Origin of the sequence: Pseudomonas sp. NPDC087804, from assembly GCF_044742965.1 — a bacterium.
GTDB classification, from domain to species: domain Bacteria; phylum Pseudomonadota; class Gammaproteobacteria; order Pseudomonadales; family Pseudomonadaceae; genus Aquipseudomonas; species Aquipseudomonas rustica.
Genome location: NZ_JBIUVN010000004.1, coordinates 1 through 93,581 on the forward strand (window position 1 = coordinate 1; position 93,581 = coordinate 93,581).

Below are 93,581 nucleotides of genomic sequence, written 5' to 3' on the forward strand. Positions count from 1 at the left end.
AGCGATCGTGATGATCGGTGAGATCGGCGGTTCGGCTGAAGAAGAAGCGGCTGCCTACATCAAGGCACACGTGACCAAGCCGGTTGTTTCCTACATCGCTGGTGTGACTGCTCCTCCGGGCAAGCGCATGGGCCATGCTGGCGCAATCATCTCTGGCGGCAAAGGCACTGCAGACGAGAAATTCGCTGCACTGCAAGACGCAGGCGTTAAAACCGTGCGTTCGCTGGCAGACATCGGCAAGGCCCTGGCCGAGCTGACCGGTTGGGCTGTCAAGTAAGCCTCGCGCTTAACTGACGCTTCACCAAACAAAGGCCACCTTCGGGTGGCCTTTGTCGTTTCTGGCGTATGAGATTTATGTGGGCTCTTGTGGCGAGGGGATTTATCCCCGATGGGCTGCGAAGCGGCCCCAAGAATCTGAACTGGAATAACCTGACTTATCGCGGTCGAGAGCATTGGGGCTGCTGCGCAACCCATCGGGGATAAATCCCCTCGCCACAAGTTTCGGCGGGGAAACTGGTATTTGGTTTGAACAACAAAGCACTGGATATGAAAAATAGATACGTAAACGCGACACAGAAACGTCGCGTATCGGATAGTTCGCCCTCTAACAGTGCGTTTGCAGGCCAAATTCGTTAGGCTAGCAGCCATTTTTGCGTCTGCCGCCCACAAGGCATGCAACGCGCTTTAAGGGTCAGTCCCATACGGATCGACAGCATTTCCCTAATTACACAGGGCAATCCCCCTCTAAATTCCGATTCAGTAGTGTGGTATTACCTTAATGAAAGTTTTGAAAGGTCAGGACATCCTGGCACTTGGCTTTATGACATTTGCCCTGTTCGTTGGGGCCGGCAACATTATCTTCCCGCCTATCGTTGGCCTGCAGGCCGGACCTCACGTCTGGATGGCTGCGCTGGGTTTTCTGATCACCGCCGTTGGTTTGCCGGTGATCACCGTCGTTGCACTGGCCAAGGTCGGTGGGTCGATGGACGCGCTGAGCAGCCCGATCGGTAAAGTCGCGGGCGGCATTCTTGCGGCTGCGTGCTATCTGGCCGTCGGCCCGCTGTTCGCCACTCCGCGTACCGCCACCGTGTCCTTCGAAGTCGGTTTGGCGCCGTTGACCGGCGAAAGCCCGCTGGCACTGTTCCTCTACAGCTCGGTGTACTTCCTGCTGGTGTTCTTCATCTCGCTCTACCCGGGCCGTTTGCTGGACACTGTTGGCCGTTTCCTCGCGCCGCTGAAGATCATCGCGCTGGCCGTGCTCGGTATCGCTGCATTCGCCTTGCCGGCGGGTGACGTCGGCCACGGTACGCCGGAATACGTCGCGGCACCGTTCTCCCAGGGCTTCATCAATGGTTACCTGACCATGGATACCCTCGGCGCGCTGGTGTTCGGCATCGTCATCGTCAACGCGATCCGCTCCCGTGGCGTCGAGTCGCCGAAGTTGATCACCCGTTACGCGATCATCGCCGGTTTGATCGCCGGTGTCGGTCTGGCACTGGTCTACATCAGCCTGTTCCGTCTGGGTTCCGGCAGCCATGAAGTGGCCGTCGGTGCAACCAACGGCGCGGCGGTCTTGCACGCTTACGTGCAACACACCTTCGGTTCGCTGGGCAGCGGTTTCCTCGCGGTACTGATCTCGCTGGCGTGCCTGGTGACTGCAGTAGGTCTGACCTGCGCCTGTGCCGAGTACTTCAGTCGTGTGCTGCCACTGTCGTACAAGACCCTGGTGATCATCCTCGCGGCGTTTTCGCTGCTGGTGTCCAACCTCGGTCTGACCAAGCTGATCGCGTTCTCCATTCCGGTGCTGACTGCTATCTACCCGCCGTGCATCGTGTTGGTGGCGCTGAGCTTCTGCAAAGACTTCTGGCATGAACACGGTCGTATCCTCGGCCCGGTGATGCTGGTGTCGTTCCTGTTCGGCAGCATCGACGCACTGAAAGGCGCTGGTCTGGCTGACTGGATGCCGACGCAGCTGTCGCACCTGCCGCTGAGCGAGCAAGGTCTGGCGTGGCTGGTGCCGTGTGTGATGACTTTGGTGGTTGCAGTGGTGTGTGATCGCCTGCTGGGCAAGCGCAGCGAAGCGGTTGCCTGAGGTTGGCTGACCCGCCATAAGCAGGTCTTCAACGCTTAAACAGAAATGCCCCGTATCAATCGATACGGGGCATTTTTTATGGGCGTCAGGCAGTGTCTTTTTCCCTGAACCATCGTCGAAGGGTTGCATCGCTTTTTGTAGGAGCAGAGCTTGCTCGCGAAAGCGATCTGACATTCAACATTGATGTCGACAGAAACGCCGCTTTCGCGAGCAAGCTCTGCTCCTACAAGTTCACGTATTCAAGGGAATTGCATGTCGTTCATCCAGGCCAATCTGATCCACTTGCTCGCCGCGTGCTGGTTTGTCATCTGCTGGGGCGGTTATACCCGTTATGCCACGTGGAAGGGCCGCGACACCGCGTGCCTGGCCAGCGTGCTGCACTTGTACCGAGAAGACTGGATGCGCCGCATGCTCTTGCGTGACAACCGCATCGCCGACGCCAGTGTGATCGGCAATCTGGAGCGCAACGCCTCGTTTTTCGCCTCGAGCACGCTGATCATCCTAGCCGGTATTCTCACCGTGCTCGGCGCCTCCGAGCGGGCGGTGTCGTTGCTGGCGGACATCCCGATGGTGCAGCAAGCGTCGCAGGGCATGTCGGAAATCAAATTGCTGTGCCTGGCGATGGTGTTCGTCTACGCCTTCTTTACCTTCAGTTGGTGCATGCGCCAGTACAACTTCGCGGCGGTGCTGGTCGGTTCGGCGCCGATGATCGGCGAGCGTCATGTCTCCGAACAGGAGCGTAAAGCGTTCGCGGCACGGGCGGCGCGGGTGATTTCGATGGCGGCCAACCAGTTCAACTTCGGTCTGCGTTCTTACTACTTCGGCATGACCATGCTCGCGTGGTTCGTCAGCCCGTGGCTGTTCATGTTGTTGAGCACTGGCGTGGTGCTGGTCTTGTACCGTCGCGAGTTTCATTCGGACGTTCTCGACGTAATGGTCTATACCCCTACAGAGGCGCCCATTCCCGAGGCGAACAAAGAGGCCGCTTGATGAGTATTCCGTTCTGGTGTGTGTTTATCAGCGCTTTGCTGATTTATGTGGCGCGTATGCCGGTGGCCAAGGCGATGAAAGAGCAGGGCGGTTACAACAACCACTTGCCGCGCCAACAACAGGCGCAACTGACCGGATACGGCGCGAGGGCGCTGGCGGCGCATCAGAACAGTATCGAAGCGTTCATGTTATTTGCCGTGGGTGTGTTAATGGCGCACACCACGCAAACGGTAGGATGGCTGATCGATACATTGGCGATCATCTTCGTCATCGCCCGCATGGTCTATTTGTGGTTCTACCTGGCTGATCTGCCAGCGCTGCGTAGCCTGGTCTGGTTCGTTGGCTTAGTGTGTTCGCTGTTGCTGATGATTAGTCCGACTTTTAGAACCCTTTTGCTCTAAGCGCCATTGCCGTTAAATCCCAGACAAAAGAAAACCCGCACTTGGCGGGTTTCCTTTTTCAGCGGTAAAAAGCAGATTATTGCTTTTTAGCAGCTTCGTCTTGCGCAGCAGCGTTCGATTCAGCCTGAGCTTTGGCAGCTTCGGCGTTTTCTTTCGCAGCGTCGTTCACTTTATCCTGAGCTTTGTTCATGTCTTGCTGAGCTTGTTCAGCATGTTGGTTGGCATCTTGAGCTTTGTCCTCGGATTTTTTATCGCAGGCAGCGAGACCGAGGGTAGCGGTCAACATCAAGGCAATAGCAAAAGTCTTACGCATGGGGTGTTTCTCCTTATGGAAAATAACTACTGGCCTTAAGAGCTTTGCGCTACAGGTTAAGTTCCTCATTTGTTTCAGATATATAAGTTTGTTTTGCCACGGAACTTTTGGCCTGTTGGCTACTACTGGCCAATGGCTTTAACGAGAGTAATTATCATATGGCTGAAAACCCCGTTTTTGAGCGCGCGACGCGATTTCTTTCGGCGTTAAGACACTGTCAGGTACTGGGTTTGCGGGTACATGAAGCCTCCAGCGAAGGGCTTACGGTGATCCTGCCTTACAGCTCACGAATTGTCGGAAATCCGCAGACCGGCGTGATTCACGGCGGGGCAATCACCTCGTTGATGGACACCGCTTGCGGGATGTCGACATTGTGCGTGTTGCCGGAATTCGAAGTCTGCCCGACCCTCGATTTACGCATCGACTATATGCACGCCGCCGAACCGAACAAAGACGTCTATGGCTTCGCCCAGTGCTACCGGGTAACCACCGATGTGATCTTTGCACGCGGTTTCGCCTATCAGGACGATCCTGCACAACCCATCGCCCACGTCGTTGGCACCTTTATGCGCATGGGCAAGGGCCTCAAAGGCACCAAAGGCTTCGGCGGCGTGATCAAGGGAGCAGGGCAATGAGCGATGATCTGAAACAGCAACTGCAACTCGCTCACGCTCAAGGTGATTACGCGCCACTGTTGAAACTGATTCCCTACGCGGGTTTGATCGGCGTCGAATGTTCGCGGGTCGGTGATGAATTGCTGTTCAAGTTGCCAGCGAACAAGGACAACATTGGTAACCCTTTACTGCCCGCGATCCACGGCGGCGTGATTGCCGGGTTCATGGAACTGGCTGCGGCGCTGCACCTGTTGATCTTCACCGAAGCGCCGGGCGTGCCGAAGATTATCGATTTCTCCCTCGATTACCTCCGCGCCGGGCAATTTCGCGATACTTGGGCCAAATGTCAGGTGTGCCGGCAGGGGCGTCGCGTCGCCAACGTCGCAATCACGGCGTGGCAAAGCACCGAAGGCGAGCCGATTGCCACCGCTCGCGCGCACTTCAAAATTGATGAGCCCTTGAAATCCTGAACAGCGCCCCAAACTCAGAGAACAACCCGCCGCCGACCATTTCGGGTCGCGGCCACTGCCATCTGATTGGAGTTTGATGACCATGAGTGTGGAAACTCAAAAGGAAACCCTGGGCTTCCAGACCGAGGTGAAGCAACTGCTGCACCTCATGATCCATTCGCTGTATTCCAACAAGGAAATTTTCCTTCGCGAATTGATCTCGAACGCCTCTGACGCTGTCGACAAGCTGCGCTTCGAAGCCCTGGCCAAGCCAGAGTTGCTCGAAGGTGGCGCTGATCTGAAAATCCGTGTGAGCTTCGACAAAGACGCCAAGACCGTCACCCTCGAAGACAACGGTATCGGCATGAACCGTGACGATGTGATCACCCACCTGGGTACCATCGCCAAATCCGGCACTGCCGATTTCATGAAAAACCTTTCCGGCGATCAGAAGAAGGATTCGCACCTGATCGGTCAGTTCGGTGTCGGTTTCTACTCCGCGTTCATCGTTGCCGACCAGGTTGACGTGTACTCACGTCGCGCCGGTACTCCAGCCAGCGAAGGCGTGCACTGGTCGTCGAAAGGCGAGGGCGAGTTCGAAGTTGCGAACATCGACAAGCCAGAGCGCGGCACCCGTATCGTTCTGCACCTCAAAGCTGCTGAAGACGAATTCGCCGATGGCTGGCGCCTGCGCAACATCATCAAGAAGTACTCCGATCATATCGCGCTGCCAATCGAGCTGCCGAAAGAAGTGGCACCTGCTGAAGGTGAAGAAACACCAGCGGCCGAGTGGGAAACCGTCAACCGCGCCAGCGCCCTCTGGACTCGCCCTCGCACTGAAGTGAAGGACGAGGAATACCAGGAGTTCTACAAACACATCGCTCACGACTTTGAAAACCCGCTGGCCTGGAGCCACAACAAAGTCGAAGGCAAGCTCGAATACAGCTCGCTGCTGTACGTGCCGGCCCGCGCACCGTTTGACCTGTACCAGCGTGAAGCGCCGAAAGGCCTGAAGCTGTACGTGCAACGCGTGTTCGTCATGGATCAGGCCGAGTCGTTCCTGCCGCTGTACCTGCGCTTCATCAAAGGCGTGGTCGATTCCAACGACCTGTCGCTGAACGTGTCGCGTGAGATCCTGCAGAAAGACCCGATCATCGATTCGATGAAGACCGCGCTGACCAAGCGCGTGTTGGACATGCTGGAAAAACTGGCGAAAAACGAGCCTGAGCAATACAAAGGCTTTTGGAAGAACTTCGGTCAGGTCATGAAAGAAGGCCCGGCAGAAGACTTCGCCAACAAGGAAAAAATTGCCGGTCTGCTGCGTTTCGCATCGACCAACGGCGACGACGGCGAGCAGATCGTCGGTCTGGCCGACTACCTGGCCCGCGCCAAGGAAGGTCAGGACAAGATCTACTACCTCACCGGCGAAACCTACGCGCAGGTCAAGAACAGCCCGCACCTGGAGGTCTTCCGCAAGAAAGGCATCGAAGTGTTGCTGCTGACCGACCGCATCGACGAGTGGCTGATGAGCTACCTCAGCGAATTCGACGGCAAGACTTTTGTCGACGTGGCACGCGGTGACCTCGATCTGGGCAACCTGGACTCGGAAGAGGACAAGAAAGCTGCAGAAGAAGTCGCCAAGTCCAAAGAAGGTCTGGTTGAGCGTCTGAAAACCGCGCTGGGCGATTCCGTGGCCGAAGTCCGGGTTTCTCATCGTCTGACCGATTCGCCAGCCATCTTGGCCATCGGCGAGCAGGATCTGGGTCTGCAAATGCGTCAGATCCTCGAAGCCAGCGGGCAGAAAGTGCCGGATTCGAAGCCGATCTTCGAATTCAACCCAAGCCACCCGCTGATCGAGAAACTCGATGGCGAGCAGAGCGAAGAGCGTTTTGGCGACCTGTCGCACATCCTCTTCGATCAGGCAGCCCTGGCTGCCGGCGACAGCTTGAAGGATCCGGCCGCTTATGTGCGCCGTCTGAACAAGCTGCTGGTTGAGCTGTCGGTTTAACCAAGTCGTAGAAAAACCCGCTTCGGCGGGTTTTTTCATTCTGGTGTTTAGCAAATCAGGAGTCAGAAATGAGCCAAGTCACAGTACGTTCCGTGGTCTATCAGATTGACGGCCAGCCTTATGAAGGTCGTCTGGCGTTCGACGCCGAGCACAAAGGCGCGCGTCCGGGTTTGTTGATGGCGCCGAACTGGATGGGCGTCAGCGCGGGCGCGGAAGAAATCGCCAAGTCGGTGGCGGCCAAGGGCTACGTGGTGTTGATTGCTGACGTCTATGGTCAGGCCGTGCGTCCACAGAACGCTGATCAGGCGGGTGCGGCGATGATGCCGCTGAAGGATGACCGTGCGTTGCTGCGCAAGCGAATGCAGGCGGCGTTCGAGCAGTTGCAGAAGCAGGGCGAAGCGGCGGTTGATACCTCGAAACTGGCGGTGTTCGGGTTCTGCTTTGGCGGTTGCTGTGCACTGGATCTGGCGCGCACCGGTGCGCCGGTGAAAGCGGCGGTGTCGTTCCATGGCACGCTCGATTCGCCGAACCCGGCGGATGCGCAGAACATCAAAGGCTCGGTGCTAGTGCTGCACGGTGCTTCCGACCCGTTGGTGCCGAAGGAACAATTGCCGGCGTTTGAAGATGAGATGAACGCGGCGAATGTCGATTGGCAGTTGCTCAGCTACGGCGGTGCGGTGCACTCGTTTACTGACCCGCATGCGAACGTGCCGGGCAAGATGATGTACGACGAGAAAACGGCCAAGCGCGCGTTCAAGTCGATGCATGATTTGCTGGATGAAGTGTTCAAAGGCTGATTTTTCAAGATCAAAAGATCGCAGCCTGCGGCAGCTCCTACACGCGATCAATGTAGGAGCTGCCGCAGGCTGTGATCTATTGCTTTATCGGCCTGCCGGTAATTCAATCCGCTCAACTTCCCCCGGCACCGTCGGCCAATCCCCGGCCGCCCATTTACGCCGTGCCTCATCGATCGCCGCCGGATCGCTCGCGACAAAATTCCAGTTGATCCGCCGAGGCCCGTCCAACGGCGCGCCGCCAAACACCACGGCGTGCACATCACTCTCGGCAAACAAACTCATCTCTTCCCCCGCCGGCAACACCATCAGCGCATGCGGCTCAATCGCTTCGCCGTTCAACTGCGCATCACCACGCAGCACATACACCGCCCGTTCTTCATGCTCGGTCGGAATCAGCAGTGTGGTCGCCGTTTGCATCTGCACTTCGGCATATAACGTAGGAGAAAGCACCGGCACCGGTGATTCCAGGCAAAAGCCTGACCCGGCAATCATGCGAATCTGCACGCCAAGGTTATCGCTGACCGGCAACGTCGCCGCCGGGTGATAGCTGTAATGCCCCGGGCCTTGTTCGTGATCCTTGGGCGAGGCCAGCCAGATCTGCAAGCCGTGCATCGTGAAACTCTGTTCCCACAACGGCTCCGGCGTGCGCTCAACGTGGGCGATCGCGCTGCCGGCGGTCATCCAGCTGACATCGCCGGCGCTGACCACCTGGTCGGAGCCGAGGCTGTCCTTGTGCTGGATCTGCCCTTGGAACAAGTAGGTGAGGGTCGACAGACCGATGTGCGGGTGCTGTCGGATGTTCATGCCTTTGCCCGTGGGATAAACCGTCTCGAGCATGTGGTCAAAAAACACGAATGGCCCGACGCTGCGGCATTTGGCTGACGGCAACGGGCGCAGAATCGGCTGGCCTTCGACGTCTTCGGCGCGCGGGCGGATGATCAGAGGTTGCGTGTCCATGGTGCATTCCAGGCTGAGCGGGTGATGCCAGAAGCATAACCCGCCGCTGGCATCAGGAGGATTACTGGCTGTCGAAGCCTTGTGGCGCGTGGGTTTCGATGGTGACGTCGCTGGTGGTCATCAGCTTGTGAATCGGGCAGCGGTCGGCGACGCGCAGCAGTTCTTCACGCTGAGCATCGGTGAGCACGCCTTTGAGGGTGAGGGTGACGTGCAGGACGTATTTGCCTTTTTGCTCTTCGCTATTGTCGCGTTTGACGTCGACGCCCACACCGGTCAGCGGGATGTCTTTCTTTTTCGCGTACATTTTCAGGGTCAGGGCTTTGCAGGCGCCCAGCGCGGCGTCGAAATAATCGTGCGGCTCTGGCGCCGTGCCTTCACCGCCGGCAGCTGCCGGGACGTCGGTGAACAATTCGAGATCATCGATTTTTACGGAGTGACGGAAACCTTCGGCAGAGACGGTATTGACGGTGATGGTCATGTGAACCTCGCTATCGGTGGGAAAATGTACTTCGATCAAAAAGGATCTTGCAGTTATAGAGCATTGTCGCCGCTGAACGTTTCACTTTCCGGCTGGCTGAACCTCGGTGGCTGCGCTGGGGTCTAGTCTGTGCCTACCTGCCGGAGATTACTTGTGTCCTTGTTTCGTTTGAGTCTTGCCAGCCTGTTGCTGATTGCCGGTGCCGCCCATGCGCGGGATTACACCTACAGCGATGCGCACCTGCATTACGTGGATTTTTTCCAGGAAACCGCTGGCATGCCGAAATTGCTGACAGCGATGAAAGAAAATTCCGTCGAGCACGTGATGATTTCCGGCATTCCGGTGGCGAAGAAATGGCACGAAGATGAACCGAAACGTCCACGCTATTACGCCGGTGATGACGCCGATGCCTATTGGTACAGCGCCACTGATGTGATCGTCGCCGATGCCGTGCAAAAACTGCCTGCTGAGCAGCGCCCGTACTTTCATCCGTTCCTCTCCGGCTTCAATCCGAACGACAAGAACTCCGCCGCGCACATTCAGCGCATGCTCGATCTGTACCCGGGGCTGTGGCAGGGCATTGGCGAAGTGTTTACCCGTCATGATGACCTGACGGCGCTGACCTCCGGCGACACCCCGCGCGCCAACAATGAGGCGATGACCAAGATCTATCACCTGGCCGCCGAGAACGATTTGCCGGTAATGTTGCACTCGAACATCACCTCCAAGCGTGAGAAAAATCCGCTTTATCTGTCGGAAGTCGAAGAGCCGCTGCGCAACCACCCGCACACCCGGTTTATCTGGGCGCACGCCGGCACCAGCGCCGAGATTCATCGGCATCAGACACAGATGGATTTCTTGCTGCCAACGCTGACGCGCATGCTGGAGGCCTATCCGAATCTGTACATCGACCTGTCGTGGAGCATGCTCACCCCGTATCTGCTGGATGAGCAAGGCAAGCCGCGCAAAGAGTGGCTGGCGCTGGTCGAGCGCTACCCTGAGCGCTTCATGCTGGGCTCGGACGTGGTAGGTCGATTCAACAAGCTGGGTAAGGAAATGCACAGCTTCAATCCGTTCCTCGACGCATTGCCTACAGAGGTCGCGCATAAAGTCGCGCGGGATAACTTCCTCGCGATCCTGCCGAAAACTTCGCCCAAGTCAGGTATTGATCGCTGAAACGTTATTGCCAAGCGTTCGAAGTATTAAGGCGTTTTGATATCACTATTTCGTCTTACGCAAATTCGCAAAGGGCCGATACCTTCTAAAGCAACCAGCTGCAGGGTTGATGCAGAGCTTTTGGAAGGAACCAGAGCAATGAGTATCCGTAGTCTCAATATTGCCCCGCGCGCCGGTCTGGGTTTTGGCCTGTTGGCGCTGATGGTGTTTGCCCTTGGGGCGTTCGCCCTGCTGCAAATGGCCAACATGCGTGCGCAATCCGACGAGGTCGATAACAACTGGCTGCCCAGTGTGATGGCGGTCGGCGAGATGAGTCAGGACATGCTGCGCCTGCGTGCGCTGACCATGCGCCTGCTGCTCAATCGCGATCCGCAGGCGCTTGAGCAGAACGTCGCCAAGCTCAATGAGCTGCGCGGCGTGCTCAGCGAAGCCCAGCAAACTTATGACGTGCTGATTGTTCTGCCGGAGGAGCGCGCGTTGTTTGATCGCTTCAAGGTCGCCGAACACAAATACCTGGAATATCAGGCGCGAGTCATGCAACTGTCCGCGCAGAACCGCGTGGAAGAGGCGGCGAGCATTCTCAACGGCCAGATGAGTCCATTGGCCGATGAAATCGCAGTCATTCTGCGTGAGTTGGTCGAGCTGAATAAGCACAACGCCAATCTCGCCACCGAGGCCGCTCGGCTGGTGTTCACCAATTCGCGGGTGTGGGTCGGGGTGATGATCGGCATTACCGCGCTGATCACCATCGGTCTCGCGGTGATGCTGACACGCAGCATCGTGCTGCCGCTGGCGCAATCGCTTGGAGTGGCGGAAGTGGTCGCTGCTGGCGACCTGACCGGCGACATCACTATCAGCGGAAAGGATGAACCGGCGCGGCTGCTGCAAGCGTTGCAAAGCATGCAGCACAATTTGCGCGACACGATCCGGCGAATTTCCGAATCCTCCAGCCAACTCGCCTCGGCCTCGGAAGAGCTGAGCTGCGTCACGGAAGACGCTACGCGCGGGTTGCATCAGCAGAGTCTGGAAATCGAACAGGCGGCGACGGCGGTGAATCAGATGACGGCAGCGGTTGAGGAGGTTGCCAGCAATGCGGTGGCGACGTCCGAAGCTTCGCGTGAATCGGATCGCATTGCTCAGCATGGGCGTCAACAGGTGCAGCAGACCGTGTCGTCGATTGAGTTTCTCGCTGAAGACGTGACCAACAATGCCACGCAGGTCGAGAATCTGGCGGACAAGGTGCATGGCATCAGCAAGGTGCTGGACGTGATTCGCTCGATTGCCGAGCAGACCAATTTGCTCGCGCTGAACGCGGCGATTGAAGCCGCGCGGGCCGGTGATGCCGGGCGAGGGTTTGCGGTGGTGGCGGATGAAGTACGCGCACTGGCGCATCGCACGCAGCAATCGACGCACGAGATCGAGCAGATGATCAGCGGGATTCAGCAGGGCACCGATTCGGCGGTTAATTCGATGCAGCAGAGTAATGTCCGGGCGCGTTCGACACTGGAGCTGGCGAAAGCTGCCGGAGTGGCGCTGGAGGAGATTGCCTCGGCGTTTACGCTGATCAACGAACGCAATCTGGTCATCGCCAGTGCGTCGGAGGAGCAGGCGGCGGTGGCGCGGGAGGTGGATCGTAATCTGATGAACATTCGTGATCTGGCGATGCAGACCTCGGCAGGGGCGAATCAGACGAGTGCGGCGAGTCAGGAGTTGTCGCGGTTGGCGGTGGATTTGAACAGCATGGTGGCGAAGTTTTCTGTCTGAAATTACCCCTGTAGGAGCTGTCGAGTGAAACGAGGCTGCGATCTTTTGATGTTGATTTTTTAAGATCAGGATCAAAAGATCGCAGCGTGCCGCAGCTCCTACAGAGGCGCAAGTTGCCAGCAAAAAAAAGCCCCGCATCTCGCGGGGCTCTTTCATCGTGCGTCGAATCAGCTGCCTTTAACGGCTTTGCCGTTGACCGTGCCGTCGAGGAGCATGATGTTGTACTCCTTGCCGTCGGTTTCAACCTGTTGCAGGCGAACCAGCAGGTAATCCCAATCCTTGGCGAACCACAGGACGGTGATGCGCTTGCTTTGTGTCGGATCGCGAACGCGCTCGACCTTGATCGCGTCGATCTGGCCAGCCTTGGTTTCGACTTTCTCCGAACCCAGCACGCGGAAGTCGTAGGTATCGACCTCGCCATCATCGACTACCTGATAGCTCATGCTTTTCTTGCCGGCAGCCACATCATGCTGCAGCGCCAGTTGGTAGGTGGATTTGTCGACCATGCCACGGTTCAGCGGGATCTTCACCGCGTCGCCGCGATCAGTGCCGGTCACCAGTTTGTTGGCCCAGTCGAAGTCCAGGTCAGCCTTTTTCGCTTTGCCCAGACCGCCACGTTCGAAGTGGTAGGACTGTGGCAGCAAGGTGTCCTTGTCCAGGGTCAGGGTGCTTTCTTCGCTCAGGCTAGCGATCATCATCGATGCCTTGAAGCTGAGTTTCCAGACGCCGTTGGCTTCCTTGGTCAGGCTGCGCGAGGCGGTGCCGCTCATCGGCAGCTGTTTCCAGTCGGCGGTGTAGCTGGCGGAGAACGGTTGAAGGTCTGCTGCCTGTGCGAAGGGCAGGGCAAACAAGGCGCAAGCGAGAAGCAGGGCGCGACGCATAAAATCTCCTAGTGTCGAATCAAGTGGCCGCTGGCCGCAAGTAACTGGCCATCCAGTAAAGCACCGTCCGTACCGAGGGCCAGCCGGCCTTCAGCAAACCAGCGTATGGCCATCGGGTAGATCAGGTGTTCCTGAACGTGTACCCGCTGCGCCAGACTCTGCGGCGAATCGTGCAACTCTACCGGTATTACTGCCTGTACGACCAGTGGTCCGCCATCGAGTTCCTCGGTGACGAAGTGCACGGAGCAGCCGTGCTCCGTGTCGCCGGCTTCCAGCGCGCGCTGATGAGTGTGTAACCCTTTGTATTTGGGTAGCAGCGACGGATGGATGTTGAGCAGGCGCCCTTGGTAATGGCGAACGAAATCAGCGCTGAGAATGCGCATGAAACCGGCCAGTACCACGAGTTTGGGTTGGAATTCGTCGATCAGTTTGATCAGTGCAGCATCGAAGGCCTCACGACCTTCGAATGCCTTGTGATCCAGCGAGCGGGTAGCGATACCCGCGTCACTGGCGCGTTGCAGGCCGTACGCGTCGGCGCGGTTGGAAATCACCGCAGCGATGCGAACCGGGCTGTCGCCGGCTCGCGTGCTGTCGATCAAAGCCTGCAAGTTACTGCCGGTGCCGGACAACAGCACCACGACATCACAGGGTGCGGACATTAATGAGCCTTAAGGTTCTGCAGATCAACCTGAGCTGCGCCTTCGGCCGCAGCAGCGATCTGACCGATCACCCAAGGCTGCTCGCCAGCGTCACGCAGGGTGTTCAGGGCGACTTCAACGTGCTCCTGAGCCACGCAGATGACCATGCCGACGCCGCAGTTCAGCACGCGGTGCATCTCGGTTTCGTCAACGTTGCCTTGCTCTTGCAGCCAGTCGAACACGGCCGGGCGAGTCCAGCTGGCGACGTCAACAACAGCCTGAGCGCCTTTTGGCAGAACGCGCGGGATGTTGTCGAGCAGGCCGCCACCGGTGATGTGGGCCATGGCTTTGACGGCGCCGGTGTCTTTGATCAGCTTGAGCAGCGGCTTCACGTAGATGCGGGTCGGGGCCATCAGCAGGTCGGTCAGCGGTTTGCCGTCGAGCTGGATGTTTTCGATGTCGGCGCCAGACACTTCGATGATCTTGCGGATCAGCGAGTAGCCGTTCGAGTGCGGGCCGGACGATGGCAGCGCGATCAGCGCGTCACCGGTGGCAACTTTCGAACCGTCGATGATTTCAGCTTTTTCCACAACGCCGACGCAGAAGCCGGCCAGGTCGTAGTCTTCGCCTTCGTACATGCCTGGCATTTCAGCGGTTTCGCCGCCAACCAGCGAGCAACCCGACAGTTCGCAGCCAGCGCCGATGCCGGTAACCACTTGGGTCGCGGTCTCGACATTGAGTTTGCCGGTGGCGTAGTAGTCGAGGAAGAACAGTGGCTCAGCGCCGCACACCACCAGGTCGTTGACGCACATGGCGACCAGGTCGATGCCGATGCTGTCGTGCTTGTTCAGGTTCAGTGCCAGACGCAGCTTGGTGCCGACGCCGTCGGTGCCGGAAACCAGCACTGGCTGCTTGTAGCCGGCCGGGATTTCGCAGAGGGCGCCGAAACCGCCCAGGCCGCCCATGACTTCCGGGCGCGCAGTGCGCTTGGCGACGCTCTTGATGCGTTCGACCAATGCTTCACCGGCGTCGATGTCTACACCGGCGTCCTTGTAGCTCAGGGAGGGTTGCTTGCTCATGATCCAGGCCTTTAGGGGAGGGGATTCAGGGGTAACGACCGAGTTCAGCGGGAACATCGAAATCGAGGGGGCGAGTGCCTCACGCGAGTTTCGAGGGGCCCGGCTGTTGCCGGTCTGCGAAGGCGCGCGATTTTATCAGGCTTGAGGGGCAGCGGCCATCCTCGCACCGACGGGCAGGGCCATTATCTCGGGAAATTTTTTGCAATTAAGGCGTATCACTGCCTGTATAAGGTGTGGCAATTAACCGTCTATCGTTATCACTACGTAAAAACTTACCGCCGCCGTGTGAATGTTTTGCGAGGGTCAAGGGTCACAGCCTTGCTTAACCGGTTCACGCGGCCTGTTCCAGCCGCTCCTGTCGACGGGAATTTTCCATGCTTTTTCGTAAATTGTTGGTTGTAGGTTGTTTGTCTGTGGTCAGCCTGGCGAGTCATGCCGAAAACCTCAAAGGTCTCTATCAAGTCAGTCAGCCGGTCACCAGCCAGGCGCCGGAGGAGCGTGATCGCGCTACTCAGGCCGCACTGGATACGTTGGTGTTGCGCCTGACCGGCGACCCGAAAGCTGCGCAAAATCCCGGGCTGGCGGATATTCGCAAGAATCCGCAGCAGATCATTACTCAGTTCGGCTTCGACGCCGGGCCGCCGGAGGTGCTCAAGGTCAACTTCGATCCGAACGCTACCGAGCAGGCCTTGCGCCGCGCCGGGCTGTCGATGTGGGGTGCCAGTCGGCCGTCGATCCTGAGCTGGTGGCTGAACGAGTCAGCGGACGGCACGTATCTGGTGGGTGATGGTCAATCGACTGCCGGGCCATTGCGTGTGGCGGCTCAGCATCGCGGGTTGCCGCTGCGTTTGCCGTTGGCGGATCTGAGTGAACAACTGGTGGCGACTGCGCCGGCGCTGGAAGGTACGGATCCGGGGCCGTTGCGCGGGGTTTCCGAACGCTACAACGCCGATGCCTTGCTGGCCGTGCATGCGCGCGAAGAAGGCGGGCAGTGGCAGGCGAAATGGCATTTGTGGCTGGGTGAGCAGAAAGAGGCCGGCACTGTGCAGGGCGCCGATCAGGCTGCCGTCGCCGATGCGGTGATGCTGGCGGTGGCTGAGCGTCTGGCGCCACGTTTTGTTGCCAAGCCTGGTGCGTCGGGGCAGCAGACTCTGGAAGTGCAGGGCATGAATCTTGAGCATTATGCGGCGCTGTTGCGGTTACTCGAACCGTTCGGCGTGCGTCTGCAGAGTGTCGATGGCGATCGCATCGTCTATCGGGTCAATGGCAGTGCCGACCAGATGCGCGCGCAGTTGTCGCTGGCGAAGTTGCAGGAATTGCCGGCCGACGCGCCTGCACCGGTCGCGCCGCCGCAACCTGCGGTGGCGGGTGCAGCACCGGTCGCGGCTCCGGCTCCGGCTCCGGCTCCGACACCGGCAGCACCGTCGTTACGGTTTCGCTGGTAAGTCTTTCCTTATATAGAAGCAGGAGTGGTTCATGGCCGATACGCGGCGTTGGTTCTGGCTCGGTGGGGTTGTCCTGCTTTGCGCGTTTGTATGGTTGCTGCACCCGATCCTCACGCCGTTTCTGGTGGCGCTGCTGCTCGCGTATCTGTTCGATCCGCTGGTGGATCGCTTGGAGAAGCTTGGGCTGTCGCGTACGTGGGGCGTGATCGCGGTGTTTGCTTTGTTCACCCTGATCGTCACGACGCTGTTGCTGGTGCTGGTACCGATGCTCGCCAAGCAGTTGCTGCGTTTGTACGAACTGGCGCCGCAAATGCTCGACTGGCTGCAACACACGGCGCTGCCGTGGGCGCAGGCGAAGCTTGGGCTGTCGGACGGTTTCTGGAAGTTCGACAAGGTCAAAGCGGCCATCAGCGAACACATGGGACAGACCACCGACATCGTCAGTGTGGTGCTGAGTCAGGCCACGGCGTCGAGTCTGGCGTTGATCGGCCTGCTGGCGAATCTGGTGCTGATCCCGGTGGTGAGTTTCTACTTGCTGCGCGACTGGGACGTGATGATGGCCAAGATCCGCAGCCTGCTGCCACGTGATCGCGAAGAGCGCGTGGTAGCGTTGGCCGGTGAATGTCATGAGGTGCTGGGCGCGTTTGTGCGTGGTCAGTTACTGGTGATGCTCGCTCTGGGCGTGATCTATGCGGCGGGCCTGATGATCGTCGGTCTGGAGTTGGGGCTGTTGATCGGCCTGATCGCGGGTCTGGCGGCGATCGTGCCTTATATGGGATTCGTGATTGGTATCGGTGCGGCGCTGATTGCCGGGTTGTTCCAATTTGGTGGCGATCTGTACCCGATGGTTGGCATCGTTGCGGTGTTCATGGTCGGTCAGGCGCTGGAAGGCATGGTGTTGACACCGTTGCTGGTCGGCGACCGCATCGGCCTGCACCCGGTGGCGGTGATCTTCGCGATTCTGGCCGGTGGCGAGCTGTTTGGTTTTACCGGTGTGCTGCTGGCGCTGCCCGTGGCGGCGGTGATCATGGTCTTGGTGCGCCATATGCACGATTTGTATAAAGACTCTGATATGTACAGCGGAGTTGATGAGCCGGAGTTGTAATCACGACGGACAGCCCGGCGGTGCGCCGGGTTGGCCCGTGTCATGCAGGTGATTGCGTCAGAGAAACTGTCATAAAACCAGTGTGTTAACGCAAACCTTTGATTTTGCTTGGGGTCTGCTGCATTGTGCGCTCCGCCTCACGGGTATAAACTTCGCAAACTTTACACAGAGGCCACTAACGGTTCCTTGAGAACTGTTCAGTCAGCATGAAACCGATTCAGCTGCCCCTAGGTGTGCGTCTGCGTGACGACGCCACCTTTATCAACTACTACCCAGGCGCCAATGCCGCTGCACTCGGCTATGTCGAGCGCCTATGCGAAGCCGACGCCGGCTGGACCGAAAGCCTGATTTATCTTTGGGGCAAGCACGGGGTAGGGCGTACGCATCTGTTGCAGGCTGCGTGCTTGCGTTTTGAGCAGATGGGTGAACCGGCGGTGTACCTGCCGTTGGCCGAGTTGATGGATCGCGGTGTGGAAATCCTCGACAACCTTGAACAGTACGAGCTGGTTTGCCTGGATGATTTGCAGGTGATTGCCGGCAAGGCTGACTGGGAAGAGGCGATGTTTCATCTGTTCAACCGCTTGCGTGACAGCGGTCGACGGTTGTTGATTGCGGCGGCGACCTCGCCACGTGAATTGCCGGTCAAACTGGCCGATCTCAAATCGCGCCTGACCCTGGCGCTGATTTTCCAGATGCGCCCCCTCTCCGATGAAGACAAGTTGCGTGCCCTGCAATTGCGCGCGTCACGTCGCGGTCTGCACCTGACCGATGAAGTCGGGCATTTCATTCTGACTCGCGGTACCCGCAGCATGAGCGCGTTGTTTGATTTGCTCGAACAGCTCGATCAGGCCTCGCTGCAAGCTCAGCGCAAGCTGACAATTCCCTTCCTTAAAGAAACTCTCGGTTGGTAGCCAGCCCTGTGTCTCTGCGGCTTTGAGCGCGTTTCGGCATATTTCAGGCGTCAGAAAAAGCGCTTTCCTGCACCGGGTGCAGGCCGCGTAACGAGTGAAATGGGCTTAAGCGCTTAGATGTAAACGAGAAACCGAGAAGTCACAAAAAGATCGATTGAATTTGCAAATGAGGTTGATAGCGGGCATAGTCTCGGCTTCTTTACAACTATCAGCCACGGTCGTGCCCATGCTAAAGCGCTTCGCACCCCTCGTGCCTCTCGCACTCGTCACCCTGTTGTACGGTTGCGCTGCTCATTCTCCAGTTCAAGAGCAGCCTCAACAGGTTAAAAATTCTTCCACTGCTCAGTCTTCCGTTATTTATCAGGAAGAGTTGGCTACCGAAAAAGAACTCGCAGACTTCAGCGGCAGCAAGCCGTATGAATTGCCGGTTCTGGCCGACAGCATTCTCGAACGCGGCATGTCCCTGATCGGTACCCGTTACCGTTTCGGCGGTACCTCTGAAGCCGGTTTCGACTGCAGCGGTTTCATCGGTTACCTGTTCCGCGAAGAAGCCGGCATGAATCTGCCGCGCTCCACCCGCGAAATGATCAACGTAGACGCACCACTGGTCTCGCGTAGCGATCTGGAACCGGGCGATCTGCTGTTCTTCGCCACCAATGGTCGTCGCGGTCGTGTCAGTCACGCCGGGATCTACCTGGGCGATAACCAGTTCATTCACTCCAGCAGTCGTCGTAGCGGCGGTGTTCGCATCGACAACCTCGGTGACAGCTACTGGAGCAAGACCTTCATCGAAGCCAAGCGTGCACTCGCCATGGCCCCGACCGTGGTCACCGCTCGCAAGTAATTCCCCCCGTTGTCGCCGCGTTCGCGGCGACAAAACGGTTCCCGGCAAGGGAGTAGACCTATACTTTACAAGGTGAAGTTAAAGTCTTACTTGAAGTTTGCCGCGTAGCCGCTAGAATCCTGAATCTATATTGATGGCAAACCGCCTGCGTGCGTACGCAGGCGGTTTTGTTTTCTGCCCAATCGGCAGAATTAGCCGCAGCCAGATCAGGATGTTCTGCTTATGACCACGTCGGCCCGCCTCGTTTTGATCGCCTTCGCAGCGCTGCTCAGCGCTTGCGCCAGTCGCACACCGCCCCCTGCGCCGGTGGTTCGCGCCCCGATCGTGTTCGCCCCCTCAGAATCTTTTTCGCCTGCTGCTGAAGACGTGCTGTTTCGCGCGCTCGGCCTCGTTGGCACGCCGTATCGCTGGGGCGGCAATACGCCGGATTCGGGATTTGATTGCAGTGGCCTGATCGGCTTTGTTTACCGCGACGCGGCGGGCATCAACCTGCCACGCACCACGCGCGACCTGATCGTGATGCAGGCACCGAATGTCGGTAAGGAAGGCTTGCAGACCGGCGACCTGATCTTCTTCGCCACCAATGGTGGTTCGCAGGTCAGTCATGCGGGGATTTACGTTGGCGAAGGACGCTTCGTGCATGCGCCGGCCACGGGTGGCACGGTGAAGCTGGACAGCCTGTCGAAGGCGTATTGGCAGAAGGCTTATCTGAGCGCGAAGCGGGTGTTGCAGCCAGAGCATCTGGCGCGTAACCCGTAATAACGCCAACACAAAACCCAATAATGTAGGAGTGAGCCTGCTCGCGATAACGTTCGTTCAGTCAAAGAAGATGTCGACTGATACGACGCTATCGCGAGCAGGCTCACTCCTACAGTTGTTTTAGGTCAGGCAAAAATTATTTGGTAGAAGACACTCGCCAAACCTTGTTGCCCACATCATCCGCCACCAGCAAGCCACCTTGCTGATCGATCACCACGCCCACCGGGCGACCCAGCGCGTTCTCATCTTTGTCGAGAAAACCGGTCAACACATCCACCGGCGTTCCACTCGGTTTGCCACCAGTAAACGGCACAAAGATCACTTTATAACCACTGTGCGGTTTGCGGTTCCACGAGCCGTGCTGGCCGATAAACGCGCCTTCCTTGAACTGCGCCGGCAAAGTGTTGCCTTCGGCGAAGGTCAGGCCCAAAGAAGCGGTGTGCGGGCCAACCGCGTAATCCGGGGCGATGGCTTTGGCCACCAGATCCAGATTCTGCGGATTCACCCGCACATCGACATGCTGGCCGTAATAACTGAACGGCCAGCCATAGAAACCGCCGTCCTTTACCGACGTGATGTAGTCCGGCACCAGATCGCTGCCAATCTCGTCACGCTCATTCACCGCCGTCCACAGCGCGCCGCTGGTAGGCTCCCACGCCAAGCCATTGGGGTTGCGGATGCCTGAAGCGAAGATCCGGTGATTGCCGGTCGCGCGATCCACTTCCCAGATCGCCGCGCGGCCTTCTTCTTGATCCAGACCATTTTCGCCGACATTGCTGTTCGAGCCGACGGTGACGTACAGCTTGCTGCCGTCCTTGTTGGCAATAACATTTTTCGTCCAGTGATGGTTCAGCGTGCCGCCGGGCAAGTCAGTCACTTTGATCGGCTGCGATTTGATCTCGGTCGCGCCGGGCTCGTAGTTGAAGCGCAGCAAACGATCGGTGTCAGCGACGTACAAGTCATTGCCAACCAGTGTCATGCCAAACGGCGAATTGAGGTTCTGCAAAAACACCGTGCGCGTTTCGGCGACGCCATCGTGGTCAGCGTCGCGCAGCAAAGTGATGCGATTCGGGCTCGGTACGCCGGCGCCGGCCTTGCCCATGACTTTCTTCATCACCCAGCCTTTAATGCCTTTGCTGTCGTCCGGTTTCGGCGGGGCGTTGGTTTCCGCCACCAGCACATCACCGTTGGGCAGCACGTACATCCAGCGCGGATGATCGAGGCCTTCGGCAAACGCTGCGACTTGCGTACCGGCCGCCGCTGTCGGTTTGCCACCTTCGGGCCAGCCAATCGCCGGGGCGATGTTCACAGTGGGGATCAGAGTTTTGTTCGGTTCGGGCAGTTTCGGCGAAGGGCCGGTGCCGTCGGAGACTTGCAGGCTGGAGGTTTCACCACACGCGGCGAGCCCTCCGGCCAGAGCGATGACAAAAACGAGCTGGGGCTTGCGCATGACTGATCTTCCCTATGAATGCGTTCTTAATCATAGAGGAGGGCGCAAGCCCGATGGTTCAACCTCAGCCGCGAGCCTCTTTGAACAGCACGGCGATGCCGGGGTGATAGTTGCCGGCCTCGCTGCGCAATTTGCGGTAGGCGTAGGGGAAATACCAAGCGACCGCGCAGGTATGTTCCTTTTGCAAGTCGTCGACCATGTCCTGCAGTTCTTCGGGGCTGGCACTCTGCTGGGCTTTTTGCGGGGCGACGAACAGGCAGCCGAGCTTGAGGTCGCTGGCGAAGCTGATGCGTTTGGCGTCGCTGGTGATGTCGAGAAGTGCTTGCGTGAGGTTGAGGTTGTTCACTCGCGGCCAGCGCTGCGTGGCCTGAAGGTAAGCGCGGTCTTCGGGCCCTGCGATGAACAGGTCGGCGCAGGCATTGCGCTCGCCGTCTTCGTTCTGCTTGCGTGTCGCGGTGTCGTTGAGGGTGACCAGTTCGGCCATCCACGCCGCCGCGGTCAGCACGCCGAGATTGGCTTTCTCGTCATGCCAGTACGGCGTGTCACTGTCGCCGCGCACGGCGTTGTAACGGTCGATACAGTCAAACCAGCGTTCAAGCATCGGGCGCAGGAATTCCAGGCGCGGGTTGCTGATGATCATGCCTTGCATCGTCATCATCCTTATTCTTGTGAGTTGCTTTTATGGAAAAGCATGGCTCTTTGATATCATTTGTAACAGCCTTGCACAAGATTGCCGGCCGATAATTGATCAACGGCAGATAATCGTCCGTCAGCCCCCTCTTTAATTGACGCTCCACCCCCAACCCTCTAACCTTCGCGGCTTGTTTCAGGTGCTCTGTGACCCGCGTCGACAGAGTGAAACAGGGAAGCCGGTGAGGGTTGTCTTCAAGCGAAGAACGATCACGATCCCGGCGCTGCCCCCGCAACGGTAAATGAGTAAAAGCTGCGCCATGAGCCACTGCCTCGACAGAAGCGGGAAGGCGCGCAGCCAGGCCAATGCCGCTCATGAGCCCGGAGACCGGCCTGATCCATCCAGCGGCATCACGGTGGGCGATGCCAGGCTTTTTGCCGTCTATTCTTGTGCCTGCCCGCCGTTATCCAGCCTCAACGGAGAGCTCCCCCATGACTGATTCCCCCGAGCGCGACGAACGCCATCTGGCGCGTATGCAGCGCAAAAAAGCCGTGATCGACGAACGCATCGCCAACTCCCCCGACGAGTGCGGCCTGGTGCTGGTGCTCACCGGCAATGGCAAAGGCAAAAGCAGCTCGGCGTTCGGCATGCTCGCCCGCGCCATGGGCCACGGCATGCAGTGCGGCGTGGTGCAGTTCATCAAGGGCCGCAACAGTACCGGTGAAGAGTTGTTTTTCCGCCGCTTCCCCGAACAAGTGCGCTTCCACGTGATGGGCGAGGGCTTCACCTGGGAAACCCAGGATCGTCAGCGCGACATCGCCGCCGCCGAAGCTGCGTGGGCCGTGTCCCGCGAACTGCTGCGCGATCCGTCGATCGGTCTGGTGGTGCTTGATGAACTGAACATCGCCCTCAAACACGGCTACCTCGATCTCGATCAGGTGCTCAGCGATTTGCAGGCACGTCCGCCGATGCAGCACGTAATCGTCACCGGTCGCGCGGCCAAGCCGGAAATGATCGAAATGGGCGACACGGTCACCGAAATGGGCATGCTCAAACACGCCTTCCAGGCCGGCATCAAAGCGCAGAAAGGCGTCGAACTTTGAATCAACCACGTCACTGCCCGGCGGTACTCATCGCCGCGCCGGCCTCCGGTCAGGGCAAGACCACCGTCACCGCCGCGCTCGCCCGTTTGCATCGCAATCAGGGGCGCAAGGTGCGCGTGTTCAAATGCGGGCCGGACTTTCTCGACCCGATGATTCTCGAGCGCGCCAGCGGTGCGCCGGTGTATCAACTGGACATGTGGATGGTCGGCGAGCAGGAAAGTCGTCGGCTGTTGTGGGAAGCCGCCGCCGAGGCGGATCTGATTTTGATCGAAGGCGTGATGGGGCTGTTTGATGGCACGCCGTCCAGCGCTGATCTCGCGCGGCATTTTGGTGTGCCGGTGCTCGGCGTGATCGACGGCACAGCGATGGCGCAGACCTTTGGTGCGCTGGCGCTGGGCTTGGCCAAGTATCAGCCGGACCTGCCGTTTGCTGGCGTGTTGGCTAATCGTGTCGGCACCTTGCGCCATGCGCAGTTGCTCGAAGGCAGTCTCACTGAAGGTTTGCGTTGGTACGGCGCGTTGTCGCGCGAGACCGGTATCGAACTGCCGAGCCGGCATCTTGGTCTGGTGCAGGCCAGCGAATTGAATGACCTCGATGTGCGTCTCGACGCCGCCGCCGAAGCGCTGGCTAGCAGCTGCGAGGTAGCGCTGCCACCGGCCGTGGAATTTGCCGCGCCTGATGTAATTGCTGTCGAGCCGTTGCTGAAAAATGTGCGCATTGCCGTCGCCCGTGATGAGGCGTTTGCCTTCACTTATGGCGCGAGTCTGGATCTGTTACGTGCGATGGGCGCCGAGTTGAGCTTCTTCTCGCCGATCCGCGATACGCAATTGCCTGAGGCGGACAGTCTGTATTTGCCCGGTGGTTATCCGGAATTGCATCACGTCGCGCTGTCGCAGAACACCGCGATGGTTGCGGCGATCCGTGCGCATCATGCGGCGGGGAAACCGTTGCTCGCTGAGTGTGGCGGGATGTTGTATTTGCTCGATTCGTTGACGGATGTTGAAGGCACTCGCGCTGAGCTGGTCGGGTTGCTCAAGGGCGACGCGGTGATGCAAAAGCGTCTGGCCGCGTTGGCGTTGCAAGCGGTGGATCTGCCGGAAGGCTCGTTGCGTGGGCACACGTATCATCATTCGTTGACCACGACTGAACTGACGCCGATTGCCCGGGGGTTGAGCCCCAATGGTGGGCGTGGGGCTGAGGCGGTTTATCGTGAGGGGCGGATGACGGCTTCCTATGTACACTTTTATTTTCCGTCGAATCCCGTGGCTGTTGCTGCACTTTTTCTGCCTGATCCTGAGGGCGCCTTCGCGAGCAGGCTCGCTCCCACAGTGGCCAATGTGCTTCCAGAAGAAATTCAATCTCCTGAGGATGGTGGCAGGCTAGCTGATGCATTGCCTGAAGAAACCGGATCCCCTGTGGGAGCGAGCCTGCTCGCGAAAGGGCCATGACAGACAACGCATTTTCTGATGCCGAACGCGAAGCGGTGTATCGGGCAATAGCCGAACGCCGCGACATGCGCCACTTCACCGGCGGCACCGTCGAACCTGATCTGCTGCGCCGACTTCTGGAAGCCGCCCACCAAGCCCCAAGCGTCGGCCTGATGCAGCCCTGGCGCTTCATCCGCATCAGCGACCGAACCCTGCGCAGCCAAATCCAGCACCTCGTCGAAGAAGAACGCATCCGCACCGCCGAAGCCCTCGGCGAGCGCAGCGACGAGTTCATGAAGCTCAAAGTCGAAGGCATCAACGACTGCGCCGAAGTGTTGGTCGCGGCGCTGATGGATGATCGCGAAAAACACATCTTCGGTCGCCGCACGCTGCCGGAAATGGACATGGCCTCGTTGTCCTGCGCGATTCAGAATCTGTGGCTGGCCTCGCGCGCAGAAGGCTTGGGCATGGGCTGGGTCTCGCTGTTCGAACCGCAAGCGCTGGCGGATTTGTTGAAACTGCCGGCAGGCGCCAAGCCGCTGGCGGTTTTGTGTCTGGGCCCGGTCAAGGAATTCTATCCGGCGCCGATGCTGGTACTCGAAGGGTGGGCGCAGGCGCGGCCGCTGAATGAGTTGCTGTATGAAAATTATTGGGGAGTGAGTCAATGAGTGTGGCGTTGTTGAGTGTCGCCGCGGTTGCGCTGGATGCGCTGCTCGGTGAACCGAAACGCTGGCATCCGCTGGTGGCGTTCGGCAATTTCGCCGGGCGCATCGAGCAACGTTTCAACGGTGAAGGGCGCGGCTGGCGCAGTCATGGCGTCACCGCGTGGGTGATCGCCGTGCTGCCGCTTACACTGCTGGCGACGGCGTTTTCCTGGGCGCCTTATGTCGGTTGGATCGTCGAGATTCTCGCGCTGTATTGCGCCCTCGGCATGCGCAGCCTCGGCGAGCATGTCGCGCCGGTCGCTGCGGCGTTGCGCGCGGATGATCTGGACGAAGCGCGCACGCGAGTCGGCTATCTGGTCAGCCGGCAGACCGATGAACTCGACAGCACCGCGGTCGCCCGTGCCGCCACCGAATCAGTGCTGGAAAACGGCAGCGACGCGGTGTTCGCCGCGCTGTTCTGGTTTGTCGTGGCCGGTGCGCCCGGCGTGGTGCTCTATCGCTTGAGCAACACGCTCGACGCGATGTGGGGTTATCGCAACGAACGTTTCGAACGTTTCGGCTGGGCGGCGGCAAAAATCGACGACGTGTTGAACTACATTCCTGCGCGTCTGGTGGCATTGACCTACGCGTTGCTCGGCAAAACCCGACTGGCCTTGAAGTGCTGGCGCACACAGGCGCCGAAATGGGATAGCCCCAACGCCGGCCCGGTAATGGCTGCAGGCGCAGGTGCGCTCGGTGTGGAACTGGGCGGCCCGGCGATTTACCACGGCGAACTGCACGAGCGTCCGCAACTGGGCGAAGGCGCTCCCGCCGACGCCGACTCCATCGACCGTGGCTGGCAATTGGTGCAGCGCGGGGTATGGTTATGGTTGCTGATTCTCTGCGTGGGGGCTGAATTCTATGCTTGAGCACGGTGGCCGGCTGCGCAAGGCTGCACTCGATTACGGTATCGCCGAAGCCGACTGGCTCGACCTGTCCAGCGGTCTCGCGCCGTGGCCATTTCCGATCCCGGAAATCCCCTTGCGTGCCTGGGCCCGTTTGCCGGAAACCGACGACGGTCTGGAGCAAGCGGCGTGCGATTACTACGGAGCAAATCAGGTGCTGCCGGTGGCCGGTTCGCAGATGGCCATTCAGTTGCTGCCGCGTTTGCGTCGAGCCGGCAAGGTCGGCGTGCTGTCGCCGTGCTATGCCGAACACGCTGAAGCCTGGCGCCGCAACGGTTACATCGTGCGCGAAGTGCAGGAGCAGGAAGTCGAGTTCTATCTGGACAACCTCGACGTGCTGGTGGTGGTCAATCCGAACAATCCAACCGGCCTGAGCCTGACTCCGGCTAAGTTGCTCGATTGGCATGCGCGATTGGCGCAGCGCGGCGGCTGGCTGGTGGTCGATGAAGCGTTCATGGACAACACGCCGCAGTTGAGCCTGGCGGCGCACGCGCATCAGGTCGGACTGATCGTGTTGCGTTCGTTCGGCAAGTTTTTCGGCTTGGCCGGTGTGCGTTTGGGCTTCGTATTGGCTGAGCGCAAATTGCTTCGGTTGCTCGCCGAACAGGTCGGCCCGTGGGTCGTCAGCGGGCCGACGCGGGTGCTCGGTCAAGCCTGTCTGCAAGACACTGAAAACCACACACGCCAGCGCATTCGCAGCGATGAAGCGAGCGAACGGCTGGCGACGCTGCTTGAACGCTACGGCTTCAAACCGCAGGGCGGCTGCGCGTTGTTTCAGTGGCTGATCACTGATCAAGCGCAAACGCTGTACGAATTCATGGCCCGACGCGGCATTCTTCTGCGCCTCTTCACCCACAACAGCAGCCTGCGTTTCGGCTTGCCTGCCAACGCGGCGGAAGAGGCGCGTCTCGAACAGGCTTTAATCGCTTTCACCAAGGACAAACCATGACCACCCTGATGGTGCAGGGCACCACATCCGACGCCGGTAAAAGCACGCTGGTGACGGCGCTGTGCCGCTGGGCGACGCGTCAAGGCGTCGCGGTTGTGCCGTTCAAGCCGCAGAACATGGCGCTCAACAGCGCCGTGACGGCGGACGGTGGCGAGATCGGTCGTGCGCAAGCGGTGCAGGCGCAAGCGGCGTTCCTCGAACCGCACACCGACATGAACCCGGTGCTGCTCAAACCGAACAGCGACACCGGCGCGCAAGTGATTATTCATGGTCGTGCGGTCACGTCGATGAACGCGGTGGCCTATCACGACTACAAAGCCATCGCGATGAAAGCGGTTTTGGCTTCTCACGAGCGACTCAGCGCCGCGTATCCGCTGGTGATGGTTGAGGGCGCGGGCTCGCCGGCCGAGATCAATCTGCGTGCCGGCGACATTGCCAACATGGGCTTCGCCGAAGCGGTGGATTGCCCGGTGCTGCTGATTGCCGACATCAATCGCGGCGGGGTTTTTGCTCATCTGGTCGGCACGCTGGAGTTGCTCTCGCCGAGCGAACAGGCGCGGGTCAAAGGCTTCATCATCAACCGTTTTCGCGGCGACATCGCCTTGCTGCAACCGGGCCTTGATTGGCTGGAGGAGCGCACCGGCAAACCGGTGGTGGGCGTGTTGCCGTATGTGATGGATCTGCATCTGGAAGCCGAGGACGGTATCGATCAGCGCCAGACCGACAAGGCTGAACAAGTGCTGAAAGTGCTGGTGCCGGTGCTGCCGCGCATCAGCAACCACACCGATTTTGATCCGCTGCGTTTGCATCCGCAGGTCGACCTGCAATTTGTCGGGCCAGGGCAGGCGATTCCTGCGGCCGATCTGATCATCCTGCCGGGCTCGAAAAGCGTGCGCAGCGATCTGGCGTATCTGCGCGCCAATGGCTGGGACACGGCGATCAGTCGGCATTTGCGTTACGGCGGCAAAGTGCTGGGGATTTGTGGTGGTCTGCAGATGCTCGGTGAACAGGTGCATGATCCGCTCGGTCTCGAAGGCGCGCCCGGTTCGAGTGCCGGTCTGGCTTTGCTGGCGTTTGCAACGACGCTTGAAGCCGAGAAGCAATTGCGCAATGTGCGTGGGCGTTTGGCGTTGGAAAATGCCGAAGTCAGTGGCTATGAAATTCATGCTGGGGTGACGACCGGGGCGGCGCTGGAGAATGCCGCGGTGCATCTGGATGATGGGCGTTGCGACGGTGCGCAGAGCGTTGATGGGCAGGTGTTTGGCACATATCTGCATGGCTTGTTCGAATCACCGGCGGCGAGTGCGGCGTTGCTGCGTTGGGCCGGTTTGAGCGATGTGCAGGAAGTGGATTATCACGGCTTGCGCGAACGCGATATCGAGCGCTTGGCGGATTTGGTCGAGAAGCATTTGGATACCGATCTGTTGCGTCGTCTCTGTGGGATTTGAGCTGCCTGTGCCGGCCTATTCGCGAGCAGGCTCGCTCCCACAGTGAATGCGGTTAGCCATGCATATTGAGTACAACTCATAACCCTGTGGGAGCGAGCCTGCTCGCGAAGGCGGCGGTTGTCTCACTAAACATTTTCCTTGGATAAACCCATGCTCCAACTAATCCTCGGCGGCGCCCGCTCCGGCAAAAGCCGTCTGGCGGAAAAACTCGCCAGCGAAAGTAATCTTGCGGTCACCTACATCGCCACCAGCCAACCGCTCGATGGCGAAATGAGCGATCGCGTTGCCCACCACCGCGCCCGTCGCCCAGCCGAATGGGCGCTCATCGAAGAGCCCCTGGAACTGGCCCGCGTCCTGCGCGAATCTGCCCGCGCCGAGCGTTGCCTGCTGGTCGATTGCCTGACCCTGTGGCTGACCAATCTGCTGATGCTCGACGACGCCGAACGCCTCGCCGCCGAACGCGAAGCCTTGCTCAACTGCCTGGCCACGCTGCCGGGGGAAATCATTTTTGTCAGCAACGAGACCGGAATGGGTGTCGTGCCGCTGGGCGAATTGACTCGCCGCTACGTCGATGAAGCCGGTTGGCTGCATCAAGCTCTGGCTGAGCGCTGTCAGCGTGTTGTCCTGACCGTCGCCGGCCTGCCCCTGACTCTGAAAGGATCTGCGCTATGACCCAAACCTGGTGGCTGAACCCGTGCAAACCGGTGAACGCCGATATCGTTGAACAAGCTGCGGCGCGCCAACAGCAACTGACCAAACCGGCCGGTTCGCTGGGGCAACTGGAAGCAGTGGCGGTGCAACTGGCCGGTCTGCAAGGCCAGGTCAAACCGACGCTGAAAGAGATCTGGATCGCGATTTTTGCCGGCGACCACGGCGTGGTTGCTGAAGGTGTTTCGGCGTTCCCGCAGGAAGTCACCGGGCAGATGCTGCTTAACTTCGTCAGCGGCGGCGCGGCGATCAGCGTGCTGGCGCGTCAGCTCGGCGCGCAGCTGGAAGTGGTCGATCTGGGCACGGTTAATCCCGCGCTGAACCTGGCGGGTGTGCGTCACTTGAATATCGGCCCGGGCACGGCAAATTTCGTTCAGGGCGCGGCGATGACCCAAGCCCAAGGCGAACTCGCGCTGCAGGCTGGTCGTGACAGCGTGCTGCGAGCGAGAGCGGCCGGCGCGCAGTTGTTCATCGGCGGCGAAATGGGCATCGGCAACACCACGGCCGCCAGTGCGCTGGCCTGTGCTTTGCTCGATTGCCCGGTGGTGCACCTGACGGGCCCCGGCACCGGGTTGAATGCCGAAGGGGTCAGCCATAAAGCCCAAGTGATCGAACGCGCACTGGCGTTGCACGCAGCCCAGCGCGGTGATGCATTGCAGACGCTGTTCAATCTCGGTGGCTTTGAAATCGCGGCGCTGGTTGGCGCGTATCTGGCGTGCGCGCAGGAAGGCGTTGCGGTGCTGGTCGACGGCTTTATCTGCACGGTCGCGGCGCTGGTCGCGGTACGCCTGAATCCGGCGTGTCGCGAGTGGCTGCTGTTCGGTCATCGCGGTGCTGAACCAGGCCATCGTCATGTGCTGGAAACCCTCGGCGCCGAGCCATTGCTGGAACTCGGTCTGCGTCTGGGCGAAGGCAGCGGTGCGGCGCTGGCGGTGCCCCTGTTGCGTCTGGCCTGCGACCTGCACGGGCAGATGGCGACATTCGCCGAAGCGGCGGTGGCGGATCGCCCGGCATGACCTTGCGCCTTGATCTGCTGCGTCACGGTGAAACCGAATTGGGTGGCGGCTTGCGCGGCAGTCTTGATGATGCGCTGACCGAAAAAGGCTGGACGCAGATGCGTGCGGCGGTGATCGAGGGCGGGCCTTGGGATCGTTTGGTCAGCTCGCCGTTGCAGCGTTGCGCGCGGTTCGCGGCGGAGCTGGGTGAGCAGTTGAATCTGCCGGTGCATCTCGATAAGGATCTGCAGGAGCTGCATTTTGGCGCGTGGGAAGGGCAGAGCGCGGCGGGGTTGATGGAGACGGATGCTGGTGCGTTGGGCCTGTTTTGGGCCGATCCGTATTCATTCACGCCACCACAGGGTGAACCGGTCAGCGACTTTTCCACGCGAGTGTTGGCGGCAGTGGCTGGGCTGCACAGCGCATATGCCGGTGAGCGGATTTTGCTGATCAGCCATGGTGGCGTCATGCGTTTATTGTTGGCGCAGGCGCGAGGCTTGCCGCGTGAGCAATTGCTCAATGTTGAAGTGGGGCATGGCGCGCTGTTTGCGCTGACGGTCGAGGCCGACGGTTTACTCAAGGAAGGTCACTGACATGTTGCCGCTGTGGATCGCCCTGCAATTTCTCAGCAGCCTGCCGATTCGTCTGCCGGGGATGCCTGAGCCGGAACAGCTTGGGCGTTCGCTGCTGTTTTATCCGCTGGTGGGATTGTTGTTTGGTGTGATCCTGTGGGCGCTGAATCTGGCATTGGCGGGGGCGCCGTTGTTGCTGCATGCGGCGTTGCTGCTGACGGTTTGGGTGTTGCTCAGCGGCGCGCTGCATCTTGATGGTCTGGCCGATAGCGCGGATGCCTGGCTCGGTGGGTTTGGTGATCGCGAGCGCACGCTGACGATCATGAAAGATCCGCGCAGCGGGCCGATTGCCGTGGTCACGCTGGTGCTGGTGTTGCTGCTCAAGTTTGCCGCGTTGCTGGCGTTGATCGAGCAAGGGCATGGGCTGGTGTTGATCATCGTGCCGGTGCTGGGGCGGGCGGCGTTGCTGGCGTTGTTTCTGACCACGCCGTATGTGCGCGCGGGTGGGTTGGGGCAGGCATTGGCAGATCATTTGCCGCGTCGGGCCGGGTGGAGGGTGCTGGGCCTCAGTGCGTTGGTCTGTGTGCTGATTGCCGGGTTCAGCGCCGTTGTTGCGGTGGTGATTTCTGTCGGGGTGTTTGTCTGGCTGCGGCGGGTGATGATGCGGCGGTTGGGCGGGACGACGGGCGATACGGCGGGGGCGTTGTTGGAGTTGTTGGAGGTGGGGGTGTTGGTGGGATTGGCGCTGGCCTGATAGATTTTTATCGTTCATGCCGACCCCATCGCGAGCAGGCTCACTCCTACAGGGGAGCGCGGTCAACTGTAGGAGTGAGCCTGCTCGCGATAGCAATTTTCCAGGCACCACAAATGTTCAGGGTAAACTCATCTGTAACTTGATTTAACACAGTCGCGGGTATATACACGCATCATGCTTACCTCTCAGTGTTTGTGCACCAACCTGCGTCGCGCCGCGCGTGGCGTCAGCAGGCATTACGACGGCGCTCTCGACGGCTTCGGGATCAACGTTGCGCAGTATTCTTTGCTGTGCAACCTGCAACGTCTCGATCAACCGAGCATCTCGGAACTCGCCGAAGCCATGGGGCTGGATCGCAGCACCCTCGGGCGCAATCTGCGCGTGCTCGAAGGTGAAGGCCTGGTGGCGCTGGCCGAGGGCGAAGACATGCGTAACCGCATCGTCCGGCTCACGGAAGTCGGTGCGCAACGTCTGACAGATGCACTGCCGGCCTGGGAGGCGGCGCAGCAGCGATTGATCGATCGACTGGGTGCCGAGAAGCGTGAAACCCTGCTCAAATTGCTGGACGAACTGGCGTAATCGCCGGTTTTTCCGATCTCAAGCGGGTATATACCCGCGACTGGAGAATAATAATGACATCGATGTGGCGTACGTGCGGTTGGGTGTTGGTCGGCAGTGCGCTGATTCTTGCGTTGTCATTGGGCGTGCGGCACGGCTTCGGTCTGTTTCTGTCGCCGATGAGCGCGCAGTTTGGCTGGGGCCGCGAGGTATTCGCCTTCGCCATCGCTTTGCAGAACCTGATCTGGGGTTTGGCGCAGCCATTCACCGGCGCGCTGGCTGACCGTTTCGGCGCGGCGAAAGTGGTGCTGGTCGGCGGCGTGCTCTATGCCGCGGGCCTGATCTGCATGGGCTTGTCGGATTCGGCGGTGACGCTGTCGCTGAGCGCTGGTTTGCTGATCGGCATCGGCCTGTCCGGTACCTCGTTCTCGGTCATCCTCGGCGTCGTCGGCCGTGCAGTGCCGCCGGAGAAACGCAGCATGGGCATGGGCATCGCCAGTGCTGCCGGTTCGTTCGGCCAGTTCGCGATGTTGCCCGGTACCCTCGGCCTGATCGGCTGGCTCGGTTGGTCGGCGGCGCTGCTGGTGTTGGGCCTGCTGGTGGCGCTGATCGTGCCGCTGGTGAGCATGCTCAAGGACAAACCGTTGCCGCTGCTGGGTCATGAGCAAACGCTCTCCGAAGCGCTGCGTGAAGCCTGTTCGCATTCGGGTTTCTGGTTGCTGGCGTTCGGCTTTTTTGTCTGTGGTTTTCAGGTGGTGTTTATCGGCGTGCATCTGCCGGCGTATCTGGTCGATCAGCATCTGCCGGCCAGCGTCGGTACTACGGTGCTGGCGCTGATCGGGCTGTTCAACATCTTCGGCACTTACACGGCTGGTTGGCTTGGCGGGCGCATGTCGAAACCGCGTTTGCTCACGGGGCTGTATCTGTTGCGCGCGGTGGTGATCGTGCTGTTCCTCTGGATGCCGGTGACGACCACCTCGGCCTATCTGTTCGGCATGGCGATGGGCTTCTTATGGCTGTCGACGGTGCCGTTGACCAACGGTACGGTGGCGACCTTGTTTGGTGTGCGCAATCTGTCCATGCTCGGCGGCATCGTGTTCCTGTTCCATCAGCTCGGCTCGTTCCTCGGCGGCTGGCTGGGCGGGGTGGTGTATGACCGAACCGGGAGTTATGACTTGATCTGGCAAGTGGCGATTCTGTTGAGTCTGTTGGCGGCCGCACTGAACTGGCCGGTGCGCGAGCGTCCGGTGGCCCGCCTGCAAGCCGCAGCGGGCGCCGCATGAGCCGATTCTGGCCACGTATCCTCTTTGCCGCACTCGGCGCCGCATTGTTGGCGCTGGTGTGGTGGGGCTGGCATCAGGGCGGTCTGGCGTTGATGCAACTGGGCATGAGCATTTGCTAGAAGCAGGCGTGGCGAGTAACGTCGAAGTCTGACGACTTCTCAAGGATGTACGACATGCTGATGCGCTGGTGTGCTGTTCCCGCGTTGCTGATGGCGTTGACTGGCCTCGCCCAGGCCGCTGACTGTCCCGAATTGCTGCAAGGCTCGCTGCCCAAATTGCGCGCCAAGGATTCCATCGACCTGTGCAAACAATACGCGGACAAGCCGCTGGTGGTGGTCAACACCGCCAGTTTCTGCGGTTTCGCGCCGCAGTTCGAAGGCCTTGAGGCGCTGCACAAACGCTATGAAGGGCAGGGGCTGGAAATGCTCGGCGTGCCGTCCAATGACTTCAAGCAGGAGTCCAAGGACAGCGCTGAGACCGCCAAGGTCTGCTACGCCAACTACGGCGTGACGTTCGCCATGACCGAACCACAGAAAGTCCGTGGCGATGACGCTACGCATATGTTCCAGGTGCTGGCCGCGCAGAGCAGCGCGCCGAAGTGGAATTTCTACAAATATGTGGTTGATCGTCACGGCAAGGTGATCGCCAATTTCTCTAGCCTGACCAAACCGGATGATCCGGAGTTTATTGCAGCGATCGAAAAAGCCATCGCCTCGAAACCCCTCAAACCATGACCTTCAGCGGGTTCGCCCGAACCCTGTAGGAGCTGCGGCACGCTGCGATCTTTTGATCTTAAAGGTCAAAATCAAAAGATCGCAGCGTGCCGCAGCTCCTACAAAGTTTTGCTCGCAGGCACAAAAAAGCCCCGCTTTCTGTAAAGAGAGCGGGGCTTTTCAGTGGGTGAGGGGTTAGCCTCGCCCGGCAGCATCAGAAGCGATAAGTCGCGCCAACACCGAAACCGTTTGCCGAGTTTTCATACTTGGCGTCGTAGGTCTGGCCACGATCGTTTTCGTTGCGGATCTTGATCGACTCTTCTTTCAGATAAGAGTAGGCCACGTCGATGGTCAGGTCTTCGGTCGGGCTCCAGCCAGCACCGATGCTGAAAATCGTACGGTCGCCAGTCGGAATACGTGGCGAACGGTCGACGTTGTTGGTCGGCGACTGGTCGAAGGTCAGACCGGTACGCAGTACCCATTCCTTGTTCAACTGATACGAAGTACCCACGGCGTAAGCCCAGGAGTCGTGCCAGTTCTGGTCTTCGGTGATTTCACCGAACTGACCGGCCAGTGCAGGCTGCACGCCCGAGTTCTCGACGGTGATTTTCTTCAGCTGGCTCCAGCGGGTGAAGGTCGAACCGGCGTAGACATTCCACTGATCGTTGATCGCCTGGGTCACCGAGAAGTCCAGGGATTCAGGCGTAGTGATCTTCAGCGAAGCGTCGTACTTCTGGTTCGGGTTCGCGCCGATCAGACCGAGCACACCGTAGTTGACCTTGGTGTTGCCTTCGAGCTTGTAGTCGACTTTCGAGTGGTAGGTCATGCCCAGACGCGTAGTGTCGGTGGCTTGAACCAGCACGCCGATGTTGTAGCCCAGTGCGGTGTCGTCACCCTTGATCTTGACCTTACCATCTGGCGCGGCCTGAGTGATCGACAGGTTGGATTCCAGCGAGCCGTCGATACGGTTGATGGTCGGACCGAAGCCGATCGACACCACGTCGTTGAACTTGTAGCTCACGGTTGGCTGGAAGGTGATGACTTGTACTTCGGACTTGCTGCCGAAGTAACGGCCGGCAAAGCCGTTTTCGTAATCGGTGATCAGGCCGAACGGCACGTAAACGCCGAGGCCGAATGCCCAATGATCATCGATTGGTTTGACGTAGAAGCCCATAGGTACGGAGGTGAAGGGCACCATGTCGCCTTTGTTGCTGCCGCCGTTAGGGCTGGAGCTGGCGTCGCTGATATCGGTTTTTGCGTCGAGAAATGCAACACCACCAGTGACTTGTTCGCGCGTGAGGCGCGACATGCCGGCAGGGTTGCCATAAACAGTGCTTGCGTCGTCGGCAGAAGAAGATCGCCCGGCGTACCCAGTCCCCATCCCGCTGATGCTGTGTTCGTTGATGGCAAAGCCAGCTGCGAAAATCTGGGTGGATGCCATGGTAACGGCGAGGCTAAGGGTGGTTTTGAGCATTACTTTTTTCATTATTAGAACTCCTGGTGATCACCGGGGCGAAAATTACCAACATTTTCGCTCCGGCGCTATAGTCCGTATGCCTTGAGTTAGAGCGGTTTTGTAGGACAATCCGACCAGATTCGCGACCCGTTACACGATCTTGCGAAACCGGTGGGTCAACAAGCGACCTGATTCATCGGTGAAATACAGGTCTGCCAGGCGTAGGTGAAATCGCGCAGACGACCCTGAGGCTGAAACGTCTGACGCCAGATGCGCGCCATTCCGAGTAAATCAGCCGGGTCGGGGAGGGTGGGGTTTTGTTCTTCTACCAGCAGCCAGGCGATGGCGGTGGCGTAACGCAGATTGACGGTTAATTCCAGGTGTGGGCCACTGAGAAAAGCGTGTTGACTGGCGAGGCCGCGAACCAGGCTTGCGCGCTCGGGATCGAGTGCCAGGTAATCATCCCAAAGGGCTTGATGACGATGCTCGGCAATGCGGTAGAGGCCGTGGCCACGGCGGTCATGCAGGGCAGAACCCAGGGCTGACTGGCTGGCGGCGATGCCCAGCAACAGGGCTTCGGCAGTTGCGCAGTGGCGTCCCAGGTAGATCAACGTAGGACGGATCACATAGCGGCACAGTTCGCTGGCAGCGATACCCATAAATCCCTCGGTTCTTGTTATTAATGGCGAGTCCTGAAGGGGGGCTTGGCAGCTGTGGATCGGTTCAGGCTCGCCGCAAGCGGATCACGCCGCTTGAGTTGAAGTGTAGTGTCATATTCGCGACGTAAAGGCCTGTTTTTAAAATATTTCCGGCTGCGCGGAATATTCGTTATATCCGATGGTGCTTAGCCGCTGAGGGATAAAAGCGAAACATCGGGCAATAAAAAGCCCCGCATTTTGTGCGGGGCTTTTGCTTTTGCAGCCTTTTCGGCTTTCAGGCAACCAGTGCCTGACGGGTACGATCGATCACGGCCTGCAGCGGTTCAGCGCTGGAGTACTGATCGGGGTACAGACGCTCGCTGTGGCGGGCGATACCGTGTTCGTTGACCAGTGTGAAGCTGAAGCAGCCTTTGCGAGCGGCCATGATCAGGCAGTTCATCGGAGCAAAAGCGTTGGTTAGGGTGCGAATGGCATCCTGAGTATGGATTTGAGTAGACATAGTTATTAGGTGTTCCTACAAATGACACGGATAAGAACCGTGCAACGTTAAAACGTTCCAGTGACGACGACCACCATTGGTCGAACGAAGAACCCGACTGGAACAAAGCAGCCAGTTTGAAGCGCTGATAAGTTGGCGCGCTTGGGCTGGCAGGTAGGTACTTAGGAGGGCAGGCAACACATCAAGGGCAAAGGTTCTGGGCCCGGGGTGAAGATCCTGATCAATTTGCAGGTTGGTTCGGTCAGAGTAAGTGGCCTTCGCAACACCCTTTGCATCATTCAAAGGCTGTGTTGTCGCAAGATTTACCTGGAAACCATCGAGGGGTCGCTCCCGCTTTTTTCGGCGATTGGCTTCTTGGTAGAAGGTTGACCGTGGGGATGTGTTCGACCGGAATTGACTTTCAGCTTGGTACTAACGCCGCGGATACTAACGGATCGAAAAGTACAAAGCAAACCTAATGCTGAAAAAGATTGCAGGGCGCTATGGATTCTGCTTGTCGATCCGGCGGATCGCTCCGTATTGGCCCACATTAAGACCGTCGGTCGGTGAAACAATTTTCATCAAACGTCACGCCAGACTGCCTTATCCCCAGGCAATGATGGAAAACGAACCGAAAAAGCGCACTCCTATAACCGGGTAACAGGTACTTGTGCACATTAGTTGCGCGGGCTGTCACAGCACTGTCACATCAATCCTGACCCCGATGGCTGCCTGCATCGAAAGTTTAAGTCAATGAAAAACATCGGTTTTTTTTGTTGGTGAAAAAATCGTCAGTTTGACTGCGAGCCCCATTCCACAAGGGTTTGCGAGGGTTCAAGGGCGGTTGTCCACTGAGTTATCCACAGCTTCTGTGGATTGTCCCGAGCGCTTGCTCTAGCACGGGCGTGCCGGGTTTTTTTCGGACTTTACCTGTAAGAAAAAGAGAGTAGAGTGGCGCGCCTTCCGATCTGTCCCACAGTGCTTTATGAAGTTTCGCTCAGTATCAGACTCTGTTACCTCAGAACCCCCTCGTGTTACCCCGCCCAAGCGATTTTCTGTGCGCGTGGCCGAATGGCTGCTCGACAGCCCGCGCCTGAGCGACAGCCACAACGCCAAACACCTTGCCGGCCGCCTGCTCAAGCAGCCTGCGCGGGAAGGCGTGGTCGCTGCGCAAAGCCGTCTCGGCCAATTGATGTGCCGCGAGTGCGGTAACGCCCGCGATCGTCGCATTGGCCAGGATCTGCTGCGTTCAGCTGCCCGTGCCGGCGACCGGCGTGCGCAGCAGGAACTCGGTCTCATCGAAGACTGAGCTGTCCAAGACCTGACACCTTGGTTAACCTTCAGGCTTTATTGGATGGGCAGGAATCTCTATGGCGATGGACTTGACCAGCGTATTGCTCGGTCTCGCGGCAGCGGGGTTGCCATTGCTGGCGCTGGCCTGGCAACTGCAGCGCCGGGCGAGCAACGGCCAAGCCGACGTGGCCCTGCTCGAAGAGCGGCTGGCCATGGCGCAACTGGCGCAGGACGGCCTCAACGCTCAGCTTGAGGCGAGCCGCGATGAAGTCGCTGATCTGGGCCAGGCCAACGCCGCGAAACAGGCTGAACTGGCGGCCCTGCGCCGTGAAGTCGAGTTGCTGCAGATCGAGCGCGACGACGCCCGCGACGCCTCCCACGCCTGGAACATCGAACGTGCCAGCAAAGAAGCCGAACTGCGCCGTCTCGACGCGCAAGCCGCTTCGTTGAACGCCGAGCTGCGTGAACAACAGGAAAGCCATCAGCAGCGCCTCAGCGACCTGCAAGGTTCGCGCGATGAGCTGCGCGCGCAGTTCGCCGAACTGGCCGGCAAGATCTTCGATGAGCGCGAGCAGCGTTTCGCCGAAACCAGCCAACAGCGCCTCGGCCAGTTGCTCGATCCGCTGAAAGAACGCATCCAATCCTTCGAAAAACGTGTGGAAGAAAGCTATCAGGCTGAAGCCCGCGAGCGCTTTTCGCTGGCCAAGGAGCTGGAGCGTTTGCAAGCGCTCAACCTGCGTCTGAGCGACGAAGCGACCAACCTGACCCGTGCCCTCAAGGGCCAGAAAACCCAAGGCAACTGGGGCGAGCTGATTCTCGAACGCGTGCTCGAACACGCCGGTCTGGAGAAGGGCCGCGAGTATCAGACACAGGTCAATTTGAAGGGCCCGGACGGCGAGCGTTTCCAGCCCGACGTGGTGATTTATCTGCCGGGCGACAAGCAGGTGGTGGTCGACTCGAAAGTCAGTCTGACCGCGTATCAGCAATACGTCGCCGCCGAAGACGACACCCTCGGCCAGATCGCGATCAAGCAGCACGTACTGTCCCTGCGCAATCACGTCAAAGGTCTGGCCGGCAAGGATTACAAGCGTCTGGAAGGCCTGCACAGTCTCGATTTTGTTTTGCTGTTCGTGCCGATCGAAGCAGCGTTCTCGGCGGCGTTGCAGGCTGAGCCGTCGCTGTTTCAAGAGGCGTTCGACCGCAACATCGTGATTGTCAGCCCGACCACATTGCTGGCGACATTGCGGGTCATCGACAGTCTGTGGAAGCAGGAGCGCCAGAGCCAGAACGCCCGGGAAATCGCCGAGCGTGCCGGATGGCTGTACGACAAGTTCGTGCTGTTCATTCAGGATCTGGACGAGGTCGGCAATCGTCTGCAACAACTGGACAAAGCCTACAGCTCAGCGCGCAACAAACTGACAGAAGGGCGCGGCAATCTGGTCAGCCGCAGTGAGCAGCTCAAACTGCTCGGGGCGCGAGCGAGCAAGAGCTTGCCGGCGGATCTGCTGGAGCGGGCGATGACCGATGTTGATGGTTTGGTTGAATTGCCTGAATAAAGATCAAAAGATCGCAGCCTGCGGCAGCTCCTACACGGGATTTTTGTCGAACACAAAAATGTGGTCTGACACCGAACCTGTAGGAGCTGCCGCAGGCTGCGATCTTTTGCTTTTAGAGCGGCACATACCGACTCAACAACGCCCGCAACGCCGCCGGTTTCACCGGTTTCGCCAGGTAATCCAGACCCGCCGCATGCACCTGCGCCACCGTCTCCGGCCGCCCATCCGCACTGATCACCACTCCCGGCACCGGCTCGCCCAACGTCGTGCGCAACCACGCCATCAACTCTGTCCCGGTGTCGCCGTGATCGAGGTGGTAATCCACCAATGCCAGTTGCGGCCGCACGCCATCCTTAAGCAACGCCGCACATTCCTCACGATTGCGCGCCGTCCACACCTGACAACCCCAGCGGCTGAGCAAACTGTTCATGCCAATCAAAATGCTGTCTTCATTGTCGATACACAGCACCTGCGCGCCGCCCAGCAACTTGCCGTTCAACTCGACGGCGGCGCTGGCCGGCACGGTTTGCGTCGGGGCCAATGGCACGCTGACGCTGAACACACTGCCGCGCCCCGGCCACGAACGCACACGCAACGTATGGCCGAGCACGCGGCACAAGCCATCGGCAATCGCCAGGCCAAGCCCCAAGCCTTTTTCCGCGCGGGTCTGGTGGCTGTCGAGGCGTTTGAATTCTTCGAAAATCACCTGCAGCTTGTCCTCCGGAATCCCCGGCCCGCGATCCCACACTTCCAGCGACAATTCTCCCCCGCGCCGACGCACGCCGAGCAGCACCGGGCCTTTGGCATAGCGGAACGCATTGGTGAGGAAGTTCTGCAAAATCCGCCGCAGCAATTTGCTGTCGCTGTCGATGCGCAGATGACTGCCACGCACGCGGAAGGTCAGGCCTTGTTCTTGCGCCAGTGCCTTGAATTCGGCGCCGAGAATATCGAACAGCTCATTGAGCGCAAACGGCTTGCGATCCGGGTTGATCTTGCCATTTTCCAGGCGCGAGATATCCAGCAGATCGCTGATCAAGTCTTCGGCTGAACGCAGCGAACTGTCGAGGTGCTGCACCAGTTTCTGCGCCTCGCTGCTCAAGCCATCGTCCTGATGGGAGAGGGCGGCGGAGAATAGGCGGGCGGCGTTCAACGGTTGCATCAAGTCATGGCTGACCGCCGCGAGGAAACGGGTTTTCGACTGGTTCGCTGCCTCGGCTGTGCCCTTGGCTTCGGTCAGCGCGACGTTGAGTTGCGACAGTTCCTGCGTACGCTCGCTGACCCGTTGCTCCAGCCCCTCGTTGGCCTCGGTCAGCGCCTGCTCGGCTTCGCGGAACGCAGTAATGTCGGTGAAACTCATGACGAAACCGCCGCCCGGCATCGGGTTGCCGATCAGTTCGATCACCCGACCGTTGGGGAACAGCCGCTCGGAGGTGTGTGCACGGCCCTGACGCATCCAGTGCAAACGGCGGGCAACGTGTACTTCGGCTTCGCCGGGGCCGCACAAGCCGCGCTCGGCGTTGTAGCGAATGATGTCGGCAATCGGCCGGCCAACGCTGATCAAACCGTCCGGGTAGTTGAACAGCTCCAGATAGCGTCGATTCCACGCCACCAGTTTCAGCGATTGGTCGACCACGCTGATGCCTTGGGTGATGTTCTCGATCGCGCCTTGCAGCAGGGCGCGGTTGAACTGCAGCACTTCCGACGCTTCATCGGCGATTCGGACTACGTCCTCCAACTGCATTTCCCGACCTTCGATAGCGGCTTTTACTACAGCGCGCGTCGAAGAAGCGCCAAGCACACCGGCCAACAAGCGCTCGGTGTGGGCGATCCATTCGCCATCGGCGTTCTGGTTCGGGTTGAAGCCTTTGCCCTGACGGTAAGCGAAACGAATAAAGCTCTGCCGCGCGCGTTCCTCACCGACAAACCGCGCCGCCAGTTGCAACAGATCGTCGATTTGCACCGCCAGCATCGAGCGTGCGCTCGGCCGCGCGCTGATCTCCTGACCGATAAAACGCCCGGCTTGCCAGTGTTCCGATACCCGCGTGCGCGACAGCACCGAAACCCACGCGAACAGGGTGAAGTTACCGGCCAGCGACAGCACCACGCCTTGTGTCAGTGGGGTGATTGGCAAATTCAGCGGATTGCTGTGCAGCCACGCCAGCCCCGGAAAACTGCTCAGGGACAAGCCCAGGCTGTGCGCGGCAATCGGCAGAATCAGCGTGTAAAACCACAGGAAAGTACCGGCGGCGAGACCGGCGAAAACCCCGCGCCGGTTGGCCTGTTTCCAGTACAGCGCGCCGAGCATGGCCGGGGCCAATTGGGTCACGGCGGCGAAGGCAATCTGGCCGATGGTCGCCAGGCTCGCGGTGGAGCCGAGCAGGCGATAGCTGACATACGCCAGCAACAGAATCACCACGATGCTGACGCGGCGCACCGAGAGCATCCACTGGCGGAACACTTCGAACGGACGCTCGGCGTTATTTCGGCGCAGCAACCACGGCAACAGCATGTCGTTGGAGACCATGGTCGACAACGCTACGCTGGCGACAATCACCATGCCGGTCGCCGCCGACGCGCCGCCGATGAACGCCAGCAGCGCCAGCGCCGGATGGGCTTGAGCGAGAGGCAAACTGATCACAAAGGAGTCGGGGAGTACGTCGCTCGGTAACAACATCTGACCGGCGAGGGCGATCGGGACTACAAACAGCGCGGCCAGTGCGAGGTAGGCCGGGAACACCCATTTGGCCAGACGCAGATCTTGCGGGTCGATGTTCTCGACTACGGTGACGTGAAACTGTCGGGGCAGGCAGATGATCGCCATCATCGCCACGCCGGTCTGCACCACCATCGATGGCCAGTTAATGGTTTCTTTCCAGTATTCCTCGAGGCGCGGGGCGAGCATTGCCTGGTTGAACAGGTCATCGAAACCGTCGTACAGACCAAAAGTGACGAAGGCGCCGACCGCGAGAAAGGCAAACAGTTTGACCAGCGATTCGAAGGCAATCGCCAGCACCATGCCACGGTGGTGCTCGGTGGCGTCGAGGTTGCGCGTACCGAACACGATGGTGAACAGCGCCAGCACCAGCGACACGATCAGCGCGGTGTCCTGCGCGCGGGTGCCCATGGCGTCGGCGCCGGCGCCGATCAACAGGTTCACGCCGAGGACGATGCCTTTGAGTTGCAGGGCGATGTAGGGGAGGACGCCGACCAGGCAGATCAGCGCGACGACCACCGCCAGCGATTGCGATTTGCCGTAACGCGCGGCGATGAAGTCAGCGATGGAGGTGATGTTCTCCTGTTTGCTGATCATCACCATTTTCTGCAGCACCCACGGCGCGCCGAGCAGCAGCAGGATCGGCCCGAGGTAAATCGGCAGGAATGACCACAGTTGTTCGGCGGCCTGACCGACCGCGCCGAAGAATGTCCAGCTGGTGCAATAAACCGCCAGCGACAGGCTGTACACCCAGGCACGCATTCGCGGCGGCAATGGCGCGCTGCGACGGTCGCCGTAGAAGGCGATGGCGAACATGATAGCCATATAGGCCAGGGCGACGGCGGCGATCAGCCCGGTGGACAACGACATGCAACACTCCCGACAGAAGACTCCCCGGCAACCCTGTCCGGGCCAACAGTCTCGCATGAGTGCGGCGGTTAGTCAGTGTCGACCAAGGTCGTGGCGTGGCGGGGTGTCGCAGGGGTGGAACCCGTCAGTATTAGCGGTGACCGGGCGGGCCTCTTCGCGAGCAAGCCCGCTCCCACAAGGGGAACGCATTCCAAATGTGGGAGCGGGCTTGCTCGCGAAGGCGTCAGTCCAGACGCAGCGCAATATCGATCAGATAATGCAGCTCATCCACTTCAAGCGCCGCCGCCGAAAACAGGATCCGGAACACCACCGGCGCCACCACCAGGTTGATCAATCGATCAACACTCGGCGCGATCTCATCCGGATGCCGCGCAATGATCGTCTGCAATTGCGCACCAATGATCGTCACGCAATACCCCGGCGTCGCGCTCGCCTGCACGTCGCGCATCATGTTGCGGCCGGGCTCGGAGCTCATCTCGTCGAGATACTGTTCAGCCCACGCACGAATATCGCTGCGCAAACTGCCCGTTTCTGCCGGCTCACTGTCTGGGCGCATGCGGGCGAGGGCGACGTCTGCGAGCAACGCCGCCAGATCCCCCCAGCGTCGATAAATCGTCGACGGCGTCACCCCCGCGCGTGCGGCGATTTGCGGCACGGTCACGGTCGAGCGCTCCTGTTCTTGCAGGAGCGCGTGGACTGCCGAATGAATCGACTCTTGCACCCGGGCACTGCGGCCACCCGGGCGTAAACCTTCTTTAATAGCCATGCGGCAGACCTTAACACAAAGAATTTGCTTTAAGCGCGAGGCGGTAGCACACTCCGCAAAAGCAAAAAATTAGCTTTTGCGGAGTGTGCCCATGATTAGCCCCTTGAATAACGTCGTTTCAAACCGCTCCAGCCTGTGGTTTCTGGCGATCACCTTACTCAGTTTTCTCGCCGCTTCCACCGCGCCGACGCCGTTGTATCACCTGTATCAGGATCAACTGCATTTCTCGGCGGTGGTGCTGACGCTGATCTTCGGTGTCTATGCGCTCAGTCTGTTGGCGGCGCTATTAACAGTGGGCTCGCTGTCCGACCATGTGGGACGCAAACCGGTGATCTTTACCGCCGTGCTGCTCAATGCCTTGGCGATGCTCCTGTTTATCTATGCCGACAGCGTCACGTGGCTGATCAGCGCGCGCGTCCTGCAAGGTTTTGCCACCGGCATGGCCACTGCGGTGTTGAGCGCGACGTTGCTCGATACGGATCGCCAGCAAGGGCCGTTGATCAACAGCGTCGCGCCGTTGTTGGGAATGGCGCTGGGCGGTTTGGGTTGCGGTTTGCTCGCGGAATTTGCTCCGGCGCCGTTGCAGTTGACCTATTGGTTGTTGCTCGGATTGTTTGTATTGCAGGGAATTTATGTCTGGCGCCTGCCGGAAAGTGTCTCGCCGCAAGACGGGGCTTGGGCGTCATTGAAGCCGACGCTGCACGTGCCGGCTCAGGCCCGTTCAACATTGTGGCGAGTGCTGCCGCTGAACACGGCGACGTGGGCACTCGGTGGTTTTTACGCCTCGCTGGCTCCGTCATTGGTGCGCACGGCCACCGGTTCGACGTCCAACCTGATCGGCGGCTCGACCGTGGCGGCATTGACCCTGACCGGTGCGTTGATGATTTTCACCTTGCGCAATCGCAGCGCCAAACAAGCCTTGCGGCTGGGCGCGAGTCTGCTGCCGATCGGTCTGGTGCTGATCTTGCTCGGCGTGCACAGCGCGAGTCTTTCGCTGTTCTTCCTCGGCACGCTGGTCGCCGGTTGTGGGTTTGGCTCGGGCTTCCTTGGCGCAGTGCGCAGCTTGGTTCCGCTGGCATTGCCTCACGAACGGGCCGGTTTGATGTCGGCGTATTACGTGCTGAGTTATCTCGCATTCTGCCTGCCGGCATTGTTGGCCGGTTATCTGGCTCGCACCTATGGCTTGCTGGCAACCACTGATGGCTACGGCGCGGTACTGATCGTGTTGGCGGTGGGGGCGTTATTGCTCAGCCTGCGCGCCAACGCAGTCAAGGTGTGCAGCGCTCCCTGAGTTTCGGTTAGCCTTGCTTGGCCATTCTTCTCACGGATCGATTCATGAAGATTATCCGCAGCAAAACCTTCACCGCCGACCGCGCCTGGGGCGCGCTGGACATCGCCAATATGAACGGCATCACCACGCGCCTGCACTGGACGGATCAGCCGTACAAATGGCACGTCAACGATGGCGAAGAAGTGTTCGTGGTGCTCGATGGCCAGGTGCAGATGCACTACCGCGAAAACGGCGAGGAAAAACAGGTGCAGCTCGACGTTGGCGATATCTTTTACGCCTCGGTCGGCACCGAGCATGTCGCGCATCCACAGGGCGCTGCGCGGATCCTGGTGATTGAAAGCGAAGGCAGCGTCTGACTGCTTATTGGTAAAACAGATAACAGTTAGAGATATTACCCGTTATATAGATATTCGATTCGGATCTACCATGAATTCCACCTCACCTGAGGACAGGAGTTCATGATGATTTGCCCCAACAGCGCCAAACCCGGCATCAAGCCGTTCAGCCAACTTCAGCATCCGCGTGAAGTGATCCGCCAATTCACACCGAACTGGTTCGCCGCGACCATGGGTACCGGTGTGCTGGCATTGGCGTTGGCGCAACTGCCGGTGGCGATTCCCGGTTTGCACGCCGTGGCCGAAGGGCTGTGGTTGTTCAACATTCTGTTGTTCACGTTGTTTACCCTGGCTTACGCCGCTCGCTGGATTCTGTTCTTCGATGAAGCGCGGCGGATTTTCGGGCATTCCACGGTATCGATGTTCTTCGGCACCATCCCAATGGGCCTGGCGACGATCATCAACGGCTTTTTGGTGTTCGGCCTGCCGCGCTGGGGCGACGGGGTGATTCATCTCGCCGAAGTGCTGTGGTGGATCGACGTGGCGATGTCGCTGGCCTGCGGCGTGTTGATTCCGTACATGATGTTTACCCGTCAGGAACACAGCATTGATCAGATGACCGCCGTTTGGCTGTTGCCCGTAGTCGCAGCAGAAGTGGCAGCGGCCAGCGGTGGTTTGCTCGCACCGCATCTGACCGATGCCCACTCGCAACTGGTGGTGCTGACCACCAGCTACGTGCTTTGGGCATTTTCCCTACCGGTGGCGTTCAGCATTCTGACAATCCTCTTGCTGCGCATGGCCCTGCACAAACTGCCTCACGAAAACATGGCCGCTTCGAGCTGGCTGGCCCTTGGCCCGATCGGCACCGGTGCGCTGGGCATGTTGCTGTTGGGCGCTGATGCACCGGCGATCTTCGCTGCCAACGGTCTGCCGGGCATCGGCGAAATCGCATCGGGCATTGGCCTGGTCGCCGGCATCACGCTGTGGGGCTTCGGGTTGTGGTGGATGTTGATGGCGCTGCTGATCACCGTGCGTTATCTGCGTGACGGCATCCCGTTCAATCTTGGCTGGTGGGGTTTCACCTTCCCGTTGGGTGTTTATTCGCTGGCAACGTTGAAGCTGGCCAGCACCTTGAATCTCGGATTTTTCAGCGTGGTTGGCTGTGTGTTGGTGACGTTGCTCGCGATCATGTGGCTGATCGTCGGTAAACGCACCGTGCAAGGCGCGTGGCGTGGCGAGCTGTTTGTTTCACCGTGCATCGCCGGTTTGAAGAAATAACCTGAAATATTTAGCTAAGGTGTGGCCTGGATTGCGGTTTGTGAATCCAATAGACAGTATCCAGACCACCCCCCAGCAAAATCAGGGAAACACGGAAGATGAGTCACTCCTCACAGTTCAACCTGCTGCGCACGCGACGGTTTTTACCGTTCTTCATCACGCAATCGCTCGGCGCGTTTAACGACAACGTGTTTAAGCAGTCGTTGATTCTCGCCATTCTCTATCGGTTGACCATCGAAGGTGACCGCTCGATCTGGGTCAACCTCTGTGCGCTGCTGTTTATTCTGCCGTTCTTCCTGTTCTCGGCGCTGGCCGGGCAGTTTGGCGAAAAGTTCGCCAAGGACGCGTTGATCCGTCTGATCAAACTGGCGGAAATCGCCATCATGGCGGTGGGATCCGTCGGATTCTTGTTCGATCATCTGTCGCTGATGCTGGTGGCGTTGTTCGCCATGGGCACGCACTCGGCGTTATTCGGGCCGGTGAAGTATTCGATCCTGCCGCAGGCATTGCGCGAGGATGAACTGGTCGGCGGCAATGGTCTGGTGGAGATGGGCACGTTTCTGGCGATCCTCGCCGGCACCATCGGCGCCGGGGTCATCATGTCTTCGACGCACTACGCGCCACTGGTGTCCGGCGCCATCGTCGGCATTGCCGTGCTGGGTTATCTCGCCAGCCGCAGCATTCCTCGCGCGGCGGCGTCCTCGCCGGAGATGCGCCTGAACTGGAATATCTTCAGCCAATCGTGGGCGACGCTGAAACTCGGCTTGGGCCAGACCCCAGCGGTGTCGCGTTCGATCGTAGGCAATTCGTGGTTCTGGTTTGTCGGGGCGATTTATCTGACGCAGATTCCGGCGTATGCCAAGGAATGGATGCACGGCGATGAAACCGTGGTCACCTTGATTCTCACGGTGTTCTCGGTGGGGATCGCCCTCGGTTCAATGCTCTGCGAGAAGCTTTCCGGGCGTAAAGTCGAGATCGGTCTGGTGCCGTTCGGCTCGTTTGGTCTGACCGTGTTCGGGCTGCTGCTGTGGTGGCATTCCGGCGGGATTCCGGACAGCGTCACTGGCCATAGCTGGGTTGAAGTGCTGGGCTTTGTGCACACGTGGGCGGTGTTGATCGACATTCTCGGTCTGGGCATTTTCGGCGGCTTCTATATCGTGCCGCTGTACGCGTTGATCCAATCGCGCACCGCCGAGAATGAGCGCGCGCGGGTGATCGCGGCGAACAACATTCTCAACGCACTGTTCATGGTGGTCTCGGCCATCGTTTCGATCGTGTTGTTGAGCGTGGTCAAACTGTCGATTCCGCAGCTGTTTCTGGTGGTGTCGCTGCTGAACATCGGCGTCAACGCCTACATCTTCAAAATCGTCCCCGAGTTCAGTATGCGTTTCATGATCTGGCTGCTCAGCCATTCCATGTACCGCGTCGAACATCGCAACCTTGAGGCGATTCCTGATGAGGGCGCGGCGTTGTTGGTGTGTAACCACGTGTCGTTCGTCGATGCCTTGCTGATTGGCGGCGCAGTGCGTAGGCCGATTCGCTTTGTCATGTACTACAAAATCTACAACTTGCCGGTGCTGAACTTTATCTTCCGCACGGCGGGAGCCATTCCTATCGCTGGGCGGCAGGAAGATATCCAGATCTATGAGAAGGCCTTCACGCGGATTGCGCAATATCTGAAGGAAGGCGAATTGGTGTGCATCTTCCCGGAAGGCAAATTGACTGCTGATGGCGAGATGAATGAATTCAGGGGCGGGCTGACGCGGATTCTAGAGGAGACGCCGGTACCGGTGATTCCGCTGGCGTTGCAGGGGTTGTGGGGGAGCTTCTTCAGTCGCGATCCGAACAAGGGTTTTTTTCACCGGTTGTGGTCGCGGGTGACATTGGTGGCGGGTTCGGCGGTGGATGTTGGTGCGGCGGAGCCGGCGAAGTTGCAGGTGTTGGTGGGGGAGTTGCGTGGGGCGGTTAGATAGTCGCTGATTTTTAGGGCCTCTTCGCGAGCAGGCTCACTCCTACATTTGAAACGCGTTCCCCTGTAGGAGTGAGCCTGCTCGCGATAGCGGTAGAGGCCTAAGCGCTGACCTTAAGCCCAATCAGCCCGGTGATGATCAACGCCACACTCGCCAGCCGAATCAACGCCATCGATTCGCCAAACAAAATGATCCCGGCAATCACCGTGCCCACAGCACCGACGCCCGTCCAGATCGCATACGCCGTGCCCAGCGGCAATTCCTTCATCGCAAGGCCGAGCAGGCCAAGGCTGATGGCCATGGCCGCAACGGTCAGTGCAGTAGGGAGTGGACGGCTGAAGCCATCGGTGTATTTCAGGCCAACGGCCCAGCCGACTTCGAACAGGCCGGCGAAAAACAGAATGATCCAGGACATGAGAGACCTCCATCGATTGACGGGGTCGTCCCCAGATTAATGACTCGATCGAGCCGCGAGGTCGTCCTCGCGTTGCGCGATAGTTTGACCAGCATTAACCCGGGGATCAAGTTTCAGCTCAGTCGGCAGCCTGTTGCGCCAACGCCTCGCGATCTTCCTTTTCGCTCATGCGGCGGAAGTAGGTCGACAGCAGCGCACCGGAAATATTGTGCCAGACACTGAACAACGCGCTCGGCACTGCTGCCAACGGCGAAAAGTGCGCGCTGGCCAACGCGGCGCCCAATCCCGAGTTCTGCATGCCGACTTCCAGCGCCAGCGATTTGCGCTGAGCCAACGGCAGCTTGAACAGGCGGCCGGTGAAGTAACCCAGCAGATAACCGAAGCTGTTGTGCAGCATCACCACGGCCATGATCAGCAGACCGGATTCGGCAATTTTCGCCTGGCTGGCGGCGACCACGGCAGTGACGATAATCACGATGCTGACCACCGACACCAGCGGCAACACATCCACCGCATGACGAACCCGGTCACCGAGCACGCGCTGGGCAACCACGCCGAGGATGATCGGCAACAGCACCACTTGCAGGATCGACCAGAACAGCTCCATGAACGACACCGGCAACCACGCCGAAGCCAGCAGCCAGATCAGCGCCGGGGTCAGCAGCGGAGCGAGGAGGGTGGTAACGGCGGCGATGGCTACCGACAACGCCAGATCACCACGGGCCAGCCAGGTCATCACGTTGGACGAGGTGCCGCTCGGGCAGCAGCCGACCAGAATTACGCCGACGGCGATTTCCGGCGGCAGGTGAAACACCTGGCAAAGCAACCACGCCACGCCGGGCATGATCACGAAGTGTGCAACCACGCCCAGCGCCACGCGCCACGGATGGCGGGCAACGGCAGCGAAGTCGTCGAGTTTGAGGGTCAGGCCCATGCCGAACATCACCAGCCCGAGCAACGGCACGATCGCGCTTTTCAGGCCAAGGAACCATGCCGGTTGCAGGAACGCGATGACCGCGAAAATCAGAACCCAGTAAGCGAAGGTATTGCCGACAAAGCGGCTGAGTGCAGCCAGTGCGCGCATGGCTTGTTCCTTATTGTTAGTTACACCACAAAACCAAATGTAGGAGTGAGCCTGCTCGCGATGGCGGTCGTTCAGTCAACATTGATGTTGAATGTCAGTCCCTCATCGCGAGCAGGCTCACTCCTACAGTTTGGACATCACAAGGGATCAGATCCCCTGCGGAGTCTCTTCCCCACCCAGCGCTTCAACCAGCGCCGGCAGGAAGTCGCCGAAGGTCAGCATCATCAGGGTGAAGCTGGCGTCCAGTTGACCCAGTGCCTCGTCGCCACCGTCCTGTTCCGCCTGATCCTGCAACAGGTCTTCGAACTTCAGACGTTTAACAGTCATCTTGTCGTCAAGCATGAACGACAACTTGTCCTGCCACGCCAGCGACAGCTGCGTGACGACTTTGCCGGTGCTCAGGTGCAGCTGGATTTCTTCGCTCGTCAGGTCCTGACGCTTGCAACGAACGATGCCGCCGTCTTCGTGGGTGTCGCGCAGTTCGCACTCGTCCAGCACATAGAAGTCGTCGGCAGCTTTCTGCGTGGTGACCCATTCGGTCATGGTCGCGGTTGGCGACATTTTCACGGTCAGCGGACGGACGGGCAGGGTGCCGATCACTTCACGCAGGGTCGACAGCAAGTCTTCAGCGCGTTTCGGGCTGGCCGAGTTGACCAGAATCAGACCCTGTTTCGGCGCAATGGCGGCGAAGGTCGACGAGCGACGGATAAAGGCGCGCGGCAGGAAGGCCTGGATGATTTCATCCTTGATCTGATCGCGTTCCTTCTTATAGACCTTGCGCATCTGCTCGGCTTCGATCTCTTCGACCTTTTCCTTAACCGCGTCGCGCACGACGCTGCCCGGCAGAATGCGTTCTTCTTTACGCGCGGAAATCAGCAGGAAGTCACCGCTGACGTGTACCAATGGAGCATCTTCGCCTTTGCCGAACGGCGCGACGAAACCGTAGGTGGTCAACTCCTGGCTTGCACATGGACGCGCCAGTTTGGTGGCCAGTGCAGTTTCCAGCGCCTCGGCATCGACAGGCAGGTCTTGGGTCAGGCGATAGATAAGCAGGTTCTTGAACCACATGGGGTGAGTCTCTCCTTTATACAAAGGGGGGCATTATTGTCCTCGCCGTCTCATAGGCCAACCCTTCTGTAAGCCTTTGGAAGGCCTGAGAAAATTATTTAAAAAAGTGCTTGCCAGAGCTTGGGTCGCTCCGTAGAATGCGCGCCACACCGAAGCGAAGGGTGATTAGCTCAGCTGGGAGAGCGTCTGCCTTACAAGCAGAATGTCGGCGGTTCGATCCCGTCATCACCCACCATTCGTTTCAAGCGTTTCGCGCAGCGGTAGTTCAGTCGGTTAGAATACCGGCCTGTCACGCCGGGGGTCGCGGGTTCGAGTCCCGTCCGCTGCGCCATATTCGGAATCTGGAACACTGAACGCCAGAGTCCACAGAAAGCCCGCCTAGTGCGGGCTTTTTGCTGTCTGGGATTTATGAAATCTCAGATTTGATGCTGACCTGTGGCGAGGGGATTTATCCCCGTGGGCCTGCGCAGCAGGCCCAGATTTTAAAAGCGGGGCCGCTTCGCAGCCCAACGGGGATAAATCCCCTCGCCACAGGTTATGTGCATATTTTTTTAATGCGCGGCATTCTGGCTGTGGCGATAGTCGCTCACCGCTTCATACACCGCTTTACGCAACCGGTTGATCCCGCCAATCGGCCGATGCGCCTCGATACCAAACCACGGATTGAAAGACAGGTTGTCGCACGCCAGATTCAACGTCGGCGTATCGAAGTCTTGCGGCGGCAAGGTAATCCGCGCCACCGTCTCAAACGGCGAGTCCTGCTCACGCCATTCAATGCTGGTGTCTTCGATCGGCATGTACTTGTTGGCATCCTGACGCTGAATCTGCAGGACAAAACACGCTGGAACCCGATCCGTCGATAACTGCTGACTCAAAGCACTGCGCAGAAAGTTCGGCAGATCGTGATTCTGTTGAGGCAACGCGTACGCCGGGCAACTGTCCGGATCCGGCATCACCCGAAATTTCGCATTGGCCTCACCGAATTTGTACGGCGAGACCGAAAAATAAGTCGTTTGCGTCGGGCTGTCCGGCGGTGGTGCCAGCGTTGTCAGTGCAATAAACAGATGACGGATCTGCCATGTGCGCGGATCCCACCCCGGAAAAAACGCCATGATCTTCTTGCCGTCAGCCTGCGCCGCCACATTCTGACGGTACTCGGCGACATCGCTGACAAAGAAGTTCGCATGACTGAACATCACGAAATCCTGTTCGCCCTGCGCCGGTCGATCGCCGAGCAAGGGTTTACCCGACACATCGAACAACTTGATCGCCATACCGCGAGCATCGCGCAGGCTGTCGAATTGAGGATAAGCGTTGCCATTCGACAGACGAATCATCGCCTGCCAGGTTTTCCCCGGCTCACTGAACACGCCTTGTCGCAACGGTTGCGCCAGTTCCGGCAGCACGTTGACCTCAGCTTTCACGCAACCATGCGCTTTGGCATGGGCGTCGCGCAGATAACGCGTGGGTTCGCGGTGTTGATCGACGATGCGCACAGCGGTCTGGATCACGTCCTGCGTCATCGCTGCTTCACCGGGCGGAATCTGCTCCAGCGCCGACACCGGGCCGCGGTGCTGCCAGGCAAACCACGCCGTCGCGACCGCCCAGCCGAGCAAGCCAATCACCAACAGGATTAACACTGTTTTGCCAAGCAAGCGCCCCAGCCACAACCAGATTCGTGCGAGCAGCGGCAGTTCTTTCTTGAATGTCGGCATCGTCATGGCAATTGCGCCTCCAGTGGGCCGCCCAGCACTTTCAGGTATTCGAGCAAGGCCCAGCGTTCTTCGGGCTGCAACAGTCGGCCAATCACGCCATTGCCGCGTTCGCCGGCGCGGAATTCATGACCGCTGTTGTGGTTGCCACTGATGCGCGTATCGAACAGGAAGCCATTGGTGAACGCTTCGCTGCGATAGCCCAGATGCCGAGGATCGTATTCGAAGGTGCCTTTATAGAAGGTGGTCGCGCGCTCATCCTGCGGCGAGAGCAATTGATAAACGCTTGGCACCGAACCGTTGTGCAGAAAGGGTGGGGTCGCCCAGACGCCAGCCAATGGCCGCGCCTTGTAAGCGACTTTTTCGCGCACGCCGATCGGCAGGCCGAAACCGTCCAGTCGAGGTTTTTCTTCCGCAGTGACGTTGGCTTCGCGGTAGGCGCGGTTTTCGACGAACGCGGTGACGTACGCCAGTCCCTTGGCGACTGACAGCTGGCTCAGATCCAGCGGTTCGGTGGGCGTCGGGTGCAACTTGACGTCCATTTTCGCCAGCTCTTTCAAATCCCATTGCAGCGCTGTCAGGTCGAAGCGGTGGGTGGCGATGTTGGTGGCGGCGTTCGGGTCAGTACCGATCACATCGAGCGGCAGCATGTGCAAATGCTGAACCCTGCGCTCGCCTTCCTGAGAGACGCGCGGCACATGGCAGCCGGCGCAGTTTTCCGCAAACAGCGCGCGGCCCTTGGCGGCCAGAGGTTTGTCGACGGCGCCAAGTACCTCTTCCGGCCAGGCCGGTGGTTGCAGTTTTTGCAGGGTTTCTTCGATCGTGTGCAGATCGCGCACGCGAACGCTCGAGGCGTAGCGCTCATCGCCTTGCAGCGGTTGGCCATTGGCGTCGAAGAAATTCAGCGTGGCGCCAACGCCCAGTGCTTCGCCGATATTGCGCGCCATCGGCTGCTGCGCCGAGCCGTTCCACTGCACCCAGTCGAACGTCCACATGTCCCACAACTGCGGGTAATCCACCGGCGCATTGGCCACGCGATAGTTGGCGGGGGAAATCGCATCGCCGAAGGTCGCGTTGGCGATCCGACCGAATGCATCGGCGCGCCCCGGGCCTTCTTCGGTGGGGTAGAGGCCGCGATGGGTGTCATTCCAGGCGACTTTCAGGAACGTATCCAGCGAGGTTTTGAAGTCTTTGCGCAGTTGCTCGTGGCGCACGTCGTATTTATCGCCGAGCACGCTTCGGGCGAAGCGTTCGAATTTCCACGGGTTGTAGTAAGTCGCCGTCAGACTCGCGACCAATGCCTGTCCGAAACTGCCACCGCGCAATGTAGGAACACTGGAAGGCAACACGTGCTGCGCGGTGCCGCCGTCGATGCGCACAGCCTGACCTTTGAAACGCAATTCGCCGGTGTGGCAAGCGGCGCAAGTTATGTCGAGATATTGCTCGGAAGTAGCGGGGTTTTGATGCCGGGCGAAACCCACGGGCAGGTTGCCGGGGTTGTTCGGTGTGGCTTGCTGTTTTGGATCGACCAGAAAACCGAAGCGCGCGAGGTATTCCGCAGAGGCGAAACGCTGCTCGGAGAAGGGCAGCTCCAGCGCTTGAAACCACTCATAGCGCAGGCCTTTGACCTGTGTGCCCTGAGGCGTGAAGTAATAGGTTTGCCGCTGTTCTTCCGACCATTGATTCAGGTAATGCACCTGCTCGGCCGGGGTGTAGAACGGTAATTTCGGGTTGGCGACGTAATACACAACCACGGCGAGGACGAGGCCGAGCAGCACGACGATCAGGGTCAAAACACGGAATAAGCGGCGCAAGTTAAACATCCTTGTCGAATTATTGCGCTGTTATGCCTGAGGCTATGAGGGTGGGCAAGTGGCCATTACGCCAACTGTTGTGAGAAGTGGTATCAATCGTTGTAGGGCGTAGATGACAGAAGCTTCACCGTGCCTTTAGCCGAATGCGTTTCAATACCTGAACTTATCGCCGCTTTACTGCTCTCATGCCGGTAGCCATTGGTCGTGGCGGCCTGATAAGCTCGCGGCTTTACTCGATTGCCCTTTCGGCGCATGAACAAGGAAATAGCATGAAACAGCATCGGTTGGCGGCGGCGGTAGCCCTGGTTAGCCTGGTACTTGCGGGTTGTGATTCGCAAACCAGCGTAGAGCTGAAAACCCCGGCGCAAAAAGCTTCCTACGGTATCGGCCTGAACATGGGCAAGAGCCTGGCTCAGGAAGGCATGGATGATCTGGACTCCAAAGCAGTAGCCCAGGGCATCTAATATGCCGTCGGCAAGAAAGAACAGAAGCTGAAAGACGAAGAACTGGTTGAAGCTTTCGCCGCGCTGCAAAAGCGTGCCGAAGAGCGTATGGCCAAGATGAGCGAAGAGTCGGCAACCGCTGGCAAGAAATTCCTCGAAGAAAACGGCAAGAAAGCAGGCGTGACAACGACTGCTTCGGGTCTGCAATACGAAGTCATCAAAAAGGCCGACGGCCCACAGCCTAAGCCGACCGACGTAGTGACCGTTCACTACACCGGCAAGTTGACCAACGGCACCGTATTCGACAGCTCCGTCGAGCGCGGCAGCCCGATCGATCTGCCAGTAAGCGGCGTGATCCCGGGTTGGGTTGAAGGTCTGCAACTGATGCACGTTGGCGAGAAGTACAAACTGTACATCCCTAGCGATCTGGCTTACGGCGCGCAATCGCCAAGCCCGGCAATCCCGGCCAACTCGGTTCTGGTTTTCGACCTGGAACTGCTGGCCATCAAGGATCCAGCCAAAGAAGACGCTGCTGCTGCCAAGTAAGCAGCTTCGGCTTCAACAACAACGCCTCGCTTAAGCGGGGCGTTGTTGCATCTGCAGGTTGGCGGGCGTAAACAGAGCGAACCGATGCCGGTCAGGGGAGTCATAGCTTTGAGGCTGCCCGCGCTAGACGCCCTGAGCCGCCAAGTCAATGAAATATTGGGGTTTTTTATGTGAGTAAAAAACGCCCGATCTGAGCGCGGCCCTTATAAAACGGGGCTCTCAGCGCCGAAATGCAGCTCTGTTCACAAGGTTATCCACAATTTGTGTGGATAACATTTCAACGGGAGGAATAGATGAAAGCTCCGTGGAATTTCGCTCGATTCCTGCCCCTGGCTGGCCGTTTGCTGGCCCGTGGTCGCCTGCCGACTTTATTGTTCGCCGTGGCCAGCAAAGGTGCCGCGCAAGGCAATCGCCTCGGCAAGCTCAAAGATGACCTGCGTTTGCTGCAGGCGCTGTGCCTGGCTTACTGGCGTGGCGAGTACCGCGCAATAAGCGGCAAGGCGTTGGTTTCGGTGGTGGCGGGGTTGATGTACTTCCTCAGCCCGGTCGATGCCATTCCGGATTTCATCCCGGTCTTCGGCATGCTCGACGACATCGCCGTGCTCGCCTGGCTGATGAAAACGCTCGACGATGAACTCAATGCGTTCCGCCTGTGGCGCAGTCGTCAGCGTCCGGAAAAACTCGCGGTTGCCGAACGTCTGCCCGATACACCTGAACAACTGCAACTGGAAGGCCCGAAAAAGCCCTGAATAACCAAGACCTGCGATAGATAGATCGCCCCCGCGACCTTAGCCGCTGTTAGGATTACACTTCTAGGGAAAAGTGCCGACTCGCTAAGTGTTGTTGTCCTACGGGGTAGTCATGGATATTCAGATAATTGCACGCGATGGCGAACCCGAATACGCGGTTCTGCCATGGGCTCAATATCAGGCGTTACTCAAAGCAGCAGGTCTCAACGAAACACCGTCGCGTCCGGCCCCAGCGCCTGTCGCGGCCACTTCAGACCCGATTCTTCCAGGTCTGGATCAACTCCGCAGTTTGCGCGAAGGGAAGGGCATCGCCATCGAGGCGCTGGCCCGCACTGTAGGCATCAGCCCGTCTTATCTGGCCATGATCGAAAGTGGTGAGCGTGCGCCCGACGCCGCGATTCGCCGCAGCCTGGCCTGGGAATTGACGGTGCCAGGTTGGAGGGATGAATCGTGAGCGTACGCATCAGTCGTCAACATTGGGACGGGTTGCTGGGGGAGCTGGATCAGGCGCGCCGACAGCGTCATCTGCTGACGTATCGCGCCTTGCTTGAGCGTCTGCAACTGCCGACACCGGCCATGCAAACCCTGACCGCTGCACTTGAACATCTCGCCGCGCTGGATGCCAAGGCCGAGCAACCGCTGCGCAGTTCACTGGTGATCAGCCAAGGTGCAAGCCGTTTACCGCGCACCGGTTTTTTTGAATGTGTTGAACGTCTGGGGCGTTTTTCCGGGCCGTCCGACGGAGTTGCCGCCGCGTCGTGGCACGCTTCCGAAGTGGTCAGAGTGTTCGAATACGAGTACCCGGAATCGGCGGAGGCCTGAGTGTTTTTACGCCTCAAGGCGCGGGCCAGTTACTGGCTGGCCCGTAGGCTGTTTCATTGGTCGTGGTGTGTTCGCCAGCCGCGCATCTGGCGCTGGATGGAAGGGCAATTTGCGCGCATGGCCAACCTCGGCGATGTCGGCGCGCAAAGCTTTTACGGGCACATTCTGACCTTTCGCGGTGTGGGTCTGGGCGCGCGTGAAGAGGGCGTGCGACTGCTGCGTCTGGCGGCACTGGCCGGCGATGGCAAAGCGGCCTATCAGGTCGGCGTGATCAGCCTCGCCGGCACGCCGAGCAAGGCGCCGGATCCAGAGGAGGCTGCGCGCTGGTGGAGCATGGCCGCCAAGGCTGGGCACCCATTGGCCGAGCACAAACTGCAAGAATTGAGTTCGCGCGATTCCAGGCAGTAAATCTCGTCATTAATAAACAGGGCGTGAGGGAAACCTCACGCCCTGTTTGCGTTTTCGCAGTTTTGTTTAGCTGTGGGTAAGCGTTTACAGATTAGTCCTACAACCATCGCCTACTTGGCCGACTTCTTTCCTGATTGATCCCCCGCACAGTTCCCGCGCCTATTTTTTTGCGCGAGGGAACGCTCATGTTCGACCCGATTAACCCGTCCAATTCGCGCTCTGACGTGCGCTGATGGACGCCATCGCTCGCATCGAGCAAGAACTCGACAGCTTTCCCGCCAGCCTCAGTCTCTACCGCGAACAGCTCAAGCACTGGGCCAGCCGTGCTGCGGACAACGTCAGCCACGCGGCGGATTTGCCGTCGCTGATGGGCATGGAGCGGATCATCCGCTTCGGCGAAAACAGCACCGTTGTCAGCAGCACCGATAACGAGTTTTTCTCCGGCGTCGTCCAGTGCCCGAAGGACGGGCCGATGTTGATCGAGAGCAAGTTTGAGTCGGTGTACGACATTGCGCTCGGCAACATCACCGTCGATGTGATCGCCATGGACAGTGGCGAAGTCACCCCCGTAACCCTTGATGCGCAAGGCAAAGGCTTGTTCAAGGGCACAGCGGGCAAGTTCTATCGGGTGCTGGTGCACAGCGAGGTCACCACGGACCAGGTTGATGACCTGTTTAAAGCCTACGACGGCCTGACCCGTGAACTCGACGGCTGGCTGCGCGGTGAGTGGCAGGGTTTTAAACCGCAGTGGTCGCAGTCGGTGGCGACATCGGCAAGCAACGGCATGCTGGCCGGAAGTTGGGCTGCGATCGAGGGAGTGTGGGACAGCATCGGTTTGCTCTCGGACATTCTCAAGGATCCCGGGGCATTTGCCGAGCGGTTGGGGGCTGGGGCCACGCAGTTAAAGGAGCTGGCGGAGACGGCTCCCGATGTCATGGAAAAGCTGCAACTGCTGATGAGCGATGAAGCGGCGCTGTGTTTGCTGCTGCGTACCGCCAGCCTTTGGCTGGAGATGCTGCCGCCCAGCGAAATCGCCGGCAAAACCGCCGAAGCGGCGTCAATGATGATCGTGCAGGTGCTGATCGATGTGCTGATCGGCGTCGTGCTGACGTTTGTCGGTGCGGGTGCCGGCATCGCTTATCTGACGCTGCGCCTGGCTGACCGCGCCGCGCAGTTGTTGTCAGCGTTGACGCGGTTGCTGAAGGCGATGTTTGCCATCGTCGAAGGCTTCATCAAGTACGTCGACAAATACAAAAAAGTCGCTGCACGCGGGATTGCCGCCGGGGTGAAAAAAGGCCGGATGCAGTTGCGTTGGGACGCCAAGCGCAACGCCTTGCTGAAGAAAGACGAGCACCACGATGACGCTCCGGATCAGGCGAAAAATCCCAACGGGGGCAGCGCTGATTGCGCTTCGGCTACGTGCACCAACGGTTGTCCGGTGTCGATGGTCACCGGTGAGGAACTGCTGACGCTGACGGATGCTGTGCTCGACGGCGTGTTGCCGTTTGAATTCACTCGGTTGTATCGCACCAGTGCGGTGGAAATCGATGTCGGGCTGGGGTTTGGCTGGAGCCATTCGCTGGCGCATCGGCTGCAATTTGATGGCGACTCGGTTGTTTGGGTCGATCACGAGAATCGGCGCACACGGTTTCCGCTGCCGAATGTTGAGCGGCCTTCTATTCACAACAGTTTGTCGCGGGCAGCAATTTTTCTCGGGGATGAACCGGAGGAATTGATCCTAGCGCTGGCTGGGGAAACGGCGCGGTTTTACCACTTTCGGGCCGGGCGTCTGACGTCGATCAGCGATGCGTACGACAACCGTTTACGCATCAGCCGCGATCGTCAGGATCGCATCAGTCGTCTCGACAATGGCGCGGGGCGGGCGCTGCAGTTGCGCTACGACCGTGCGCAACTGATTGCGATCGACTACCAGAGTTTTCATCCGACCGAGCGCCTTGAAGAGGCGTGGCGTACCGAGCAAACCCTCGTCAGTTATTGCTATGACGCGCGTCAGCGTTTGCTCGCGGCGACTAATGCCGCAGGTGAAAGCGAGCGTTACGACTACGACGATGCGCACGTCATCCTGCAGCGACAGCTGACCGGTGGTGCGAGTTTTTTCTGGGAATGGGAACGGGCTGGCAAGGCTGCACGTTGTATACGGCACTGGGCGTCGTTTTCGCAGATGGACACGCGGTATGTCTGGGATGACGACGGCAGTGTCGCGGTGCATTACGTCGATGGCACCGAAGAGGTTTATGTCCACGATGACCGTGCGCGACTGGTGCGTAAGGTTGAGGCGGATGGTGGCGAGCAGCTCAAGGCCTACGACGATCAGGGACGGTTGATCGCAGAACAGGATGCTTTGGGTTCTGTCACCGAGTACCGCTATGACGATGTCGGACGACTGATCGCGCTGATTCCGGCAGCGGATGCGCCAACGTCCTACGAGTATCGCAATGGTTTCCTGCATCGGCGTTCGCGCGGCGATGCGGTTTGGATTTATCGGCGCAATGCCGAGGGCGACATCACCGAGGCCGTCGATCCTGACGGGCAGGTGACTCATTACTACTACAGCGTGCGTGGGCAACTGGTGTCGATCCGGTATCCGGACACCAGCCGTCATCTGCTGGCCTGGAATGACCTCGGCCAACTGGTTGAAGAGACGCTGCCTGAGGGTGGTGTACGGCGTTTTTCCTACGATGCTTTGGGACGGCGGACGACCACGGTTGATCAACATGGCGCCGTTACCCGACAGCAGTGGGACGACGTTGGCCGACTGGTTCAGACGACTTTTCCTACGGGTGCCACGCGTGCTTATAGCTACGGCGCTTACGGGCAAGTCACCGCCGAGCGTGATGAGCTGGGGCACGTCACCCGGTATGAATACGACGATGACCTGCATCTGGTCTCCCGTCGCATTAACCACGACGGCACGCGGGTTCAATACCGCTACGACCACGCGCAACTGCTGCTCACGGAAATTGAGAACGAGTCGGGTGAGAAATATCGGCTGGACTACACGCCGACCGGATTAATCCGACAGGAAACCGGTTTCGATGGGCGCCGTACCGCTTACGTGTATGACCTCAACGGTCACCTGCTGGAAAAGACCGAGTTTGGCGATGACGACTCACGTTTAGTCACCGCATACGAACGCGATGGCGCCGGGCGTCTGCTGGTTAAAACCCTGCCGGACGGAGTGAAGGTCAGTTACCAGTACGACAGTCTCGGTCGCTTGATCGGTGTCGATAATGGCCAAAACCATCCGCTGGCCTTCGAATACGACCGCCAGGATCGGCTGATCACCGAGCACCAAGGCTGGGGCACTCTGCGCTATGCCTACGACGCCTGCGGTCAGCTCAAGCGCATGCGTTTGCCGGACAACAGCAAACTCGATTACCACCATGCCAAGGGCGGCGCGCTGACCGCGATCGACCTCAACGGCGCACGCCTGACCACGCATCAGTTCGAATTCGGTCGCGAGCAAACCCGTCAGCAAGGTTTGCTGCACAGCCACTATCACTACGACGAACAGGGTCGTCTTCAGGCCCACGCCGTCAATCAACAATCCAGCCCACTGTACCTGCGCCACTACAGCTACGCGGTCAACGGCAATCTGGCGAGCATCGCCGACAGCCGCCACGGTCAGCGCAGCTATTACTACGACGCCCTCGACCGACTGACCCGCGTCCGCCACTCCCGCGACGAACTCCCGGAAACCTACGCCCACGACCCGGCCGGCAACCTGCTCATGCAGGATCGCCCCGGCCCGAGCCAGATCAAAGGCAACCGCCTGTTGATGCAGGGCGACCGCCATTACGACTACGACGCCTTCGGCAACCTGATCCGCGAACGTCGCGGCACCGCGCACAAACTCGTCACCGAATACCGCTACGACTGCCAGCACCGCCTGATCGGCCTGACTCGCCCTGACGGGAAAACCGCGTCTTACCAATACGACGCCTTTGGCCGGCGCATCAGCAAAACTGTCGACGGCGCCACCACTGAATTCTTCTGGCAAGGCGACAACCTCGTCGCCGAAAGCAGCCAGAGCGAATACCGCAGCTACGTCTACGAGCCTGGCACCTTCCGCCCGCTAGCGCTGCTCGACGGCAAAGGCCCGAAAAAAGCCTGCCCGTTTTATTACCAGAACGACCACCTTGGCACGCCACTGGAGCTGACCGATTACAGCGGGGAAATCGTCTGGTCGGCGCAGTACGACGCCTACGGAAAAGTCGCGGCGGTGACGTTGGCGGCTGAGGAATACCTGGATCAGCCGCTGCGGTTTCAGGGGCAGTATTTCGACGCGGAAAGTGGACTGCATTACAACCGGCATCGGTATTACGACCCGCGGCTGGGACGGTATTTGACTCCGGATCCGGTGAAGCTCGCGGGTGGGTTGAATCAGTACCAGTACACGCCGAATCCAACGGGGTGGGTGGATCCGTTGGGGTTGAACTCCAATTGTCCACCGCCGAATAGGCCTGGGTGTGCGGTGCCGGGTGGGATTGGTGGGGCTAAGGTTGATGAAGGTGAGCCTGCGCTACCGAAGATGACGGCGCAGGAGCGGAGGGCGAGGATTGATGAGCTGGCGGAGGAAAATGCGAAACGACGGGTAAGTGAATATGAAGATCTTTATGACATGCACACTGTGAAGAAGCACAGTTCCGAAATTCCCGATCGAGCCCTAAAACAGCGAGCTATCAATGGGGCTGATCCTCACACTGGCGTCGTTCCAATACCACCCAGAGGAAACCCAAGCTCACAATTTCATAATTGGCGAATGCATTTAGGTGCATTAAACAAGGCGATGACTAGGGATAAAAATGGCTTAATTTTGCACACGGGGGAGGATCAGAAAGAAACTCCGATAGTCAGGTTCGAATTGCCTGGTGCAGGGCGAGGCTATAGACCGAACAGGAACGATCCGCAAAATCCGATTCTGAATGAAAATATGAACTGGTTTGAGGTTAAATTTGACAAGACAAACACGCAAGAGCCGTTTACAGGTTTTCCATCGGAGAAAAAGTGATGTTGAAAGATCCGTATTTAAATAAGGCTTTCAATCCAAGATTTAGCTGGTTTGTTGGCGTTTTTGATGTCTATGACCGAGAGGAGACTCGAGGTGTTGAACTCGGAGTATATAATCCGAATACTTCTGATGATAGAGAGAAGCTTATAAGGAACTATTGTCTAAATCTGCCATATCTATCATATAGGCATAAGCTGGTTTTATTTGAGGCTTTAGAGTCAGCCTTAGAAGATTCAAACTATAATTTCAGTGTTTTTTTTGATATTGATGAATGCGAAACATCCAGCTGGCCTAGGGGGGAATGGTATTCGTTAAACAGCCCTCGGTGTTTTTTTGAAGAGATCTACCGCTTGGCGAAAGAGGTTTGGGGGGAAGATCTTGAGAAGGCTGCTAGCGAGGACAGGTCTACATGGTGAGGACGATATTTCAAAAAATAATTGGCACTGTTGATTTTGCTTGTTGAACTAGTACCAAGGTAAGCAATTAGCTGCGCCAACTTGCCTCTCGTGGGTAGCCTTTCTTCCATAGAGACCTGGGCGCTATTTAATCAACGTTGTCCGATCAACTGCGGTGGATGGTTGTCGGTCGCAGTGAGACTATCAATGACATGCACGCTATACCCCGGAACATTCTTCGCATGATGTTTCGCCTGCGATGCCATCTCAGCAAGTTGACTGGCATCCAGTTGTGAGCAGGCTTCGGGATGCAGATGCACGACGCCAATGGATAGCGACAACAGCGGAAACTCCTGCCGCACGCCTTGGCGGTTCGGGGCGATGAAGCAGCCTGCCTCAAGGTGTTCGGGGCGATAGAAGCGGCGGCATTGGCTCTGGAAGTCGTCGAGCAGTTGATTGAGTCGCTTGCGCCAGTCTTCAGGGCCGAGGACTAAGAGGAAGTCGTCGCCACCAATGTGGCCAACGAAATCTCGGGTGGGGTCGACGCGTTCATTCAGGCATTGAGCCAAACACAACAACACTTCGTCCCCGCGTCCGTACCCATAGATATCGTTGAAGGGTTTGAAGCTGTCGATGTCGACGTAGCAGATGACTGATTCTCGACCCTGTTGCAGCAGGCGAGTGAGACATTGCTGAATCGGCACGTTGCCGGGCAGCAAGGTCAGCGGGTTGGCGTAGCGTGCCTGTTGGATTTTCAGTTCGGTAATGAGCTTGAGTACGTCGATCACCCGGCCGAGACCGAGGTAGCTGCCGTTGAGGGTGATGATGAAATCCTCTTCGATCCGCTGCCGAGCGCGGCTGGTGATGAGGCGGCTCACTTGCTGCAACGACTGACTCATTTCCACCGCGAGAAAGTCGTCATTCATCAATCGGCTAATCGGTTTACGCGCAAACAAGTCAGTGGCAAACGGTTTGAGCAGCGCATCCGACAAGGAATGTCGATGGACGATGCCACACGGCTGACCTTGTTCGTCGAGCACGGCCAGTGAGTTGAGGTTGGCCTGGCGGCGGAAGGCTTCCAGCACGGTGGCGGTCGGTGTGTCACGCGCTACGGCGGGTTGGTCGTTGAGCAGTGCGCTGAGGTCGCTGCCTTCGTCGTTCAGCGCAACGCTGCTGCTGTCGTGTTTGGGCATCAACGTGCGGGCGTCGCGCGGTGGGTGTTCTTGTGGGCGGCCGAGCAAATAGCCTTGCACCAGGTCGACGCCCATTTCGGTGAGCACCGCGAGTTCTTCCGGCAGTTCGATGCCTTCGGCGATGACTTGCGCGCGGGAGGCTTTGGCGATTTGCAGGATCGAGCCGACGAATTCGCGTTTCAGCGCATCCTGGTGGATGCCGTCGATGAAGTGTCGATCGATCTTCAAGTAATCCGGGCGCAGCTCCGACCACAAACGCAGGCTTGAATAACCAGCACCGAGATCATCCAGCGCGATGGAGAAGCCCATCGCGCGGTAGTGATGCAGTGCGGTTTGCAGCAGCTGGAAGTCGTCGATGGGTGTTTGTTCGGTCAGTTCAATGACGACCTGGCTGGGTGGAATGCCGAAGTCCTGCAGTAGTTGCAGTGTGCGTCCCGGTTGATGCGCTGCTTCGAGTAATGACTCGGGCGAGACGTTGAGAAACAGTTTGCCCGGCAGTTGCTGTTCATTGAAACGACGGCAAGCGCTTTGGCGGCAGGCGATTTCCAGCTCACTCAAACGTCCGGCCTGTCGCGCCACGGCGAACAAGGCAATCGGCGAGTGAAGAGGGCTGTTGGACGGGCCGCGTGTCAGCGCTTCGTAGCCGAGAATGCGGCGCTCGGAGAGGCAGATGATCGGCTGGAACAGGCTGTGCAATCCGCTTTGAGTCAGGATCGAGCTCAAGGCACTCAGCTGTTCGGTCGTGGTCATGGCAATCTCTGGCGATAAAAAAAGGACTGGGAGCGCTCTCGTTGGAGAGTGGCTCCCAGTCCTTTATTGCACGACAGAATGATGACTGTTTGATGACGATCCGGGGATCGTCAGCATTAAATTGCCATCACTTACTTCTTCGCCACCTGATTGCTCAGCTTCAGGTAATCCAGCAGCACGCGCCCGGTTTCGCTCAGGTAGGCATCGTCTTCTGGTTTAACCTTGTCCGGCTCGGCGGCCGTGAGGGCGTCGTCGTCTTCTTTCTTCAGCTCTTTGAGCGGCTCTTCGCCTTTGGCTTTGCGACGGATGTTTTCCATCGCCAGTTGCTTGGCGTCGATGTCGGTGTGTTGCGCGCGACGCTCGGTTTCATTGAGGCTGACGGTTTTTTCTTCCATCAGTTTCTGCGCGAGTGCCAGCTTGTCACGGATGAACACGAACTCCGCGTCTTTCGCCGTGCGGGCGTCATGCTCGGATTTGAGCTGAGCCAGATACGGTTTGAACGGATCGGCCGCCGGTTTGATGGCCGCGCGGATGGTGTCCCACGGCATGGCTTCCGGCAGAGCGCTTTCGCCAATTTCCTTGGTGTCGATCAGCGACGGGTAGTCGATGTCCGGCAGCACGCCCTGATGCTGGGTGCTCTGACCGGAGACCCGGTAGAACTTGGCCAGGGTCAGTTTCAGTTCGCCATGGTTCAGCGGCTGAATGGTCTGCACGGTGCCTTTACCGAAGGTCTGGCCACCGATGATCAGCGCGCGGTGATAGTCCTGCATGGCGCCGGCGAAAATCTCCGAAGCCGAGGCGGACAAGCGGTTGACCAGCAGCGCCATCGGGCCTTTGTAGAACGCGCCCGGGTTTTCATCTTCGAGCACGTCGACACGGCCATCGGCATTACGCACCAGTACGGTCGGGCCTTTGTCGATGAACAGACTGGTCAGCTCGGTGGCTTCCTGCAGGGAGCCGCCGCCGTTGTTGCGCAGGTCGATGACCACACCGTCGACTTTTTCTTTCTGTAGTTCAGTCAGCAGTTTTTTAACGTCGCGGGTGGTGCTCTTGTAGTCTGGATCACCGGCACGGAACGCTTTGAAGTCGAGGTAGAAGGCCGGAATCTCGATGACGCCGAGCTTGTAGTCCTTACCGTCCTGTTTCAGGTTGAGGATGGACTTCTTCACCGCCTGGTCTTCGAGCTTCACCGCTTCACGGGTGATCGGCACGATCTTGGTGGTCTGGTCGTTCGGCGCATTGCTCGCCGGAATCACTTCCAGACGCACCACGGTGCCTTTCGGGCCGCGAATCAGTTTGACCACTTCGTCCAGACGCCAGCCGACCACGTCGACCATCTCTTTGTTGCCTTGGGCAACGCCGATGATCTTGTCCGCCGGGGCGACCTGTTTGGTCTTGTCGGCCGGGCCTGCTGGCACCAGACGCACGACTTTCACCTGGTCGTTGTCGCTCTGCAACACAGCGCCGATGCCCTCGAGGGACAGGCTCATGTTGATGTCGAAGTTTTCCGCGTTATCCGGCGACAGATAGTTGGTGTGCGGGTCGTACGACATGGCGAAGGTGTTGATGTACGCCTGGAAGATGTCTTCCGGACGGGTCTGATCCAGGCGCGCCAATTGGTTCTTGTAGCGCTTGGTCAGGGTTTCCTGAATCTGCTTCGGATCTTTGCCGGCGATCTTCTGGCGCAGGACTTCGTCCTTGACGCGTTTGCGCCACAGGTCATCAAGTTCTGCAGTGGATTTCAGCCAAGGAGCGTCCTTGCGATCGATCAGCAAGGTTTCCTTGGTGTTGAAGTCCATCTTGTCGACGCCTTTGTTCAGCTCGGCGATGGCGAAGTCCAGACGCGATTTGACGCGATCCAGATAGCGCTTGTAGATGGTGAAGCCGGCGTTGAGGTCGCCGCTTTTGAGGAAGTCGTCGAACTGCGTCTTCCACTTGTCGAATTCGGCAATGTCGCTGGCCATGAAATAGCTGCGCGACGGATCCAGCAGCTTGATGTAGCTGTCGTAGATGATCACCGAGCGCGCATCGTCGAGCGGCGGCTTGCTGTAGTGGTGACGCTTGAGCAACTCGACGACGTTCAGACTGGCGATGACTTCATCGCGATCAGGCTGCAATTTGTCCCAGCTGTTGGCAGCGAAGGTATTGCCCGACATCGGCAAAATACCGATACCGATGAATAGAGCGAGGGCGGTGCTTGGGAGCAGATGCTTCATGCTGATTCGACGCGGGGACAATTGATAACGCATATTAGGCCGTCTTTGAAGTCGCCGGTTCTACGAGAGCCGGTCGCATAATGCAAAAAGCCCGGCGCTACAGCTTCGGGCTCAGTCCAGACTCACTATGGAGGCACTGTGAAGGCATTGCAAGGCGTGGAAGGTCAAGTGGCGTGGGTTGAGACCCCGAGTCCTACATGTGATGTAGGACAAGTTCGCATTCGAGTGGCGGCAGCCGGCCTCAATCGCGCCGATTTATTACAGAAAGCCGGTCTCTATCCGCCCCCGCCGGGCGCAAGCGACGTGCTCGGTCTGGAGTGTTCCGGGGTCATCAGCGAGGTCGGCGCGGGCAGTTCGTGGCAGGTCGGCGATCGGGTCTGCGCCTTGCTGGCCGGGGGCGGCATGGCCGAAGAGGTGGTGGTTGACGGGCGGCACGTGCTGCCGGTTCCCGAAGGCGTTTCGTTGATTGAAGCGGCGGCATTGCCCGAGGTTTACGCAACAGTCTGGCTGAATGTGTTTCAACTTGCGGCGCTCAAACCGGGTGAGAAAGTTCTCTTGCACGCCGGGGCAAGTGGAATCGGTTCAGCCGCCATTCAGCTGTGCAAGGCGTTTGGCAATCCGTGCTGGGTCAGCGTCGGTTCAGCCGAGCGTTTGGCTTATTGCGAGGCGCTGGGGGCTCAGGGCGGGGTGCTGCGCACTGACGATCTGGAGAGCCTGCGCGACTTCGGGCCGTTCGATGTGATTCTTGATCCGGTGGGCGGTAATTATTCGGCGCTGAATCTGAAGCTGACGGCGCTGGACGGGCGTTGGGTGCTGATCGGTTTGATGGGTGGCCGCGAGGCGAAACTGGATCTGGCGCAGGTGTTGGGTAAGCGCGTGCAGTTGCTGGGCTCGACGTTGCGCAGCCGTGATGATCAGTTCAAGGCGGATCTGTTGAGCGATTTGGGCCAGCAGGTGTGGCCATTGTTTACGGAAGGGCGGTTGAGTCCGCAGTTGGCCAAGGCGTTTGCGGTGAAGGATGCCGAGGCGGCGTTTGCCGAGCTGGCGAGTAATACGGTGGCTGGGAAACTGGTGTTGGTGATTGACGAAAGTTTGAGCTGAGATCAGAGCAAGGTCAAAAGATCGCAGCCTTCGGCAGCTCCTACAGGGGGATTGCATTCCAAATGTAGGAGCTGCCGAAGGCTGCGATCTTTTGCTTTTATTTCCAGAGATGGATGGGCCAGCCGGCTTTTTCGGCGTGCTCGAGCAGCACCGGATCCGGGTTGACCACGTGCGGGAAATCCACTTTCAGCAGCAATGGCAGGTCATTGCGTGAGTCGGAATAAAAACTCGCGCCTTCGAGGTTCTCTTCCTCAGCGTCCAGCCACTCCAGCAAACGGGTGATCTTGCCTTCACGGTAGGTCAACGTGCCCACGGTATGGCCACTGTAAACGCCGTGCGCGACTTCCAGTTCAATCCCCAGAATCTCGTCGATGCCGAGTCGATCGGCAATCGGTCTGACCAGGTGCGTGCCCGACGCCGAGATCACCAGAATGCGGTCGCCGGCCTTGCGGTGCGCAGCGATGGTTTTGGTCGCGTCGCTGAAGATGATCGGTTCGATAAAGTCTTCAACCCACGGCCCGACCAGGTGTTCGACTTCTTCTGGCGTACGGCCGATCAGCGGTTCGAGGCTGAACGCCATGTAGTCTTCCATGCGTAATTTGCCATGGCTGTAGGCGTCCATCAGTTCGTTGTTCTTGCGCATGAACGACTCGGGATCGACCCAGCCCAGGCGCCCCATCTGCTCGCTCCAGAGGGTGGCGCAGTCGCCGTGGATCAACGTTTCGTCCAGATCAAAAATTGCCAGGGCCATCAGTTCTCTCCGAGAACAGCTGCGAGCTACAAGCTTCGAGCTGCAAGAATTGGAATCAGCTGCGCCGCAGTCTACAACTTGAAGCTTGTAGCTCGAAGCGCGCAGCTGCTTTTAAGCTACCTCACACAGGGCCGTCGGATCGATGGAAAGCGCCAGACGCTGACCGTCGGGATGCAGATCAGCCGCCGAGCGATTCAGCACATCCACCACCAATTCCACGCCGCGCGCTTCGATGCGATAGCGAATGACATTGCCTAGCAGGCTGTGGCTGCGGATCTGCGCGTCGAGTTCGCCGTTGAGGCTCAGTTCGATGGCTTCCGGGCGAATGGCGATGCGATGGTTGATCGGGCGCTGCAACAGTTTCGACGCGGCTTCGGCGTCGAGCAGGTTGTAGTTGCCGATAAAGCCTGCGGCGAACACGTCGACTGGCGCGGTGTACAGGGTTTCGGCGTCTCCGCTCTGTACGATTTTTCCCTGATTCATCAGGAAAATGCGATCAGACATGGTTAGCGCTTCTTCCTGATCGTGTGTGACGAAGATCGTGGTCAGGCCGAGTTCGCGCTGGATCTGGCGGATCTGTTCGCGCAGGTGTTTGCGGATTCGTGCATCGAGGGCCGACAGCGGTTCATCCAATAGCAGCAAACGCGGACGTGTGACCAGCGAACGGGCGAGGGCGACACGCTGGCATTGGCCACCGGAAAGTTGATGCGGATAGCGGCTGGCGAAGTCGTTGAGTTCAACCAGTTTCAACACTTCCGACACGCGTTTATGGCTGTCGTCGGCGTTGACCTTTTGCATGCGCAAACCGAATGCGACGTTCTGCTCGACGGTCATGTTGGGAAACAACGCGTAGCTCTGGAACACCATGCCGATCCCGCGTTTTTGCGGTGTCAGCGGCACAATGTCGACGCCATCCAGCAGGATCTGGCCGCCATCTACCGGCGTCAGGCCAGCAATGCAGCGCAGCAGGGTGGATTTGCCGCAACCGGACGGGCCGAGCAGGGTGACGAATTCGCCTTTGTTGATTTCGCAGTTGATGTCGCTGAACACCGGGGTGCCCGCGTAGTTTTTCTGCAGGTGTTGGACGCTGACATAGCTCATTCGCTTTTGTCCTTGTTCAAGATGTTGGCGATCCAGGTCAGGACCAGCACGAAAAAGAAATACGAGATGACCAGCGCACTGGTGAAGTGGCCGCTGCTGTTGCGCATGTTGTTCAGATAAACCTGCAAGGTTTCGTAGCGCGTGCCGACCAGAATGTTGGCGAAAACGAACTCACCGAACAGGAACGAGAACGACAGCAGCAACGCGACCATCAGGCCTTTGCGCAGGTTGGGCAGCACCACCAGAATGGCTGCCTGAAAGGTGCTGGCGCCGAGCAGTTGCGCGGCGTCCATCAGGTCGCGCAGGTTGATCGCTTGCAGGTTGTTGGTGATCGCGCGGTACATGAACGGCAGCGCCACGGTGAAGTAGCAGCCGATCAGAATCCACGGCGTGCCGACCATCGCCATCGGCCCGGAACCGTAGAGTTGCAACAGACCCACCGACGACACCACCGGCGGCACCGCGAAGGGCAGCAGGATCAGGATATTCATCAGCGCGTCGAGTTTCGGGAAGTGGTAATGCACGACGAACAGCAGCGGCAGAATCAACACCACCGACAGCACCAGCGCGCCGACACACACCAGCAATGACTGGCCGAACGCGTGAAGGAAGCGCGGATCGCTCCACAACTGGATGTACCACTTGAAGGTGAAACCACTGGGCAAAATGGTCGCCGACCAACTGCTGGCGATCGAGTAGACCAGCGTGCCTGCCAGCGGCAGCAAGAGGATCGCAAACAGCAGGTAAACCACGACGCGGTGGTAGAGGCCGGCCGGGCCGGATTCAGCGCGAGACATGGTAGCTCCTCTTCAACAGCAGTTGATGCACAACAGTGACGATGGTCATCAGCGCCACCAGCACCACGGCCAGAGCGCTGGCCAGGTTCGGGTCGAGGGAAATGTCGCCGGAGACCATCGCTGCAATCCGGATCGGCAGGACGTTGAAGTTGCCCGTCGTCAGTGCATACACCGTGGCGTAGGCGCCGAGGGCGTTGGCCAGCAGGATCACAAACGTACCGAGCAGCGCTGGCGTCAGCACTGGCAAACCGATGTGCCGCCAGAACTGCCAGCCATTGGCACCGAGCAACGCGGCGGACTCGCGCCAGTCTTCACGCAAGGCGTCGAAGGCCGGGTAGAGCAGCAGCACGCCGAGGGGAATCTGGAAGTAGGTGTAGAGGATGATCAAGCCGGTTTTCGAGTACAGGTTGAAGTCCTGAATGATCCCGGCCTGCTTGAGCATGATGGTGATGCTGCCGTTGAACCCGAGCAGGATGATGAAGGCGAACGCCAACGGCACGCCGGCGAAGTTGCTGGTCATGTTGGCGAAGGCATTCACGAAGTTGCGCAGTTTCGAGTCAACGCGGCGCAGGGAATACGCACCGAGCACGGCAATGATGATGCCGAACACACTCGACCAGAAACTGATTTCCAGGCTGTACTGGATCGCCTGCAAGTAGAACTTCGAACTGAAGATCTTGGTGAAGTTTTCGATGCCCCAACCGAACTCTTCCGATTGCAGGCTGTTGATCATCACCCAGACCAGCGGGGCGATTTCGAAGACGATAAAGAACAGCGCGAAGGGCACCAGGCACAACGCCGCCAGCCATTTGCCGCGAGTCATGGCATTCACTTGAGCAGCTCCCGGCACACAGGTTTGTCGTGGGGCACGCCGAGCAGTTCGCAGACAGTGCCGCAGATTTCCGTCTGCTTCGGCGCGGCATCAGCGCTGAAGCTGAACGCATCGCCGAGGACGAAAAGCGGCACTTGGCGTTCTTCCGGCAGCAGGCCGTTGTGCGAGCGGTCGTTGTTCATGCCGTGGTCGGCGGTCACCAGCACTTGATAACCCGCGTCGAGCCAGCTCTGCAAATAGTCGGCGAGGATGATGTCGGCCGAGCGCGCACTGTTGCGGTATTGCGAACTGTCGAGGCCGTGTTTGTGCCCGGCGTCGTCGATGTTCATCGGGTGGATCAGGAGGAAGTTCGGATCGTGGCGCAGGCGCAGGTTTTCCGCGTCGGCGAACAGGTGCGAATCCGGATAGTGATCGTTCCAGTAGAAATGCCCGTGCTGGATCGGCAGCGACAGATTGTCGGTGTGCCGGTCGCGGGCGGCGACGAAGGGCGAGCGGTTGTACAGCTCGCTGACCCAGTGATACGCCGCTGCTGCGGTTTTCAGACCGGCATCGCGGGCGTAGTGATAAATGCTGCGCTGATTGGACAGGCGCGCGACGTTGTTGTGGACGATGCCGCTGTCGATCGGCGGCACGCCGGTGAGGATGCATTCATAAAGCGGTCGGGACAGGGCCGGCAGCTCGCACTCCAACTGGTAGAGCGCGGCGCGTCCTGCGCCAACATAAGCCTGCAGATGCCCCATGGCGTGGCGCGCGACCTCGTAGTTGAGACCGTCGAGCACGACAAGGATGACGTTGTGCTTCATAGGGGCAAAAACTCCGAAAACAAAACTGGAACCAACCCCTGTAGGAGCTGCCGCAGGCTGCGATCTTTTGATGTTGCTTTTAAAGGGCAAGATCAAAAGATCGCAGCCTGCGGCAGCTCCTACAGATGAAGGATTACTTCATCTCGACGATGACTTCTTCGTTCCACTGCTGTGGCAGGGCTTTGGAGGTCTTTTCCCAGGCGTCGGCGTCTTTGATCGGGGTGACCTTTTTGTACTGCTCGTTCGGCAGCAGTTTGGCCTTCACGTCTTCCGGCAGTTGCAGGTGCTCGGCGCGGATCGGGCGCGCGTTGCCGCGGGCGAGGTTGGTCTGGCCGGCGTCGCTGAAGATGTATTCGCGGGTCAGCTTGGCGGCGTTAGGGTTTTTCGCGTACTTGTTGATGATCGTGGTGTAGCCGGAAATCACCGAACCGTCGGACGGGATCAACACCACGTAATCATCCGGGTTGGCCATCTTGGCTTTGTAGCTGAGGCCGTTGAAGTCCCAGACCACACCGACTTCGATCTCGCCTTTTTCCATGGTGGCGATGGTCGGGTTAGCCATCGACAGGCGACCTTGCTTGGCAATGTCGGCAAACAACAGCAGGGCCGGCTTGATGTTTTTCTCGTCGCCACCGTTGGCCAGTGCCGCAGCGAGAACGCCGTTGGCAGCCTGGGCGGCGGTGCTTACGTCACCGATGGAGACCTTGTATTTGCCGCCCTTGAGGTCAGCCCATTTGGTCGGTACTTCGGAGCCGTGCAGCAGCTTTTTGTTGACGATGAACGCAATGGTGCCGGTGTAGGCCAGCGCCCAGTTGCCGTCCTTGTCCTTGGCCCAGTCCGGGACTTGATCCCAGGTGCTTGGCTTGTACGGTTGCACCACGCCTTGCTTGACCGCGATCGGGCCGAACGCGGCGCCGACGTCGCCGATGTCGGCGGTGGCATTGTCTTTCTCGGCGGCGAATTTGGCGATTTCCTGAGCCGAGCTCATGTCGGTGTCGATGTGTTTCAGGCCGTAGGTTTTGGCCAGGTCTTCCCAGGTGCCTTTCCAGTTGGCCCAGTCATCGGGCATGCCGACGCTGTTGACGGCGCCTTCCGCTTTCGCAGCGGCTTCGAGGGTTTTCAGATCGGTGCCGGCCGCCATGGCGGAGGTGCACAGTGCAATGGTCGAGCCTAACAGTGTTGCCAGGAAAAGCTGTTTCATTCCGAAGCTCCTTGGTCGTGTTCAACGCTGCGATTGCGGTGGTTGTTGGTCTAGGTCAGCAATACCTGAGCCAATTTAAGGGGGCTGGATGACACTTTGATGTCGGTGGCCTCGCGCCAGGCCTTTTATCTGGCCGATATCGGCAGGTGCCCGATAAGCGTAGACCATGCGCAAAGGCCCGGTGGGCAAGGGACTTGGCCGATGTATTGCAAGCCGTGAGGATGACCGTTCGGTAGTTTTGTCATCTCTCGGTCATCTGTACTGCCTAGGCTTGCATCACTACAAAACGGTTTGATCGCCGTGCGGTTTTGCCCCGAAACAGTGCTGGTCTAGTCCAGATAGGTAACGTTGATGCGTGATGAGGCAACAAAAGCGGTGACAGCCATTGGCCAGGTGTTGCAGGAGCAGCTCGACCACGGTTTGTTGGCGGCGGGCAGTAAGTTGCCGGCTGAACGCAAGCTCAGTGAGTTGTTTGGCACCACGCGGATTACTGTGCGTGAGGCGTTGTTGCAGTTGGAGGCACAGGGGCAGATTTATCGTGAGGAGCGGCGCGGCTGGTTCGTTTCGCCGCCGCGGCTGGCCTATAACCTGATGCAGCGAAGTCACTTTCACGCGATGGTCAGTGCGCAGGGGCGGGTGCCGTCGACCGAGGTGATTTCGGCGCGGCTGCAACCGGCGTCGGCGGCGGTATGCGAGTGGTTGCAGTTGCCGGCGCTGTCCAGCGTGATTCAGATTTGCCGGTCGCGGCGGATTGACGGGCGGTTGGTGTTGTATGTGGAGCATTATTTGAATCCGCAGTTTTTTCCGGGGATTCTTGAGTTTGATTTGAATCAGTCGATTACTGAGTTGTATGCGCGGCATTACGATTTGCACTATGGGCGGGTGCGCTTTGAGATTGTGCCGACGTCTTTGTCGGTGGATGCGGCGGCGGCTTTGCGGGTGTCGGTGGGGAGTCCGGGGTTACGGATTGCTCGGGTTAATTATGATCAGCATGAGCGGTTGATTGATTGTGATCTGGAGTTTTGGCGGCATGATGCGATTCATGTTGGAGTGGATGTGCTTTGAACTTTTTATATGATTTGTTGAAATAACTAGTGGTTTGTTTTCGGTTTTTAAGTTTGGTTGTCTTGTTTAAAGTAAGTGCAGGTCAAATTTGACTTGCATTGATTTAAATAAGGATGTTGTATGTTTGGTGATGAAGATTGCAGCAAGGAAAGCTTTAAGGGCACGTTGACTGCTTACGGTAACCCTATTTCTGTGACGGAGACTGGACGAGTAGCGGCAATGCGCTCGGGTGTTGAACCGACCGTGCTCTATTTCTACGGGAGTAACGGTAGATATTCGATAAGTCTGGGACGCACTGATGAAGGCAAGGGCGTTGTCGGAATGGAAACGGAAGGGTATCTGCGCATACAACAGCAAGGTATTGAGTTTTATGTCAGTGATGGTGAAGGGGCGCCACTCGCCAACACACAATCGTCGGGTGAAAAGGTGGTGTATCTGGTCGGCTCTACAGAGAATGCAGATGTATTGCTGTTTGGCGGCGCAGACTTGTTTGATTGGGATGTGGATGCGCGATACAACTTCTTGAACGCAGCTCATAAAGTCAAACACGAGACTATTGATGAAAGTGTTTATTATTTCGCCCCGGCCGGCGATGGCACATGGAGGAAGTATACGGAAGATCAGCCGTACTTCAGTAAGGCTACACCCTTTGTATTGACCGTTGTGTAAACCCAGTTGTACGCAGCGCGGAGTTTCGCGCTGCGTTTTTTATTACTGCTTATCCAGCTGACTCCCCCCCGGCACCATCTGAATACTCATCCTCGGTGTCGCCAGATCCAGTCCGGCCTCATCCAGATGCCGCTTCAGCGACAAGTTGAAAGCCCGCGACACTTCCCACTGTTTGATCGGCGCGGTCTTGAACCGTGCACGCAAAATCGCGCTGCCGGACTCAAAACTCTCGACACCCTGAATCTCCAGCGGCGACCAGATATTGCGGCGTTGCAGGGGATCGGTGCGCATCTTCTGGCCGACGTCGCGCATCAGTTTGATCGCGTCGTCGATTTCCATGTTGTACGGCACCGCGACGCGGAAGATCGCGTAGCCGAATTCGCGGGAGTAGTTCTTGATGCTTTTGATCTCACTGAAGGGGATCGTGTGGACAATGCCGTCGATGTCGCGCAGGCGCACGGTGCGGATGGTCAGGCCTTCGACGGTGCCGAGGTGGCCGCCGACGTCGACGTAGTCATCGATGGCCAGCGAATCTTCGATGATGATGAACAGGCCGGTGATCAAGTCGGCAACCAGCGACTGCGCACCGAAACCGATGGCCAGACCGATCACACCGGCACCGGCCAGCAGTGGCGTAACGTTCATGCCCATGTTTGCCAGCGCGACGATCAGCGCGATGATGAAAATCGCCACGAACAGCACGTTGCGGATCAACGGCATCATCGTTTGCGCGCGGGCATTGGCGAGGCCTTTGCGCGAGCGGGTGAGGGCGTGGTGCACGGCGGTGTCGGAGAGAATCCAGATCAGCCAGGCAAACAGCAGCGTGCCAGCGAGGCTGAACAGTTTTACGCTGACGTCATGCCCGTCGCCTTCTGCGAAAGTGATCAGCGACTTGCCCCACACCCGCAGACCCAACTCGATAAACGCCAGCCACACCAGCAGATGGGCGAGGGTATAGAAGAAGTTTTTCAGTCGTTCCGAATACAGCGCATGACGTTTGGCCCCGCGCTGCGGTTTCAGCGAGTGGCGACGCACCAGGCCGTTGATCACCATGCACAGCACCAGCAACACCGTGCAGATCATCGATTGGCGCAAAGCAGTGCTGGTGTCGCCGGCGGAGAAGAACGTCGCGAACAGCGAAATCCCCACCAGCACCAGCGCCGGGACGTACCAGAAGGTGCCGAGGATATCGATGGTGTCGCTGAGGGCGCGGCGGGTCAGGCGTCGCGACAGTGGCTGGTTGCGGATCAGGTGCGCAATCGGTCGGCGGAACCGCAGAATGAACAGGCCGGTTGAAATTGCCGCGAGGACATTGGCGACGGTTGCGGCGGTGTGGGCCAGATGCACGCCGAGGCTTTCGATCAGACGCGGATCATTCAGCGCCTCACCGAACGCGGCGAAGCTGCCGATCAGCCACAACGGCCGGAACGCCTGATGACGCAGGATGTACAGCGCGCGATGGCGGTGCGGGCCATCGAGCAGGGAGAAAGCAATCACGCAGATTGCCGAGAAGCAGGTGCCGACCACCAATGCGTACGCCAACACCATCGCCAGGCTTTTACCCAGCGAGGACGGCAAGGCGTAACTCATGTAAACGGTGATGACCAAAGCGATCAGCCACGGCCCGAGTTTGCGCAGGGCGAAGCGCAACATGTCGAGGGCTTTGGGGTGTTGCGGCAGTTCTTCGGTCAGACCAAAACGCATGCGCACGCGATGACTGAGCCAGATCAGCGCAGCGGCGAGCAGGCTCCAGACCATCAGAATCATGGCGAAACCGAAGATTACCGGCAGCCATTCGCTGGCCGGCATCATCAAGGCGCTGAATTCATCTTTGGCCAGATCGAACTCGGCAGACCAGCGATTGAGCGGGCTGTCAGCGCCGGTGAATTGTTTTTCGAAATTGGCGAGGGTGCCGCCGATCAGGCCGAGTACGCCTTCTTCAGGTGTGGTCTGGGCTTTTTTCGTGGCGTCGCGCAGCTTTTTCAGGTCGGTGAGCAGTTGCGCGCGTTGCTTGTCGTTTTCCAGCGACTTGATGACTTCGTCGAGGGATTGACCGAGGGGTTCCTGCGCTTCGGGCTGGGCCTTGTTGGTGTTGAGCAGGCCGGGCAGACCGACCGCCTGGGCAGGCGCCAGCGGCAGCAGCGTCATCAGGCAGACGAGGAACAGACTGGGTAAAGCAAAAAGACGAGCAAACACTAGGCGGTCAACCTCGCAATGGGCGGATCGAACGAGTGTACGAGCCCGCCTGCTGCAATGCGAGCCGGTGCGCGGTTATTCGTTGAGTTTGGCGAGGATCTTGTAAACCACGGTGGCGAGGATCAACAGCATGCCGACCCACATGGCGAAAACACCGGCGTTCTTGTCGCGGAAGTTGAAGCCGATGGCCAGCAGGAGCATTCCGCACAGGATCGGAATCAGCATGGCGTGAAACGAAGACATCGTGATCATGGAGACAGCCTTGTCGAAAGGGATGATTAAAGTCTAGGTGGCTTTTATGGGCATTGTATTGATCTGTGTAGGAGCTGCCGCAGGCTGCGATCTTTTGATCTTGTCTTTTGAAAAACAGGATCAAAAGATCGCAGCCTGCGGCAGCTCCTACAGGGGGGTTACGGGAGTTCCTGGCAGGCGTAAAACGCACTCAGCACTTTCACCAGATGCGCCAGGTCGTGGCTGCCGCACAGTTCGCGGATCGAGTGCATGGCGAAGGTCGGCAAGCCGATATCGACGGTGCGCACACCGAGGTGGCTGGCGGTGATCGGGCCGATGGTCGAGCCGCAGCCCATGTCGCTGCGCACCACGAAGCTTTGCACCGGCACTTCTTCGGCCATGCACAGATGGCGGAAGAAGCCGGCGGTTTCGCTGTTGGTGGCGTAGCGCTGGTTGCTGTTGACCTTGATCACCGGGCCGGCGTTGAGTTTCGGGCCGTGGTTGGCGTCGTGCTTGTCGGCGTAGTTGGGGTGCACGCCGTGGGCGTTGTCGGCCGAGACCAGCAGGGATTTCTGGATAGTGCGGACGAATTCGTCACCTTCCGGCAGCAGACGGCGCAGGGTTTGTTCGAGCATCGGGCCGTCAGCGCCGCAGGCCGAGCAGGAGCCGACTTCTTCGTGATCGTTGCAGACCAGCACGCAAGTTTCGTCGGTTTCGGCAGTCAGCAGCGCTTGCAGTCCGGCGTAGCACGACAGCAAGTTGTCGAGACGCGCGCCGGCAATGAAGTCGCCGTTCAGGCCAATCACTGCAGCACTTTGTGTGTCGTAGAAACTCAGCTCGTAATCGAGCACGACGTCGGCGTTCAAGCCGTGTTCGCGGGCCAGTTGATCGGTGAGCACGGCGCGGAAATCGACGCGTTCGTCCCCAGCGAATTGCGCAAGGATCGGCGGCAGCTCGGTCTGCGCGTTGATCGCCCAGCCCTGATTGGCTTCACGGTTGAGGTGAATGGCCAGGTTGGGAATGATCGCGATCGGCGCCTTGAAGTCGATCAGTTGGCTTTCGACCTTGCCATCGCGGCGGAAGGTGACGCGGCCGGCCAGCGACAGATCGCGGTCGAACCACGGCGCCAGCAGTGCGCCGCCATACACTTCAACGCCCAGTTGCCAGAAGCCCTGACGCTGCAGTTCCGGCTGTGGTTTGACGCGCAGGCACGGGCTGTCGGTGTGCGCGCCAACCAGACGGATGCCACCGTGCAGGGGTGAAGTGCGGCCCATTTTGATCGCGACGATCGAGGAGTCATTACGAGTAACGTAATAGCGGCCGTTAGGCTCGGTGGTCCACGGCTCGCGTTCGTCGAGGCGCACAAAACCGGCGGCCTCCAGACGTTGCACAAGACTGGCGGTGGCGTGGAACGGGGTAGGGGAGGCCTTGAGGAAGTCGATCAGGCCTTGGTTCAACTCTTCGCGCATAACAAGCTCCAGACAGCAATGGCCGGGAGTTTAACGCATCGGGAGGGGAATTCGATCCCTGTAGGAGCTGCGGCACGCTGCGATCTTTTGATTTTGATTTCAAAAAGCGGAATCAAAAGATCGCAGCGTGCCGCAGCTCCTACAGAGGGTGGGGTTGGTTAGCGCGGGCTGAACACGCGTTTTTTCAGGTAGCGCATGATGACTTTCTCGTCTTCCGGCTTGTCCGGGCGTGGCAGCTGTTTTGGCCAGCGGCTCTGGCTCAGGAGCTTTTTCTGCCGGCTCTCGTCCCAGCGCAGAATCTCCCGCGACGCACATTCCCACCACTCATGGCGACAGGCGCTGTAGTACGGATCATCCGGTGCGGCGCTGCCATACAACAAGTCTCGACCGACCTTGCGCAAGGCGCCGCTCTGGTGGCGCAGTTTCCATTTGATTTTCAGGCGCTGCCAGGCCGACGGGAACGGTTTGACTCGCGGCACGTCGCGGCACAGATCCACCAGTCGCTGACTGAACGTTTCGCCATGCTGGGAGAAGAAGTACGTCTGCATCGCATGGAAAAAACGCTTTTCGGCGAAGTAGTGGTAGACGTATTTTCGCGCTTCCACGACCCGGCGTTCACGCAGGGCATACGACAACGCGATCTGCTCGATGGTATGGATCTCGAAGCCGCCAACCGTGCATTGATCGATCATGCGGATCGACTCTTCGAACAGATCCAGATCGTTTTCGGTGACACCGCACAGGCCGCTGTTGTAGAGCTTGAAGCCGTTGTCCGGGGTCACGCCATACGCACTGAGGTCGCGCGCAAGCTTCAGATAGTCGCTGCGCTGGTGCACGTCTTTCCAGTCGTACTCGAAGCGATCCATGACCGAGCAATCCTGCCCGATGGCATCGAGCAGACGGCTGGGATGATCAGTGAACAGCGTGTCGGTGTCGACGAACAGCGTCTTCTCCGCCCACTGTATGCCGGCGGCGATGGCGCAGGCCTTGCGGCGATGGTGGTAGCCATTCGTGCCTTGCCAGCGCGTCAACGTGGCTTTGTCGAGGAACACCGTGTCGACCGGCCAGCCGGCGTAATCTTGCGGGCGATCAGTGAGAATCCTGATCGCAGGAAGCTGGCCGTTTTTCGCCTGGGACAACACGGTGAGGATGCTGAACTTGGCCTCGCGGCGGTAGACATCCTGATTGCCGTAAATCAGGTACAGCAACTGCTGGCGGGTTTTTTTCAGGGGTGTGGCGAGGGAATCAATACAACTCATCCGAAACAAAAATCCTTAAAACGGTGCCGGGCATTCGAAGCGCAAGCGTTCGCCGGTCTGGGGATGGGTGAAGCTCAACATACTCGCGTGCAAACACAAACGCGGCCAGGCGGCCAAGGCTTGTTCATGGGCGTAGAGCCCGTCACCCAGCAGCGGATGACCGATCGACAGCATGTGCACGCGCAACTGGTGCGAGCGGCCGGTGATCGGCGTCAGCTCGACGCGGCACCAGTCGCCGCAACGTTCCAGCACGCGCCAGAAGGTCAGCGCATGTTTGCCGAATTCGTGATCGACCACATGGCGCGGCTTGGTCGGCGGGTCGTAGCGCAGGGGCAAATCGATGCTGCCGCTGTCCAGTTCCGGCTGACCCCACGCCAACGCGGTGTAGGCCTTTTCGGTTTCACGGTCATGAAACTGGCGCGACAGTTCACGATGTGTGTCGGCGTCACGGGCCAGCAGAATGATGCCGGAGGTTTCCCAGTCCAGACGATGGACGATGCGCGCTTCCGGGTAGCCGTTTTCCTGCAGACGGGTAATCAGGCAATCCTTGTTGTCGTCGGCGCGACCGGGCACCGAGAGCAGCAACGTCGGTTTGTTCACCACCAGTACAGCGGCGTCCTGATGGATGATGTGGATGTTGGACAACGGCATTAAAACAGCCTCGTAACAAATGCCAACGGCGGTTCAGGATCATTCCAACGAGGGAATGACCCTGAACCGCCGTCGTACCTACCTGATCGACTCAGCGATCGGGCAGGGTGATGTTGAGTTCCAGAATCGAGCAACTGCCCTGGCTTTCCAGTGCAACATGTACGTCGTCGTTGCCGATGTTGACGTACTTGCGGATCACGTCGACCAGTTCCTTCTGCAAGGCTGGCAGGTAATCCGGCGTGCTGCGCTGGCCGCGCTCATGCGCCACGATGATCTGTAGACGCTCTTTCGCTACCGAGGCGGTACTTGGCTTTTTGTTGGCACGAAAGAAGTCAAAAAGGTTCATTACCTACCTCCAAACAGGCGCTCGAAGAATCCCTTCTTCTCGACATCGAGGAAACGGTGGGCTTTTTCTTTGCCCAGCAAACGGTCGACGGTATCGCTGTAAGCCTGACCGGCATCGCTCTGGTCGTCGAGAATCACCGGTACGCCCTGGTTGGATGCCTTGAGCACCGCCTGGGATTCCGGGATCACGCCGAGCAGGGTGACCGAGAGGATTTCCTTGACGTCTTCAACGCCAAGCATCTCGCCCTTTTCCACACGCTCTGGATGGTAGCGAGTGATCAGCAGGTGTTCCTTGATCGGGTCTTCGCCACGTTCGGCGCGACGCGATTTGCTCGCCAGCAGGCCGAGCATGCGGTCCGAATCTCGTACCGAGGACACTTCCGGGTTGGTCACCACGATCGCTTCATCAGCGAAGTACATGGCCAGGTGCGCGCCTTTTTCGATGCCCGCCGGGGAGTCGCAGACGACGAACTCAAATTGTTCCTTGAGCTCCATCAGGACTTTTTCCACGCCTTCGACAGTCAGCGCGTCTTTGTCGCGGGTCTGGCTGGCGGCCAGCACGTAGAGGTTTTCCAGGCGCTTGTCTTTGATGAGCGCCTGTTGCAGGTTGGCTTCGCCGTTGACCACGTTGACGAAGTCATACACCACGCGGCGCTCGCAACCCATGATCAAGTCAAGGTTACGCAGGCCCACGTCGAAGTCGACGATCACTGTTTTGTGGCCGCGCAGAGCGAGGCCGGTACCGATAGCGGCGCTGGTGGTGGTCTTACCCACACCACCCTTGCCGGATGTAACCACGAGAATCTTGGCCAAGGTGTTTCACCCCTAAGGAAGAAGGACTTTTTAGCCCCTGAAAAACATCTCTTGAAAACTACTGCAGTCGGACAGCCTTGGCTGGAATTTGGCTTGAGGCCTTTTTCCTACTTCGTTTGAGCCGTTTTCGCTACGTTTTAGAGATGCTTGGAAAATGCGGCAGTATCCGTTAAAGCCGAATGATGTTCAACACGTCGCCCGACAGGCTGACCTGTACGCCCGAGCCCCACATTGGATCGCGGCGCAAATCCTCGGAAACCTTGTAATGACCGGCGATGGAGATCAGTTCAGCGCTCAATTGCTGACAGAAAATCCGTGCCTTGGTGTCACCCTTCACGCCGGCCAGCGCACGGCCACGCATCGGGCCGTATACATGGATGTTGCCATCGGCAAGAAGTTCCGCCCCCGGACTGACCGAGGAGACCACGACCAAATCGCCACCCTGCGCGTATATCTGTTGGCCACCACGTACTGGCGTGGTGATGACGCGGGTCTGTTTGACGGTCGGTTCTGGCGGCTTTTCCGGCTTCTTTTTGACTTCGGCTTCGGGCATCTCCAGCGGGCGTTCACGGGCACCGGACGGCGGCAGCACCGGAATGTCGATGGCGATGGCGGCGGCAATGTCTTCGATGCGGCTGGCACGAATCGCCAGGGTGCGCAGGCCATGTTGACGGCACACACGCATCAAACCTGGCAGGTCGACCGCGCCTTCGCTCGGCGGCAGTTTGTCCAGGGCCAGAACCAGCGGCGCGTTGCTGAAGAAATTCGGCGCCTGCGCAACTTTGGCGGCCAATTGCCGATCGAGGCTGTCGAGGTCGTTACGGGCCAGTTCCAGCACGGTAATGGCCAGCATGCTGCCCTTTAGCTGGAACACGGGATCTTGGTTTAACGGTTCGGTTTTGCTCATGTCGGCATACAACGGCTTGTCACTAAAAGTGCCGAGACTTATAACGAGAACGCCCGCAGGCCGCAAGCCGGGTCGAACGATGTAGAATGCGCGGCCACTGTATTTACGGAAGCTTTAATGGATCGCCCGCGTTTTCGAAAAGCATTTCTTGCTCCACGTTTCTGGCCGCTCTGGTGCGGCTTGGGGCTTTTGTGGCTGATCGTGCAGCTGCCGTATCCGGCGTTGCTGACCATCGGTCGATTTTTGGGTGCGTTGATGTATCGCTTTGCCGGCGACCGGCGGCGCATTGCCAAGCGTAATCTGGAACTGTGCTTCCCGGAAAAATCCGCGGCGGAGCGCAAACGCCTGCTCAAGGAAAATTTCGCCTCGACCGGCATCGCTTTTTTTGAAATGGCGATGAGCTGGTGGTGGTCGCGTGAGCGTCTGGCCAAACTCGCCCACGTCGAAGGGCTGGAGCATTTGCAGAAAGCCCAGCGCGAAGGCAAAGGCGTGATCCTGATGGCGGTGCATTTCACCACCCTGGAAATCGGCGCGGCGCTGCTCGGCCAACAGCACACCATCGACGGCATGTACCGCGAGCACAAAAATCCGTTGTTCGATTTCATCCAGCGTCAGGGCCGTGAGCGGCACAACCTCGATTCGCTGGCGGTGGAGCGCGACGACGTGCGCGGCATGCTCAAGCTGCTGCGTTCCGGTCGGGCGATCTGGTACGCGCCGGATCAGGACTACGGCGCCAAGCAAAGTATCTTCGTGCCGCTGTTCGGCATTCAGGCGGCGACCGTGACGGCGACGACCAAATTTGCGCGGCTGGGTAAGGCGCTGGTGGTGCCGTTCACTCAGGAGCGTCTGGCGGACGGCAGCGGGTATCGGCTGGTGGTGCATCCGCCGCTGGAGGATTTCCCGGGCGAGACCGAAGAAGCCGATTGCCTGCGCATCAACCAATGGGTCGAAGGCGTTTTGCGCGATTGCCCGGAGCAATACTTATGGGCGCATCGGCGCTTCAAGAGCCGGCCACCGGGCGAGCCTAAGTTGTACGCCAAACGCGGTTGATTCACCCCATCCCCTAAGCACCACGGAGTGTTGCGATGAGCCCAGCGGAACCGGTCACAGGTTTGATTCTTTCCGGCGGCGGGGCTCGGGCGGCGTATCAGGTGGGGGTGCTGGCGGCGATTGCCGAATTGTTGCCGGTGGGCGCGGACAATCCGTTTCCGGTGATCGTCGGCACCTCGGCCGGCGCGATCAACGCGGTCAGCCTCGCCAGCGGTGCCAGCGATTTCCGCGCGGCGATCGAGCGGCTGACGCTGTTCTGGCAAGGATTTCGCAGCCATCGCGTGCTGCGCAGTGACTGGCCCGGCGTGATCCGTCAGGCCAGCCGTTTTGTTAGCCACAGCCTGCTTGGCCTCGGTCGACATCTGCCGGTTGCGCTGCTCAACAGTTCGCCGCTGCGCGACCTGCTCAATGAAAAACTGCACCTGCCCGGCATCGCCGAATCCATCGCACGCAAGCAATTGCATGCGGTGGCGGTGACGGCGTTCGGCTACGAATCGGGGCAGGCGGTGACGTTTTATCAGGGCGGCGGCACGATTGATTCGTGGCTGCGCCATCGGCGCATTGGTGTGCCGACGCAACTGTCGGTCGATCATCTGTTGGCCAGCTCGGCGATTCCGTTGTTGTTCGCGCCGGTGAAAATCGGTGAGGAGTATTTCGGCGACGGCGCGGTGCGGCAATCGGCGCCGATCAGTCCGGCGTTGCACTTGGGCGCCAGTCGCGTGCTGGTGGTCGGCGTCAGCGGCAACCCGCGTGGCTTTGATCCGCAGCAGCCGCTGGAACGCACCTACACCGGGCAACAGCCGACACTCGCGCAGATCGGCGGGCACATGCTCAACAGCACGTTCATTGACAGCCTGGAGAGCGACATTGAGTTGCTGCAGCGGCTCAACCAGTTCAGTCATCTGATGCCCGCCGGCACGCCGACTCGTGAACTGGGCGTGGCGCCGGTGGAGGTGCTGGTGATTTCACCGAGTCAGCCGATTGATGAGATTGCAGCGCGGCATCGCCAGGAATTGCCGGCGGCGTTGCGCTTGTTTTTACGTGGGCCGGGGGCGACGAAAACGAGCGGGGCGGGGGTGCTGAGTTATCTGTTGTTCGAGGCGGGGTATTGCAGCGAGTTGATTGATTTGGGGCGAAGGGATGCGTTGGCCAAGCGTGAGGAGTTGTGCCGGTTTCTCGGAATTCGGCAGCCTGAAGCCGTTTGACCTGTCAGGTATGACAGTAGACGGCTGAAGGTTATGTCCTTAGCTTTATCACTTTGGACAGGGATGAGCGATGGACACTCAACAATGGACGGATACTCACACGCCGGCACTCTCTGTCGTCGACTCACGCGGGCTGGCCGTGCGAAGCGTTGCCTATTGTCGACACCCGAAAAATCCTTCCATTGAACCTCGCATTACCCGCAATAATTTTGATGCTGCCGGCCGGCAGATAGCGTCATGGGATCCTCGATTGTGGGGGGGCGCAGCGAAACCGAACCTCGCGACGACCTACAATCTGCAAAACCAGTCCCTATTGGTGGACAGCGTTGATGCAGGCTGGCAACTGAGTCTGGTGGATCAGGCCGGTATGGCTCGCTCTTTCTGGGACGGACGTGGGAGTCAACGGCACACCGAATACGATCATCTGCAGCGGCCGACGATTGTTTCGGAGCATCTGGTGCAGGATTCACCGAAGGTTTGCGACCGTTTTGATTATGGTGATGGCTCTGACGCGTTTGCTGAGCATAACCAGTGCGGCCAACTGTTGCAGCATGATCATCCGGCAGGCAGCCGCAGCCTCGACGAATACGGCGTGAGTGGTTTGCTGTTATCGGAGCAGACGCGGTTTCTGCGTGATCTCGAGTTGCCTGACTGGTCGTGCGAATCCGTGTCAGCCCTATTGGAAGACGAGGTTTTCAAGTCAACGCAGAAGTATGGCCCTTTGGCAGAAGTGCGCTGCCAGACGGATGCCGCGGGCAATGTCAGATTCTTTGAGTTCGACCGGGCGGGGCAACTTAGCGCCGCCCGACTCAAACTCGCTGGCTCCTCGGAACCTCCGCGTTTGCTGGTCAACGATATACATTACGACGCTACGGGTAACCGCATCAGTGAGCAGACTGGCAATGATGCAGTGAGTACTGCCCACTACGCCATTGAAGACGGACGTTTGCTGCAAATGCAGTCCCGCAATGGCGAGGGCGGTGTGCTGCAGGATTTCAACTATGAGTACGATCCTGTCGGCAACATCGTAACGCTTCAAGACCTTGCGCAGCCGACGCGTTATTTCAAGAATCAGCGCATTGATCCGGTTAACCGTTATGTTCATGACAGCCTTTACCAACTGGTCGAGGCCACGGGCAGTGAAGTCAGCCAACCCAGCCATGGCCCTGCATTACCCGGCTGGCAAACTACGCCACTGGATCCCAATCAGTTACGCAATTACGTCCAGACATTCGATTACGACGCGGCCGGCAACCTGAAAAGGCGCCACCACAGCGATGCAGAAACTTTCGAGATGTTTACGTCGTTGCAGAGCAATCGCAGTGTTGCCGATCAAGCGAGTCTGACTGATGGCTTCGATGCGAACGGCAATCAGCTGGAGCTTTTGCGCGGCCAACGGATGACGTGGGATGTTCGCAACCAGTTGAGCCGCGTAACGATGGTCAACCGTCCTGACGGTTCAGATGATGCCGAACATTACTGTTACGAGCGCCCCGGCCATCGCTTGCGCAAGGTTGGTGTTACGCAAGCTGCCAGTCGCACTTTAAGGACTGAAGTTCGCTACTTGTCGGGGCTGGAAATCCATCGTGATACCGCCACCGGAGAAGAGCGGCATGTCATCAGTGTTGATGCAGGGCACAGCCAGGTTCGCGCCTTGCACTGGGAAACCGGAAAGCCTGCGGATGTGCGCAACGATCAGTTGCGTTTTTCCCTGAGCAATCATTTGAACTCATGCACTCTGGAATTGGATGAGTGGGGCAGCGTCCTGAGTCGGGAGGTTTATTACGCGTATGGCGGCACGGCGCTGTGGGCGGGGGCTAGCGAGGTTCAGGCGAAGTACAAAACAATTCGTTATTCGGGAAAAGAGAGGGATTTGACGGGGCTTTATTACTATGGTTATCGCTATTACGCGCCTTGGTTGCAGCGATGGGTGAGCACGGATCCCGCAGGGGACGTGAATGGTTTGAATGTGTTTTTGTTTTGTGGGAATGGATCGGCGAGCAGAGTTGACAGCCAAGGGTTGAGTTGGAATGCCAGTGAGTATTTTTACAAGGTTAGGCCAATAGGCTTTGTGTATAAAGAAATGGGGGAGTGGTGGGATAAAGCTAGAAGCAAAGTTGATTTTTCACTCGATAAAGCAATTTCTGAAATTGAAAGTGTAAATGCAGCGATGTTGTTGAACAAAGAAAGTGGATTTAATTCTGCGGTTTCAGATTGCATTGATAACACGTTTGGGCCTGGTGTCGATCGTACTTATTTGATGGAAGCATTAGGCAGAATAGAAGACCATTTGAACAACTATTCCATTGACAGAGACAATATTCTTCTGGTGGAGCGGCCGAATATAAAACGGGCAATCGGTGAGAGTCGAGGAAGCGAGAGACTTTATGCTGGTGTGCGTATGCCCCCCAAGGATCCGATGAATCGAATGGTGGTCACCGAGCGCGAACTTTTAAGTGAGGGAACTCTCGATATTGCTTTTATTCACGCCGCGGCAGTACGCATGGGAGGGCATGAGTTACTTGGTTTTTCAAGGGGATTTCCAATGATAGCGCCTGATGCTACTGCTTTTGTTGGAGAAGATCTCGCAAATGGAAAGTTTGATGGGGAAATTGTATCTCGCGTTCTGGATCGACTAAAACCTGCTGATGTTAAATGTTTTTTTGGATCGAAAAGGCTTTTTAATCTGGAAGGCAAAATGGCCGCGAATCCAGAAATCAGGGCTGATTTATTGACGCATGATGCGGGAGTGCTGACTTACTTTACCAAGACATTAGCTCATGTGCTTGAAGAGCAGCGACCACCCCCTTACTCAGAACAACTCAGAAATAAATTCTCGGCGAATTACCGTTCACCGAAGGACGCGTAGCCGACACGAATAATCATTACACACAGATCCTTCACGTTTGCCGTGAAAGACCTGTGTACAGGTTGCCGTGTAATCAGAAGTGGAACTTCACCAGGAAGCTGGTCACGTTCTGATTGGTGGTGAACGCACGGGTGTCGTCGATCCCGTACTTGTCTTTCCAGTAGTCGTACTCAACACCGACGTACAGCTGCTTCTCGCCGAAATTCAGCGCCTTGCCCAGGTCGTATTTGACCTGTGGGTTGAAGTGCAGGTTGGCTTTGTATTCGCCACGGTTGTTTTCGTCGTTGTCGACGACCCAGTCCATGTAACCGTCGATCAGCACGTTCGAGTCGCCGACCGGGATGGTGTAGGACCAGACCGGGGTGATCTGCCAGACGTTGTCACCGGGGCGCGAGCCTTCGGTGTGGCGCTGGTAGAAGTTCAGCTGGAAGTAGTCGAAGCCCGGGATGGCCAGGTCAAAGCCAGGACCGATCAGGTAGGACTCGGTGTCACCCTCGCCGAACTCGTAGGTCATCGCCAGCAGGACGTCTTTGATCGGGCCGAATTCGATCTTCTGGTCGAGTACCTTGCCCAGCGAGATGCGTGGCTGGAACTCGCCGTAGTAGGTGTTCGGGCCGTTGTTGAAGTCCTTGTCACCGTTGTAGAAGATCTTGTCGACGAACAGGAAGTTGTCCCCATACTTCCACGCATCGGCGTGCTCGAAGGTGACGGTCTGCTGGATCGCAGGGTTGACCTTGAAGTCCTTACCGTAGAGGTAGGTCAGGCTGTTGTTCTGCCACTGCAGCAGGCCATCGGCCATGGCCTGGCCGCCGGCCAACATCGATCCCGCAAGCATCAGGCTGGTGCACGTACGTTTCATTCGGTTGCTCCCAAAGTAGGTGTTCCACGTTTATTTTTTTAAGATCGGCGCTCTGGTGTGGCGCCTTTTTTCGTTACTGCAAAAGTCATCCAATCGGTCAGCTTTGCTGGTGTTAGCAAGAGCTGGGCCAAGGCTTTTCGAAAAGCAAAAAAACGCCCGTCGGCTGCTGCAAAACAGTCGATTGAGCGTGTTTTCGGGATGCCTCGGTACTGGCCGGGGCCGGGATAAGTTGGCCCGTCGGTCAGGAATTAAATCCGGGCTTTTTTTTAGACCGAATTCATGAGGCCGCGGAGAATACTGACTCCTCGGCCAGCTCTCAAGTGCCCCGCAACAGAGCACCGACGACAGGTATGGGGCACGGTTGCGGGTCATCTTAAAAATGCACCTTCACCAGCAGGCTGGCGGTGTTCTGATTGGTGTCGAGGTTGTGGCTGCTTTCGACGCCGTATTTGTTCTTCCAGTAGCTGTATTCGGTGCCGACGTACAGCTGCTTCTGACTCCAGCCCAGGGCTTTGCCGAGGTCATATTTGATCTGCGGATTGATGTGCAGGTTGGCGTGATAGGTGCCGCGCGAGTTCTCGTCGTTGTCGACCACCCAATCCAGATAGCCATCGATCAGCACGTCGGAATTGCCCACGGGAATGCTGTAAGACCAGCCGGGGGTGATCTGCCACACGCCGTCGCCGGGGCGCGGGCCTTCGGTCTGGCGGCGGAAGATGTTGAGGGTGACGTAGTTGAAGCCGGGCACCTTGAGGTCGAAGCCGGGGCCGATCAGGTAGGCCTCGCTTTCACCTTCGCCGTACTCGTAGGTCATCGCCAGCAGCACGTCTTTGATCGGGCCGAACTCGATCTTCTGGTCGAAAATCTTGCCGAACGAGAAGCGTGGGGTGAATTCGCCGTAGAAGGTGTGCGGGCCTTTGTTGCGGTCTTCTTCGCCGTTGTAGAAGATTTTGTCGACGAAGAGAAAGTTGTCGCCGTATTTCCACTTGTCGGCGTGCTCGAACGTGACCGTCTGCTGAATCGACGGGTTGATCGCGAAATTCTTGCCGTACAGGTAGCTGAGGCTGTTGGTTTGCCACAGCAGTAAATCGCCAGCCACGGCTTGACTCGCGGCCAGCAGGCCACCACCCAACAGCATGTTTGTCTGTGTACGAATCATCTGTTGCTCCCTCTTGTTTTTATTGTTGAGGCAGGGTGTTGCACAGTCCCTGTGGGAGCGAGCTTGCTCGCGAAAGCGGTGTGTCGTTCAACAGTGATGTTGCCTGACATGGCCTCTTCGCGAGCAAGCTCGCTCCCACAGGGATAATCGGTAATGCTTTTAATGTGCGTGGCAGTCGTTGATGGCCGCGCGCTCTTTGCCGCCGAGAATGTTGAACAGCAGGTTCAGCGTCAGCGCGCTGAGCGTTGCCATGGCGATGCCGCTGTGGGTAATCGGGCTCATCCATAGCGGCAGGTGCGCGAAGAACTCAGGGCGCACCACCGGGATCAGGCCCATGCCGATGCTCACCGCGACCAGCAACTGGTTGCGACGGTCACCGATGTCGGCTTCTTGCAGAATCTTGATGCCGGTCGCGGCGACCATGCCGAACATTGCAATCGCTGCGCCGCCGAGTACTGCCGGTGGAATCGATGCCACCAGGAACGCGGCTTTCGGCAGCAGGCTCAGGACGATCAGCAAGCCACCGGCAACGATGGTCACCGAGCGGCAGCGCACGCCGGTCATCTGCACCAGGCCGATGTTTTGCGCGAACGAGGAGTGGGTGAAGGTGTTGAAGAACCCGGCGACAAATGAGGCGCCGGCATCACACAGCAAGCCGCGACGCAGCATGCGCGGGCAGACTTCCTGGCCGGTGATTTTGCCCAGCGCGAGGAACATCCCGGTGGACTCGACGAAGATGATCACCACCACCAGACACATTGACAGGATCGGCGCGAGTTCGAATTTCGGCATGCCGAAATGCAGCGGGGTGACGAACTGAATCCATGGCGCATTGGCCATGCCGCTGAGGTCGACCATGCCGATCACGCCGCACAGGATGTAGCCGAAGCACATGCCGATCAGTACGGAAATGTTGACCCAGAAACCGCGCATGAAGCGGTGCACCAGCAGAATGGTGCCCAACACCAGGGCGGCGATGGCCAGATAAATCGGTGAACCGAATTGCGTAGCGCCTGCACCGCCGCCAGCCCAATTTACGGCGACGGGGAACAGCGACAAACCGATCGAGGTGATGACCGTGCCGGTCACCAGAGGCGGGAAGAAGCGGACGACCTTGGACATGAATGGCGCGATGATCATGCCGAAGAAACCGGCGGCGATCGTTGCGCCGAAGATGCCTTGCAGGCCGATACCGGGCATGCCGGCCATGGCGACCATGCTGCCGACAGCGGCAAAACTGGCGCCCATCATCACCGGCATGCGAATGCCCATCGGGCCGATGCCCATGGATTGCACGATGGTGGCGACACCGGCGACCAGCAGGTCGGCGTTGATCAGGAAGGCAATTTCTTCACGACTCAGGCCAGCGGCCTGTCCAATGATCAGCGGCACCGCGATGGCACCACCGTACATCAGCAGAACATGTTGCAAACCGACCAGGATCAGTTGCAAAAGGGGCAATCGCTGAATGGCGGGTGCGTCGGGGATGCGCGCTTTGGACAGCTCGGACATGCAACACCTCAGATCTTTTTATTCTTGTGATTGAACAGCTGCCGGGTTGCTCACAGCTGTTTCTTTGCATCATTCGTATGTGTGGGCAGAGGAATTTTGTGGCGAGGGGATTTATCCCCGATGGGCTACGAAGTAGCCCCAAAACCTGCAATCGCAATACATCAGGCAGATGGCAATTGCAGGGTCTGCGACGGCTGCGCCGCCGATCGGGGATAAATCCCCTCGCCACAGGTAAATCCCTTCACCTCAAAAGCCTGCTGTTAGCAGGCTTTTGTGTGGCTTAGTTGGTCTGGGCTCCCTGCACAATCCAGGCGCCGATCAGGTCACGTTCCTGCTGGGTCATCTGTGTGATGTTGCCCAGTGGCATGATCTGACTAGTGACCGCTTGTGCCTGAATCCGCGCCGCGTTCTGGCGGATCTGCTCAGGGGTGTCGAACATCACACCCGCTGGCGCTGCGCTGAACAACGGACTGGTCGGCTTGGCCGAGTGGCAAACCGCGCAGCGTTCTTGAATCACGCTGTGCACTTTGTCAAAGCCAGGGCCGGCGTTGGAGGCTTGTGCCGGTGCAGCAGGTTCGGCAGGGGCTGCCGGTGCCGCTTCAGCCGGTTTCGCGCCACCACCCAAAGCCGTTTCCGGCAGCGGTTGGTACTCGATTTTTGCTGGAGCCTTGGCCACTTCCGGAGCGGTCGACATCGGCGTTGGGCCGGTGACGTACGCCAGCGTGATCATGCCTACCGCTGCAACCGGCAGAGTCCAGGCAAACTTGTGGCTGTCGTGACGGGTGTTGAAGTAGTGACGCACCAACACGGCCAACACCGCGATCCCGGCCAGGATCAACCAGTTGTACTGGCTGCCATAGGTGCTCGGGAAGTGGTTGCTGATCATGATGAACAGCACCGGCAGGGTGAAGTAGTTGTTGTGACGCGAACGCAGCAAGCCTTTGGCCGGCAGCGCCGGATCCGGCGTGCGGTTCTCGGCAATCGCCGCCACCAGTGCGCGTTGCGCCGGCATGATGATGCGGAACACGTTACCGACCATGATGGTGCCGATGATCGCGCCGACGTGCAGGTACGCACCACGACCGCTGAACACTTTGCTGAAGCCATACGCCGCGCCGATGATCAGCACGAACAGGATGAAGCCGAGCAGAGCAGGGCGTTTGCCCAAGGCCGAGTCGCACAGGAAGGAGTAGATGAACCAGCCGAGGAACAGCGAGCCGATACCGATGGCCACGCCTTCAGGGCCGCTCAGTGTGCTGCCCGGAGCCAGCAGGTAGAGCGTAGGGTTGGAGTAGAACACCACGCACAGCAGCGCGATACCCGACATCCAGGTGAAGTAGGCTTCCCATTTGAACCAGTGCAGGTTCTCCGGCATTGCCGGCGGGGCCAGTTTGTATTTTTCGAGGTGATAGATACCGCCACCGTGGATCGCCCACAGGTCACCGGCCAGACCGGTTTTCGGGTTGACGCGGTTGAGGTTGTTCTCCAGCCAGACGAAGTAGAACGACGCGCCGATCCAGGCC

At 58.8% G+C, this 93,581-nt stretch carries 83 protein-coding genes, 2 tRNA genes, 3 pseudogenes and 1 riboswitch; of the genes and pseudogenes, 50 read left to right on the top strand and 38 right to left on the bottom strand.

The window, feature by feature from the left end:
* The 4 genes and pseudogenes from ACIOMO_RS09880 to ACIOMO_RS09895 all read left to right on the top strand — a co-directional run.
* A pseudogene (locus ACIOMO_RS09880) lies at nt 1-277 on the top strand (succinate--CoA ligase subunit alpha); the annotation flags it as partial.
* A 501-nt stretch (nt 278-778) separates the two neighbouring features.
* Entirely contained in the window at nt 779-2,092 is a 1,314-nt protein-coding gene (gene brnQ, locus ACIOMO_RS09885) for a branched-chain amino acid transport system II carrier protein (RefSeq protein ID WP_053118494.1), read from the top strand.
* Between the two features lie 252 nt (nt 2,093-2,344).
* Nucleotides 2,345-3,082, top strand: a complete 738-nt coding sequence (locus ACIOMO_RS09890; RefSeq protein WP_159815062.1) for a DUF599 domain-containing protein — start codon at nt 2,345-2,347, stop codon at nt 3,080-3,082.
* On the top strand, nt 3,082-3,483 hold the full coding sequence (locus ACIOMO_RS09895; RefSeq protein ID WP_401240297.1) for an MAPEG family protein: 402 nt from the start codon (nt 3,082-3,084) through the stop codon (nt 3,481-3,483). Before ACIOMO_RS09890 ends, ACIOMO_RS09895 begins: the two co-directional genes overlap by 1 nt.
* A 76-nt stretch (nt 3,484-3,559) precedes the next feature.
* On the opposite strand, the gene ACIOMO_RS09900 is transcribed toward ACIOMO_RS09895, so the two are convergent.
* The gene (locus ACIOMO_RS09900) at nt 3,560-3,796 is read right to left on the bottom strand and encodes a hypothetical protein (RefSeq protein ID WP_401240299.1); all 237 of its coding nucleotides are present in this window, start codon (nt 3,794-3,796) and stop codon (nt 3,560-3,562) included.
* 158 nt (nt 3,797-3,954) lie between these two features.
* Between ACIOMO_RS09900 and ACIOMO_RS09905 the strand changes: the two genes are divergently transcribed.
* The 4 genes from ACIOMO_RS09905 to ACIOMO_RS09920 all read left to right on the top strand — a co-directional run bounded on the left by ACIOMO_RS09905 (nt 3,955) and on the right by ACIOMO_RS09920 (nt 7,664).
* The gene (locus ACIOMO_RS09905; RefSeq protein ID WP_053118507.1) at nt 3,955-4,431 is read left to right on the top strand and encodes a PaaI family thioesterase; all 477 of its coding nucleotides are present in this window, start codon (nt 3,955-3,957) and stop codon (nt 4,429-4,431) included.
* Nucleotides 4,428-4,880, top strand: a complete 453-nt coding sequence (locus ACIOMO_RS09910) for a PaaI family thioesterase (RefSeq protein ID WP_053118509.1) — start codon at nt 4,428-4,430, stop codon at nt 4,878-4,880. The genes ACIOMO_RS09905 and ACIOMO_RS09910 overlap by 4 nt, the downstream gene beginning before the upstream one ends.
* An 82-nt stretch (nt 4,881-4,962) precedes the next feature.
* Nucleotides 4,963-6,867 (top strand): molecular chaperone HtpG, encoded by a 1,905-nt coding sequence (gene htpG / locus ACIOMO_RS09915; protein ID WP_053118568.1) that lies wholly within the window; start codon nt 4,963-4,965, stop codon nt 6,865-6,867.
* 68 nt (nt 6,868-6,935) lie between these two features.
* Nucleotides 6,936-7,664 (top strand): dienelactone hydrolase family protein, encoded by a 729-nt coding sequence (locus ACIOMO_RS09920; RefSeq protein WP_053118514.1) that lies wholly within the window; start codon nt 6,936-6,938, stop codon nt 7,662-7,664.
* Between the two features lie 84 nt (nt 7,665-7,748).
* Here the strand turns inward: ACIOMO_RS09920 and ACIOMO_RS09925 are convergent, their stop codons facing one another.
* Together ACIOMO_RS09925 and ACIOMO_RS09930 are read right to left on the bottom strand one after the other, a co-directional pair.
* Nucleotides 7,749-8,621 (bottom strand): pirin family protein, encoded by an 873-nt coding sequence (locus ACIOMO_RS09925; protein ID WP_401240304.1) that lies wholly within the window; start codon nt 8,619-8,621, stop codon nt 7,749-7,751.
* Between the two features lie 61 nt (nt 8,622-8,682).
* Entirely contained in the window at nt 8,683-9,099 is a 417-nt protein-coding gene (locus ACIOMO_RS09930) for an OsmC family protein (protein WP_053118518.1), read from the bottom strand.
* Nucleotides 9,100-9,228: 129 nt separating this feature from the next.
* Here ACIOMO_RS09930 and ACIOMO_RS09935 point away from each other — a divergent pair, with 129 nt between their 5' ends.
* Together ACIOMO_RS09935 and ACIOMO_RS09940 are read left to right on the top strand one after the other, a co-directional pair.
* Nucleotides 9,229-10,275 carry an amidohydrolase family protein gene (locus tag ACIOMO_RS09935; RefSeq protein ID WP_371262364.1) on the top strand — a complete coding sequence of 349 codons (1,047 nt, stop codon included), beginning with the start codon at nt 9,229-9,231 and terminating at the stop codon, nt 10,273-10,275.
* A 138-nt stretch (nt 10,276-10,413) separates the two neighbouring features.
* A complete protein-coding gene (locus ACIOMO_RS09940; protein WP_401240306.1) occupies nt 10,414-12,039 on the top strand; it encodes a methyl-accepting chemotaxis protein in 1,626 nt (541 codons plus the stop codon).
* A 167-nt stretch (nt 12,040-12,206) separates the two neighbouring features.
* Here the strand turns inward: ACIOMO_RS09940 and ACIOMO_RS09945 are convergent, their stop codons facing one another.
* The 3 genes from ACIOMO_RS09945 to purM are packed head-to-tail and all read right to left on the bottom strand — an operon-like array spanning nt 12,207 to nt 14,637.
* On the bottom strand, nt 12,207-12,920 hold the full coding sequence (locus tag ACIOMO_RS09945; protein ID WP_053118524.1) for a DUF3108 domain-containing protein: 714 nt from the start codon (nt 12,918-12,920) through the stop codon (nt 12,207-12,209).
* Between the two features lie 8 nt (nt 12,921-12,928).
* A complete protein-coding gene (purN, locus tag ACIOMO_RS09950) occupies nt 12,929-13,579 on the bottom strand; it encodes a phosphoribosylglycinamide formyltransferase (RefSeq protein ID WP_053118526.1) in 651 nt (216 codons plus the stop codon).
* Nucleotides 13,579-14,637 carry a phosphoribosylformylglycinamidine cyclo-ligase gene (purM, locus tag ACIOMO_RS09955; protein ID WP_053118528.1) on the bottom strand — a complete coding sequence of 353 codons (1,059 nt, stop codon included), beginning with the start codon at nt 14,635-14,637 and terminating at the stop codon, nt 13,579-13,581. Before purM ends, purN begins: the two co-directional genes overlap by 1 nt.
* Nucleotides 14,638-15,011: 374 nt before the next feature.
* Here purM and ACIOMO_RS09960 point away from each other — a divergent pair, with 374 nt between their 5' ends.
* The 5 genes from ACIOMO_RS09960 (at nt 15,012) to ACIOMO_RS09980 (ending at nt 19,701) form a co-directional block, all read left to right on the top strand.
* Nucleotides 15,012-16,082 carry a DUF2066 domain-containing protein gene (locus ACIOMO_RS09960; RefSeq protein ID WP_401240310.1) on the top strand — a complete coding sequence of 357 codons (1,071 nt, stop codon included), beginning with the start codon at nt 15,012-15,014 and terminating at the stop codon, nt 16,080-16,082.
* Between the two features lie 31 nt (nt 16,083-16,113).
* Nucleotides 16,114-17,187 carry an AI-2E family transporter gene (locus ACIOMO_RS09965; RefSeq protein WP_053118532.1) on the top strand — a complete coding sequence of 358 codons (1,074 nt, stop codon included), beginning with the start codon at nt 16,114-16,116 and terminating at the stop codon, nt 17,185-17,187.
* 206 nt (nt 17,188-17,393) lie between these two features.
* A complete protein-coding gene (gene hda / locus ACIOMO_RS09970; protein WP_034156234.1) occupies nt 17,394-18,098 on the top strand; it encodes a DnaA regulatory inactivator Hda in 705 nt (234 codons plus the stop codon).
* Between the two features lie 226 nt (nt 18,099-18,324).
* Complete coding sequence (locus ACIOMO_RS09975) at nt 18,325-18,942, top strand: C40 family peptidase (protein WP_053118534.1); 618 nt, start codon at nt 18,325-18,327, stop codon at nt 18,940-18,942.
* Nucleotides 18,943-19,164: 222 nt separating this feature from the next.
* Nucleotides 19,165-19,701 carry a C40 family peptidase gene (locus tag ACIOMO_RS09980; RefSeq protein WP_053118536.1) on the top strand — a complete coding sequence of 179 codons (537 nt, stop codon included), beginning with the start codon at nt 19,165-19,167 and terminating at the stop codon, nt 19,699-19,701.
* Nucleotides 19,702-19,837: 136 nt separating this feature from the next.
* Here ACIOMO_RS09980 and ACIOMO_RS09985 read toward each other — a convergent pair whose 3' ends face one another.
* Together ACIOMO_RS09985 and ACIOMO_RS09990 are read right to left on the bottom strand one after the other, a co-directional pair.
* Complete coding sequence (locus ACIOMO_RS09985) at nt 19,838-21,151, bottom strand: PQQ-dependent sugar dehydrogenase (RefSeq protein WP_401240316.1); 1,314 nt, start codon at nt 21,149-21,151, stop codon at nt 19,838-19,840.
* A 64-nt stretch (nt 21,152-21,215) separates the two neighbouring features.
* Nucleotides 21,216-21,800, bottom strand: a complete 585-nt coding sequence (locus ACIOMO_RS09990; protein WP_401240318.1) for a hypothetical protein — start codon at nt 21,798-21,800, stop codon at nt 21,216-21,218.
* Nucleotides 21,801-21,962: 162 nt separating this feature from the next.
* Nucleotides 21,963-22,193: riboswitch (cobalamin riboswitch) on the top strand.
* A gap of 80 nt (nt 22,194-22,273) precedes the next feature.
* Here ACIOMO_RS09990 and cobO point away from each other — a divergent pair.
* The 14 genes from cobO (at nt 22,274) to ACIOMO_RS10060 (ending at nt 33,922) form a co-directional block, all read left to right on the top strand.
* Nucleotides 22,274-22,885: a cob(I)yrinic acid a,c-diamide adenosyltransferase gene (cobO, locus tag ACIOMO_RS09995; RefSeq protein WP_003223053.1), complete on the top strand. Its 612-nt coding sequence runs from the start codon at nt 22,274-22,276 to the stop codon at nt 22,883-22,885.
* Nucleotides 22,882-24,333 (top strand): cobyrinate a,c-diamide synthase, encoded by a 1,452-nt coding sequence (locus tag ACIOMO_RS10000; protein ID WP_401240320.1) that lies wholly within the window; start codon nt 22,882-22,884, stop codon nt 24,331-24,333. Before cobO ends, ACIOMO_RS10000 begins: the two co-directional genes overlap by 4 nt.
* Nucleotides 24,330-24,980, top strand: a complete 651-nt coding sequence (gene bluB, locus ACIOMO_RS10005) for a 5,6-dimethylbenzimidazole synthase (RefSeq protein ID WP_400753469.1) — start codon at nt 24,330-24,332, stop codon at nt 24,978-24,980. Before ACIOMO_RS10000 ends, bluB begins: the two co-directional genes overlap by 4 nt.
* Nucleotides 24,977-25,885, top strand: coding sequence for an adenosylcobinamide-phosphate synthase CbiB (cbiB, locus tag ACIOMO_RS10010; protein WP_401240325.1), 909 nt, complete (start codon nt 24,977-24,979; stop codon nt 25,883-25,885). Before bluB ends, cbiB begins: the two co-directional genes overlap by 4 nt.
* Complete coding sequence (gene cobD / locus ACIOMO_RS10015; protein WP_401240328.1) at nt 25,878-26,870, top strand: threonine-phosphate decarboxylase CobD; 993 nt, start codon at nt 25,878-25,880, stop codon at nt 26,868-26,870. Before cbiB ends, cobD begins: the two co-directional genes overlap by 8 nt.
* On the top strand, nt 26,867-28,318 hold the full coding sequence (locus ACIOMO_RS10020) for a cobyric acid synthase (RefSeq protein WP_401240330.1): 1,452 nt from the start codon (nt 26,867-26,869) through the stop codon (nt 28,316-28,318). The genes cobD and ACIOMO_RS10020 overlap by 4 nt, the downstream gene beginning before the upstream one ends.
* 150 nt (nt 28,319-28,468) lie before the next feature.
* Nucleotides 28,469-28,990 carry a bifunctional adenosylcobinamide kinase/adenosylcobinamide-phosphate guanylyltransferase gene (gene cobU / locus ACIOMO_RS10025; RefSeq protein WP_400753480.1) on the top strand — a complete coding sequence of 174 codons (522 nt, stop codon included), beginning with the start codon at nt 28,469-28,471 and terminating at the stop codon, nt 28,988-28,990.
* A complete protein-coding gene (cobT, locus tag ACIOMO_RS10030) occupies nt 28,987-30,042 on the top strand; it encodes a nicotinate-nucleotide--dimethylbenzimidazole phosphoribosyltransferase (RefSeq protein ID WP_401240333.1) in 1,056 nt (351 codons plus the stop codon). Before cobU ends, cobT begins: the two co-directional genes overlap by 4 nt.
* Complete coding sequence (cobC, locus tag ACIOMO_RS10035; RefSeq protein WP_401240336.1) at nt 30,039-30,614, top strand: alpha-ribazole phosphatase family protein; 576 nt, start codon at nt 30,039-30,041, stop codon at nt 30,612-30,614. The genes cobT and cobC overlap by 4 nt, the downstream gene beginning before the upstream one ends.
* A gap of 1 nt (nt 30,615) precedes the next feature.
* Complete coding sequence (locus tag ACIOMO_RS10040; protein WP_401240339.1) at nt 30,616-31,347, top strand: adenosylcobinamide-GDP ribazoletransferase; 732 nt, start codon at nt 30,616-30,618, stop codon at nt 31,345-31,347.
* Between the two features lie 174 nt (nt 31,348-31,521).
* Nucleotides 31,522-31,926: a MarR family winged helix-turn-helix transcriptional regulator gene (locus ACIOMO_RS10045; RefSeq protein ID WP_401240342.1), complete on the top strand. Its 405-nt coding sequence runs from the start codon at nt 31,522-31,524 to the stop codon at nt 31,924-31,926.
* 53 nt (nt 31,927-31,979) lie between these two features.
* Complete coding sequence (locus ACIOMO_RS10050; RefSeq protein WP_401240345.1) at nt 31,980-33,188, top strand: MFS transporter; 1,209 nt, start codon at nt 31,980-31,982, stop codon at nt 33,186-33,188.
* Nucleotides 33,185-33,307: a hypothetical protein gene (locus ACIOMO_RS10055; RefSeq protein ID WP_256218825.1), complete on the top strand. Its 123-nt coding sequence runs from the start codon at nt 33,185-33,187 to the stop codon at nt 33,305-33,307. The genes ACIOMO_RS10050 and ACIOMO_RS10055 overlap by 4 nt, the downstream gene beginning before the upstream one ends.
* 54 nt (nt 33,308-33,361) lie before the next feature.
* Entirely contained in the window at nt 33,362-33,922 is a 561-nt protein-coding gene (locus tag ACIOMO_RS10060; protein WP_401240348.1) for a glutathione peroxidase, read from the top strand.
* 193 nt (nt 33,923-34,115) lie between these two features.
* Here the strand turns inward: ACIOMO_RS10060 and ACIOMO_RS10065 are convergent, their stop codons facing one another.
* The 3 genes from ACIOMO_RS10065 to ACIOMO_RS10075 all read right to left on the bottom strand — a co-directional run bounded on the left by ACIOMO_RS10065 (nt 34,116) and on the right by ACIOMO_RS10075 (nt 36,515).
* Entirely contained in the window at nt 34,116-35,387 is a 1,272-nt protein-coding gene (locus ACIOMO_RS10065; protein ID WP_053118570.1) for an OmpP1/FadL family transporter, read from the bottom strand.
* A gap of 146 nt (nt 35,388-35,533) precedes the next feature.
* Nucleotides 35,534-36,016 carry a hypothetical protein gene (locus ACIOMO_RS10070; protein ID WP_401240351.1) on the bottom strand — a complete coding sequence of 161 codons (483 nt, stop codon included), beginning with the start codon at nt 36,014-36,016 and terminating at the stop codon, nt 35,534-35,536.
* 274 nt (nt 36,017-36,290) lie between these two features.
* Complete coding sequence (locus ACIOMO_RS10075; RefSeq protein WP_003214941.1) at nt 36,291-36,515, bottom strand: hypothetical protein; 225 nt, start codon at nt 36,513-36,515, stop codon at nt 36,291-36,293.
* A gap of 964 nt (nt 36,516-37,479) precedes the next feature.
* Here ACIOMO_RS10075 and ACIOMO_RS10080 point away from each other — a divergent pair.
* Complete coding sequence (locus tag ACIOMO_RS10080) at nt 37,480-37,803, top strand: hypothetical protein (protein WP_082341407.1); 324 nt, start codon at nt 37,480-37,482, stop codon at nt 37,801-37,803.
* Nucleotides 37,804-37,978: 175 nt separating this feature from the next.
* On the top strand, nt 37,979-39,343 hold the full coding sequence (gene rmuC / locus ACIOMO_RS10085; RefSeq protein ID WP_178124210.1) for a DNA recombination protein RmuC: 1,365 nt from the start codon (nt 37,979-37,981) through the stop codon (nt 39,341-39,343).
* A 112-nt stretch (nt 39,344-39,455) separates the two neighbouring features.
* On the opposite strand, the gene ACIOMO_RS10090 is transcribed toward rmuC, so the two are convergent.
* Both ACIOMO_RS10090 and ACIOMO_RS10095 read right to left on the bottom strand, forming a co-directional pair.
* Nucleotides 39,456-42,926, bottom strand: a complete 3,471-nt coding sequence (locus ACIOMO_RS10090; RefSeq protein ID WP_212544279.1) for a PAS domain-containing hybrid sensor histidine kinase/response regulator — start codon at nt 42,924-42,926, stop codon at nt 39,456-39,458.
* 223 nt (nt 42,927-43,149) lie between these two features.
* Nucleotides 43,150-43,692 carry a TetR/AcrR family transcriptional regulator gene (locus tag ACIOMO_RS10095; RefSeq protein WP_401240355.1) on the bottom strand — a complete coding sequence of 181 codons (543 nt, stop codon included), beginning with the start codon at nt 43,690-43,692 and terminating at the stop codon, nt 43,150-43,152.
* Between the two features lie 91 nt (nt 43,693-43,783).
* Here ACIOMO_RS10095 and ACIOMO_RS10100 point away from each other — a divergent pair, with 91 nt between their 5' ends.
* The 4 genes from ACIOMO_RS10100 (at nt 43,784) to ACIOMO_RS10115 (ending at nt 48,569) form a co-directional block, all read left to right on the top strand.
* A complete protein-coding gene (locus ACIOMO_RS10100; protein ID WP_401240357.1) occupies nt 43,784-44,983 on the top strand; it encodes an MFS transporter in 1,200 nt (399 codons plus the stop codon).
* Nucleotides 44,984-45,027: 44 nt separating this feature from the next.
* Nucleotides 45,028-45,339, top strand: coding sequence for a cupin domain-containing protein (locus ACIOMO_RS10105; RefSeq protein WP_212550946.1), 312 nt, complete (start codon nt 45,028-45,030; stop codon nt 45,337-45,339).
* A gap of 105 nt (nt 45,340-45,444) precedes the next feature.
* A complete protein-coding gene (locus ACIOMO_RS10110; protein ID WP_212550947.1) occupies nt 45,445-46,596 on the top strand; it encodes a TDT family transporter in 1,152 nt (383 codons plus the stop codon).
* A gap of 98 nt (nt 46,597-46,694) precedes the next feature.
* A complete protein-coding gene (locus ACIOMO_RS10115) occupies nt 46,695-48,569 on the top strand; it encodes an MFS transporter (RefSeq protein WP_401240360.1) in 1,875 nt (624 codons plus the stop codon).
* Between the two features lie 97 nt (nt 48,570-48,666).
* On the opposite strand, the gene sugE is transcribed toward ACIOMO_RS10115, so the two are convergent.
* From sugE to rdgC, 3 genes are all read right to left on the bottom strand, one after another.
* On the bottom strand, nt 48,667-48,981 hold the full coding sequence (gene sugE / locus ACIOMO_RS10120) for a quaternary ammonium compound efflux SMR transporter SugE (RefSeq protein ID WP_008077894.1): 315 nt from the start codon (nt 48,979-48,981) through the stop codon (nt 48,667-48,669).
* 118 nt (nt 48,982-49,099) lie between these two features.
* Nucleotides 49,100-50,065, bottom strand: coding sequence for a bile acid:sodium symporter family protein (locus tag ACIOMO_RS10125; RefSeq protein WP_212544283.1), 966 nt, complete (start codon nt 50,063-50,065; stop codon nt 49,100-49,102).
* 147 nt (nt 50,066-50,212) lie between these two features.
* Complete coding sequence (gene rdgC / locus ACIOMO_RS10130; RefSeq protein ID WP_007919763.1) at nt 50,213-51,133, bottom strand: recombination-associated protein RdgC; 921 nt, start codon at nt 51,131-51,133, stop codon at nt 50,213-50,215.
* A gap of 159 nt (nt 51,134-51,292) precedes the next feature.
* Here rdgC and ACIOMO_RS10135 point away from each other — a divergent pair.
* Together ACIOMO_RS10135 and ACIOMO_RS10140 are read left to right on the top strand one after the other, a co-directional pair.
* Nucleotides 51,293-51,368: transfer RNA gene (locus ACIOMO_RS10135), tRNA-Val, on the top strand.
* Between the two features lie 19 nt (nt 51,369-51,387).
* A tRNA-Asp gene (locus ACIOMO_RS10140) sits at nt 51,388-51,464 on the top strand.
* 220 nt (nt 51,465-51,684) lie between these two features.
* On the opposite strand, the gene ACIOMO_RS10145 is transcribed toward ACIOMO_RS10140, so the two are convergent.
* Both ACIOMO_RS10145 and ACIOMO_RS10150 read right to left on the bottom strand, forming a co-directional pair.
* Nucleotides 51,685-52,854 carry a catalase family protein gene (locus tag ACIOMO_RS10145; protein ID WP_401240363.1) on the bottom strand — a complete coding sequence of 390 codons (1,170 nt, stop codon included), beginning with the start codon at nt 52,852-52,854 and terminating at the stop codon, nt 51,685-51,687.
* Nucleotides 52,851-54,659, bottom strand: a complete 1,809-nt coding sequence (locus tag ACIOMO_RS10150; protein WP_401240366.1) for a di-heme-cytochrome C peroxidase — start codon at nt 54,657-54,659, stop codon at nt 52,851-52,853. Before ACIOMO_RS10150 ends, ACIOMO_RS10145 begins: the two co-directional genes overlap by 4 nt.
* A 269-nt stretch (nt 54,660-54,928) precedes the next feature.
* Between ACIOMO_RS10150 and ACIOMO_RS10155 the strand changes: the two are divergent.
* From ACIOMO_RS10155 to ACIOMO_RS10185, 7 genes and pseudogenes are all read left to right on the top strand, one after another.
* A pseudogene (locus ACIOMO_RS10155) lies at nt 54,929-55,648 on the top strand (FKBP-type peptidyl-prolyl cis-trans isomerase).
* Between the two features lie 293 nt (nt 55,649-55,941).
* Nucleotides 55,942-56,397, top strand: a complete 456-nt coding sequence (locus tag ACIOMO_RS10160) for a YkvA family protein (RefSeq protein ID WP_401240369.1) — start codon at nt 55,942-55,944, stop codon at nt 56,395-56,397.
* Nucleotides 56,398-56,509: 112 nt separating this feature from the next.
* The gene (locus ACIOMO_RS10165) at nt 56,510-56,851 is read left to right on the top strand and encodes a helix-turn-helix transcriptional regulator (protein ID WP_053118605.1); all 342 of its coding nucleotides are present in this window, start codon (nt 56,510-56,512) and stop codon (nt 56,849-56,851) included.
* Nucleotides 56,848-57,219 carry a hypothetical protein gene (locus tag ACIOMO_RS10170; protein WP_003223109.1) on the top strand — a complete coding sequence of 124 codons (372 nt, stop codon included), beginning with the start codon at nt 56,848-56,850 and terminating at the stop codon, nt 57,217-57,219. The genes ACIOMO_RS10165 and ACIOMO_RS10170 overlap by 4 nt, the downstream gene beginning before the upstream one ends.
* Nucleotides 57,220-57,627: a sel1 repeat family protein gene (locus ACIOMO_RS10175; RefSeq protein WP_401240372.1), complete on the top strand. Its 408-nt coding sequence runs from the start codon at nt 57,220-57,222 to the stop codon at nt 57,625-57,627. It begins immediately after the preceding gene.
* Nucleotides 57,628-57,859: 232 nt separating this feature from the next.
* Entirely contained in the window at nt 57,860-62,659 is a 4,800-nt protein-coding gene (locus ACIOMO_RS10180) for an RHS repeat-associated core domain-containing protein (RefSeq protein WP_401240375.1), read from the top strand.
* Entirely contained in the window at nt 62,659-63,075 is a 417-nt protein-coding gene (locus tag ACIOMO_RS10185) for a hypothetical protein (protein ID WP_401240377.1), read from the top strand. The genes ACIOMO_RS10180 and ACIOMO_RS10185 overlap by 1 nt, the downstream gene beginning before the upstream one ends.
* Before the next feature lie 131 nt (nt 63,076-63,206).
* Here ACIOMO_RS10185 and ACIOMO_RS10190 read toward each other — a convergent pair whose 3' ends face one another.
* Nucleotides 63,207-64,997: a bifunctional diguanylate cyclase/phosphodiesterase gene (locus tag ACIOMO_RS10190; RefSeq protein WP_401240380.1), complete on the bottom strand. Its 1,791-nt coding sequence runs from the start codon at nt 64,995-64,997 to the stop codon at nt 63,207-63,209.
* Between the two features lie 131 nt (nt 64,998-65,128).
* Complete coding sequence (locus ACIOMO_RS10195) at nt 65,129-67,213, bottom strand: carboxy terminal-processing peptidase (RefSeq protein WP_172680089.1); 2,085 nt, start codon at nt 67,211-67,213, stop codon at nt 65,129-65,131.
* Nucleotides 67,214-67,351: 138 nt separating this feature from the next.
* On the opposite strand from ACIOMO_RS10195, the gene ACIOMO_RS10200 reads away from it, so the two are divergent.
* A complete protein-coding gene (locus ACIOMO_RS10200; RefSeq protein ID WP_401240383.1) occupies nt 67,352-68,314 on the top strand; it encodes a zinc-binding dehydrogenase in 963 nt (320 codons plus the stop codon).
* A gap of 97 nt (nt 68,315-68,411) precedes the next feature.
* Here ACIOMO_RS10200 and ACIOMO_RS10205 read toward each other — a convergent pair whose 3' ends face one another.
* From ACIOMO_RS10205 to ACIOMO_RS10230, 6 genes are all read right to left on the bottom strand, one after another.
* Entirely contained in the window at nt 68,412-69,065 is a 654-nt protein-coding gene (locus ACIOMO_RS10205; protein WP_073472633.1) for an HAD family phosphatase, read from the bottom strand.
* Nucleotides 69,066-69,176: 111 nt separating this feature from the next.
* Nucleotides 69,177-70,166, bottom strand: a complete 990-nt coding sequence (locus ACIOMO_RS10210) for an ABC transporter ATP-binding protein (RefSeq protein ID WP_159814905.1) — start codon at nt 70,164-70,166, stop codon at nt 69,177-69,179.
* Nucleotides 70,163-70,963 (bottom strand): ABC transporter permease, encoded by an 801-nt coding sequence (locus ACIOMO_RS10215; RefSeq protein ID WP_008083711.1) that lies wholly within the window; start codon nt 70,961-70,963, stop codon nt 70,163-70,165. The genes ACIOMO_RS10210 and ACIOMO_RS10215 overlap by 4 nt, the downstream gene beginning before the upstream one ends.
* Nucleotides 70,950-71,786: an ABC transporter permease subunit gene (locus ACIOMO_RS10220; RefSeq protein ID WP_178124209.1), complete on the bottom strand. Its 837-nt coding sequence runs from the start codon at nt 71,784-71,786 to the stop codon at nt 70,950-70,952. The genes ACIOMO_RS10215 and ACIOMO_RS10220 overlap by 14 nt, the downstream gene beginning before the upstream one ends.
* Before the next feature lie 5 nt (nt 71,787-71,791).
* The gene (locus ACIOMO_RS10225) at nt 71,792-72,598 is read right to left on the bottom strand and encodes an alkaline phosphatase family protein (RefSeq protein ID WP_212551384.1); all 807 of its coding nucleotides are present in this window, start codon (nt 72,596-72,598) and stop codon (nt 71,792-71,794) included.
* Between the two features lie 133 nt (nt 72,599-72,731).
* On the bottom strand, nt 72,732-73,799 hold the full coding sequence (locus tag ACIOMO_RS10230; protein ID WP_141129984.1) for an ABC transporter substrate-binding protein: 1,068 nt from the start codon (nt 73,797-73,799) through the stop codon (nt 72,732-72,734).
* 351 nt (nt 73,800-74,150) lie between these two features.
* On the opposite strand from ACIOMO_RS10230, the gene ACIOMO_RS10235 reads away from it, so the two are divergent.
* Both ACIOMO_RS10235 and ACIOMO_RS10240 read left to right on the top strand, forming a co-directional pair.
* Nucleotides 74,151-74,864 carry a UTRA domain-containing protein gene (locus ACIOMO_RS10235; protein WP_053118627.1) on the top strand — a complete coding sequence of 238 codons (714 nt, stop codon included), beginning with the start codon at nt 74,151-74,153 and terminating at the stop codon, nt 74,862-74,864.
* Nucleotides 74,865-74,984: 120 nt separating this feature from the next.
* Nucleotides 74,985-75,533, top strand: coding sequence for a hypothetical protein (locus tag ACIOMO_RS10240; RefSeq protein WP_401240389.1), 549 nt, complete (start codon nt 74,985-74,987; stop codon nt 75,531-75,533).
* A 42-nt stretch (nt 75,534-75,575) separates the two neighbouring features.
* Here the strand turns inward: ACIOMO_RS10240 and ACIOMO_RS10245 are convergent, their stop codons facing one another.
* The 8 genes from ACIOMO_RS10245 to minC form a co-directional block, all read right to left on the bottom strand.
* Nucleotides 75,576-77,729: a mechanosensitive ion channel family protein gene (locus tag ACIOMO_RS10245; RefSeq protein WP_053118631.1), complete on the bottom strand. Its 2,154-nt coding sequence runs from the start codon at nt 77,727-77,729 to the stop codon at nt 75,576-75,578.
* Nucleotides 77,730-77,804: 75 nt separating this feature from the next.
* Entirely contained in the window at nt 77,805-77,981 is a 177-nt protein-coding gene (locus tag ACIOMO_RS10250) for a hypothetical protein (protein WP_172680090.1), read from the bottom strand.
* 158 nt (nt 77,982-78,139) lie between these two features.
* Nucleotides 78,140-79,429: a M18 family aminopeptidase gene (locus ACIOMO_RS10255; RefSeq protein WP_282357441.1), complete on the bottom strand. Its 1,290-nt coding sequence runs from the start codon at nt 79,427-79,429 to the stop codon at nt 78,140-78,142.
* Between the two features lie 158 nt (nt 79,430-79,587).
* Nucleotides 79,588-80,688 carry a hypothetical protein gene (locus ACIOMO_RS10260; RefSeq protein ID WP_401240393.1) on the bottom strand — a complete coding sequence of 367 codons (1,101 nt, stop codon included), beginning with the start codon at nt 80,686-80,688 and terminating at the stop codon, nt 79,588-79,590.
* 15 nt (nt 80,689-80,703) lie between these two features.
* Nucleotides 80,704-81,339, bottom strand: a complete 636-nt coding sequence (locus ACIOMO_RS10265) for an RluA family pseudouridine synthase (protein WP_034151766.1) — start codon at nt 81,337-81,339, stop codon at nt 80,704-80,706.
* A gap of 91 nt (nt 81,340-81,430) precedes the next feature.
* Nucleotides 81,431-81,685 carry a cell division topological specificity factor MinE gene (gene minE / locus ACIOMO_RS10270; protein WP_003223146.1) on the bottom strand — a complete coding sequence of 85 codons (255 nt, stop codon included), beginning with the start codon at nt 81,683-81,685 and terminating at the stop codon, nt 81,431-81,433.
* Entirely contained in the window at nt 81,685-82,497 is an 813-nt protein-coding gene (minD, locus tag ACIOMO_RS10275) for a septum site-determining protein MinD (protein WP_007913953.1), read from the bottom strand. Before minD ends, minE begins: the two co-directional genes overlap by 1 nt.
* A gap of 169 nt (nt 82,498-82,666) precedes the next feature.
* Entirely contained in the window at nt 82,667-83,404 is a 738-nt protein-coding gene (gene minC, locus ACIOMO_RS10280; protein WP_053118637.1) for a septum site-determining protein MinC, read from the bottom strand.
* A 117-nt stretch (nt 83,405-83,521) separates the two neighbouring features.
* Here minC and ACIOMO_RS10285 point away from each other — a divergent pair, with 117 nt between their 5' ends.
* From ACIOMO_RS10285 to ACIOMO_RS10295, 3 genes are all read left to right on the top strand, one after another.
* Complete coding sequence (locus ACIOMO_RS10285; RefSeq protein ID WP_053118640.1) at nt 83,522-84,454, top strand: lipid A biosynthesis lauroyl acyltransferase; 933 nt, start codon at nt 83,522-83,524, stop codon at nt 84,452-84,454.
* A gap of 35 nt (nt 84,455-84,489) precedes the next feature.
* Entirely contained in the window at nt 84,490-85,659 is a 1,170-nt protein-coding gene (locus ACIOMO_RS10290; protein ID WP_401240398.1) for a patatin-like phospholipase family protein, read from the top strand.
* A gap of 70 nt (nt 85,660-85,729) precedes the next feature.
* A complete protein-coding gene (locus ACIOMO_RS10295) occupies nt 85,730-88,528 on the top strand; it encodes an RHS repeat domain-containing protein (RefSeq protein ID WP_401240400.1) in 2,799 nt (932 codons plus the stop codon).
* A gap of 73 nt (nt 88,529-88,601) precedes the next feature.
* Here ACIOMO_RS10295 and ACIOMO_RS10300 read toward each other — a convergent pair whose 3' ends face one another.
* From ACIOMO_RS10300 to ACIOMO_RS10315, 4 genes and pseudogenes are all read right to left on the bottom strand, one after another.
* Complete coding sequence (locus ACIOMO_RS10300) at nt 88,602-89,387, bottom strand: outer membrane protein OmpK (RefSeq protein WP_053118646.1); 786 nt, start codon at nt 89,385-89,387, stop codon at nt 88,602-88,604.
* Nucleotides 89,388-89,760: 373 nt separating this feature from the next.
* Nucleotides 89,761-90,546, bottom strand: coding sequence for an outer membrane protein OmpK (locus tag ACIOMO_RS10305; protein ID WP_401240403.1), 786 nt, complete (start codon nt 90,544-90,546; stop codon nt 89,761-89,763).
* Nucleotides 90,547-90,705: 159 nt separating this feature from the next.
* Complete coding sequence (locus ACIOMO_RS10310) at nt 90,706-92,058, bottom strand: nucleobase:cation symporter-2 family protein (RefSeq protein WP_401240406.1); 1,353 nt, start codon at nt 92,056-92,058, stop codon at nt 90,706-90,708.
* Nucleotides 92,059-92,338: 280 nt separating this feature from the next.
* A pseudogene (locus ACIOMO_RS10315) lies at nt 92,339-93,581 on the bottom strand (urate hydroxylase PuuD); the annotation flags it as partial.

Coding starts and splice junctions, on each gene's coding strand:
- ACIOMO_RS10045 (WP_401240342.1), top strand. CDS start 31,522: ATGCTTACCTCTCAGTGTTTGTGCACCAACCTGCGTCGCGCCGCGCGT.
- ACIOMO_RS10310 (WP_401240406.1), bottom strand. CDS start 92,058: ATGTCCGAGCTGTCCAAAGCGCGCATCCCCGACGCACCCGCCATTCAG.
- ACIOMO_RS09990 (WP_401240318.1), bottom strand. CDS start 21,800: ATGCAAGGCATGATCATCAGCAACCCGCGCCTGGAATTCCTGCGCCCG.
- sugE (WP_008077894.1), bottom strand. CDS start 48,981: ATGTCCTGGATCATTCTGTTTTTCGCCGGCCTGTTCGAAGTCGGCTGG.
- ACIOMO_RS10070 (WP_401240351.1), bottom strand. CDS start 36,016: ATGGGTATCGCTGCCAGCGAACTGTGCCGCTATGTGATCCGTCCTACG.
- ACIOMO_RS09910 (WP_053118509.1), top strand. CDS start 4,428: ATGAGCGATGATCTGAAACAGCAACTGCAACTCGCTCACGCTCAAGGT.
- ACIOMO_RS10160 (WP_401240369.1), top strand. CDS start 55,942: ATGAAAGCTCCGTGGAATTTCGCTCGATTCCTGCCCCTGGCTGGCCGT.
- cobD (WP_401240328.1), top strand. CDS start 25,878: ATGCTTGAGCACGGTGGCCGGCTGCGCAAGGCTGCACTCGATTACGGT.
- ACIOMO_RS10055 (WP_256218825.1), top strand. CDS start 33,185: ATGAGCCGATTCTGGCCACGTATCCTCTTTGCCGCACTCGGCGCCGCA.
- ACIOMO_RS09940 (WP_401240306.1), top strand. CDS start 10,414: ATGAGTATCCGTAGTCTCAATATTGCCCCGCGCGCCGGTCTGGGTTTT.
- ACIOMO_RS10020 (WP_401240330.1), top strand. CDS start 26,867: ATGACCACCCTGATGGTGCAGGGCACCACATCCGACGCCGGTAAAAGC.
- ACIOMO_RS10250 (WP_172680090.1), bottom strand. CDS start 77,981: ATGATCACGATGTCTTCGTTTCACGCCATGCTGATTCCGATCCTGTGC.
- ACIOMO_RS10235 (WP_053118627.1), top strand. CDS start 74,151: ATGCGTGATGAGGCAACAAAAGCGGTGACAGCCATTGGCCAGGTGTTG.
- ACIOMO_RS10050 (WP_401240345.1), top strand. CDS start 31,980: ATGACATCGATGTGGCGTACGTGCGGTTGGGTGTTGGTCGGCAGTGCG.
- cbiB (WP_401240325.1), top strand. CDS start 24,977: ATGAGTGTGGCGTTGTTGAGTGTCGCCGCGGTTGCGCTGGATGCGCTG.
- ACIOMO_RS09980 (WP_053118536.1), top strand. CDS start 19,165: ATGACCACGTCGGCCCGCCTCGTTTTGATCGCCTTCGCAGCGCTGCTC.
- ACIOMO_RS10075 (WP_003214941.1), bottom strand. CDS start 36,515: ATGTCTACTCAAATCCATACTCAGGATGCCATTCGCACCCTAACCAAC.
- ACIOMO_RS10290 (WP_401240398.1), top strand. CDS start 84,490: ATGAGCCCAGCGGAACCGGTCACAGGTTTGATTCTTTCCGGCGGCGGG.
- ACIOMO_RS10190 (WP_401240380.1), bottom strand. CDS start 64,997: ATGACCACGACCGAACAGCTGAGTGCCTTGAGCTCGATCCTGACTCAA.
- ACIOMO_RS10265 (WP_034151766.1), bottom strand. CDS start 81,339: ATGCCGTTGTCCAACATCCACATCATCCATCAGGACGCCGCTGTACTG.
- ACIOMO_RS10110 (WP_212550947.1), top strand. CDS start 45,445: ATGATTTGCCCCAACAGCGCCAAACCCGGCATCAAGCCGTTCAGCCAA.
- minE (WP_003223146.1), bottom strand. CDS start 81,685: ATGAACCTTTTTGACTTCTTTCGTGCCAACAAAAAGCCAAGTACCGCC.
- ACIOMO_RS09895 (WP_401240297.1), top strand. CDS start 3,082: ATGAGTATTCCGTTCTGGTGTGTGTTTATCAGCGCTTTGCTGATTTAT.
- htpG (WP_053118568.1), top strand. CDS start 4,963: ATGAGTGTGGAAACTCAAAAGGAAACCCTGGGCTTCCAGACCGAGGTG.
- cobT (WP_401240333.1), top strand. CDS start 28,987: ATGACCCAAACCTGGTGGCTGAACCCGTGCAAACCGGTGAACGCCGAT.
- ACIOMO_RS10090 (WP_212544279.1), bottom strand. CDS start 42,926: ATGTCGTTGTCCACCGGGCTGATCGCCGCCGTCGCCCTGGCCTATATG.
- ACIOMO_RS10080 (WP_082341407.1), top strand. CDS start 37,480: ATGAAGTTTCGCTCAGTATCAGACTCTGTTACCTCAGAACCCCCTCGT.
- cobU (WP_400753480.1), top strand. CDS start 28,469: ATGCTCCAACTAATCCTCGGCGGCGCCCGCTCCGGCAAAAGCCGTCTG.
- ACIOMO_RS10185 (WP_401240377.1), top strand. CDS start 62,659: ATGTTGAAAGATCCGTATTTAAATAAGGCTTTCAATCCAAGATTTAGC.
- ACIOMO_RS09920 (WP_053118514.1), top strand. CDS start 6,936: ATGAGCCAAGTCACAGTACGTTCCGTGGTCTATCAGATTGACGGCCAG.
- ACIOMO_RS10125 (WP_212544283.1), bottom strand. CDS start 50,065: ATGCGCGCACTGGCTGCACTCAGCCGCTTTGTCGGCAATACCTTCGCT.
- ACIOMO_RS10065 (WP_053118570.1), bottom strand. CDS start 35,387: ATGAAAAAAGTAATGCTCAAAACCACCCTTAGCCTCGCCGTTACCATG.
- ACIOMO_RS09985 (WP_401240316.1), bottom strand. CDS start 21,151: ATGCGCAAGCCCCAGCTCGTTTTTGTCATCGCTCTGGCCGGAGGGCTC.
- ACIOMO_RS10060 (WP_401240348.1), top strand. CDS start 33,362: ATGCTGATGCGCTGGTGTGCTGTTCCCGCGTTGCTGATGGCGTTGACT.
- ACIOMO_RS10285 (WP_053118640.1), top strand. CDS start 83,522: ATGGATCGCCCGCGTTTTCGAAAAGCATTTCTTGCTCCACGTTTCTGG.
- ACIOMO_RS10040 (WP_401240339.1), top strand. CDS start 30,616: ATGTTGCCGCTGTGGATCGCCCTGCAATTTCTCAGCAGCCTGCCGATT.
- ACIOMO_RS09945 (WP_053118524.1), bottom strand. CDS start 12,920: ATGCGTCGCGCCCTGCTTCTCGCTTGCGCCTTGTTTGCCCTGCCCTTC.
- ACIOMO_RS10145 (WP_401240363.1), bottom strand. CDS start 52,854: ATGACGATGCCGACATTCAAGAAAGAACTGCCGCTGCTCGCACGAATC.
- ACIOMO_RS10260 (WP_401240393.1), bottom strand. CDS start 80,688: ATGAGTTGTATTGATTCCCTCGCCACACCCCTGAAAAAAACCCGCCAG.
- hda (WP_034156234.1), top strand. CDS start 17,394: ATGAAACCGATTCAGCTGCCCCTAGGTGTGCGTCTGCGTGACGACGCC.
- ACIOMO_RS10240 (WP_401240389.1), top strand. CDS start 74,985: ATGTTTGGTGATGAAGATTGCAGCAAGGAAAGCTTTAAGGGCACGTTG.
- ACIOMO_RS10210 (WP_159814905.1), bottom strand. CDS start 70,166: ATGAGCTATGTCAGCGTCCAACACCTGCAGAAAAACTACGCGGGCACC.
- ACIOMO_RS10195 (WP_172680089.1), bottom strand. CDS start 67,213: ATGAAGCATCTGCTCCCAAGCACCGCCCTCGCTCTATTCATCGGTATC.
- minC (WP_053118637.1), bottom strand. CDS start 83,404: ATGAGCAAAACCGAACCGTTAAACCAAGATCCCGTGTTCCAGCTAAAG.
- ACIOMO_RS10305 (WP_401240403.1), bottom strand. CDS start 90,546: ATGATTCGTACACAGACAAACATGCTGTTGGGTGGTGGCCTGCTGGCC.
- ACIOMO_RS10205 (WP_073472633.1), bottom strand. CDS start 69,065: ATGGCCCTGGCAATTTTTGATCTGGACGAAACGTTGATCCACGGCGAC.
- ACIOMO_RS09975 (WP_053118534.1), top strand. CDS start 18,325: ATGCTAAAGCGCTTCGCACCCCTCGTGCCTCTCGCACTCGTCACCCTG.
- ACIOMO_RS09930 (WP_053118518.1), bottom strand. CDS start 9,099: ATGACCATCACCGTCAATACCGTCTCTGCCGAAGGTTTCCGTCACTCC.
- ACIOMO_RS10220 (WP_178124209.1), bottom strand. CDS start 71,786: ATGACTCGCGGCAAATGGCTGGCGGCGTTGTGCCTGGTGCCCTTCGCG.
- cobO (WP_003223053.1), top strand. CDS start 22,274: ATGACTGATTCCCCCGAGCGCGACGAACGCCATCTGGCGCGTATGCAG.
- rdgC (WP_007919763.1), bottom strand. CDS start 51,133: ATGTGGTTCAAGAACCTGCTTATCTATCGCCTGACCCAAGACCTGCCT.
- ACIOMO_RS09925 (WP_401240304.1), bottom strand. CDS start 8,621: ATGGACACGCAACCTCTGATCATCCGCCCGCGCGCCGAAGACGTCGAA.
- bluB (WP_400753469.1), top strand. CDS start 24,330: ATGACAGACAACGCATTTTCTGATGCCGAACGCGAAGCGGTGTATCGG.
- ACIOMO_RS10105 (WP_212550946.1), top strand. CDS start 45,028: ATGAAGATTATCCGCAGCAAAACCTTCACCGCCGACCGCGCCTGGGGC.
- ACIOMO_RS10300 (WP_053118646.1), bottom strand. CDS start 89,387: ATGAAACGTACGTGCACCAGCCTGATGCTTGCGGGATCGATGTTGGCC.
- ACIOMO_RS10225 (WP_212551384.1), bottom strand. CDS start 72,598: ATGAAGCACAACGTCATCCTTGTCGTGCTCGACGGTCTCAACTACGAG.
- ACIOMO_RS09965 (WP_053118532.1), top strand. CDS start 16,114: ATGGCCGATACGCGGCGTTGGTTCTGGCTCGGTGGGGTTGTCCTGCTT.
- ACIOMO_RS09890 (WP_159815062.1), top strand. CDS start 2,345: ATGTCGTTCATCCAGGCCAATCTGATCCACTTGCTCGCCGCGTGCTGG.
- purM (WP_053118528.1), bottom strand. CDS start 14,637: ATGAGCAAGCAACCCTCCCTGAGCTACAAGGACGCCGGTGTAGACATC.
- ACIOMO_RS10095 (WP_401240355.1), bottom strand. CDS start 43,692: ATGGCTATTAAAGAAGGTTTACGCCCGGGTGGCCGCAGTGCCCGGGTG.
- purN (WP_053118526.1), bottom strand. CDS start 13,579: ATGTCCGCACCCTGTGATGTCGTGGTGCTGTTGTCCGGCACCGGCAGT.
- ACIOMO_RS10165 (WP_053118605.1), top strand. CDS start 56,510: ATGGATATTCAGATAATTGCACGCGATGGCGAACCCGAATACGCGGTT.
- cobC (WP_401240336.1), top strand. CDS start 30,039: ATGACCTTGCGCCTTGATCTGCTGCGTCACGGTGAAACCGAATTGGGT.
- ACIOMO_RS09905 (WP_053118507.1), top strand. CDS start 3,955: ATGGCTGAAAACCCCGTTTTTGAGCGCGCGACGCGATTTCTTTCGGCG.
- ACIOMO_RS10295 (WP_401240400.1), top strand. CDS start 85,730: ATGGACACTCAACAATGGACGGATACTCACACGCCGGCACTCTCTGTC.
- ACIOMO_RS10230 (WP_141129984.1), bottom strand. CDS start 73,799: ATGAAACAGCTTTTCCTGGCAACACTGTTAGGCTCGACCATTGCACTG.
- ACIOMO_RS10215 (WP_008083711.1), bottom strand. CDS start 70,963: ATGTCTCGCGCTGAATCCGGCCCGGCCGGCCTCTACCACCGCGTCGTG.
- ACIOMO_RS10100 (WP_401240357.1), top strand. CDS start 43,784: ATGATTAGCCCCTTGAATAACGTCGTTTCAAACCGCTCCAGCCTGTGG.
- ACIOMO_RS10255 (WP_282357441.1), bottom strand. CDS start 79,429: ATGCGCGAAGAGTTGAACCAAGGCCTGATCGACTTCCTCAAGGCCTCC.
- ACIOMO_RS10180 (WP_401240375.1), top strand. CDS start 57,860: ATGGACGCCATCGCTCGCATCGAGCAAGAACTCGACAGCTTTCCCGCC.
- ACIOMO_RS10115 (WP_401240360.1), top strand. CDS start 46,695: ATGAGTCACTCCTCACAGTTCAACCTGCTGCGCACGCGACGGTTTTTA.
- ACIOMO_RS09960 (WP_401240310.1), top strand. CDS start 15,012: ATGCTTTTTCGTAAATTGTTGGTTGTAGGTTGTTTGTCTGTGGTCAGC.
- ACIOMO_RS09900 (WP_401240299.1), bottom strand. CDS start 3,796: ATGCGTAAGACTTTTGCTATTGCCTTGATGTTGACCGCTACCCTCGGT.
- brnQ (WP_053118494.1), top strand. CDS start 779: ATGAAAGTTTTGAAAGGTCAGGACATCCTGGCACTTGGCTTTATGACA.